Source organism: Dokdonia pacifica (assembly GCF_900188275.1).
Lineage (GTDB): Bacteria > Bacteroidota > Bacteroidia > Flavobacteriales > Flavobacteriaceae > Dokdonia > Dokdonia pacifica.
In genome coordinates, this window is sequence record NZ_FZNY01000005.1 from 230,687 (window position 1) to 346,029 (window position 115,343).

Below are 115,343 nucleotides of genomic sequence, written 5' to 3' on the forward strand. Positions count from 1 at the left end.
CGGTAAAGCGTATAAATGCATAAAAAAACACGTAAAAACCCTTGATACTCTTCATTATCAATTATGTATGTTTAAGAAATCATAAAACATACATCCCATGGCACAATATAAAAGTCGTAAAGAGTTTCTTCAGGATAACCCTAGAGCTACCGCTTTTGCAGCATTAGCAGAAGCTACGCGTCAGCAAAATGAAATTACAGACAAAGCAATACCACTTAAACCGGGACAGCTTAAAGATAAAGAAGTAATTATTGTAGGTTCTGGTGTAGGCGGACTTACCACTGCCTATGAATTATTAGCACAAAAATCGGGTGCTAAAGTCACCGTTTTAGAAGCGCAAAACAGAACTGGCGGACGCTGCTTAAGTTTGCGAACTGGAGATGTGTTAACCGAAGATGCAAATAGCAAATTATTTGATTCAGAACCAGGAGAGCCTCAAGTAGTGCGTTTTAAAAGACCTACAGGCGATGCAGAACCTTATTTAAATGCAGGACCTGGACGTATCCCTAGTAGTCACAAACGATTGCTACATTATCTTAAAAAATTCTCTGTAGAGGTAGAAGTATATATCATGAATTCTGAATCTAACCTCGTACAAAAGGATAAAAGTTTTGGTGGAGAAGCAATGGTATACCGTCGCTTAGATCACAATACACGTGGTTGGTTAGCACATATGGTATATGAAGAGGCAGATAGATTACTTCGTAATCCTAAACTGGGAATTAACCAAGATCAAATAAAAAATAGAGTTGAAGAATTACAGAGCTTAATGATTAGTTTTGGAGAGTTAGATGCAGATGGAAAGTATGCGGCTACGGCAGGAACACCTGGATTTGAAGATGGTAAAACTCGTGCAGGATATAAAGAATTGCCAGGAGTTGCCGCAGGAATTGTGGCTGACGTTTTGAGTTTTGATAGCTTACTAGAATCAAAGTTTTGGGAAAGTACTCGTTTTTATCAGCCTGTAGATTTTTTATGGCAACCCACCCTATTTCAGCCTGTAGGCGGAATGGATCAAGTACAGCATGCGTTTGCACAACAAGTAGCTGCGCTAGGTGGAGATATTCATTTAAACAGTCCTGTAAAAAAGATAGATTGGTGTGAAGACACCAAGAAATTTAAAGTTTATGTAAGTCAAGTAGGTACCGAAGATGTTATTGAATACAAAGCAGACTATTGTGTATGTAATCTTGCAATGCCGTTTTTAAAAGGAATTTTATCAGAATCTTTGATGAGAAAAGGAAAGAGTGGTTTTGAAGGTCGATTTAAAGATGCACTCCATGCAGTATATGTGGCACAATTCACTCCTACCAAGGCACCTGGGTACAAACCTAGAAAAGATAAATATGTCCCACATTTTCTAGCCAATACTACAAAAGTAGGGTGGCAAGCAGATAGGCATTTATGGCAAGGAAGCCCTATCAATCCCGCTACGGGGTCTGTAGAAGATTCAGAGGTTGGAGTTGTGCCAATTTTTGGAGGTATCTCATGGACCGATAATGATATCCAACAAATTTGGTATCCATCTACGGCATATCAAGATAAAAAAGGGGTACTCACGGGTGCTTATAATTTTGATAAAATAGCACACAAATGGGGGAAAATGCCTATTAAAAAAAGATTACATCATGCACGAGAACACGCAAAAAAATTCAATGAAAAATTTGGAGAAGGATTAGATGATGGCCTTGCCATTGCATGGCAAAACATGCCTTATATAAAAGGAGGGTGGGCGTATTGGCAAGCAGTGGGCGAATCAGAGTATGCCACAAATCAATATAATGCGATCTCTCAGGGATCAGGGATTTATGATGAAAATAGTGATACATATAGTATCCCATGCTTCTTTATTGTAGGAGATCAAATTTCATCTTTACCAGGTTGGCAAGAAGGTGCGATTGCTGCCGCTATTAAAGTAATTAGTCGTATGGCAAAACCAGAACTGGAAATTGCACCGCTAAAACGTTTACCAGATACACGTTTAATGGTAGAAGGTATTTAATAGTATACGTGCTATACGTATGACAAACGAATACTAAAAATGCGATGTAGAAACAATCTACATCGCATTTTTAATTATATCCAATAGAGACGTTATCTTTAACAAAAACAAAGAATGCGTCAAGACAGAATCGTTTGTATAGGTGATAGCTTAACAGCTGGATATGGTGTTCAAACACATCATAGATGGAGTCATTTATTAAGTTGTGATTTAAATATTGACGTCATTAATAGCGGTATCTCTGGAGACACTACCGCTGGTATGCTCGCTAGATTTCATGAAATGGCTATTAAACACAATCCCTCGCATATTATTATTACAGGAGGAACCAACGATTTGTTTTTAAATCTTTCAGACAACATCATAGTAAGTAACATTCTTGCTATGACAAGATATGCTAAGTATCATGGTATTACTTCAATTATTGGGATTCCTACTCCATTTTTTAATCAAGAAATGAATGCAGACGAAAATCAATTTAATGATGATGCTAGTGTAAGTAAACGCATTTTCTCATTTCAAGAAATATTAAAGCAATATGCTTTGAATGACAATCACCCAATTATTGACTTTACTATACATATGACGCCAGATCTATTCTTAAAAGACGGACTCCATCCTAATGAAAAAGGACATCGAATAATGGCTGAAAATGCAAAAGCAAGTTTGAATAATTATTTTAATCATATCTAAATATTTATTTAACTAATAAAGTAAATACACCATTATCTTCAAGAAGATCATGATACATGACTCATTTTACATCATAAATTAATTATATTTGATTGCCCTCATTTTATTAACTAACATACCTACTTATGAAAAAATCACTACTTTTTTTCATTATAATCTCGTGTGTAATAAATTCGTCAGCGCAAGAGCATTTAATAGAAATTCATCCAGAGGGCAGAGTGGCTTCATTATTAATGGAACCATCAGAATACAACAATTGGATTATTAATGATGAATTCAATAACGCCTCAATTAGACATGCCCTTTTTCAAGATATTTATCAATTCTTTGGAGATGATTTTGACTTTGTCTTTTTAATCTTAAATGAAGATACCCGTCCTAACAACCTTCCTTTTGGTCAACTAATTAATGTATCGAATGCTATTGAAGGCATTGGTAAAAATATATTTGATAATAGTTCCAACTACGGTTCTAATGGTCAATTAAAAGCAGTCATGCATCTAACAAGAAGAGATTATTTAAGAGCTGGACCATCGTTACATGAAATTATGCATAATTGGGGGAATTCTGGAATTTATACGGAATCAGTATCTACTACCGGAGACGATCTCACTTCATTTCCCTATATACCACATTGGGGTTTTACAGGAGGAAGTAATAAAGGGCAATTAGGAGGTTTTAGTCAAAGTACTCTTATTGAAAATGGTGGAAACTCATATACTGTCGAAGATTTTGGACCTAATGCAAATGGAGGTAATTCTGTTCCTTATTCTCAAATGGAACTCTATCTTATGGGTATGATTCCTATTACTGATGTTGACCCCTTTGATGTTTTTACAGATATTACATCTTTATCAGTAACTCCGCCAGATGATCCTGATGAATTTCATTTTGAAGCAAATGATAGAACAACCTATACCCCAGCACTTATAGAATCTACTTTAGGTACTAGGACTCCTTCTTATATAGATTCTCAAAAAGATTTTAAACTTTTAGTGTTAATTTTAACCGATACTCCTCTTAGTACAAACCAATGGGATTTAGTAAATGATCATTCTGAAAAATTTGGAAGGCCTGCATCTGATGATGCCTCCCACACTAATAATTTTTGGGAAGCTACTAATGGGATTGGTACTTTAGAAACAGGTAATTTATTTGATTCTTTAGGTATTGATCATAGTGTCACCAGTAGCGATATAGAAATATACCCCATTCCTACTAAGGATAACATCTTGATAACATTTAATGACCAGGTAAATATTACATCTACTTTGTTATATAATGTATTAGGTCAAAAAATAGGAGCTTATGAGTTTAAAGGTTCTTTAAATCAGAATAATATCGATATGAGCAATTACCCTTCAGGAGTCTACTATCTTACATTTATAACTAATAAAAATCAAATCGTTACAAAAAAAATTATCAAAAATTAGAGTATCATATCACACACATTAAACAGATAGCATATATTGATAGTAAATCATATAAGAAGGATGTATCACTAAAAAACTTTGGTAACGTAATAACTAACATAGAATTAAAAAAGAGTATATATTTTATACCTATACCTAGTACCTCCCATCATTTCTAAAACCATAATCTAAAAAATTCAACACACATGAAAACACGTATAGTATTGATGTTACTAGGTATTAGCTTAGTAAGTTCCTGTAAGAACACATCTCCATCATCTGAAGGCACCACTGAAACAACACCAAAAAAAGTCGAAGTCTCAGAAAGAAAAATCATCGATTTATCTCATACCTATTCTGATGAAACTGTATATTGGGTAACAGCAAAAGAGTTTCGTTTAGACACTGTTTTTGAAGGGCAAACGGATAAAGGATATTATTATTCTGCCTATAATTTTAGTACTGCAGAACATGGTGGAACACATATAGATGCTCCAATTCATTTTGCAGAAAAAGGCCAAACAGTCGATGAGATTCCTCTTGAAAAATTAATGGGGTCTGCTATAAAAATTGATGTATCTAATAACGCATTTAATAATCCTGATTACTTAATCACTATAGATGATTTAAAAGCATGGGAAGCCAAAGAAAAAACTCCTATCCCAGATGGGAGTATTGTTTTATTACAAACTGGATTTTCAAAATATTACCCTAATAAGGTAAAATATATGGGAACTGATGAACGTGGAGAAATTGCTGTTAAAAAACTTCATTTCCCTGGACTTTCTCCTGAAGCAGCAAAATGGCTCGTAGAACAACGTACTATTAATGCCATAGGAATAGACACACCAAGTATTGATTATGGGCAGTCTGAATATTTCAAAAGTCATGTCATTCTACTTTCTAAAGATATCCCTGCATTTGAAAATCTAACCAATCTTGACCAATTACCCAATCGTGGATTTGAAGTCATTGCACTACCTATGAAAATTCAAGGAGGAAGTGGCGCACCATTACGAATTGTAGCAGTAATAAAATAACAGCATCACACTTGATCGATTCATGTATCGCTTCAAAACAGTAACTTATATTGTAAATCAAAGACATATCATACATTATACTGTATAGAAGTATTCGTAATATTAAAATATAACGATCAATGATGTCAAGAAAATTATTAGAAATTATAGCAGTCTTTCTAACAGCTATCGGAAAATTTGTGTTCATGGATTATTTAGAATGGAGATTCCCATATGTAGTGGGAGCTTCTCTTTTCTGGTTACTCTATATCATATACCGTTGGAGAGTTACTCCAGAAATCTTTAAAAATTGGGGATTTCGAAAAGATAATTTTAAAGAGGTTTTAAAAATCGTGTTGCCTTTTGGCATTATGGGTATACTCACTATGATTATCATTGGTAGTATCCAAGGAACCATAAACATCACATGGCATATCATTCCTATTTTTATAAGTTATCCTATTTGGGGTACGATTCAACAGTTCTTATTAATCGCACTTTTAGCTGGAAATTTAAGTGATTTAAACATCCCAAAACTTAGTAAGCCTATCATCATTTTAATAGCTGCACTTATGTTTGCTGGCGTACATTATCCATTTTGGTGGTTAATTATTGCTACGTTTATCCTTGCCATATTTTATGGTTATGTTTATTTAAAAAAACGAAATGTGTATGTATTGGGTCTTTTTCATGGTTGGTTAGGAGGTCTATTTTACTATACAGTGATGGATACCGATCCCTTTTTAGATACCTTTGGAAAACTCATTTATGGTTCATAAGGCTTTGCTTTCGCGAAATCGAATTTGAGAGACCTGCCTGCCGGCAGGCAGGTTCACAACCAAAAGGGAGAGCGTAGCGTTAAAGCTTAAAAAAGCGTATACAAACTAGTGACAATAATTCCTTTAGAGTTAGGTAATATAACAGACGAGATCACTTTTCTCTCTTTTACTTTAAAATAAAACGGAGCAGCTACGATATCTAAACCACTCTGCATCTTTAATCGGGTGCCTTGTCCGGCAATGATATCTTTATTAGGAATAAAATCCCCTTCAGGAAGGTGTTCTGTAAGAATTACATATCTAAACGATGTTAGCTTCACAAGAATTCGTTGTACCTCAGCATTGGATAGGTGTTGTAATACCTGTCGTACAATAGCACAATCACCCAAAGGCAAATCATCCTGAGAAATATCTAAGCAATGAAATTCTACCTGTGCAGTTTTAAACGTTTTTTTATGGTGTACAATAAGGTCAGAAACAATATCTATGGCATAGTACTTCTTTGCATATGGTATCAATTCTTTTCCTACATTAAAATCGCCACAGCCTAAATCACATACAATAAGAGGTGTTTCAAAAGAAGTCAAAAATGAAGTGATAGCATTTATATAGGGCTGTATAATCAATGGGTCATGAGAACCTTCGCCAGAATAATAAGTCACTTCCCCACCCCATAGATTTTTATCATAAATCTGCTCCATAGCATCTTTTGTAGGCCAAGGTTTCTTTTCTTTTTTAATGTTAGCATGTTCTTTACTCATACATACAAATCTATACCCTTTTCTATGTTTACATTTTTACCACACATCCAATCATTCTAAAATTAGTATATCTTTATTATTTTTATGAGAAGGTGTTATCTCATTACGTATGAAATATAAAAAATGAAAATAGAATTAATCACTAAGGATCATATTTTTTTAGAAAAAGGTATTGCCTATTTCTGGAAACAATGGGGAAGCGAATCCAACTTTGATTTCTACAAAGATTGTATTGAAAACTCTCTCTCTATTGATAACGCACTCCCAAAGTTCTATCTCATGATAGAAAAAAATACAATTATAGGTTCCTATGCTTTATTAACTAATGATATTATAAGCAGACAAGATCTCATGCCTTGGTTTGCCTGTTTATATGTAGATAAAGCCTATAGAAATCAAGGAGTCGCCAAAAAACTCCTAACCCACGGCCTGAATGAATCATCCAAAAAAGGATATGACACCCTATACCTTTGTACAGATCTAGAGGGTTTTTATGAAAACAGCGGGTGGATATATTATGCCACTGGATACAATGTAAATGGGGATAAAACTAAAATCTATTCTCAAAAAACGGTATAAACAAATAGTCTCTTCTAAACATAAATAAAAGTGAATCCCTACGACTAGAAATTCACTTTAGATAAGATATTCTCTATTAATGATTAGAACGCCATTGTGCCCAATCTTTCATACTTCCAAACAATACCTTCTTTCCTGCCGAACCATTGGTAAGTACAATTATTCCTGACTTTGAATCAAAATCAAGCATAAATCCTGATTGCCAACCTTGATTAGAACCGCCATGTCCAGAAAGTGTAAAATCTCCAAAACGATTCATCACCATATAGCCCATTCCATAATTTCCTCGTGATAACTCTGTAGGAGCAATTAATAATGCAATACTCTTTTCTGATAAGACAGGGTTTGTTGATAATGACGCTTTCGCGAAAAGAATTAAATCCTCTATAGTTGTGTGTAGTCCTGCTGCTGCTTGCGCATTAAAGAGACGTAATGGGATTTCATTTCCCTCATCATCATAGCCTCTAGCCGATGTTTTCAAAATTTGTTGATCAATCGAAAAACTTGTATGCTTCATTTTTAAGGGTTTAAAAATAGTTTTCTCCATATAGCTCGCAAATGATTTGCCACTCACCTCTTCTATTACCAATTGTAAAACTGTATAACCGCCTCCAGAATATTTCCAAGTAGTTTCAGGTTGCATAATTAATTTCACCTGTTCTTCTTCTCTTGTACTTCCATTTAAACAATCTACCAAAGAACTTAGCTTATCCTTACTTTCATATCCAGGATATCCATGTACAGATAAACCAGCCGTATGTTGTAATACATTTCTAATGGTTACTTTACGAGCATCATATTCACTAGATGGTAACTTCCATTTTGAAATATACGTTGAGACGGGAGTATCTAAATCTATTGTTCCATCTTCAACCAATTTCATAATCCCCCAAGCAGTAAACATTTTGGATATAGACCCTATATTAAACCCTGTCATTGTCGTAACCATTTCTTTATTGGAAACATCAGAATATCCGTACCCTTTCTTAAGAATAACTTCTCCATTTTTAATAATAGCAACAGCCAGCCCAGGCACATGGTTTGCTTCTAAAGCTTTTGGAGTATTTGTGTCAAAGGTTTTAAGAAGGTCGTCTTTTGAGGTATGTTGCGCACTTATAATAAAGGGCATCATAACTAATAAGAATAATGTAATACGTGTTTTCATTTTTGTTTTTTTATAAATTCTATACAAACATATCATCAGAAACCAACGCTCTTAAATATTTATGACAAACATCGTAAGCCATTTGACAAAAAATCAATTTCGCAATGTATACGTCGTTTACCCAGTTTTTTAAACCGTTTACAATCACATATGGTGAGTTAATCAAATAAATACTCGATTCGTAAAATCATCAGATAGTTTTGAGGTCTAAACTTTAATATATTTGAATGATGACTTTAAAAAAAGTAACTATAGGATCGGCGTTATTATCTCTAATGATCATCATCTTGATGATTATTTTTAGAGATACAAAAAGTGAATTATTTACAATGCTATCTATTGCATTAGGCGCTACTATCTTTTTTACGCTTTTATACTATCTCTACACCACAGAAAGAATAAAACAGAATACCCCAAAAACTACGTACAAATATCTCTTCTTTGCGATAAGTATTCCATTTTTGATTTTTGCTATTGATGTAACAGAAGAATCTGAAGGTTTTTTAAAAGAAGCCATTAGAGTTCTTTTAGCCCTTGAAATAGGGTATTTAATTTTCTCTTGGGTTTTTACAGAATGGAAAAATATTCAAACACTCAAAAACGAAAAAGCAAAAGCTGAATTATCATTATTAAAAGAACAAATCAATCCGCATTTTTTCTTTAATACGCTTAACAACCTCTATTCTTTGATAAAAAAAGATTCAGATGCTGCACAAGAATATGTGCTTCAATTATCTGACTTAATGCGCTTTACCATTTATGATAGCGCCAAAGAGAAAGTATCGCTTCAACAAGAAATAAACTATTTAAATAATTTCATTGAATTACAAACGGCACGCTATCATAAAGATATTGATATTAATTTCGTGAAAACGATTCAAAACTCTGACACTAAAATTGCGCCCTTGTTATTTATAGTCTTACTAGAAAATGCATTTAAACATGGGGTAGAGCAAATAACAGAAAATGCATCTATACATCTAGAATTAATTGAAAACCAGCATAACATCCTTTTTACGATTAGAAATAACTTTGATACAGAACAATTTTCAAAAAACGAAGGCATCGGACTCAAAAACCTAAAAGAACGTTTAACTTTAGTCTATCCAAATCGACATCAATTAAACTGTACAATTGAAGAAGATATCTATACGGCAACTTTAGAAATCATAAAACAATGATCAAATATATAATTGTAGATGACGAAACGGCTTCGCATGATATTATAAAAGAATACGCTGCAAGTGTCTCCTATTTATCATTCCAAACGAGTTGTTACAATGCATTTGAAGCTATTGAGTATCTTACTAAAAACAATATTGATCTTATCTTTTTAGATATTAATATGCCTAAGCTATCGGGTTTTGATTTCTTAAAAACGCTTTCCAATCCGCCTAAAATTATTGTTACTACGGCCTATAATGAATATGCTTTAGAGGGATACGAACTAAATATTGAAGACTATCTCTTAAAGCCTTTCCATTTTTTGCGTTTTATGAAAGCTGTAAATAAAGTGTACGAAGCATCGACACCTTCTTCCAAACGTATTCAAGATACAATCACACCAGATAGTGCTACGATTTTCATCAAAGAAGAGAAAAAGTATCATCAAATTAGTTTAAGCAATATCCTTTTTATTGAAGCATATGGAAACTATACAAAAATTCATATGACCGATAAACTGATTGTTTCGCATCAGACATTATCCTCTTTTACACAAAACTTACCAGAGAATCAGTTTATAAGAGTTCATAAATCTTATATAGTGTCTATTCCTAAAATTGAACTCATAGAAGGAAATAGAATTCTTATCAAAACACATAAAATTCCAATAGGTAAAATGTATAAACTAAATGTCGACAAATTACTTTCATAGATGCTAAAACAACTAGTATATCTGAAGTTTTTTTAAAGTGATATTGCAATTTTATTAGTATTTTAGAGACTCAAAAATGAGTTGATTTCGATCATCCACTCTTTATATCATTTGTATACTTTAACAATATCAATGAGCTATCAACCACTACTAGACTATATAAAAAAGCATGTTGACTTAACTCCTGAGGAAAAGGCGATATTACTTTCAAAAATCATTGATAGAAGGTATCTCAAAAATCAATATATCGTACAGCAAGGAGATATTTGTAAAACCATTAATTTTATTATTGCTGGATGCACCAAAATGTTTTATGTAGATGAAGAAGGGCAAGAACATATCATTATGTTTTCTGTAGAAGACTGGTGGAGTTCTGATTTAGGAAGCTTTATCACACAAACCCCTGCCGACTTTAATATTCAGTGTTTAGAAAATACGCAGCTTATTCAATTTTCATATGATCATCTGGAAGTATTATACAAAGAGGTTCCTAAATTAGAACGCCTTTTTAGAAAAATTACAGAGCGTGCTTTTGTGGCTTCACAAAAGAGAGTTGTTAGAAATTTTAGCCTTTCGGCGAAAGAACAATACGTAACTTTTAGGAACACCTACCCTAAAATAGAACAACGCGTTCCTCAATACATGATTGCTTCGTATTTAGGGATTACCAAAGAGTTTTTAAGTAAAATTAAAAGCCAATTGATCCAAGATCAATAAATGTTAATCTAGTTTAACATCATTTCATAATCTACTTCATTTCGCACGTTTTGAATGTTTTGGACATTTGTACCATAATCATTTAAAACTAAAAAAGATGAACACATTACTAGAAAAAATCAGCACTATTAACGACATGATCTTACAAGGAAAAGCTTTAGAAGCTTTTGACCAATTCTACCATGAAGATGTCGTAATGCAAGAAAATGACAATCCTATTATTGAAGGAAAAGCAGCAAACAGACAACGTGAAGAAGATTTCTTTGGAGCCATTACAGAGTTTAGAGGAGCGACTCCTTTAAAAGTGACGATTGGAGAAAATACAACCATGGTAGAATGGCACTTTGATTACACTCATAAAGATTGGGGCGTAAAAAACTACACCCAAGTAGCTGTTCAGGATTGGCAAGATGGAAAAATAATTAAAGAAAAATTCTACTACGGATCCTAACATACCGATTCCAAAAACACAAATCACAAATCACAAATCACAAATCACAAAACATATAAATAATTATATCATGAAAAATTCAATTAAAAATATCGTGAGCATCGTACTCGTAGCCTTGTTTACATTATCGTTTACAACACCAGAAAACACCAAAAAAGAAGTAAAAACAACCCAAAGTAAAGTCGTTTGGAAAGGCTATAAAGTAACAGGATCACACGAAGGAACGATTGCCATACAAAAAGGAAACCTAATTTTTAATGGCTCAAAATTAACTGGAGGAGAATTTACAATAGACATGCGTTCTATTTCCAGCACAGATTTAGAGGGAGAGTACCAAAAGAAATTAGAAGGGCACTTAAAATCGGACGATTTCTTTGGCGTTGAGAAATTTCCAACAGCATCGTTAGTTTTCACGAAAGTGAACGCTACAGGAAAAAACTCTTATAAAGTGACAGGAAATATCACTATTAAAGGACATACAGAAGTTATCACGCTAGACCTATCTGTTTATGGAAATAAAGCAACGGCTTCCTTGAAAATAGATCGCACAAAATTTGATGTACGATACGGATCTACCAGTTTCTTTGACGGATTAAAAGACAAAGCAATTTATGACGACTTTGACTTAGTAGTTGATTTAGAGTTCTAAACTCCCCACATTCATATACATTTAAAAAAGCGCACATCCCTATGATGATGCGCTTTTTTAATATATTTATAAGGAATGAATCTTACACGTCTATACACTTGCATTTTTTCTCTCATCGCTACGATAAGTTATTCGCAAACACCTGCCAAGTTTGAACCAGCAGATGGAAGCTGTTTGGTGTTTGTAGGTCAAGATCTAGAAGCCACTGGCGGACTCAATGCCTACACTAATGGATACACCGATTTTTTTGACACACCCGCTGGAGTTACAATCTATACCAACATCTCCCCTAGTGATGAATCATTTGGATATTACAATAGAGGGCTTGACGGTTTACAAACCAAAGCCAATTGGGGTGCTGGAGATTGTTGTGCGCAATGCTACTTAGATAATACTACCTATAAAAATACCATCATCTCCATAGGACTCTCTATCGTTAATCACGAAAAGAAAGTTGGTAACGGGAAACACGATTCCTATATCATAGCCTTAGGGAATTGGATAAGAGAAAGTAAACGTCCTGTCTTTTTACGAATAGGCTATGAATTTGATGGGCATGATTGGAATCATTATAATCGTAAACATTATTTAAAAGCATGGGAGCGTATTTATAACATTTTCAGAAAAATGCGTGTAGACAATGTGGCGTTTGTATGGCAATCAAAAGGAACGGGATCAGATCAAGAAGCCTTAGAAGATTGGTATCCTGGAGATGATCTGGTAGATTGGTGTGCCTACTCCTACTTTGGTAATCCCGATACCGAAATGCTTACGTTTGCTAGAAAACACAACAAACCAATTTTTATCGCAGAAGCCAGTCCTACCCTACAAACAGATAACTTATTTTTTGACACCGACCTCAAAAAAGATATCATCGCCAAACGAGCGTGGCAACAATGGTTTCTCCCATTTTTCAAAACCATAAATGACAATAAAGATGTGATTAAAGCCTTTAGTTATATCAATACAGATTGGACTTCGCAGATGATGTGGATTAATAATGACACCTTCCAACAAGTAGATTCTCGCATTCAAGTAAGTCCATACATTTCTGAAAAATGGACCCAAGAACTAGCAAATCCTAGGTATCTAAAAGCGAGTGATGAGTTGTGGGGGAATTTAAAATTCTAAAATAACTTTATACGCTTTAACGCTGCGCTCTCCCATTTGGTCGTGAATCTCTCAAGTTCGATTTCGCGAAAGCGTACTCAGTCATAAATAATTCATAATAAAACAACTTGTTATTAATGAAATCGTTCTAGGAATATGAAAAGTAAATTGACGAAGTATATTAAGAAAGTATGTTACTTACTTGTCATTCTATTTATAGGTTTTTTCTCTATTTTTCAATACTTGAAATATGACTTCAATAAGCATTTAGATCAAAAAACCTTTGAAAATGTCATTCTAGAAGTACAAAAAGCAGAACCACTCCCAGAAAACTTTATAAATCTATATGAACAAATACACCCTATTACAAATATAAACGGACTCTTATATGATTCTCTAAGAGAAAAATACGATCGGAGATGTCCTTGTAGAAGTTTAAGCTTTCTAACCTATTCTCCTAGAGAAGGATTCATTAGACATCAACACTCTTTGGATATCTATTTTCACACTAAAAAATTAGAAAAAAAGGTTTCTCAAAAAGCATGTTTAAATGCATATATAAACACTTTTGATTTTTTATTTAATACGAAAGGAATTAAGGACGCATCAAAGTATTATTTTGATAAAGAGCCTTCTACTTTAAATGAAGAAGAAATGATTACGATGATACTGATGCTACAAAACCCAAGACGATATAATCCCAAACGATCTGTAAGCCAAAAAACATTAGCTACAAAAATTATAGAGATCAAAGAAAAAATAGCAAATCAAAAAGAATACTAACTATGAACCTAGAACAAAACAAACAAAACGCCATTGCTTTTTACAAAATGGCGTATGAAGGCAATCCAAAAGAAGCGGTAAATCAATATATTGGAAAAGAATATATCCAACATAATCCTGACGTAGCTGATGGCACCAAAGGGTTTATAGCCTATTTTGAACGCATGCAACAAGAATATCCTGATAAGTCTATTGCGTTTGTGCGCTGTATCGCCCAAGGTGATCTCGTTGCTTTACATACCCATCAGACATGGCCTGGAAATGATCAATATGTAACCATGGATTTTTTTAGATTTGATACAAATGGAAAAATCTGTGAGCATTGGGATGCTATCCAGCAAATCCCAAAACAATCAGCCAATCCAAATACAATGTATTAACATCATAAAATTCTGAATACATATTCCTATCTTCATACCCATGAACAGAAGAACATTTATTGAGTCTATGGGAATCCTAGGAGCTGCTTCCCTCCTCCCTATATCTTGTCTACATATGCAACCCACTACCAACTACAAATTAGGATATCAGTTATTCTCTATTAGAGATGAGATGACAAAAGACCCTATTGGCACTTTAAAACTTCTTAAAAAATTAGGCTATCAAGATTTTGAAATCTATGGTTTTGATGCAGAAAAAGGAATGTATTATGGATATACCGCCGCCGATTTTAAAATGATCTTAGATGACTTAGGACTCACCGTATCTAGCGGTCATTATGGATTTTCAGGATTTTTGAATGCACCAGAAGATATATTAATTCGTTTTGTAGATCAATGCATTCAAGGAGCTGACACCTTAAACAGTGCCTATATCACATGGCCATGGATTGCTCCAGAGCAACGTACACTAGACAACTTTAAAATCATGTCTAAAAAACTAAACATCATTGGAGAGCAAGTAAAAGCTGCTGGATTAGGTTTTGCATATCATAATCATGGCTATGAATTTGACGATCACAATGGACAAAATGGATATGACATCATCCTTTCCGAAACAGATGCCGCGCTAGTAAAACTACAAATGGATATGTATTGGGTGATGCATTCTTCAAAGTATACACCCAAAGAACTCATTCAAAAACAACCTGGACGTTACGTCATGTGGCATATCAAAGATATGGATACAAAAACCAGAGATTACACGGAACTAGGAAATGGTTCTATAGATTATACCACATTATTACCTGATCCTATTGCCTCAGGACTAGAATACTATTACATAGAACAAGGCGGTAATTTTGCACAAAACTCTATTCAAAGTGCCACCGATAGCGCTACCTATTTTAAAGAACATCTTCAAAAGTATTTGTAAACTTTATTTACACTAGTAATGTAGCAATATTTTAAAAAGTGTAATAAAACCTGCCTTCATTTACATATCTCACAAAATAAGAGGGTATTATTTTTAATTCCATAAAAATCAGTAGTTGCACTTGTGCACTAAGGTAAAAAGAGTACATTTAACTATTGTAATGTATATGAGGACATCAGCATACATATTTATTTCTACGATTACCATTTCTACATTTGGTACAATTACCCCTATGGGGTTATAGTCATTACATATCATCCATTCCTATACCCGTTTATCGGTATCACAATCAAATAATACATCATACACTAAACTATCAAGCATCATTGATATAAAAACACCCATCATTAGGGCGCTATCATGAGAATACTCAAATTTGGAGGAACTTCCGTTGGAAGTCCTGAAAACATACAAAAAGTCATCGCCGTTGTTAATGCAAGAGCTCAAAAAGAAAATGTAGCTGTTGTGGTCTCAGCTGTTGGTGGTATTACCAATAAATTATTACAAGCGGGTCATTTAGCTTCTAAAAATGACACGGCATATATCTCATTATTTGAAGAAATAAAAGAAACCCATCTCACGTATACAAAAGCACTTACGCAAAGCAAAGAGACATATACCCAAGTAGAAATACTCATGAACGACCTAGAAGCCTTATTACAGGGTATTTTCTTGATTCATGAGTTATCTCCAAAAACCATTGATAAACTTACTTCTTTTGGAGAACGTACCTCTTCTGTCTTGATAACAGCGGCTTTTCAGGAACAAAACATTCCAGCTCAACATAAAGATACGCGTGATTTGATTCTAACAGATACAAAGCATACCAAAGCCTCTGTATATTATGAACAAACACATACAACTATACAAGCATATTTTAAAGATGTACAAACAGCTATTACCGTATTACCTGGTTTTATTGCACGCTCTGAAACGGGAGAAACAAGCACTTTAGGTCGCGGCGGATCAGACTTTACAGCGGCTATTATTGCAGCCGCTCTAAAAGTAGATGCTCTCGAAATATGGACCGATGTAAGCGGTATGTATAGTGCCAATCCAAAACTCGTAAAGCAAGCACAACCTATTGCGCATATCTCTTATCATGAAGCCATGGAGTTATCGCATTTTGGTGCCAAAGTTCTCTATCCTCCTACGATCGCACCTGTGATGCAGGAAAATATTCCTTTATATATTAAAAACACCTTTGATCCAGAAGCAATAGGAACTTGCATTTCTAATGAAGCCAATGGAAAAAACAATCCCATAAAAGGTATCAGTCACATTAGTGATATTGCCTTATTGACGCTAGAAGGTGCAGGAATGATTGGTATTTCAGGAACGTCAAAACGACTTTTTGAAACCTTATCTGCGGTAGATGTCAATATTATTCTAATTACACAAGCCTCTAGTGAACATAGCATTTGTATTGGTGTCGCACAAGAAGATGCGCAACAGGCTAAAGAAGCCATAGAAACCACCTTTGCCTATGAGATAGCAATCCATAAAATAGATCCTGTCATTGTAGAACAAGACCTTTCCATTATTGCATTGGTAGGAGAACGTATGAAAAGCCATCAAGGTATTTCTGGTAAAATGTTTAGTACACTAGGTAAAAATAACGTCAATATTAGAGCTATTGCACAAGGAGCTAGTGAAAAAAATATCTCGGCAGTGATTGCTTCTAAAGATGTAAAGAAAGCACTTAATAGTTTACACGAACGTTTCTTTGAAGATCAACGCCAGCAACTCAACTTATTTATTATGGGCGTTGGAAATGTAGGCGGACGATTGATGGCACAAATTGAGCAACAGCAACAATACCTCTTAGAAAATCTCAAATTAAATCTCCGTGTGATCGGAATTTCGAATAGTAGAACCATGGTTTTCGAAGAAGAAGGAATAGACCTTTCCAAATGGCAAGCACTACTTGCCGCAGGCGAAAAAGCAGATGGTATACGCTTTCGCGAAAGCGTACAAAGCCTCAACATACGCAACTCAGTATTTGTAGATGTTACCGCAAATGAGGAAGTAGCGATGAGTTATGCCCAGTATTTACGCCATAGTATTGCAGTCGTTGCGTGTAATAAAATTGCTTGTGCCAGTACTATGGAAAATTATAGTGAGTTGAAACGTTTAAGTAAAAAATACAATGCCTCATTCATGTTTGAAACCAATGTAGGCGCTGGACTTCCTATTATAGATACGCTCAAAAATCTCATCGCATCGGGTGATCGTATTACTAAGATTCAGGCAGTACTTTCTGGTAGTCTCAATTTTGTGTTTAATAATTTCACCTCAGGAAGTAGCTTTCATGATGTGGTACAACAAGCAAAAGCAGAAGGCTATACAGAACCCGATCCGCGTATAGATTTAAGTGGTGTAGATGTGGCTCGAAAAATACTCATTCTTGCTAGAGAAGCGGGATTGCAACTAGAACTTGAAGACATTACTAACACTCCTTTCTTAACACAGAATAATTTAGAAAGCACTGATGTTTCTCATTTTTTTGAAACCTTAAAAGAAGATGCCTCTCATTTTGAAACCTTAGTGAGTGATGCTACTGCAAAAGGGCATCGTTTAAAATATGTAGCACAGTTAGAAGGTGATAAAGCAAGTGTAGGTTTACAATCGGTGTCAGAAGAAAGTCCGTTTTATCAATTAGAAGGTAAAGATAATATTGTACTTTTCTATACGGAACGATATCCAGATCAGCCATTAATTATCAAAGGTGCTGGTGCTGGTGGTGACGTAACCGCTAGTGGTTTATTTTCAGATATTATAAGACTAAGACAATATTAAACATGGGAAGGAAAGAACAGGAAAAAGATCTCCGCCTTCGCGGAGATGAAATTAAGATATTTTGTCCCGCAACTGTTGCCAATGTAAACTGTGGATTTGATACGTTAGGTTTTGCACTAGAGGGTATTGGTGATAAGATGGTGTTTCGTAAAGTATCCACTCCAGGAGTTACTATTACTGTGATTACTGGAGAAGAATTACCTATGGAAGCACATAACAATGTCGCTGGCGTTGCAGGCAATGCTATGCTTCAGGGGATTCAAGCAGATTTTGGTGTCGAAATAGAAATACATAAGAACATACGATCAGGAAGCGGTATTGGTAGTAGTGCAGCTAGTGCTGCAGGAGCCGTTTTTGGAATTAACCAATTACTAGATCATCCAATATCCAATTTAGAACTGACTCGATACGCCATGAAAGGAGAAGCCTTAGCCAGTGGTAATGAACATGCTGATAATGTAGCCCCATGTATTTATGGAGGTACTACGCTCATTACAGGATATGATCCTTTACGAGTGATCTCGCTCCCTCCTATGGAAACGGTATATGTCGGAATTTTACACCCACATATTAAAATTGCCACCAAAGATGCACGCGCTATTCTCCCAAAAGAGGTACCGCTAAAAGATGCAATTACACAAGCACAACGCCTTGCTGGTTTTGTTGCGAGTCTGTATGAATGGGACAAACAGTTATTTATAGAAAGTGTACAAGATGTATTAGTAGAACCTCATCGCAAGCAATTGATTCCACATTTTGATACGATAAAAACACTGTCCAAAGAACATGGATGTATGGCGTTTGGTATTTCTGGAAGTGGCCCTAGTCTTTTTGCGTTCGCTTTCGCGAAAGCGAATATAGAAAGCTATTTAATGGCAAGTAAAGCTTATTATAAACAACAACATTTAAAAGTAGATACCTACTCCAGTCAAATAAGCGGTACTGGATGTCAGGTAATACAATAACAACTATGAACTACTACAGTTTAAACAAACAAGCCCCTAATGTCACTTTTGATGAAGCAGTGATACGAGGCATTGCACCGGATAAAGGATTGTATTTTCCTGAAGAAATTCCGCGATTACCAGCATCCTTTTGGGATACTATAGAACATCTATCTAAAGAAGAAATCGCATGCACAGCCATGAAACCCTTTGTGGGTGATACTATAGATGATGCTTCCTTGCTAGAAATTGTGACAGATGTATTGTCTTTTGATTTCCCGATTATTGAACTTGAAGATCAAGTGGCAACTTTAGAGTTATTTCATGGTCCCACCATGGCATTTAAAGATGTAGGAGCTCGGTTTATGGCACGTTGTCTAGGATATTTTTTAAAACAACGCAATCAAAAAGAAGAAGTTACGGTACTGGTAGCCACTAGCGGAGATACGGGAGGTGCCGTTGCAAGAGGGTTTTATAAAGTGCCCGGTATTAAAGTAATGATTCTCTATCCCTCTGGAAAAGTAAGTGATATTCAAGAAAAACAATTAACAACATTGGGTGAAAACATCACTGCTTTTGAAGTTGCAGGTACATTTGATGATTGCCAAGCCATGGTAAAACGTGCATTTCTAGATCAGGAGATTACAAACAAACGCCAGCTTACCTCTGCCAATAGTATTAATGTGGCAAGATGGCTACCCCAATTATTGTATTATCTATTTGCGTATAAAGAGCTAAAAAAGAAAGGAAAACCATTGGTTTTTTCGGTTCCGAGTGGGAATTTCGGGAATATCTGTGCAGGAATGATGGCACATCATATGGGGATGCCGGTACAGCAATTTGTTGCTGCTGTAAATAGCAATACAACCATCCCTCGCTTTATGCAGTCAGGCGTGTATGCTCCTACTCTAACGGTTCCTACTATTAGCAATGCAATGGATGTGAGTGATCCAAGTAATTTTGTGCGTGTATTACAATTATTTGAAAATGATTTGAGTACGCTTTCGCGAAAGCTAACTTCATATTCTTACTGTGATCAAGTAACGCGTGCAACTGTAAGGGATGTCTATGAAAATTGTAAATACATTTTAGATCCTCATGGAGCGGTAGGGTATCTAGGATTAAAAGAGTACTTAAAAGGAGATACAGAAGCTTATGGTGTGTTTTTAGAAACAGCACATCCTGTTAAGTTTTTACCTGCAATTGAACCTATAGTTGGGAAGTATAAAGAATTACCAGATCAAGTTAAAAATCTTGTAAAAAAGGGGGGAATCACCCAAAAAATTGCAAATTATGAGGAATTAAAGGGGCATTTAACCCTAATAGATTCGTAACATTTGATTTAATTTTGTCACTTATATATTGTTAATCCCCAACTAACGAACTATATATTATGCAAAATAATGTTATAGAGTATTCATTTGAAAACACATTTCAGATTGCTCAAAAAAGAACACGGATCATTGCTTTTATAATTGATCTTTTTATTTACGCTATAATAGGCATTACTTTAGGCTACTTTTTAGGCGAACCTATAAACGAAATTGGTTTTATGCTTAAAGGAGGAACTCCCATTTATGTGATGATGCTTCTAGGGTTTCTCCTATGGCCTATTAGTGAAGGTATTTGGGGACAAACCATAGGCAAACGAATATTAAATATAAAAGTACTTACAAATCATTACCAATCTATTGATATAACAGCTTCTTTAACACGTTACATATTAGGGTTTATAGATTATGTACTCTTAATAGGATTTATAGTTGCTGCAAATAACAAAATGAATAAACGTATCGGGGATATAGCAGCTAATACGATTGTTGTACAAATGTAAATTCTCATAGAGAATAACTAATTTCTTTAGTAATGATTCATCAAAAAACAACCATCCATATGAAGACAATGACATGCAAACAATTAGGGGGTGCGTGCGATATGACTTTTCAGGCTAATACATTTGAGGAAATTGCAGCTATGAGTAAACAACATGGTACTGCAATGTTTGAAGCACAAGATGAAGCACATTTAAAAGCAATGGATGATATGAAAGCCCTTATGAGTTCTCCTGAATCTATGCAAGCATGGTTTGAAAGTAAGCGAAGAGAATTTGACGCGTTACCTGAAGATTAATACTAAAAAACATACGTATTTTACACCTATGTTTTCTTAAGAACTACTCTATAGAACAAATCATTTTCTACTTTTGAACTACGGTCCATTCATAATTAATTTTTCTTTTTAGATATACCGCTAAAGGTTCTAAGCCTATGGCAGTTCTACGCTGGTCTACATATTCGGGATCTATAATAGGAAAAGGTTCTAAAGTACGCGCTTCATTATACCTAAATTGCATTCCATAAATTTGTGGTTGATTCTCATTTACCAGTATACGATCCTGAATCTTAGCATATTCCATACAACTCCCTTCCCCATCTAAACAGGATTGTTTTATTTTTTCTAAGTATTTCTTTCTAACTGCGTCATCTTCATGATGATTAATCACTAATAGAGGAGCATCTGCTGCTAATTTCCCTACATTAGTATATGTTGGCCAACCATTCGCATCTAATAATTGAAGCATCGTCTCATAATTTTCTTTTACGATTTCTTGTTTATAAGCCCCTATAGGATAATACCATTGAGGAGGGCTTCCTTCTTTCATGAAATGAGATTTTGCTTGATCTATATAATAATCCAATGCTTGATCTTTTATAATAAGTTGTAGTAACTGTCTAGCGTATTCAGGTTGTTTTAAAACGCCTTGATCCTGTTGATATTTATGCAACTGACTTTCTTCTATTGAAGACCAACGAGGGTCATCAATTAAGGCAAATAAATTGGTGTCTGCCAAAGGCCATAAAGAGGTGTCATTTTTTAAAGAGAGATTGAGATAATGAAAGGCACTATCTTTTTGAAAGATCAGCGCATACGTAGATGCAAGCTTATACCCCACCTTCTTATCCTTAGTCATATTATAATCTTTTGTATACGATTTTATTGCTTCTATTAACTTCCCTGCATGTCGCAAACTATCGGCTTTAGATACCTTAGATTGCGCATTACTTACACCGCTAATGCTTAGTATTAAGAATAATGTATATAGTATTTTCATCTTGGCATTATTTAGAGGAGATTTCATTGAAGATTCCTTTTAGTGTTTTACAGCATATAAAGAGGCATAATCCTAAAACAGGAGTTATTAATGCATAAGAAACACCTTGAAAAATGAGATTGGGGGCTATTCCACCTGTTTTTCCTATAAAATAAAAACTATGCATCAGCCCTAGTAATAGAGACAATATGCTAAGTATCAAAATCCAAAATGCCGCATTATTTATTTTGGTATTATGATACTGTAATAGATCTATAGTTACTTCTTGCTTTCGCAGGCTTAGTTTTTTAAAAAAGTGAACGATAGCCCATCCACTAAAAATGATAAAGACTATAATAAATTTTAAATCACCACTGGTGACAAATTCTGAAAAAGGCATTCTCATAAAGATTCGTTTTAAAAATTGATATCTCAAAAATACTTATGAGTTATTGCGGTTTTATTTTTTTTCGATAGATCAACAGGTTCCTATAGGTTTTAACCTTTTTTACACCGTGTTTTATACGCTTTCGCGAAAGCGCATAAAAAAAGAGGCTACTAAAAAGCAACCTCTCTATATTTTATGTAAAACCTATGATGTTAATTAACAATAAGTTTTTTTACAATGACTTGATCTTCAAAAACAATCTGCATAAAATAAATGCCGGTAGAAAGCTTTTGTATATCTAATTGTTTCGTTTCATTAAAGTCTCTTAGAGCTACTTTCTGGACTAATTGTCCATTCGTATTTGAAATAATCATTTCTTGTAATTGTTTATTTCCAATATATCCCAACGTAACTATATGAGACGTAGGATTAGGAAAAAGAGTAATTTCATTTTCTTGTACAGTTTCATCATCTGTATTTAGAAGGTCTCTTTCTTTAAATACTATTATAAATCGATCTGGTTGAATTCCTTTTATCGCGGTAAAGTTATAAGGAGTTTCCTTAAGATTTGTCACCGTATTCAAAACATTATCAACAAGGTACACTGGTGCTGTTTCAAGATGTATCCCTTCAAAACGTTCTATACTAATGGTATACGTAGCTTCTTCTTCTACAGTAGTAGAGAAACCTACAGGTATTTCCATTTCATTATCAAAAGCTTCACGCCCTTGAATCGCTAGATATTCGCCATCAAGGTTTGTAAATAATGACAAGAACGTCCCTAATCTTTTTGTATCATATCCCGCATCATATCCAGCAGTGGCTAGTTCTGTAAATCCAACACCTGTTTGCGATATGGCTTCTTCATATGCACTTGTGGTAAGATTAAGCCATAGTTTTTCGAATGAAACAGGTTCTTCAGATTCGTTACTTCTAAATCCATCATTATTTCCTGTAACACGCATGGTATTGGTAAATACAACAGGGGTATTATTAATCATTTCAGCTTGTTCTGCTTTTATTCCAAATCCTTGACCTGAAGCCATAAATTGACTAGGAGGGGCGCCTCCATTTACAGCAGCTACGCCCATAAGGGCATTACGGACAGAAATATCATTCATAGAGAAGTTACTCGTACCTGCTCCTGGTAAATCTGATGTAGGGTTTGTAAGATGATCCCAATAATACACAGCGCTTACGGCATCATTTGCATTGATAAATGCAGTGACATCTATAGCTGAGGCATATGGATTTCCTAAAATATTATAGTTATTTATAGTCGCCGGACCGTTATAATTGATAGGAACTGTGATGGTTCCTGAATTTAATGTCCCCGGATTCATTCCATCTTGCGTATAGGTGAGCGTGTACGATCCATCTCCTACATTAGGTGCTGGTTGTGGAAATACAAGTTGTCCAATACCTGCGGCTGGTAACGCTGTACTACCTGTAACTGGCAATAAGTAATCATTATCATCATCTAAGAAATTTTCTGCATCTGCAAACTCTGGGAATGCTACTAAGTCTATAGCGTAAGGCACAAAATTACTTGGGATGATACTAAATACTGCTCTTGAGTTTCCATAAACTCGATCTCTAGCTTCTGCGCTTACTGGGCTACTCATCGCTACAAAATTACGATCGTCTATGGTAGGTGTTATTTTAGCTACGCTAATGCTTCCGTTATTAATAGTTTGTGCATTTTCATCTATTTGCACTACGCTTCCTTCATTTTCTACAATCAATGTTCCATTTACAGTAATATTTCCTGCTATATTCATAAAATCTCCTGCTCTGACTGTTACAGTTTCTGTAGCATTAATCTGACACGAACATGCATTAATATCACCCAATACAGCGGTATCATACGTATCATCAATAATAGCCATAGAAGTTCCTGTAGGAGCATTATTATCCCAGCTTCCTGCAGTAAATGTAGTTGTATTTAGTGCACTTCCTGTAACTGTTACTTGCGTAGTACAGGTGTCTGTATTTCCATCACTATCTGTTACCGTTACAGTAACCATATTAGTTCCTATATCCAAACAGGTAAACACGCTTTTACTTAAAGAAGTTTCGATAGTCCCACAACTATTTAACAAACTAACGGGTCTTCCTCCAAAAGTAGCAGAACCATCGGATGTAAATAGTAATTCTTGCCAATTGCTTTGATCAAGAGCTCCAGAAAAAGTAGGCATTACATTTGTAATAACAGCCGTAGCTGCTCCAAATCCATTATCATCTGTTCGAACTGTAAATCCAAATATTTGACCAGCAGTTAACGATACACTAGAAGATCCGCTTTGCGCTGCTATAGCATCACTAGTTAATTGTGTGTAAGTTGCTAGATCATCTATTACATATCCAAAACTATCAAATCCTGGATCATCTGCAGTCGTATAATCCCAATCAAAAGTTATGGTAACATCTTCTGTAATTGTAATTGCAAAAACAGAATCACCTTGCGCATTACTTCCATTATTACCTCCGACTATAGTCACATTTGTAGGTGCTGAAGGATCAAATAATGCTGTTCCATCTGCTCCTAAGGCTATAGTAGTATTCAGACATGGATTTAATTCTGGTAATACCTCTGTAACTGTTATAGTGTCTGTATCTGATCCCATAACACCATTACAATCTATAGCAGTATACGTAATAGTATGAACGCCTACTCCAGCTACTTCTGGGTCAAACGTAAATGTCGCTCCATTACCGTCATCTATTACACCTGGACCACTATAAGTACCGCCTCCAACTAAACCTCCGGATAACGTTTCTTGTCCGTTTATTCTACATAAATCACTGGTAGATACATCTAATGTTATTGGTGGCACAAGAAAACCAGCTGTACCATCAGCTCTAAGATTAGAAGATCCTTGTGTAGCATTAAATCCTAATCCTCTAGCAGCAAATGTTTCCCAGATAAGGCATTGATTATTTCCATTATAGATTAATTGATCTGCCAACAATATTGCATCACGACTATCTACAAATCCTGGACTTGCAGGTTGTAATTTAAGTCCTTCTGTAACTAAAGCTAATGATATATTATTACCTCCTGTTCCGTTATATAAATCAGGATCAAATCCATATTCAGCAATAAGTGCTTGTGTTAAGTCATACAGCATAGTTCCCCATATTTCACCTACAGCATGTGGTGCCACTCCACCTCCATTTCCTAGATTAATTAAGCTCTGATAAGTTTGAGGATTTACACCCATATCGTCACTATAAGGAAATGAACGAATTCCATCACCATTGATTCCTTCTCCTACAAGAAACGTACCTACGCCTCTAGTCCCTGTCGCATTACTACTATTCATGGTATACATATATCCATAATAATCACTCCATCCTTCTCCTTGCTGCTCTTGATTATTTAAAGCTCCAGAATTAGCAGCTCCACCTGTAAGACGTGTAGAAATACCATGAGCATATTCATGAACAATTACTAAATTATCATAGGCACCATCTTGATTTCCGCAAACAAACATTTGCATTCTCGGAGCACTTCCATCGGGTGGTGTTCCAAAATTTGCATTACAAGTTCCCGATCCATCTTGATTATCTCCTATGACACTATCACCTCCAGCGCCTCCATTACCATAGTTGTTTTCTTGAAAGTTACCACTTGCTTCATCAAATCCATATTGATAGGTAATGTCATGAATAATATTTGACCAATAAAATACATTTGTCACAGCAGCATCTAAAGATGGGTCTGCTGCAGAGTATCTAGGTATGGTTCTTCCTGATCCAGCGTCAAAAACGGTATCATCAAAAGCAAAGCTAAAATTGAGTCCAGCTCCACCATCAGCTCGAGAGTTTGCATCGACATTATTATCAGCATTTAAATCCAAGTGAGAATCAATATTATTTCCTCTAGTTGTTGTAAATTCTGATCCTACTACTCCATCAGTATCGTGCCATCCAAAAGGAGATGCTGTTGGGTCTTCAGGATCTGCTACTAATACTCTATCTCCATAATAAGGACTTTCTATAGAAACTGGATATACTAAATACGAACCTACAAAAGCTTCTTCTTCTGAAATTTCCATCGCTTTTGTAGTTGAAGCATATGTTTCTTCTTCACAAATCTCTTCTTTAAAAGCATTATGTGTATGCTCATTATGTGCATGATCCATATTACAGGATTGCGTAAAGTTATATTTGTCAATAATAGTTCCTGTACTGGCATCTACTCTAAAATTCCACCAGTCTGAAGAATTCAATTCTTGAATAGAGATCTCCCATATCATTCTAATCCCATCATTAGGAACTAAGTAATACATTTGTTTTGCTGGGATTTCTACTCCTGAGATTCCTCCTTTACTAAAAAGTTTAGAGTGATCCGTACTTTTTGAAGTTATTTCTGTAAGATTTGTAACGTTCCCATAATTCATTTGATTTGCAATTGCTTGTATTGCATCTGAGGCAGAAAGCGAAGCTCCACTACTCTTTACTTGTGTATGTACACCAGAAATAACGTTTGTGTTTTCTTTTACAAATGTTCCATCACTAGCAATGTGTATACTAGATTCGGTTCCTTGTATTTCAATTCCATTAATTGCTTGTCTATAATAGATATGATGAACACCACTAATGCGACTTACGTGTTCACTTGTGACTACGTAATCGGCATCTTGATCTGTAAGTTTTTGATCTTGTACTAGTAAAGAAAGAAAATCACGTACATCACGAGGGTTTTCTTTAGTTAGATCAGTACTACTTACCGTATTAATTGGTATTGAAACTCTTTGTTGGGTAGAAGGAATACTTCCTTTAGGTCTTTGTTGAGCAATAATTGAATTGCACAACAAAACCAGTCCTAAGACGTATAATTTTTTTTTCATTTTTGAGGGGCTTTTAAGAAAAAAATTTGTTTAATTTCCGCAAAATACACAAAATCAACGACAAAAAGCACTCTAGATGTTTTATTTTTTTAACAAATTATTCTAATTACCTACAAAACAAGGGTTAATGGTGTTGTTGTTTGTAAGAAATATACTTACAACAAAGATGGTTTTACAACAACTTCTTCTAGCATGAGCATAATTTGTTTAAAAAAAATCAAATCTTTAAAAAAGCCTCTTATCCGAGGATTAATTTGATTATTTCTAAATACAATGTTACATACTTTTTATACCTTCATACTATAAATAAAATCAACACATGAGTTCTGAAAAGACCAAAGAAAAATATACCAAGAAAAAATACAATGATCTTGGATTAGGTGTAAAAGAAACTTCTGGAGTATATCGTACCTTAAATAAAGATGGAACTTTTAATGTTCGGAAAACAAATGTTCCTTTTTTAGAACGAATTAATTTTTTTCATTCCCTAGTCTCCATGCCTTGGCCTCGGTTTCTAGGGCTTATTCTTATAGGTTATTTTGTCATAAACACCTTATTTGCATCTATTTATATGCTTATAGGTGTAGAGCACCTTACAGGAATGAAAAAAATAGATGCTCCTATGGAGCAATTTATGGAGGCATTTTTCTTTAGTGCTCAAACCATTACGACACTAGGATATGGACGTGTAGCGCCTGTAGGTCTTATGGCAAATATCGTAGCTGCCACTGAGTCTATGTTAGGGTTACTCACATTTGCACTAGCAACAGGAATGCTATATGGTCGTTTTTCAAAACCAAAGGCTACTGTAAAATATAGCGACCATGGAGTAATGGCTCCTTATAGAGATATTAATGGTTTTATGTTTAGAGTGGTAAATGTAAAGGAGAACCAATTACTAGAAGTTGAAGTTAAAGTATCGCTCTCGCTAAAAAGAGAAAACTCAGATTTAAGAGATTTCTTTAGTCTAGATTTAGAACGTTCTAAAGTAGTGTTTTTACCTTCTGTATGGACAGTGGTACATCCTATAAGCAATAAGAGTCCTTTATATGAATTTACTCCTGAAGATCTTGAAGAAAAGGATGCAGAATTTATAGTAACCCTTAAAGCCTTTGATGAATCCTTTTCACAAACAGTCTATTCGCGCACTTCTTATAAACCTGCTGAAATTAAATGGGGGCAAAAATTTGTATATCTCGTTACTTTTGAAAGTGACAAGATTGCGATTGATGTAGAACGTCTAGATGAAACGTATGATGCTGAATTAAATGTATAATCCTTTATATAAGCTAAAAACAACTTTATAATGAAAATGTATATTCTTATTAAAGATGATATTCCTGAAGGTTTTGCTATACTAGCAGCTGCCCATGCTGCTCTTGCTACCTATCTAAAGTATAAAGAAGATACTGATATGCAAACATGGATATCTAGTACATTTTATAAGGTTGTCTGTAAAGTAAATGACAAAGAATTTCAAAAAGCAAAAGAATTTGAAAATCACGTAGTACTTACAGAATCTGCATTAGATCATAAGGAAGTTGCTATTGCATTTAAACCTAGAGAAGAATGGCCAAAGCCTTTTAAATTTTACAAGCTGTATAGATAAGTACATAGGACAACATATTTTTAACATAAATACTTTAGAATATCCGTATCTTTCTATCCATCATTTTAATTCTAAACCATTCCTATGAAAAGATATAGTATCTTATCGCTACTTGCTATTGTAATGGCAAGTTGTATAATTTCTTGTGCTCAAGATAAAGGGCCCAAAACCACTCCAATATTTGAAAATGGAGAAGCACAAATAGTCCCTGCCTTTGAAGATTCTGATAGTTGGATACGTCATGACCTATGGGTTGAAACCGATTTTAATACAGACGGTGATGACAAAATGGATCGCATGCATGTCGCTGTTACACGACCTCAACAAACCGATACAGAAGGTTTAAAGCTTCCTGTTATTTATGTGAGCAGCCCATACTTTGCAGGAGTTGCCGCAGATACACCAAATTGGAATGTAGAGCATGAAATTGGCGAAACTGCAGAAGAGCGTTTACATCCAGAAGCAAAACGTACTGGAGAACGCCCTATTATTTCTAATTCTCATATCAAAACATGGGTACCAAGAGGGTATATTGTAGTACACTCTTCTTCTCCAGGAACTGGGCTTTCACAAGGAGCTCCTACCGTAGGGGGTCCTAATGAATCTTTAGCTCCAAAAGCGGTTATAGAATGGCTAACAGGAAAAAGAAAAGGATATACATCTCCAGATGGTACAGAAACGGTAGAAGCCTTTTGGTCTACTGGAAAAGTAGGAATGACTGGAACATCTTATAATGGTACTATACCACTTGCTGCTGCAACTACTGGTGTAGAAGGATTAGAAGCAATTATTCCTATTGCACCAAACACATCTTACTATCACTATTATCGCTCTAACGGGCTCGTGCGTTCTCCTGGCGGGTACCTAGGTGAAGATATTGATGTACTCTATGACTTTATACATAGCGGAGACGAAGCAAAACGTCCTTACAATAATAAAACAGTACGAGATACTGAAATGAAAAACGGTATGGATCGTGTAACAGGAGATTTTAATGACTTCTGGGCAGGTAGGGATTACCTTACTCAAATGAAACCTATGAAAGCAGCTTTACTGATGTCACATGGTTTTAACGATTGGAACGTAATGCCAGAACATAGTTACCGTATTTATGCACAAGCTAAAGCACAAGGCATTCCATCTCAGATTTTTTATCACCAAAATGGCCATGGAGGTCCGCCACCTTTAAAAATGCGTAACAGATGGTTTACACGATATTTACATGGTATTGAAAATAGTGTAGAAAAGGATGCTCGTTCTTGGATTGTACGTGAAGATGATAAAAGAGATCAACCTACTTCCTATGAAGATTATCCAAATCCTGAAGCATCAAATGTTACCTTATTCCCAAGTAAAGATGATTCCAGAAAAGGACTTTTGAGTACATCTGAAAATACTAATGAAGTACCCGCGTCATTCAAAGATGACTATACCATAAAAGGGGCAGATCATGCGCAAGCAGAAGATTCAAAACATCGTTTATTATATGTAACACCAGAGTTAACTCAAGATGTACATATTTCAGGTGTGCCAAAAGTAACCATACGTATCGCGAGTAGTAAACCTGCAGCAAACTTATCTGTATGGCTAGTATCGTTACCTTGGAATGAAGGTGATAAAATAAAGATTACTGATAACATTATTACACGCGGATGGGCAGATCCTCAAAATCATAGCTCGATACGTCAAGGAGAGCCTTTAGTTGCAAAGACTTTTTACGATGTCACTTTTGATCTCATGCCAGACGATCAGGTGATTCCTAAAGGACAGCAAATAGGATTGATGGTTTTCTCTAGTGATAATGAGTTTACTTTACACCCAAAACCAGGTACAGAGCTTACATTAGATCTTAAAGGAACGACACTTTCTCTCCCAGTGGTGGGTGGTGAGGACGCTTTCGCGAAAGCAATAAAATAAACAACCCAATACATCTAGAAAAAAGGCACTCATAAGGGTGCCTTTTTTATGTATATACCCATTCAACTGTAACAGTTATATAGAAATAGCATCTTTAATAGTATACAGTAACTATCGCTATGAAACTAACCTTACTTTTTTTCTTTATATCTACATTATCACATACATTACACAGCCAAACTTCGTTACAAGATTTACAATTAGAAAACGGAAACTATACGGTAGGTTTTAAACACTATACTGCTGTAGACAGTACACGTACATACACGCCAAAATCTGATATAAATACAACAACGGTATTTAGACCCATTCCAATAAGCATATGGTATCCATCTGATGCAATTACTAAAAATGAGCAATCGCTAGCTATTTTAAATTATATGGAAGTTTTAAAAGAAGAAGAAGAATGGGAGCATCTACCCAATTATTTTCTTTTAGATTGGTTTTATTACAAAAACACACCCACAAATCAAGCACACCTCAAAGAAAAAACAGCTGCATTTAAAGAAATACCTTTTGCAAAAGGCACATTTCCAGTCATTATATATGCGCCTAGTTTTCAAGCATCTTCTATAGAAAATTTTGCGCTTTGCGAACTCTTAGCGAGTCATGGATATATTGTGATAGCAAGTCCAAGTAGAGGGACTACTTCAAAACGGTTTCAAAAACTAGAATTAGCCATAGAAACGCAAGCAAGAGATCTTGAGTTTCTAATTAAAGAAATATCACAGTATCCTATCTCAGATACAAATCGTATCGCAACTATGGGATTTAGTCTTGGAGGATTATCCAATGTACTTATGCAAATGCGCAATACAACCATAAAAGCCAATATGAGTTTGGATGGTACTATACGATATCGTCCAGATATTATTAAAAAATCACCTTTTTATGATATCAAGAAAGTATCAGTTCCTTTTATGCATTTAGCACAAAAAGAAATTCCTAAAAATGTTATGCAAGAAAGAAACATGCCTGATTCTTTAAATACTCATTTCACATTTTATGATGATTTAATAGCTAGCGATGCATATAAAATACGCTTACACGATCTATCACATTCATACTTCAGTACATTGGGCGTCCTTTTTCAAGAACGAGACCCAAAACAAGATAAAAGCGATCCAGAAATTATGGCTTCTTATAAAATTGCTACGTCCTATAGTTTACATTTTTTTAATGCATATCTCAAAGATGATACTACCTCTCTAGCCTTTGTAACAAACACCCCAAAAGAAAATCAGATTTCAGATAAGCTTATTACTATTGACTCAAAAAAGGCCAAAAAATCATTGTTTTCATTTTATGATTTTTTAGAACAAGCTAAACAACAGCGCTATAAAAATATAGATAGGCTTTATGTTGAATTAAAAAACAAATATCCTACACTTGAGATTCCAGAAGGGGTACTTAACACCTTAGGATTACAACTTATTTTTGATCCTTCAAAAGCAACTGAAGGTATTGCTGTTTTTAAATTTGCACTCCTACAGTATCCTACATCTGCAAACCTATATGATAGCCTAGCCGAAGGGTATTTATATCTAGGAGATATAGAGAATGCGAAAATGAATTTTAAAGAATCATTGGTCTTAAACCCTAAAAATCAAAATGCAATCACTAGACTTCAACAGTTAGAATAGTAGTGTTTATAGGTAATTAACAAGATTTTATCGCAGCTTTAACGTAATCTTTTGACATGCAACTTCTATATTGTACGCAACTAATTAACATATATCATCATGAATACAATAGTACCAGATTACAGTCGTCGTGACTTTTTAAAGAAATCTTCATTTGCTGCAGCAGGAACATTAAGCTTAGTTTCTATACCTATGATGGGAGCTTCTTATACGCCAGTACAAGACGAGCTTAATATTGTAGGTCCTAAAACGGGATATTCTCCACAAATAGGAACACTCGTTTCTATGATGAACTGGATGCGTAATGTTGTAGAGGGACAAGTAAGAGGTCTTGAACAAGAACAGCTAGATTTTTTAATAGATGACAAAGCCAATACCGTAGGTGCTATGTTAATGCATCTAGCCGCAACCGAGCGCTTTTACCAAATCCATACTTTTGAAGGAAAAAATTGGGGAGATTGGTCTCGAGAAGACAGTAAACGTTGGAGTACTGCCTCTGGGTTAGGGAACGATGCCCGCAAAAAAATAAAAGGAAATGATCTTCCCTATTACTTAGATACGCTTAATGAGGTACGTGCTCATACATTAAATGAATTGAAAAAACGGGATGATGATTGGTTACTTAAAGTTGACAATAATTGGCCTTGGGGACCGACCAATGCTTATTGTAAATGGTTTCACGTCGTAGAACATGAATCTAATCATAACGGACAAATTAAGTTTATTAAAGCAAGGATGCCTTCCTAAGAACCAATATTATAATCATTTATCACAAAATAAATAAGGTGTTGAGTTGAGTATTTCAAATAATTTCTGGTTATTGCCATAAATTTAAAAGCGATGTTCCAAATGCGTTTATGCCTTCTAGTATTATTTATAACTCAACCTATCTTTTCACAATCCATTACTCCAGAAGAAGTCATGGGGGCTTGGAAGGTAAATGCAGTATCCATAGCTCAAAATACAGATGCGCTACCTGAAAAGGTAAGAGAACTAAAAAAAGTTTTTGAAGGGGCTATTTTCAATTTTCAAGGGAATGGAGTTTTTGAAATAGAATTACAAAATAAAAGTAGTCAAATAGCCTCTATATTTAAGGAATTTACGGGAACGAATTGGATACTTAAAAACAATAGCATCCACATAGGATATGAAGCCGATATCTATAGCTATATGCGAATTCAAATAGAAAAAGGAGCTAAAACACTTTTCAAACTTCCTATGATACAATTGGAAGTCACAAAAACAAAAGATGCAAAACCTAAAAAGTTTAAAAAACTAAAAAGTAAATATCCAAAAACAAGAGTTCTTAATTCTCTTAAAAAACCAGTATTCAAAACAAAAGAGTTTGATGAAGGTACAGTAATACCCTATTCAGAAGTACAGACGCCTCCTGTAATAGGTGATTGTGAAATTACAGCTGATATTGAAGAGATGAAAAAGTGTACATCACAAAAAGTATCTCGTTTTCTAAATAGAAAATTTAATACAGAGATAGCTAATGACATCAATTTTTCAGGAACAGCCGTCACTAAAATAAGATTTATTATTGATGTAGATGGCTCCGTTTATAATATTAGTGCAACCTCTACACAACCTGAATTTGCCGAGGAAGGGAAAAGAGTTATTGGTTTATTACCTAATTTCACACCTGGACAACACAATGGAAAACCCGTTGCAGTCTCATATGTATTACCTATGACATTTAAAGTAGTAGAATAAACATATGACTCCCTTAGCAATTATTCAAAAACAACTAGACGCCTATAACAATAGAGATATAGAGACCTTTGTTTCTTGTCATGCTCCAGAGGCACAATTATATTCTTTTTCTGAAACAGTACCTTTTGCAAAAGGACAAGAACAAATAAGAGCTATCTACTCAGAGATATTTGAAAATTCACCTAATTTACACTCAAAACTTATTCATCGAATTGTCATAGGTAATAAAGTAATAGACCATGAAGAAATAACCGGTCGAAAAGGAACTGATATACTAGAATTTATAGCTATATATGAGGTGAATGATACTTCTATAGTTAAAGCGCATTTTATACGTAAGTAAACTACATTTATAATTACGATATAGCCTGACTATATATTATAATTTGCTTATTACAAATAGATACTCAAAACTTTAGTATATTTAAATTTGATTTTATGGATTATTAATATGCCAAAATCTATACTTATATTTTTTATACTCATATTACAAACTTATTCCTCAATAAGTCAAAATTCGTATGTAGATAGTCTAAAGCTAAAAGCTGAAAAAGAACCTGATGTACAGAAAAAACTTAAGCATTATATTGATATTTCCAACAATTACTTTCAGAAGCAATTACATTATGACAGTGCATTAGTGTATTTGGAAAAAATTAGAACTATCGCTCATAATGAAGGGATAAAAGAAAGAGATATAGAAGCTTTTGCGATAAATAACCAAGCCATTATATATTATACCCTAGGTGATAAAGAAAGAGCAGTGACTTATTTTAATGAAGGTTTATCACTCTCAAAAAAACTCAATAAACCAGTTCGTGTTGCTCTCTTATATAATAATGTAGGAATGATCCATAAAGAATTAGAGGAATATGACAAAGCTATCACCTATCTTGATTCTGCATTAACAATAGTTAAAACAGACGTTTCCAAAAGACTCTTAGGTGTTGTTTACACTAGCCTTGGTGAAACCAATTATGCTATGGGTAATTATAAACAGGCAACACATTACCTAAAAAAAGGAACTCAAAGACTCGATAGTTTAAAGCAGCCTTCTAGCGAAGCAGATATTGTTCTGGCAAAATCATACAACGCAGAGAAAAAAATAGATTCAGCTATTATACAAGCTCAAAAGGCATTTCAGCAAGCTAAAGAATCTAAAGCTCCTAAGAGTGCCTATGAAAGTAGTGTTCTACTCTCTTCCCTATATTCAGAAACAGGAGATATTCAAAAAGAAACATTTTTTCTAAAAACAGCTTTAAGCTATAACGATTCACTTTCGTTAAGTACCAGCCTAGATGATATTGAATTAAAAGAATTAAAGGAACAACAAAGAGAACAAGAATTACAATTACAGACTCTAAAAGACAAAGACTTACTTTATAATATATTGTATCTCGTTGGAGCCGCTATACTTATAGTATTAGGAATACTATTATTCAAAATACGTAAAAGCGCAAAACTAACTAAAGATATTCATGAGGTGCAAAAAAACTTAATTCAAAGTGAATTAGAGCGCAGGGGAAAGAAACATCAAAATCAATGATATTTCTGAAACACTTTTAATGCTTCATTATAACTACTCTCAAAAGACATGGTATTAATATTATCCGTAGCTTTTACAGAAGCAAAATAAGAGATAAGCTTTTCTGTAGGCATGTTTCCTGTAAGTTCATCTTTAGCCATCGGACATCCTCCAAAACCTTGAATAGCACCATCAAAACGACGACATCCAGCATTATAGGCTGCATCAACTTTTTCGTGCCATGTAGTGGGTGTGGTATGCAAATGTGCACCAAACTCTATGTCTTGGTACTTTGGAATTAAATTAGAAAACAAGTAATTGATATTTTCAGGATTAGAAGTACCCACTGTATCAGATAATGAGAGAATTTTCACCCCCATAGCACTTAATTTCTCTGTCCACTCCCCTACAATATCTACATTCCAAGGATCTCCATACGGGTTTCCAAATCCCATTGAGATATACACCACCACTTGTTTATCATTATCATGAGCTAGGTCTAATATTTCTTTAAGTACCTCAACAGATTGTGCAATGGTTTTATGCGTATTACGCATCTGAAAGTTCTCAGAAATTGAAAAAGGATACCCTAAATAATCTACCATTTGGTGAGTCACAGCATCTGTAGCACCGCGAACATTTGCAACGATGGTCAATAGCTTGCTCTCTGTTTTTGAAAGATCTAAACGATGTAATACCTCTGCAGAGTCTGTCATTTGAGGAATCGCCTTGGGTGATACAAAGCTTCCCACATCAATAGTATCAAAGCCACAACGCAACAACGACTGGATGTACTGAACTTTAGCATCCGTAGGAATCCAATCTTTAATTCCTTGCATCGCGTCACGAGGACATTCTATGATTTTCACCTTGTTATTCACTATGTAAAAATAGGGCTAATTACGCTTTCGCGAAAGCTAAATTAGAATGAAAACCGCAATCCCAATAAAAACAATAATCTGTAACCATTTTAAAACAGTTCCTATTTGATTGCTTTTTTTAAGATATCCAGAAATACTTCCTGCTAACACAGCAATTCCACCAAAAATGAAAAAAGATTCTATCATAAATAAAATACCTAATACATAAAACTGATACACGGTATTTCCATCTGGATCCCATAAAAAACCTGGAAAAAAAGCGAGAAAGAAAATAGTGACTTTAGGGTTTAATATATTCATGATCACCCCTTGTTTAAATAAACTCCAATAACTCTTCTTTGGAGCACCATCTGTAAGTGATACTCTTGCATCACTTTTAAATACTTTATAAGCGAGGTATAAGAGATAAAATGCTCCTAATAATTTAATGATAAAGAAAATAGTAGGTGACGTTGCAATAATTGCTGAAACACCAAAAGCAACAAGTGTCGTATGTACAATACAGCCAGAAATTAAACCTGTTGTAGTTGCTATACCTGAAGCACGTCCATTTACAACACTTTGAGTCAATACGTAGATATTATCAGGTCCTGGGGAAAATGCTAATAAAGCCGTGGCTCCTAAAAATGCAATGATAGATTCAATCATAGTGTAAAGCTGAGAAAAGTGTATCTTTATTACAAGTTTTCGTCTTAAAAACTTACGGCTATGAAAAAAAGAAAAATAACCATCCACTGGAGTATTCTGTTATGCATCTTTATGACTACTTCTATAGCTATGTTTGCGCAAGACGGAGGGATTGCAACTTATACGATTTCATTTGATAGCACTTGGAGTCAAGAAACACATCCGCATCCTACGGGTAATTTACCATCTGTATCACATTGGTCTGATTTAGTAGGGGTATCTCATAATAACCAAGTTACTTTTTTAGCGATGGGAACTCCTGCTAGTACTGGTGTTCAGAATGTAGCTGAACTTGGAAATAGTACTGTGTTTTTTCAAGAAGTACAGCAAGCAATTACAGAGAATACAGCATATAATGAGTTAGATTTTGGAGATTTAGACACTGCTTCAGGTATGATTCAAGGGCAATTTGAAACACGTCCAGAATTTCCGCTTCTTACTGTGATCTCTATGATAGCTCCAAGTCCTGACTGGATGATTGCAGCAAATAGTATCGCATTACAAGATGAAAATGGAACATGGAAAGAAGAAATTGTTATGGATCTTTTTCCATACGATGCAGGAACAGATAGCGGTATTGATTATACTTCTGAAGATCAAATAACATCACCCGTTGGAGTTATAACAAGTTTAGAAGGTATTTCCCCTTTTTCTACCCAAAAAATGGGAACACTTACCATTACTTTAGATGGTGTATTAGGCGTTGAAGAACAAGAAATAGTAGACGGATTTTCTATATTCCCAAACCCTTCATCTGGTATTATATCAATTGTAAATAGAGATTTAATTACTCAACAGCTTTCTATTTATAATACCCTAGGGCAACTAATGCATAAAACCACTGTAACTGATGAATTAAAAACCATAGATCTTACACCATTGGGTTCAGGAGTTTACTTTTTACAGCGTAGTTCTCAGGAAGGAAAACTATTTACAGAAAGAATAGTGATTAAATAAAGTAGACTTACACTACCACTGACGCTCTTTCCACACTAGAAAAAGTCCTAAAAGAAATAAAAACCCTGCGGCACCTACTTTTACAACTTGTGGTATAAAGGATGCTAGATCTGGTTTTAAAGAAAATAGCAATACCATAACAGAAGCTAGAAGTACTTTATGAGAATTTCGCATAACAAATAATGATAAAAATAAGTTGAATTTGGTTTAGCTATAGGGTTTAATCGTAAAATAAATCAAACATTACAACCTAAAGCTATTTTTTAAAATAACCTTATTGATCTCGTTTTAGTAGTGCCTTATTAATATTCTTGATTAAGCTCGGGCCTTCATATATAAATCCAGTATATAGCTGTATAAGACTTGCACCTGCATCTAGTTTATCTAATGCATCTTGTACCGAATGAATCCCTCCTACTCCAATAATAGGAAATGATTGGTTACTCTTTTCAGAAAGATAGCGTATCACACGTGTCGACTTGTCTGTAATCGGTTTTCCACTTAGACCACCGTTTCCAATTTCATCCAAGCGTTCTTTTGTAGCTTTTAACCCTTCTCTAGAAACAGACGTATTACTAGCAATTACCCCATCTAACTTGGTCTCTTGAACAAGTTCTACAATCTCATCAAGTTGATTGTCATTTAGGTCTGGTGCTATTTTTAAAACAATAGGACGTTGTATCTCATACTGCTTATTGGCTTCTTGAACTGCTTGTATCAATTCTACCAGATAGTCTTTATCATTGAGCTTTGCATGACTCGATACATTGGGACAACTTACATTTAGTACAAAGTAATCTACATAAGGGTGTAATGCATGAAAACACGTCAAATAATCTGCGGTATAATCTTCAGGTTTAATACCTGTATTCTTACCTATATTACCGCCTATTAGAACATTTTTATTCTTCTTAAGGCGTTCTACTGCTGCAGCTACCCCACCGTTATTAAAGCCCATTCGATTAATAATCGCCTGATCACTCTTTAAACGGAATAAACGCTTTTTAGGATTTCCTATCTGTCCTTTTGGAGTCACTGTACCTATTTCTATAAATCCAAACCCTACATTATCCAGTTCTTGATACAATTTGGCATCTTTATCAAAACCAGCTGCAAGTCCCACTGGGTTTTTAAATTTCAATCCAAATACTTCACGTTCTAGAGCTTGGTCCTTTACTTGCCATAAGCTTCTAAAGAGCCCACCAAAACCTAGTTTGGTCATATTTCTAATAAGAGAGAATGTAAAATAATGGACTTTTTCAGGGTCAAATAAAAAAAGAATAGGTCTGACAAGAAGTTTATACATAATCGTTATAGATCTTGAGTGCAAAAGTAATCGAAAATGGGTAATTTTATGCTTTCGCGAAAGCATAAAAAAAATCAACTGTATTTATGAAGCTACACTACGCTTTTTTACTACTTTTTTCTACACTATCTCTACAGGGCATTGCACAACAAAACAGTGCGCCTAAGACGCTAGAAACAACACCTTTTACTATAGGAGAAACTCGTACGTTTTACTCTGATATACTAAAAGAAAACAGAACGATAAACGTATACCTACCCGCTTCTTATACTGAAAAAAAAGAAGCTACCTATCCCGTTATTTATCTTCTAGACGGTAGTAAGGATGAAGATTTTATTCATATTGCAGGTATTGTACAATTTGGAAATTTCCCGTGGATTAAAATGTTACCAGAGTCTATTATTATTGGGATTAGTAATGTAGATAGAAAACGAGATTTCACATACCCAACAACCAATAAAAAGGACAAAGAAGACTTTCCAACCACTGGAGGCTCGGAAGCATTTATCTCTTTTTTAGAAAAAGAATTACAGTCATACGTGGCAAACACCTATCGTATTTCGGAAGAACGCACACTTATCGGGCAGTCATTAGGAGGCCTTTTGGCTACCGAAATCCTTTGGAAAAAACCTACATTATTTTCTAAGTATATTATTGTAAGTCCAAGTTTATGGTGGGATGACAATTCATTACTTCCCAAAGAAAGAGTTGCTATTACAAAACCGACAAATGTATATGTAGCTGTTGGAAAAGAAGGTCCCTATATGGAGAGCGCTGCTTTTAGTTTGATTGGAACTTTAAAAGAAGATAGAAATATCACTTCAAATTTCACCTATTTTGATGGTCAAGACCATTCAAATATTTTACACAAAGCAGTATATGAAGCTTTTGTACATTTTTACCCAAAAGAAGAAGAGAAAAAAGAATAATTTCGCGTAAGCGTAAAAGAAAAAATTAAAAATATAAATCAAGAAGACGGGCTGAGATTCCTGCCTTTTCGGAAATGACATTACTATGATTAACAAACAAGCCTTAATAGACCGTTTTATAAGTTACGTAACGATAGATACAGAAAGTGATCCAAATAGTGATACCACGCCTAGTACAGAAAAACAATGGGACTTAGCACGCATTCTCGCAGCGCAATTAGAAGCAATGGGAATGCAAGATGTTTCTATAGATGATAATGCCTATGTCATGGCTACGCTTCCATCTAATGTATCACACGAAGTACCTACTATTGGTTTTGTCTCTCACTTTGATACCACACCAGATTTTACAGGAAAAGATGTGAAGCCACAGATTATAGAAAATTATGATGGAGGTGATATTGTTCTTAATGAAGCTCAGAATATCATTTTATCACCCGATTATTTTGATGATTTAAAGCAATATCAAGGACAAACGATCATTACCACCGATGGAACTACCTTATTAGGAGCCGATGATAAAGCAGGGATTACAGAGATCATGGAAGCTATGAAATACCTACTTGCACATCCAGAAATCAAACATGGTCCTGTACGTGTGGGCTTTACTCCAGATGAAGAAATAGGTAGAGGTGCTCATAAATTTGATGTAGAAAAATTTGGAGCAGCATGGGCATATACCATGGATGGTAGTCAGATTGGAGAGTTAGAATATGAAAACTTTAATGCTGCTGGAGCTGTAGTGACTATAGAAGGAAAAATTGTACATCCTGGATATGCTAAAGGAAAAATGGTGAATAGTATGTACATCGCTACAGATTACATCAACTCATTACCAAGACTTGAAACTCCAGAACATACTGAAGACCGTGAAGGATTCTTTCACTTATATAGTATAGAAGGAAGTGTAGATAGTACACGATTAGAGTACATTATTCGTGATCATGATAAAGGACATTTTGAAGCTCGTAAAGAAATGATGTCAAAACTTGCTACTGAACTTAATACGCAATTGGGTAAAGATCTAATTTCTGTAGTAATTAAAGATCAGTATTTCAATATGCGAGAAAAGGTAGAACCTGTAATGCATATTGTAGATATTGCCGAAGAAGCAATGAAATCATTAGACATTAAACCATTAATTAAACCTATACGAGGAGGTACAGACGGTTCTCAATTATCATTTATGGGATTGCCTTGTCCTAATATTTTTGCAGGAGGCCATAATTTCCATGGACGCTATGAATATGTTCCTGTAGAAAGTATGATGCGCGCTGTAGAAGTGATTGTGAAAATTGCAGAAATTACTGCTCAAAAACAATTAAATTAAAATATTAATTTAAAAATAACCACAATATAAAAAGCCACTGTTATTCGTAACAGTGGCTTTTTATATACTTGCAAAAATTGCAGTTTTTTTTAAGTTCTTTTGGTATTTTTTGCAATACAATTATAGCACCTATCCTTATATATTTGTCTTAATAGATATAAGGAAATTTATTTTTGTTGATGCTCAATCAAAAATACAAAAACATTAATAAACAGCAATTTATATGTAAATCACTCTAATTATCGTTCATTAGAAAAGAATATTTTTTTGGCATCACTTTTGATTAATGAACACCTATCAAATATCGTTTTAATACTATATCAATGAGTTATTTATTAAAATACAGATTGTTAATTTTTGGTTAATCATATTTTATTTAAGCAACCATTTTAAACTTTATGAATCTATAGAATTAATAACGAAAACTACAACAACACAATTAATTATAAACATCAATCTTATGAAAAAAGCGATCACATTATTAACACTTATCATTTCTACTTTTGCATTTGCTCAAGAAGACACAGAAGAACAACCAGTAAACCTTAATGAAATCAATAATAAAAAACATGAGTTTCGTATCGATGTTCTAGAAAGTCTTGCCTTACCTGCTATAGATGTTAGCTATGAGTATGTATTAAGTAAATATTCAGGATTAGGAGCTAGTCTTAATGTTAGTTTCCAAGATGAAGAAAATGACTTTAGACAAAATTTTGCCTTTACTCCTTATTTTAGACAATACTTTTTTAATAAAAAAGAATATGGAGCAAGAGGCTTTTTTGCCGAAGGGTTATTACAATATGCCACTGGGGATAATGAAAGGTTTTTTAATTTTGATGATAATACTTTGGATGAAAGAGGAACTTGGAACAAATTTGGAGTTGGAGTCGCTATCGGTCAGAAATGGGTAAGTAGAAATGGCTTTGTCATAGAATTATCTCTAGGAGGTGGTCGTTATTTAGGTGATAACGATGACGGTTTATCTCCAGATGGATTCTTTAGAGGAGGCGTTTCTTTTGGATATAGATTCTAAAAGAAAGTTCACAAACATAAAATTTATTAAAAGAGCTGTCTCGTTGTAGACAGCTCTTTTTATATTTATAGAGTACACATATTTTAAAAATCATTAAAAAGCAACAAAATCGTGTACTTAAACTATTGCAGTGTGCATTTCATCGATAAAATGATCATGATATTTATTCTGAATAATCGACGAAATACACAAAATTGCCTTTTAAATGTTAAAATTTTGAGTATTTGGTCGAAAAAAGGTGTGCTTTCATCTAGCGTAGCAACTATCATAGTATATTAGTGTCACCCAAATCGACAACAATATGAAAATCTTTACTACCCTAGCTATGGCTATGATGGTATCTTTAAGCACGATTGCTCAGATATCTTCTACAGAAAAACAAGCTTTAATAGATTTATATACACAAACTAAAGGTGACACTTGGACCACTTCTTGGGATTTAAATAAATCTCCAGAAAAATGGAATGGTGTTATTATCTTAAATGATAAAGTAATTGCATTATCACTTACAGATAACAACCTAACAGGAGAGCTTCCAGAAAGTATTGGGGACTTAACTCACTTAAAGGTTTTAAATCTTCACAAAAACAATATAGAAGGAAACATTCCTGAAGCTATTACTAATATTAAAGGGTTGAAAGTTTTAAACATGTCTTTCAATAAATTAGAAGGATCACTTCCTTCTAACTTAACAGACCTTGCTAGCTTAGAATATTTAGATTTGTTCTTTAACAACTTAAGTGGAAAGCTTCCTGAAGATATAGGAACCTTAAGAAACCTAAAGAGAATAAGCTTATACAGTAATAACTTTGAAGGTCAACTTCCTGCTTCTATAGAGAATCTTGAAAACTTACGTGATATCCAAATCAGTAGTAATCAATTTAACGGAGAATTACCATCAGGAATCGCTTCTATACCTTCTCTTAAGAGATTAAGCATTTTTGACAATAACTTTTCGGGAGATTTTCCAGAAGTAATTAATACACTAGATCTTCAAGAGCTAGCCTACCAAAATAACAAGTTCAATACAACAACAGCTATCGCTGTACGCGATAGATAAATTACTCGCATACTAGTTAATTACAATTAGTATTTACCCCAAATCTTTTTAGATTTAGTTTTAAGAGCCTCCATTGGAGGCTTTTTGCTGTTTTAACAATAGGTGAATTATATTTCTAAACTCCCTTTTCCTTCTCTTATTAAGATAGGTTCGCCACTAGTAAGATCAATGACTGTAGAAGGAATATTATCTCCATAACCACCATCTACCACAACATCTACTAGCTGCTCCCATTTTTCAAAGATAAGCTCAGGATCTGTCATATATTCTACCACCTCATCTTCATCATAAATAGAAGTAGATACAATAGGGTTTCCTAACGTATCAATAATTGCTTGTGTAATAGCATTATCAGGAACACGTATCCCAACTTCCTTTTTCTTTTTAAAGACGGTAGGTAAATTATTATTCCCAGGTAAGATAAATGTATATGGCCCCGGTAAAGCTCTTTTTAGTAATTTAAATGTAGTTGTATCAATTTGCTTTACATAATCTGAGAGATTACTCAAATCTTTACACACAAAAGAGAAATTTGCTTTTGCTAGTTTAACTCCTTTAATTTTAGCTAATCGTTCTAGTGCTCTATTATTGGTAATATCACACCCCAAAGCATATACCGTATCACTTGGATAAATAATTAAACCGCCATCCCGAACAATAGAGACAATTCGCTCTATCTCTTTAGGATTAGGGTTTTCTTCATATATTTTAATAAATGCTGCCATATACCTCAATAAGAACGCAGTAAAGTTATGTAAAAAAGGTATACGCTTTCGCGAAAGCGTATAAAAATCCCTCATAAGTATATTTTCATCTCATTTTAAAAAAAGAGGCACGTTAATTGATGCAAAAAAGAAATCGTATACATATACATACGTAATTCATCAATACAAACGTTATACTAAAAAAAACAACCAATGAGATATCTGTATATACTCCTAATTGCTATTGGCTTTTCTATTTCATTTTCTAGTTGTTCTTCTTCTGATGATGAAATCACAACTGATGACACAACAATCATAGAACAACCTACATTAGAAGCCGTTACATTTACCGATGTTTCCTATGGAGCTGATCCGCAGCAAGTGTATGACCTTTATTTACCGGAAGGAAGAACAGCAGAAGCTACCAAAGTTATTGTACTCATACATGGCGGAGGATGGACTTCTGGAGATAAGAGTGATATGGCAGCTTCGGTGGCATTTGTACAAGCGTTTCATCCTGATCATGCGATTGTAAATGTAAATTATGTACTTGCAACTGTCTCTGGAACACCAGCATTCCCAAATCAATACTTAGATATTCAAGCGGTGATTAATCAAATCACAACACAAAGCGAGGCCTTACAAATACTACCTGAATTTGGAATGATTGGAACAAGTGCAGGCGCACACCTTGCTATGATGTATGACTATGTGTATGATACTAATGATCAAGTGAAATTTGTGATTAACATTGTAGGACCTAGTGATTTTACAGATCCTTTTTATACAAACGATCCTACTTTTAATATTGCATTAAACCTCTTAGTAGACGAAGATCAATTTCCAGAAGGCACTAATTATGCAGTTGCTAATAGCCCTGCATTACAAGTAACAGCAAATAGCAGTCCTACCCTACTCTTTTATGGAGATCAAGATCCGCTTGTACCACTTTCTAATGGAATGCAATTAGACAGTCATCTGAATACAGCCAATGTACCGCATCTGTTTACCGTATACCAAGGAGGACATGGAAATGATTGGAGTGAAGAGAGTACGTTAGATTTGACACTAAAATCTAGTGAGTATATCAATACATACTTGCCCGTGATTATTCAATAATCTTAAGCTTCGCAAAACGTAATAATAATTTTTTCAGCCCTCCATTTTCGAAATTAATTTCGGCTTTTTGATCTTGTCCTTTTCCTTCAAGCCCCTCTACAATACCACGTCCAAAACGGATATGCTCTACGATAGTTCCTCTTTTTAAAGCACCTACTACACTAGAGATAGGAACATCAGATGTATCTGTAGGTTTTATTTTTCTGAGCTTACGCAATTGATCTCCTGTAGGTGTTCCTACACTTGGCGGTCTACCACTTACTGGTTTCTTTAAGCGCAGTTTACTTTTATCAACATCTCCAAAAATATCGGTATCCATTAAGGGTTTATAACGATAGCTTTGCATAGGTGTTTGGTAATCCAGATACTTATCATCTATTTCTTCAATAAAACGACTAGGCTCTGCATCTACCAGTTTTCCCCATCGGTACCTAGATTCTGTATAGGTAAGATACGCTTGCTTTTCGGCTCGGGTCAATGCTACATAAAACAAACGTCGTTCCTCTTCCAGTTCACTACGCGTATTCATACTCATCGCACTTGGAAAAAGATCTTCTTCCATTCCTACGATATATACAAATGGAAACTCTAATCCTTTTGCTAAGTGAATGGTCATAAGTGCTACACGATCTTCATCTCCTTTATCATTATCCATATCGGTAGCAAGCGCAACATCTTCTAAAAACTCTGCTAAAGAACCTGTGGTATCTGCGAGTTGTTTTTGCTCTTCTACAAAATCACGCATACCATTAAGTAACTCTTCTATATTCTCTATACGAGCGATCCCTTCAGGAGTTCCATCTTTTTTAAGTTCTTGAACAAGACCTGTTTTTTTAGTCACAGTTTCTGCCACTTCAAAAGCATTTCCACCATCATTTAGAATCTGAAAGCTTTTGATCATGGTCACAAAATTGGATAACCTAGTTTGTGTACCTCGGTTGATATTCATAGAAGCACCTAACTGCTCTATTTTCTCCATCACTTCAAAAATAGAACGTCCATAATGCTTTGCAGCCACAACCAGTTTATCTACTGTGGTACCGCCTATCCCACGTGCAGGATAATTAATCACACGCTTGAGTGCCTCTTCATCTTTAGGGTTAATAATTAATCGTAAATACCCTAGTACATCTTTAATCTCTTTACGTTGATAAAAAGAAAGTCCTCCATAAATACGATACGGAATATCACGCTTACGTAAGGCATCTTCCATTGCACGAGATTGTGCATTGGTACGATATAAAATGGCAAAATCACCATTCATTAATTGGTGATTCATTCTATTTTCAAAAATACTAGAAGCCACATAACGTCCTTCTTCTCCATCGGTAGGACTTCTATGTACAATAATTTGCCCGCCATCTTCATTGGCTGTCCAAACTGTTTTATCTAAACGGGTTTTATTTTTTTCGATTACAGAATTTGCTGCTTCTACAATATTTTTAGAAGATCGGTAATTCTGCTCCAGACGATACATTGCTACATTATCATAATCCTTTTGGAAGTTCAAAATGTTATTAATGTTTGCGCCTCTAAATGCATATATACTCTGAGAGTCGTCTCCTACCACACAAATATTCTGAAAACGATCTGAAAGGGCTTTTACGATTAGATACTGACTATGATTGGTATCTTGGTACTCATCTACCAGGATATATTGAAAACGATTTTGGTACTTAGCCAGTACTTCTGGAAACCTATTTAAAAGCTCATTGGTACGCAATAACAGATCATCAAAATCCATCGCACCTGCCTTAAAACAACGATCTACATATTCTTTATAAATCTCTCCCATCCGGGGGCGTTTTGCCATAGCATCTGCCTCTACAAGATCAGGATCATTAAAATACGCACGTACGGTGATTAAACTATTTTTAAAAGACGAGATTCGGTTTTGTACCTGCTTGTACTTATAAATATCTTTATCCAGTTGCATCTCTTTGATAATAGCACTGATCAATCGTTGAGAATCCTGCGTATCATAAATAGTAAAATTAGAAGGGAAGCCCAGTTTATCGGCTTCAAAACGAAGGATTTTTGCAAAAATGGAGTGAAACGTTCCCATCCATAAATTCTTTGCCTCACTATTTCCTACAATACCCGCAATACGTTTTTTCATCTCACGTGCTGCCTTATTGGTAAAGGTGAGTGATAATATATTAAATGCATCAATCCCTTGACTCATCAAATAGGCAATACGCATGGTAAGCACTCGTGTCTTCCCAGACCCTGCTCCTGCAATCACAATAAGTGCCCCATCCTTGTGTAAAGTGGGCGCTCGCTGGGCTTCATTCAAACCCTCAATATATACTTCTAACTTAGAATCCATAGCTTTTGCCAAAGTACGATATGAAGTGCTATTTTAAAACCAATCTCTTTCCTTTTTATCGCGTTTTTTCAACAATTTCTCAAAAGAAAAAGATCAGGTTTATGTTTTAAAGTTTCAGGTTTCAGGTTTCAGGTTTCAAGTTTCAAAGTTCAAAGTTCAAATATCGTATTATTCTATTGTATAGGCGGGACTTCGGTATAATTTTCTTTCTGCCTTTCGGCGAAATCAAATCACTCAGTCGCCTTACTTCCTACTTTAAATTCCAAATCTCAAATTCTAAACGAAGAACAACGAACAACGAACGACGAACGATGAACGATGAACGATGAACGATGAACCGATAACGAATTTAAAAACAACTTTTAGACCTGAAACCTGAAACTTTAAACTCCCCATTCAAGAGATACATAGCTATTTTAAAATCTCAAATTCCAAACGACGAACAACGAACCAGTAACGAATTAAAAAACAACATTTAAACCTGAAACTTTAAACTCAAGATTCCCCATTCAAGAGACGCTTAGTTATTTTAAAATCTCAAATCTCAAATTATAAATCTCAAATTCCAAACAACAAACAACGAACGACGAACGACGAACAATGAACCGGTAACGAATTAAAAACAACTTTTAAACCTGAAACTTTAAACTCAAAACTCCCCATTCAAGAGACACATAGTTATTTTAAAATCTCAAATCTCAAATCTCAAATTCCAAACAACGAACGATGAACGATGAACGATGAACGATGAACCGATAACGAATTTAAAAACAACTTTTAAACCTGAAACCTGAAACTCCCTATTCAAGAGACGCATAGTTATTTTAAAATCACAAATTATAAATCTCAAATTCCAAACAACAAACAACGAACGACGAACATCGAATGATGAACCAGTAACGAATTAAAACAACTTTTAAACCTGAAACTTTAAACTCAAAACTCCCCATTCAAGAGACACATAGTTATTTTAAAATCTCAAATCTCAAATCTCAAATTCCAAACAACGAACGATGAACGATGAACCGATAACGAATTTAAAAACAACTTTTAAACCTGAAACCTGAAACTCAAGGCTAAACTCACTACTCAAGAGACGTATAACTATTTCCAAAATAACAGTTATTAAATTTCATCTTCATCTTCATCTTCAATTTCAATTTCGATTTCGATTTCGATAAATTATAAAGTATCTTCACACAGAAGAACTATCTTATGAAAAAACTAATATATATTATATGTTTATTCGCTTTCGCGAAAGCGTACACACAACAACCCACATCGCAATCAGGAAAGGTTATCCCAGAATTTGGCAAAACCTATGAAGTGCCGAATCCAGATTTTAAAACCAATACAGATTTGGAATTTAAAGCGGTATTCGATGTCGCCAAAGCTCCTGAAGATAGAAGCAAACGTAATCCCTATATCGAAACAATTGCTCGTTTTCTAAACATGCATGAGAAAGCAGGTGTTCCTGTAAAAAACCTACACGTACGTATGGCAATGCACGGACAAGCCTCTTACGGATTACTCACAAATGAAGCGTATAAAGAGAAGTTTGGGGTAGATAACCCGAATATTGAATTACTCGAAGCGATCGATAAAGCAGGGGTTGATATTATTTTATGCGGACAAACAGCAGGCGCGCGTAATATTACAGAAGATCGTAGACTCCCTCTTACACAAACCGCACTATCTGCCATGACTATTTTGATACAGTCACAAGGAGAAGGGTATCGATTGATTGCTTTTTAATATGCATGTCTATAAAATTATAATCTATGCGCTATTCACTTGTTTAGTCACATTGCCTATTCAATCACAAGAAGCAGAAGCAAAAAAACTTATAATACAACTAGATTCTTCTGTTTCTAAAGTTATCTATCAACCTGATTTTATTTTTTGCGAAACATTATTTGATAGTAAGAAAAAAGTACAGATACAGTACAATTTATATAAAGAGTCCTTAAAAAAGTTTCATGTGACTGATTCTTGTGAATTCGGAGAATTAGCAGAATATAATTATGAAATAAGACCTAATAAAAAAGTAAAGGGAGGTATAGCTCATACCATATTATCATGTATAGCTTATACTAATGAAGATATGAAAGAAATAACTAGCGAAAAGTACCATTACAAATCGGAAGACATTCAGAAATTCTGCTTAGATTTATTCGATCGCATACAAGTTGTCAAAAAAACCATATTTTTAGATTAAATAAACATTCCATACAATTCTCAATAACATTCATGAGATTCCCGCCTTAATGGGAATGAAATACATTACTATGAAAAAACTCCTATTACCACTACTCCTACTCTTTGTAGGAACTACAATTGCACAAACAAGCTTTGATAAAGATGTAGAAGCTGTAAAAAATAAAGTCATCGAATGGCGACGTGATTTCCATCAAAATCCAGAATTAGGAAATCGCGAATTTAAAACTGCCGAAAAAATTGCAAAGCATTTAGAGTCTCTTGGTATCGAAGTGCAAACGGGTGTTGCCAAAACGGGTGTTGTAGGTATTTTAAAAGGAGACAATCCTGGAAAAGTCATTGCACTACGTGCAGATATTGATGCGCTTCCTGTAACGGAGCGTAATGATTTGGCTTTTAAATCAGAAGTAAAAACTACGTTCTTAGGCGCAGAAACGGGTGTGATGCATGCCTGTGGTCATGATACACATACGGCTATCCTTATGGGTGTTGCCGAAGTATTAGCAAAAAACAAAGATAAAATCAACGGAACGGTAAAATTCATTTTCCAACCGTCTGAAGAAGGACCACCTCCTGGAGAAGAAGGCGGTGCAAAACTAATGGTTAAAGAAGGGGTTTTAGAAAATCCAAAAGTAGATGCCATCTTCGGATTACATATTAATAGTGGTACTCCTGTAAATACCATTCGTTACAAACCAGGTGGAACCATGGCGGCGACAGAACGTTTTGTGGTAAATGTAAAAGGAAAACAAACACATGGAAGTCAGCCGTGGTCTGGTGTAGATCCGATTTATATTTCGGCGAAGATTATAGATGGTTTCCAAAGTATTATCTCTAGAGAAAGTAAATTAACTGATGAAGCTGCAGTCATTACAATTGGAAAAATCACATCTGGGTTACGTTTTAATATCATTCCTGAAAGTGCAGAGATGATTGGTACTGTGCGTACACTGGATCCTGATATGCGTGAGAAGATCATACGTCGTATGGATGAAATGGCGCGTGATATTGCGAAAGCTTATGGTGGCGAGGCGACCATTGATTGGCAAAATATGACCGTAGTAACGTATAATGATCTTGCTTTAACGGAGCAAATGCTTCCTACATTACGTAAAGTAGGTGGTGCAGAAAATATTCAATTACAGAAAGCAGTGACTGGAGGAGAGGACTTTTCATTCTTTCAAGAGAAAGTACCTGGGTTCTATTTCTTTTTAGGAGGAATGACTCCTGGAAATACAGCAGCATTTCCGCATCATACACCAGATTTCTTTATAGACGAATCTGGCTTCCAATTAGGCGTTAAAGCATTAAGTCAGATGTCAATAGATTATTTGAATGGGAAGTAAATAGCTACTCAATGGAGCGGGTGGTTGTTTTCTGTGTCACTATAACATCAAATGCATAATGATTATTTAAATATGAATTAATATAACTCCATATATATGTTTAATTTTTTCAGAAAAAAGAAAACGTCTAAAAGAGAGACTAAAAAACATAATGATTTATATACTCAGGCTATGGCAGGAATGTCTGAAGATAAAGAAAACACAAGTGATCTAAAAACACTTGTTGAAAAAGCAAAAAAAGCAAAAAGTTTAGAAGAAGTTGTTGATCTTTTTTCTGATGCCATTCAAATAGAAAAAGAAAAATCAGAACCAAATACCATCTTTATTTCTGATATATACAATAAACGTGGAGAAATTTACCTAAGCCAAGGAGTTGCTGTATTATCCTCCTCAGATTTTTCACAGGCTATCGAATATAACCCAAAGAATGCTGAAGCTCATAACAATTTAGGAATGTGGTTTACTATTGAACATTTTATACAACCTGATTATAAAAGAGCTTTAGAACATTTTGAAATGGCAGTGAAATTTAGCTCTAACAGACCAGATATTTTAATGAATAGAGCTATTATGTACATAAGAAATAACCAAAAAGAAGTAGGCAAGAAAGAATTAGAGAAGTTAATACAAAACGGATACACCGAAGCACAACAAGCTATAGAACGATTTTGTCAATAACAATCCAGATTTCTGTTATTAAAAAATTATCCATTTTTTAATACATTTATAATTCTTCATAAATCATATCTATGAACAAAGCTTTTATCATCATACTTGTAAGTGCATTTCTAACTTTAGTAAACTTCCATACACTAAAAGCGCAAAACATCAAGACTATAGAAGCTATACAGGAAAAAGATACTGACTTTTTTGACTATGAAGATTATGAGCAAGATAAAAATGGTACTCTTAGACCTGTAGGTGATCTCGTTTTTTTAAAAGGATGTAATTGGTATTGTGGCGGTACCGTTAGTACTATAATGGCAACTTCAGAACTAGCTACACAAAGTGATAATACCTACACTGCAGAAAACACTCATGATTTTGATCACAATACTGCTTGGATTGAAGGAAAAGAGGATTATGGTATAGGTGAATCTATCACATATAGTATTGATTTTAGTAAGGATCAATTTTATGAAGGTCAATTAGGTATTAATAAATTGATCATTGCCAATGGATATAAAAAAAGTAAAAAAGCTTGGCAAGCGAACTCTCGAATTAAAAAACTACGCATGTATGTCAATAACAAATCATATTATGATATCCTATTAAAGGATAGTTTCGAGATACAAACAGTCGCCATAGATAAACTGATGTTTCCTAAAAATACAGTAACAGAAATCACTTTTGAGATTAGAGAAGTCTATGAAGGTGCTATCTACAAAGACACTGCATTAAGCCTCCTCATGTTTGATGGTGTTGGGGTGCATTAGTATAAGCAATTACTCACTGTTGTTAAAAAGTTTGAAAATGATGTGTACACCCTAGCTAAAACCGTTAGGATTGGTGAAATAGATACTCTGCTTAAAAGACTGGTTACAAGTAGCTTGTCAAAAAGCAAATTAACTATAGGTCATATATCTTTACGTTTACATCCTTTTCAAAATACCGTATTTCTACCTATTTTAAAATAATCTATATGCTATATATTATCCTATTGCATTTAAATATTTCTTTTAAAACTATAAGGTATGAGAAAAATAGCTGTTATTGTGGGTCATAATCAAATAAGCCAAGGAGCTCAATCTATAACTCCAATTGACCGTTCTGAGTTAGATTTCAATTCAGAATTAGCACAAGTCATGTTACAAAAAGCTAGTGATTTTAATGTAGAAATTAGAGTATTCCATCGAGAACATCAAGGATCTTATCGTAGAGAAATTCTTAAGGTATATGGCGAAGTAAATGAATGGGATCCAGAATATTCTACCGAATTACATTTTAACTCTTCTGTATTTACAGTATCTGGCAGTGAAGTATTATCAAGTGGTTCTAGAAAATCATTGCGTTTTGCTAAACTCACTCAAGATGAAATGGTTAATCTATTTGACAGAAAACGAAGTAATCGAGGGGATAGAGGGGTAAAAACTAGAAGACAAGGAAGAGGAGCACTCTCTTTATTATCCGGAAATGCGCCAGCTATTATTGTAGAGCCATTTTTTGGCTCTAATAGAGCAGACTGCAGACGCATGAATGAAATTGGAATAGAGAATCTCGCAATTGCCTACTTAACAGCGATGAGCAAATTGTAAATACCATTAGATAGAAAAGAACAAATTTATAAGAGGAGTCTTGAAATTCTAAAAACACTACCCTATACTATCAATTCCTGTAATTAATTCGTATTTTTCAGTCAAATCATTTTTTACAATTCAAACCATATCTATGAAATATACAAAAGCACTCCTTGTAAGTGGGATTATTTTGGTGTCCGCTTTCGCGAAAGCGCAATCACTAGAAAAAGAAATTAATGCTGTAGAGTCTAAAGTTATTGAGTGGCGTCGAGATTTTCACCAAAATCCTGAATTAGGAAATAGAGAATTTCGTACTGCCGAAAAAATAGCAGCGCATTTAAAGTCACTGGGTATTGAAGTACAAACAGGAGTTGCCATAACAGGAGTTGTTGGAGTATTAAAAGGAAAACGCGACGGAAAAGTGGTTGCTTTACGTGCAGATATCGATGCTTTACCTGTAGAAGAACGTGTAGACCTGCCGTTTAAATCGACCGCCAAAGGGACCTATCGTGGTAATGAAGTGCCTGTAATGCACGCATGCGGACATGATACACATATTGCTATTTTAATGGGCGTTGCAGAGGTATTGGCAAAAAATAATGACTTTGCAGGGACTGTAAAATTTATCTTCCAACCTGCCGAAGAGGGAGCTCCTCCGGGGGAAGAAGGTGGTGCAGAACTCATGGTGAAAGAAGGTGTGCTTAAAAACCCTGATGTAGATGCTGTATTTGGATTACACATTGGCGCAGGGCAAGATGTCGGGACTATTGCTTATAAACCAGGAGGTATTATGGCGGCCTCACAGAGTTTTGAAATTAATGTAAAAGGGAAACAAAGCCACGGTTCTACTCCATGGACGAGCATTGATCCTATCATGGCATCTGTAAAAATTATAGATGGGTTACAGACTATTATCTCTCGTGAATCTCCTCTTACTCAAGAAGCTGCAGTACTTTCTATTGGAAAAATCAATGCTGGAGTACGTAGTAATATTATCCCAGAAAGCGCGCAAATTATAGGGACACTCCGTACATTAGATTATAATATGCAAGCACATATTAATAAGCGTATGCAAGAAATGGTGCCTGCAATTGCTGCTGCCTATCGTGCCGAAGCAACTATTGATATTGCAAAAGGATATCCTATTACGTATAATCACCTAGACCTTACGGCACAAATGCTTCCGTCTATGGAAAAAGCAGCAGGAAAAGAAAATGTAAAACTGATCAAGGCCATCACAGGTGCAGAAGATTTTTCATTCTTTCAAAAAGAAGTGCCAGGTGTATATTTCTTCTTAGGGGGTAAAACGCCTGGAGATACTACAGCGGCTCCACATCATACGCCAGATTTTCATATTGACGAAAGCGGCCTCCTATTAGGTGTAAAGACTTTTGTGCAAATGACTATGGATTATTTAGGGAACTAAAAACGGTGAAAGGGTGGTTGTTTAAGAAATTGCGTACTTTTTCTTTACGTAATTTCTTAAACTTTCCGTTACTACTGCTGCAGTACAAATGACGATAGGATTTCGATATACTTCGTTTTTATCAAAGTATGCTATCATCTAGAAATAAGTCTCAGAATAATAGAGTGTTATTCTGAGACTTATTTGTTTACATAAAAATCACTATTCACTATAGTCTAGACAATACTAAAATAAACACTACCATATTTTTAAGTTATATTTAGTCTTTGTATCGTTACCTGTAAACTAAAAAATGAGAATAATAAAAAATACCCTTTTTCTTATTTTAATATTCATTATTCCGAGTTGCTACGCACAAAAAGAAATAAAAGAATATTATTATCAAATCGGAAAAAAGAAAGAAGTCAGCGTTTATAAATACGTTGATAAAAACAATCCGAAGAATATTGAATATTGGAAAGTTACTACTGATCCAAAAACAAATACCATTCTAACAGAATCGTATACAACTGATTTTAGACTTTATAATATTTTTGAGGAACAATTAAACACAAAGGGGGCAGAGGTTATTAGATATGCTGACTTTGAACAAAGTGACGACGGGCAAAATATTCGAGTTAATGGAATAATAGTAGATAAAAATGTTTATAAATGGGTAGATCATAATAAATACAAATATTCCATAAATTATAAAAGTCCTAGATATGGAAATGGACAAATGATAAAAGCGCGTACAAAAAATAAATATGAAAATATTGAAGTATACGGAACTAAATATGCAACGGTAAAGTTTATGGATGAGTACGAAATCAAATATCTTGAAAATGGTCAAAACTATGATTTCTATCAATTTACGTATTACGCAAAAGGTATTGGAATGGTAAAGTACCAGAGATACCATCCAGATGGAACAACCATCGAATTAGAATTAAAGGATATCCTAACTGAAAAAGAGTTTTATACCATAAGTAAAAAAAACAGCAAGTAATAAGCATAAAATACAACCCGAAGTGAGTCCATCATTACACTATATTCTATGACAGAAAATCAGCATAAGATTAATCAGCTCTTTAGTGCAGTAGAACGACTACTAAAGAAACAAGAATCTATCTCTAGTGACATTACTTTATTGCGTAATGAGATACAGAAAATACAAGATGACGAATTAAAAAATGAAACTAGAAAGGAGTTTCGTCAGGAAGAAGAAAAAACAATTACCCCTTCTCCTTCTGTAAATGAACCTATAAGAGAGAAAGAAGTTGTTACTCCACCTATTCTTGATCAAACAAAAGAGAAAGAAGAGATTATTTATATGTCTTCTCATGAGAGATTTAAGGAAGAAAAATCAGCACAAAAAACTATAGTTTCTAAATCAAAAACTCCTAAGTCTAAAAATGATTTAGAAAAGTTTATAGGGGAAAACTTAATTAATAAAATTGGAATTGCTATTACCGTAATTGGTGTTGCCTTAGGAACAAAATACTCTATAGAAAATGACTTAGTGAGTCCACTCACCCGAATCATTCTAGGATATCTTGCCGGTATTGGACTTTTAGGATTTGGTATTAAACTTAAGAAAAAGTATGAAAATTATAGTGCTGTGCTTGTAAGTGGTGCTATCGCTATTATGTACTTTATTACATTTTCAGCGTATAATTTTTATCAGTTAATCCCTCAAACCATGGCATTTGTCTTAATGGTCATATTTACCATTTTTAGTGTCATTGCAGCCATAAATTATAATAAACAGATTATAGCACATATTGGTTTAGTGGGGGCTTATGCCATTCCCTTTTTACTGAGTGATGGTTCAGGAAGAGTGGGTGTACTCTATAGTTATATGGCAATTATAAATATTGGTATACTTATTATTTCTTTTAAAAAATATTGGAAACCACTCTATTATTCATCGTTTGGGCTCACTTGGCTTATTGTATTAGTATGGTTTGCTACAGAATATTTAACAGATAAGCACTTTAGTCTAGCTCTTACTTTTATAACGATATTCTTTGTCACCTTTTACCTTACATTCTTAGCATATAAGCTTATTAAAAATGAGAAGTTTGGCATTGAAAATATCATCTTACTTCTTATTAATTCTTTTATATTTTATGGGCTTGGATATGCTATTTTAAGCGATCATGAAACAGGTAAAGAACTTGTAGGCTTATTTACACTTTGTAATGCTGTCATCCATTTTATAGTAAGTGTTGTTATTTACCGTAAAAAACTAGCAGACAAAAACTTATTTTATCTTATTGCTGGTTTAGTACTTGTCTTTATTACGATTACTATACCTGTACAACTAGATGGAAATTGGGTGACTTTGTTATGGGCTGCCGAAGCTATATTATTATTTTGGATAGGGAGAACAAAACAAATTCCTGTTTATGAAAAGCTATCCTATATTGTGATGGCAATTGCTTTTTTAAGTCTCATACAGGATTGGGGTAATGCATATGATTTTTATGGGTATTCCGAAGAAAAAAACATGCCTATATTTAACATCCACTTCTTCACGTATTTATTCGTTATTGGGGTTTTTGGAGGTATTCACTTCTTAAATAACAATAAAAAATACATCCCTGCATTTGGAACTAAAAACCAACTTTCGGCAATCATTTCGTTTGCCATTCCTGCGCTGATTATTTTTATAAGTTATATCGCTATTCGTTTAGAAATATCTATGTATTGGGATCAGGTATTAGAAAACTCTACCATTTCTTCAAATGATAATAGCACGAACTACTTTGGGAATCATAAGAATTATAGTATCAAAAGTTTTAAAGCTATATGGATTATTAACTATTCGTTAGTATTCTTCTCCATACTTGCATTTTTGAATCTTAAGAAGATAAAGAGCAAGTCATTAACCTATATAAGTCTTGGTTTAATGACACTCATGATTTTTGGTTTTTTATTCCGTAGTCTTTATGAGATAAGCGAACTAAGAGAAACGTATCTCGACCAAACATTATCAGAATACTATCCTAGAGGGTTATTCTATATTGGTATACGGTATGTATCCTTTGTATTTGTAGCTATTACTCTTTTCTTATGTTATAGAAGTATACGACAAGATTTTGTGCAGAAAAAGCTTGACATCCCTTTTAATATTTTATTACACGTCGCCATACTATGGATTGCAAGTAGTGAATTAATCCATTGGATGGATATAGGTGAATCTGAACAATCTTATAAACTTGGACTTAGCATTCTCTGGGGAATCTATGCCTTATTATTAATTATACTAGGTATTTGGAAAAAGAAACAATACTTACGTATTATGGCTATTGTACTATTTGCTATTACACTCATAAAATTATTTGCATACGATATTGCACATCTTAATACCATTTCAAAAACTATAGTCTTTGTATCCTTAGGTGTACTCCTATTGATCATTTCATTTTTATATAATAAATACAAAAACAAGATAGCTAATGAGACTACAGATTAATTTAGTTCTTACGTTCGTATTACTCACGATTTCATCTTCATACGGACAGATGGAGTCTTACGAATATAAACGTGAGTTAATAGGTGTTCAGGATCAATGGCACAAGATTGTTATACCTAAAACCATGTTTGGTACGCTTTCGCGAAAGCTTACCGATATTAGAATATATGGTATCACAAAAAACAATGATACGATCGAAGCACCATATATACTTCAAAAATTAAAAGATCATACATCTATTAAAAATAATGAGTTCAAGATCATAAATACGTCACATACTGATACTGGATATTTCTATACATTTGAAGTTTCTTCAGCAAATCCTGTCAATCAAATGGATTTGGATTTTGGACAGCAAAACTACGACTGGCAACTTCAATTAGAAGGAAGTAACAATCAACAAGAATGGTTTACAATTATAGATGACTACCGAATTGTTTCTATTAAAAATGAACTTACTGACTTTACTTTTGACAAATTGAGTTTTCCTAGTTCTAAATACAACTATTATAGACTACAAGTTGATTCAAAAACAGATCCAGATCTACAAAAAGTGAGTATCCAACAACAAAATATTGTAGAAGGCTCATTACAAGATTATGCTATAAAGTATCAAAATTCTTTAGAAAACAAACAAACGAAACAAACAGAAATAAGTATAGAGTTAGAGCATGCAGTACCTGTAAGTTTTTTAAAAATAACCCCTAATGCAGCTTTTGATTATTATAGACCCGTAAGTATTCAGTATGTATCTGATAGTACTCTTGTAGGGCTAAAGTGGAAATTTCACTTTAACACATTAACTTCAGGAGTATTAAACTCTAATGGAAATAACGAGTTTAAAGCTGTAAGCACAACAACAAAAAAGCTAAAAATACATATTCATAATCAGGACAATCAACCGTTAGATATCAATAGTATTCAAGTAAAAGGATACGCACACGAGCTCATTACTCGCATTACAGAACCTGCTACCTATTATCTGACTTATGGTCATAAAAATGCTAACCAACCTCGTTATGATATTGCGAAATTTAAAGAGTCTATTCCTTCAGAAATTAAAACCATAAAATTGGGAGATGAAATCATTATAGAAAAAGCTGAAGCAACAAGTACGTCTCCATTATTTGAGAACAAATTATGGCTTTGGGGTATTATGATCATTTTAATACTCGTTTTAGGAGGATTTTCTTTTAAAATGATCAAGCAGAAGTAAAGAAAATAGCCAGACTCTAAAATAGCTTCATATCCTATGAAAATATCTATAAACAATACATTGATAGACAAAACCGAAATTCTATCATTGATCAACAACCAAAAAAAGATTTCAGCGATAAAATTGATGAAAGAGCAATTACAAATTGGATTAAAAGAAGCAAAAGACATTGTAGATCATCTAGATGAAGACCCTCATTATTATGATGGCAAAAATCATACTATTGATATGATTCCAAGAGAATTATTTAACGATTCAAATGCTATAAAAACTTCTCAAACCATAAAGAGTCATCAGCAACAAAGAACTCCATTTATCGAAAGAAGAAAAACAGATTCTAAAACCTATATCATATTATTTTTAATTAGCTGTATTATCCTATTGACTTACTTATATATAACCAAATAAGTTAAAATAGATTTATAAGGAATCTTATTATATTTTTTGAACTTCTCAAAGACCATCGTATTTTTAAGAAAAATTACATTCGCATATGGATACCATTTTAGACTTCCTAGGTAATATTGCTTGGTGGGGTTGGATACTTATCATTCTTGCTATTATAGCACTACGTGATATTTTTCAGCGTAAGCATACAATTCGTCATAACTTCCCGATAGTAGGAAACCTTCGATATATATTTGAAAGCATTGGCCCAGAAATGCGTCAGTATTTTGTGGCTAATAACAGAGAAGAGCTTCCCTTTAATCGTATAGAACGAGGATGGGTATATGCATCATCTAAAAAAGAAAACAACTACGAAGGCTTCGGAACCGATAGAGATATTTATGCCCACCAGCATATATTTATTAATAATGCGATGATGCCATATAAAATAGATGACAATCATCCAAATGCAAAAGACAAGTGTTTTTTACCGTGTGCGAAGGTAATTGGAACCTATCACAAGCGAAAAAGACCCTATAGACCGGCTTCTGTTATTAATGTAAGTGCGATGAGTTTTGGTTCGTTGAGTGCAAAAGCTATAGATTCTTTAAATAGAGGCGTTAAAATTGCAGGTGCTTATCATAATACAGGAGAAGGAGGTCTTTCTCCATATCATAGTAATGGTGGCGATGTTGTATTTCATTTTGGAACTGGGTATTTTGGTGTTCGTGCAGCAGACGGAGGTTTTTCTATGGAAAAAATGGTGAAATTAGTAGAAGACAATCCGTTTATTCGTGCTATCGAAGTAAAATTATCTCAAGGGGCAAAACCTGGAAAAGGAGGGGTTTTACCGGGTGCTAAAATCACACCAGAAATTGCTAAAATACGTGGTGTCGAAGTGGGTAAAGATGTACTCTCACCTCCTACACATAAAGCTTTTTCAAATGTACCTGAAATGGTTGATTTTATAGAAGAAATTGCTGAAGCAACAGGGTTACCTGTAGGTATTAAAGCGGCTATTGGTAAATTAGACCAATGGGAAGAACTGGCAGATATTATGCTAAAAACAGGAAAAGGTCCTGATTTTATTACTGTAGATGGTGGTGAAGGTGGTACAGGTGCTGCGCCCCCTAGTTTTGCAGATCATGTTTCTTTACCTTGGGTATATGGGTTTAGTGATCTATATCGTTTATTTCAAGAAAAAGGACTCTCTGAGCACATTGTATTTATAGGAAGTGGTAAATTAGGATTTCCTGCTAAAGCTGCTATGGCATTTTCTATGGGTGTAGATTGTATTAATGTAGCTAGGGAGGCCATGATGAGTATTGGATGCATCCAAGCGCAAATATGTCATACCAATCGTTGTCCAGCTGGTGTTGCCACACAAAGCAAATGGTTACAAAAAGGAATAGATGTTCCATTAAAATCAGAACGCTTAGCGCAATATTTCAGAACCTTTAAGAAAGAATTTGTAGAAATCACACATGCTGCTGGTTATGAACATCCATGTCAGTTTAAAATGAGTGATATTGAGATCAATCTAAATGATAATAAAATCTCAACAGAATTAGATAAAACGTACTGTTATGAAAAAACACCTGTTCCTTTTAATGGCATGCAAGAACTCTATGATTGCCAGTATTTAGGAGGGAAAAATAAAGCTGAAATGGAGAAAGCACATGCATAATTCATATATTTCTTTATACGCTTTCGCGAAAGCGAGTTCACAAGACTCACTATCTTAGAGAAAACGAAGCCGTAAAGCATAAAAAAACCCACTCAATACGAGTGGGTTCTTCTTTTTATAATAGTATATATTAATCTCTAATGACGTGTAATGATCCGCTTATGGGTTGTATCATTGCTGAGTTATCTGAATACGTACCTGAGAATGTGATATCTATATAATCCCCTACGGCACCAAAAGCATTTAATTGAAATGTAATATTGATAGGCGCATTATAGTCTATATCAATTTGAGATAATACTTCATACATTTCCATTTCAAAAGAACCCGGAGGTGCCTGTTGTCCATTACCCCAAGTATACGTTCCTACCGCAGTATCTGAACTACTTATATAGAAAAATTCATTTCCGTTACTTGCATTCACACTAAAGTTATTCCCGTTATCATAGGTATTTATAGGTGATGTTAAAAAACGTTGCACCCCTTCTGCTTCCCACTCTATATACTCTGACACTGCATTACACGAAGTGATTGTCCCTAATGTTGTTGTAGGTGGTGTAAAAGTGTAATTAATAATTCCGCTTGACTGCTGATTTACAATATCTATTGCTTCTAGTGTAAACGTATTGCTTGCAGGGCAGCTAATGAGATTGATATCAAATGTTCCAGCCGTTACAGGCTCATAAAATACACTTCCTCCATACTCTAAAACAACATACCCATTGGTAATTGGATTATTAGAACAGTCATTAAAGTTCCCTATTACCTGTTGTGATGTTGATGATCCTGGATTTACAGAAATAGGTCCATAGGTAGTTGGTCCTGCAAAGGGTCCAATTACATCAGAGAAAACAGGATTTCCACATAGATCTACCACTTCTATAGTCATCGTTAACCCAGAAGGTACTTTTCCACATACTTGCCCGTTTTGATCTGTCACACCAGATCTTGGATACGGTGTATTAGGACTTGTAATAGTTACGGTTGTATTTGCTAAAGCGTTTCCATTATCATCTAATACTGTTGTACAAAAATCGACTACAGGGAAAGGGGCATCACAATTCCAGAAAGAGAAGTGAGATACTTGTCCTACATACTCATTTCCTTGCAATACAGCTTCACCATCTTCTATCCAGTATCCGAGTTCATCATTAAAACTCCATAACGGAATAGTAGCTGGTGCGACACCTTGTAATGCTGGATCTAAAGGAAAACGCAATTCTGCTGGGTTATTAGGGTCTATATTTAACTCATTACCACTTGTATCACGTAATTCTACAGAGATCATTCCAAATGTTTCAAGATATGCTTCGTCTCCAGCTGCATCTTCAGCATATAACATTCCTGGCATGACAGCGTCCAAATCGGCAGATGCAGGATCTAAGTAATCTAAGATTACATCTACAGCACCTGAATAGGCATTTCCATTTTCATCAATATAAGCACCTGGCAAAGCAACGCTAGTTCCATTTCCTAATTGTACGGTTTCTGGCGAACCACTATTTACTGTAGCAGTTACATCTGCACTAAGCAACATTATTTTCACACGGTTAATGCCATCGCTAGGACGTAAAGCTCTACCACTCGTTACATACCCCGATGCCGTTACTCGCAGATATGCAAACTGTTCATTTACAGAAGCATTTTCTGCAGAAAAAATCCCATTATCATCGGTAAAAACTGTCAACGCTCCTACCTTTACAAGTGCTCCTTGAATGGCATTATTATTTTCATCTACAACTTGACCAAAAAAATCTCGGTTGACTGCACTTCCAAAAAACTGATCTAGATTCCCCGTATCAGTTGGATCGTTATTATCATCTATAATCACCGTATCATCAGGTGTATCTGAATTATCATCTGTAAAATTATCATCGCGTTCACAAGAAGTAAATACTAAAGTGAAAGCAATCATTATCATGGTTAAAATTCTAAGCGTTTTCATAATTAAAAATTTTGTTGTTACATCCCTATATCAACACCTTTAAAATTTTGTTACCCCTAAATTTTATTTTTTTTAAAAAAAGTAAACATAAAATAAGTACATGCTATGTAATAAGGTCCTTTATACGCTTTCGCGAAAGCGTATAAAACAAAAACACCACTTAGATAAAGTGGTGTTTCAATTAAATTATATTGTCTATTTCTAATGATCTCTTATTACCTTCATCTCGCCTGTGACACTTTTTAACTCTCCACTAAGATTTGTGTATGCACCACTAAACTCAAGTTCAATATACTCTCCAATTTCTCCAAATGCTGTCAATTCAAAAACGAGTGTATTCGGTTCTGAAGGATCAACTTTCAAATCTTCTAGATATACCTTCAAACCTTCAAAATTATCAGTTGTATCAAAAGTATAAGAACCTAATACCCTATCAGAACTATTAAAATTGTAAACTACATGATCTCCATTTACTCTTACCTTATATCCATTATCATCCTCATTACCATACCCAACAATATTTGCAACATAAAAAACTGTTTCTTCTCCAGATATCGTATAAACAATGAATTCTTGCGACGGAGAACATACAGTGATTTCTCCAAGATTAGTAACAGGAGACTCTATACTAACATCTATCATTCCTGAAGACAATAACGTATCAACATCAAAAATTTCGTAAGAAAGCGTGTCAAGTGAAAGACAGTCAAAAAGAACTACATTTAGCTGTCCATTTGTAATCGTACCATAAGAAACTTCATCTCCTAAATAAAAAATCACATATCCATTAGTAATAGGTTCTTGATTGCAGTTTACTACAGTACCTACTGCAGAAAAAACATGATCATATTGAAGTATTGGTGCAGTAACATCAATTGTTGTGTCTTGATTAAAAGGTCCTATGACGCTTTCATAAATAATTTCATCACATTCATTCTCTATCGAAAGATCAAATGAAAATCCTGCTGGTACTTTACCGCATACTTCTCCATTTAAATCTGTAATCCCTGAACTTTCCCCAGGACTATTAGAAGATGATAATATAACGGTAACATTAGAAATTGGATCTCCATTCTCATCGGTTACGCCTATACAAAAATCAACAAGACGGAAAGGAGCATCACAATTCCAAAAAGAAAAATGAGTTACCGATCCTACATATGCGGTTCCATTAAATACAGCACTTCCTTCTTCTATCCAATAGCCAGCATCTTCATCAAAACTCCAAAGCGGAATGATATCTGGTGCTAAATTATAAAGACTAGTAGGAACAGGAAACGTTATTTCTGCTGGACTATTAGGGTCTATGTTTATCTTATTTCCTACGCTTCCGCGTAATTCTACAGAGATCATTCCGTAGGTTTCAAGTGCTGCTTCTTCTCCCTGTATATCTTGGCCATATAACATCCCGGGCATCATCTCGTTAATATGAGGATCTAGAGGGTCTAAGTAATTTGTAGTTACTCTTACACTACCTGTATAGGAGTCTCCATTTGCATCTATATAAGCTCCTGAAAATACTATGGAAGCTCCATTAGGTAAAGTTACCTGTGCCTCTTCGCCACTTTGAATAGTCGTTGTAGAGGAGTCACTAAACAACATGATCTTCACACGATTCACACCTTCCGATGGACGTAATGACCGACCGCTTGTCACATACCCTGAGGCACTTGCTTTTAAATAGCTAAACTTTTCATGTGTAGAGACATCTCGTAATGAAAAGATCCCATTGATATCTGTTCTTGCTTGTTGATTCCCTATTTCTATTAATACACCCGGAATAGGATTACTATCTGTATCTACTACTTCTCCAAAAAAGCTTCGGGTCACTTCTTGTCCAAAAAACTGGTCTAGATTTGCCGAAGTATTAGATACCCCATCAGGTAAAGGACCATTTTGAGGCAGTGTATCATCTAGCTCACAACTAAAGCAGATAAGGCTTAAAATAAAAATAAAGATGTACGATTTATAGATTGTTTGCATATGATTGATTTAGGTATTTATTTATAAAGTAAGAAGTTTAATATCTAGTTCTAGATTACATTCTTTCTTACCCATTACAGTAAATTTTATATTCTATTCATAAGACTTTAGCAAATGCTAAGGGTTGCGTGGTATCAAAAAAGTTTTCTGAAATCTCAAAAAATCATCGATAAACATTCAAAAATTTACCTTCTATTAAAACAAAGCTTACACACCGACGTTGTAAAACTGTTATAAATCATTTACATTAGTCATCCCAAATTTGTATATCCATGGAACAAAACTTAGTTAACCTTGCTTTTAATTTGCTCCCTGCGCTTATTGTTGCGGGTATTTCTTATTACTTTTTTAGCCAGTATACCAAAAGTGAAGAAGGTAGAAGGCGTTTCCTTTTGCATAAGGCTAACCAATCTTCTGCACTACCCCAAAAATTACAGGCTTATGAGCGTTTAACACTATTCTTAGAACGTATTTCACCTGGAAGTTTGTTGATACGTGTAAAACCATATAGCGATGATAAAAATGAATACGAATCTCTTTTACTTCGCAGCATCGAACAGGAATTTGAGCATAACTTAGCACAACAAATCTATGTTACTGAAGAATGCTGGAATGTAGTACGTACTGCAAAAAATGCTACGATTTCTATCATTCGCAAGACCAATATGAGTGGTAAAATAGATAATAGCGATAAGTTACGTGAGACGATCTTACAAGATCTTATGGATCAACAAGCGCCAAGTGAAGCTGGAATTACGTATATAAAAAGAGAGGTTGCTGAGCTTATTTAATGCAAAAGAAAAGAGAGCATAGAATATAGATCGCTTCGCTTTTAGACTTATACATCTACAATTCAACAATTTAAGACTTAGGACATAGGACTTAGGACTTAGGACTTAGGACTATATTATAAGTTTACACGTTCTAAATACGCAAGTTCTTTTTTAGAAAGCAACGGTCTCACACTGTCCATAATATCTTTAATGCGGTCTTCTTTTACTAATTGATTTAAAAGGTTTCGAGCGTTTTCTCTAAATCGCCAATTATGATGTGTACATGCTTCTACAAGGTTTTTAAGACTTGTTCGATCAAATGATTGTATTTGAGATAGGAATTGAAAGGCATTTTCTCGTAATTGAAATGGATAGCCTGCACCTGTATAGGAAACCAATTCATCATATCGAGCGCCGGCTTCATCCCCTTTATAATCTTGTGTCGCCAAACTTAAAGTCAGCCATAACGTACGGATATTTCCATCAGAAAAACCAAACTGCCCATCCATTTGATTAAGTAATGCTTTCATCTTTTCGGCGTTATTATTGGCACGATATAAAAGCCATAATTTCAAAAATGCCTGCTCTCGAGTAACATAACTATCATCCCGAAGAAAGCTTTCAAACTGATACTCTAATGGAGGTGGAATTTGCTCTACAGAAGTAGCAATTGCCTGTCGTATCAGGGTGTTTTTGCTGGTAAATGCTAGTTTATACAACCCGATGCTTTCTCTCAAATTAGTCTCCGCCAGTTGATATACCGCTTCTTGTCCTAAATAATCATTGGGAAGTTTTAAGGTGTTTTCTAGTGGTCTTAATTTATCTTTTAAAGCAATCGTTCGCAATGCTTGTAATTCAAAATAAGAACGCATAAACGACGATTTCTTTAGGGATTCTAATGCTTCGGCGGCTTGAAAAGCACTCTGGTTGAGCCAATTCTTTTTATACGTTGTTAAGTCTTGTCCAGAAACCGCTTCTACCTCAGCCATAAAATCATCGGTGGTGACATTTTTAAACTGATACTTCGTGAGATAATTTTTAACTGCTTTCGCGAAAGCGGACGCCCCCACTGTTTCTTTTAATATATGTAACGCCCAAGCTCCTTTTTGATAGTAGGTCAAACTACTCCCGCCAGCGGCTACTAATTTTTGACCTTTGCCTTGATCGCTTAATTCTCGTAATTGCTCGGCTGTTTCATAGAGTTTATAATAAAAGTAATCGTCTCCAAATATTTCGCGTTCGGCGAGTAATGCATAATAGGTCGCAAAGCCTTCCTGAAGCCAGTGGTGTTTACTTCTTGTGGCAGTTACCAAGTCACCAAACCACTGATGTGCGAGTTCATGTGCATTGACATTTACATAATTACGATCGGTAAATCCGATGCTATCTATTACAAAACTATCCGAAAAAATAGTTGTTCCTGTATTTTCCATTCCTGCATACAAAAAGTCTTTTACGGGAACTTGCTTGTAATTTTGCCAAGGATACGATACCTCTATTTCTTTTTCATAAAAATCAAAAATCTTCTTAGAATATCGGTATGTTGGTTCTGCTAGGAAAGCATCTTCTGGGTAATAATAAAACTCTAATGGAACCCCAGAAGTAGATGGGAAGGTAGTTTTTTGATAATCACCTATAGCAAGTGCTACCAAATAACTAGACATCGGTTGTTGCATATCAAAACTCCAAACGGTACGACTACCAAGTGGCTCTTTTTTGATCATTTTTCCATTAGTAATCACCTGATAAGCTGTGGGTGCAATTACAGAAATATCAAATTCTATTTTATCATTTACATCATCAATACTTGGCAACCAATGTGATGTATACTTTCCTTGACCCTGTGTCCATATTTGATCATTCCCATCTTCATTGACAAAATATAAGGTTTGTTTTGGAGTGGCGGTGTAATCAAATCGTATGGTATATTTTTTTGAAGCTTTAAAATCTCCTGTAAATAGAATATGCTCTTTTTGGGCTGTTACCACTGCGATATCAGAGCTATCTATAACCGACATGTTTTTTGCATCTAGTCGTACTTCTGTAACATTTTCAAGTGGTTTGAAACTTACCCAAACCTGCCCTTCTATACTTTTAGATTCATATTGTGGGATTACTACAGCACGAATACTTTGTATATCTACAGTAGCCGTTTGTGGTGTGATCTCTTGTGTATACGCTTTCGCGAAAGCGAACACAGCAACCATGAAAAGAATAAAATACTTCATAAAAGTAAAAATACAATTATCTCATGGCTTACACGATATCAAAAATGCCTGCTTCTTATTTTTTCACAAGATTTTAGGACTATGAATCCATCTTATGACGCTCATTGCAAAATCTTGTATATTTAATACCAATTGTATTTTAAAATTATCATCTAGTATGGCCATCCTTGAAAATCCTGTTTATGTATTATTAGTGTTATTAGGAATGGTCATTCTATCTGTGTACGCCGCTAAAACGAAATTGGGAAAGAAACTTGGTGTTGCCTTAATTGTTATTCTTTTTACAGCTGTTATTGCAAATTTGAAACTGATTCCATCTGCGTCAAATTCAATTCCTTTATACAGTGCTATTTTTACATACCTAGCGCCTATTTCGATATTTTATTTGCTCTTAAATGTAAATCTTACCTCTATTAAAAGAGCTGGAGCTCCCATGATTATTTTATTTTTAATTGGTTCATTAGCCACCACACTTGGTATTTTGATCTCTTGGTATGTGATTTCACCTCAACAAGTTTTAGGAGATGATGCCTCGATTATAGCGGGTATGCTTACGGGTACCTATACCGGAGGTAGTGTTAATTTTAATGCCGTGGCTTTAGAATATAATTTTCAGGAACGAGGCGTTCTATATGCCGGTACAATTGCTATTGATAATGTTGTTACTACCTTATGGATTATTGTGACATTAGCCTTTCCAGCAATATTACGTAAGTTTTGGAAAGACAAAAAAATAAGTACTCCAGACAAAACTAGTGATACCGAAGAAAATGAAACTATAAATTTTCATAGTTTGATGTGGTTGCTGTTCTTAGGACTTGCCGCTTATTTTGTATCAGATCTATTGGCTACCTATGTACCTCAAATTCCTTCTATGATTACCATTTCTACCTTAGGAATTTTATTAGCTCAAATACCATTTGTTGCAAGGCTTAAAGGGAGTCAGACATTAGGATTGTATTTAGTTTATATTTTCTTGGCGGTAATTGGAGCATATTGTGAACTCAGTGCTGTCGTTGAACTTAAAACCATCGGACTTACTTTACTTGGTTTTACAGCATTTGCTGTTTTGCTACACGGTATTTTTAGCATTTTTCTAGGGGGTTTAATATATAAAGATTGGGATATGATTGCCATTGTAAGTCAGGCAAATATTGGTGGTGGTACTACGGCGATTGCATTGGCAGAAACTTTTAAACGTAAAGAACTATTGCTTCCTGCTATTCTGGTTGGTTCCTTAGGTAATGCAGTGGGTACGTATTTAGGATTTATGGTTGTATATATATTGTAATGTTTTGGTGTACGCTTTCGCGAAAGCGTATACACAAATACTACATGTCTATTGATCACCGTTATACTATCACTAACTCACAACTCATCTTATGAAAACCACACTCAAGATTTCTCTTATTGTAGCGTTATATTTTCTTTCTTTCCATCATAGTATCGCACAAGTAACGACTACTACTTCTGACATTGCTACTTTTACTACTGTAGAAAAAAACTATCCTGAGAGTAGAATTGACGGTTATAATCTATATGTTCCTAAATCCTGTACATCGCAATCTGATGCATATCCAGTAATTGTTTTTTTACAAGGAGGCCTTGGTGTAGGTGGAGATGTAGATGTTATATATGGTTGGGGGTTACCAAAAATGCTCAAAGAACCAGAAACAATAGATGCAGATCTTAAAAAACTAGTAACCGATACGTTTGTAGTTATCATGCCGCATATTCAAGAAGGACAATTCTACACTAATGAAAAAGCGATACAAAGCATTATAAAAGAGGTAGCTAGCAATCAAAATATTGATACGAAACGTATCTATTTGACAGGACTAAGTAGAGGCGGTCATGGCACTTGGGGACTGGCAAGCCGAATTCCAGAAACTTTTGCTGCTGTAGCACCAATTTGTGGAGGAAATCACGGAATTTCTGATTATACATCTTTAGCACAGCTTCCTATTTGGAACTCCCATAACACAGGAGATCGTAGAGTAAACTATAACAATTCTGAACGTACTATTTCAAGATTAGAATCTGCAGGACTGTCTTTTCACAAAACCAAGAGTATTGCAAGTACAGACTATAAAAAATATGATCATATTTTTACAGCGACAGAGAGTGATAGTCATGATGCATGGACAGAAATGTATGCTGATGCGAGTGTATACAACTGGTTTTTAAAATATCGTAAAGAGTAATTATATCAATAAGTCAAAAACAAATCATAAATGAACATATTTCAAAAAATAGCTAGAAAAATAATAAAGCAATCATTTGATATTTCTGTTTCAACCATTGAGTTTTTTAGTGATATGACTCCTTATGAAAGAAAGGTTTCTAAATTAAGAACCTATAAAAAGGGGACACTAGGAAAAGAAATTGCAAATTGTCTAGATGCTCATGATCTAACACTAGTTCCTAAATACGAAAGTCACGATTTAAAACATGTTTTACTCAACTATCAAATGACTCCTGAAGATGAGATCCGAATGCAGGCTTTTATGATTGGAAACGGAAATTACTCATTTCCGTCTTTCGCAATTTTTATTTTTGGAGTACTACTCCTTCCAGAATTAGGGCGTACTTTTTATGCTGACTTCAAAAAAGGAAGAACAACTATACCAATTTCTAAATGGACAATAGAAAAATTTGCTGATAGAAATCTTATGGAGTTAAGAAGTACATTAGCTAAACCTACAAGACCAGAAACAGTATTTAATTTGAGAAAAATCACCAAGCTTGGAGCTTTTGCTTCTATAATCGCGGGTGTTTTTGGGATGATATTTTGTTTACCATTTTTATTTTCATCAAATATGGCTGATTTAGTTGGTGCTGGTTTTCCATTTATTGGAGGAGCAATCCTTTCAGTTGGAGGTCTTTTAGCATTATCAAATGTATCACAATCAAACAAGTCACAACTAGCACGTTCATCATTTTAAGTTTTTAAAAATGAAATATAATCTTTATCAAATTGATGCATTTACTGATACTATTTTTGGCGGAAATCCAGCATGTGTAGTACCACTTGAAAAATGGTTAGCAGAGGATGTTTTATTAAAAATCGCAAAAGAAAATGCAGTTGCAGAAACCGCCTTCTTTATAGATCAAGGTGATAAAATTCAATTACGCTGGTTTACTCCTGAAATTGAAATGGACCTATGTGGACACGCAACACTTGCTACGGCACATTGCTTAAAAACAATACTCAACTACAAGAAAGATAACATTGTTTTTGATACGCTAAGTGGTGACTTAACTGTTACGGTTGATAACGATATGTATAAAATGGATTTCCCATCAAGAATGCCTATTACAGATAGTTTACCAGATATCATTACACAATCTTTAAGTATCCAGCCAATGGAGGTTTTAAAATCAAGAGATTATGTTTTAGTATATAAAAACGAAACAGAAATTAGAAATATTAAAATTGAAAGACATCTCTTTGATCAGATCAATCTTGATCCAGGTGGTGTAGTTGTAACAGCTATGGGTGACCATTGTGACTTTGTTTCGAGGTTTTTTACTCCACAAGCATCTATTTTAGAAGATCCCGTAACTGGCTCGGCACACTGCTCATTAATTCCTTTTTGGGCTTCGAGACTTCGTAAAAAAAAGCTGCATGCACAACAAATTTCGGAACGCATGGGACACCTCTTTTGTGAACATAAAGAAGATCGTGTCATCATTAGTGGAAAAGCTAAAACATATGCTATTGGAAATTTCTGGATAGACTAAATAATTTCTTTAGCGTAACTATAAAAACCAAAAAAGAGAAGCTCTTGTAAAGAGCTTCTCTTTTTAAAATGTTATATATACTTTCTATCTGTAAGCAATAGCAACGTTTTCTACTCTAAAAGAGGTTACATCTTGCCAGATACCAACTCCAGAAAATACAACTGAATTTGTATGTGTAGCTAACGTAAGTGTTCCTTCAGAATTCATATCTGGAGCAGATAGAGACACCTTACTTATGAGATTATCTGCATCTAGTTTGTATGTTTCCGTATTGACTACAGTACCTGCTTTCACAAAGTTAACGGTTACACTTGCTGTCTCTCCTTGAAAGTCTGTTGAAAACTCTAATTGAGTCATTGCTTCTTTTGCTGTTGTTGAATAAATAGTGGATTTTACGATTCCCATGATAATTGTTTTTAAAAGGTTATTATGATTTTGGAGTGTTATTAAGAATTTTAAACGCATAAACGTCTTTATATCAGTCAATTCCTTAACAACACATCAAATATCGAAACACAACATTAGGATTACATAGAAAATAGCATAAAGACCAAAATCTTTACAACAAGAGCGATTTTTTATAGCACAAGAATTTTTATAACATACTGATATACTACAAAATATACAGGATTCAACATTAAAAAAGCTGAGTTGTTTAAAAACAAGTAGTATAGACAACAAAATCCTAACATTTCCGTGTCTAATAGTATTGTTTAATTGAATTGATTATTTTGTGATGGAGGTACTAGTATTTTATTCTCTCTAAAGTAGTTGGTAAAAAACAGATATATATTACAATTTGAGTGCAAGAAGTAGTCATATCCATTTCATTGAAATACTATCAAGTATAGGTGTTTTTATATTCTTAGGGATTTATTTTTATGCGACAACGCGCTACCCAGGAGGCTCTCAAGCTGCTACAGATACTGTTGGTTTTGATTGGGTCAATAATTATTGGTGCAATTTAATGAATGAAAAAGCCATGAATGGGCAACAAAATCCTGCAAGACCATATGCAATTGCCGGAATGGTTATTCTTTGTTTTAGTCTGGCCTTATTCTTCATACAGTTTGCAAAAAAAATAACCACTACGCTATTTTTAAAACGTGTCATTCCATTATTTGGAGGAATAGCGATGCTACTAGCTGTTTTTATTTTCACAAAGTATCATGATCTTTTAACGATCATATCTAGCGCATTTGGAGTCATTGCTGTTTTAGGGATTCTTTGGGAAGTTTATAAGAGTAAAATGATTATTTTTAAAATAGGTGGCTTAGTATGTATTCTATTACTAGTACTAAACAATTATATTTATTACAGTAATTACTGGATAAAACTCCTGCCACTCATTCAAAAAATTACTTTTGTTTGTGTTCTAACTTGGATTGTAGGTCTTAATTATAAAATGATGAAAATAAATGCTACCTCGTAGTCTATAATACCGATACTACTTTTAAAACGTAAATACAATGAAACAAATAGTTCTCACAACATCTATATTGCTATTTAGTTTGATAAGACTACCGTTATATGCTCAAGAAGTTGATTCAAAGATTGAAATTCTCCCAGTAACTATACAACAAGAAGCCACTTCCATTTGGAGAACAATAAATGACATTACATTCTTCGAAAAACAAGGATACACCATACATCTTCCTGACGATCAACAAATAGATTCATTAATTATGAAGTCTAAAAAAGGAACTTTTGGTAATGAAGATTTTGAAATTATTTATAACCTTTTAGAAACTAACATATTTGATAAAAGGCATTATATACACGCTATTAAAAAGATACGGGAACAAGAACAACTTATCAATTCTTTACTTCATCAAATAGAGAGCAAGAAAAAGAATTGGGATTGGAAATTTAATACTTTTAAAACCTATAAAATTATACTCACTCTATATGGAACTGGAGGGAGTTATAATGCTGATGAAGGAACAATCACCTTACTAACTACTAAAAAAGGTGATTTTATGAATTATCAAAATCCAGCAAACACCATTATTCATGAAATTACTCATATAGGAATGGAATATCCTATCGTTCAAAAACATAAACTTAGCCACGGCAATAAAGAACGTATTGTTGATACCTTTGTATATCTTATGTTTAAAGAAGACCTTCCAAACTATAAAATCCAACAAATGGGAGATCAAAAAATGGATTCCTACTTAAGCGAACCAAAAAAAATCAATTCATTAGACACTATAATATCTAAATTTTTCAAATAGCAATTTATCTAAATAACCCGATTTCTAGTATCAATAAAATATCTAAAACAAAATACTCATTATGAAAAGTACCTTCTTAACACTTTTATTCATTTTTAGTATGGGTATTACGCATGCGCAAACACATCGTGAAAAGGAGAAAAAAATCAGATCTGAAGTGAAGGAGCTGTTTAAAAATAAACAAGCAAATTGTTATGATCAGGTAGATGCTATTACTGACACTCATGGAAAAATAGAGTTTTGGAATATCTGTACATTAGAAAATGGCTATCGAATTTTAAAAATAGAATCGTATAAAGAAGATACCTATTATCAAGAAATTTATTTTGAGAAAAATCACTCTTTAGTGTATGCTAAAGAAACAGAGAACTATATTCCAAAAAATCATTTTTTACAAATACCATGGAATTGTGAGTTTTATACAAAAGATGAAAAACTCCTCACTTATATCTCTCATGGACATGGAAAAACAGAAACAGATACTTGGAACCCTGATGTGATTTTTGATATGTATCGGCAACGTATTTCCGAATTAGAACGTATTAAAAAATAATCTTATAAGAGAGCATTCTTTTACTCATACAAATATTCAAAATAGAGAATTACCAAACGTTTTGTAACTTTAGTAAAGTCAAATCTACTTAGAAAACAAAAATCATCTATGTAGATATGATAGAACAAAACAACACTCAACTAACCAAAATCACTCATTATGAAATATTTAAAGTATCTAATCATCCTTATTTTAGTGCTTGGAATAGCTTTTATAGCAAAAGGAATGATCACCCCTTCTATATCTTATGAAACTGAAATTGTCGTAAATAAACCTGTACAAGAATCTTGGGCAGTGATGTCTGATGAATCCAATTTACCCAAATGGATTAGAGGATTTAAAAAGATAGAACCTATAAGTGGAACCCCTAATACTTTAGGAGCTGTATCTAAAGTCTATATTGAAGAAGAAGGAACAGAAATGATCATGGAAGAAACGATTACCGCTTTCAAAGAAAATGAGCATATGGCCATGTCCTTCACTATGGACTTTATGAATATAGATTATGAAATGTTCTTTAAAGATCAAGGTGGCAAAACAGTGATTACCACAAAAACAAATACGACAGGTAATAGTATGATAGCAAAATCAATGTTATCATTCATGTCAGATGGAATGGGAAAACAAGAAGATGAAAATTTAAATAATCTTAAAAACTTAATTGAAGGGAATTAATCCGAATAATTAGCCACTACATAATCACCCCAATCTGCTACTGCTTTCAATAGCGGGATTAAGGTTTCTCCAAAATCTGTTAAAGAGTATTCTACCTTTAACGGAGGCTTTGTAGTGTATACTTTTCTTCGTATCACTCCATCCTTCTCCAATGTTTTTAATTGCAAACTCAATGTGCGCTCAGTAACTGTTTGCATATGCTTACGAAGTTCATTGTAACGCAAAGGCCCATCTATCAAATGAAATAAAATCACAGTTTTCCACTTACCGCCTATAATACCCATCGTAATACTAGTACAACATGGGTATTCCTTTCCTTTTATTTTATACATAATTTCCTTGTTTTATAAGGGATTAGCCTACTATCATTTTTGACCGTTATTGCAAAGTTATACAACTATACTTAGTTTTGCAACTATAAAAAATATAGTACATCATGAATATCACGAAAATAATGAATTGGAGATACTCAACAAAGAGTTTTGACCCATCTAAAAAAATATCAAAAGAAGACTTTAAACACCTAAAATCATTACTAAGAATGAGTCCTTCTAGTACCAATATCCAACCTTGGCACTTTATCATTGCAGACAATGAAAGTGGAAAGGAACGTATTGCTAAAGGTGCAGAAGGTTTTTTTCATTTTAACGAACCTAAAATTAAGAATGCTTCGCATGTAGTTGTATTTTGTTCTAGAACCAGTGCTGATCAAGACTATATGCAGCATTTATTAGCACAAGAAGATAAAGATGGGCGTTATCCTAATGAAGATATTAAACAAGGCATGCACGATGCTAGAAATATCTTTGCAGACATTCATCGCTATGATGTAAAAGACTTTCAACATTGGATGGAAAAACAAGTCTATTTAAATATGGGAAGTTTCCTATTAGGTGTTGCCGCTATGGGCATTGATGCATTACCCATGGAAGGCGTAGATCTAAAAGCATTAGATGAAGAGTTTCACTTACGTGAAAAAGGATATACATCCATTGCCGTTATAGCTATTGGATATCGCGATGAAAGTGACTTTAATATCACAAACAAAACCCCTAAATCCAGACTTCCTGAAGAAGAAATATTTACGCTATTATAAAACAACAAAAGCCTTCCTAACTAAAAGAGGAAGGCTTGTTTATCATAACAAACATGAGTAAAACAATTTTAATCACAGGAAGCACAGACGGTATAGGAAAGCTTGCCGCTACTCAATTTGCCACAAATGGACATGTGGTATATCTACATGGAAGAAACGCAGATAAACTAGCAGCAACTATTTCTGAGATAAAGACAATTTCCCAAAATAAACAAGTACATGGTTTTATAGCTGACTTTTCAGATCTGAACAGTGTGCATGCGATGATACTTCAAATACAAAATGAAGTGCCAAAACTAGATGTACTTATTAATAATGCTGGAATATTTAAGAGTCCTATATCAAAAAGTAAAGATGACATAGACATTAGATTTGCAGTCAATTATTTTGCGCCATACATCCTCACTCAACAACTTATCCCCTTATTAGAAAAATCTACACAACCCAGAATCGTCAATCTAAGCTCAGCGGCACAATCTCCTGTTTCATTAAACGCATTAGTAGGGCAAGAAGAAATCACAACACAAGCTGCCTATGCACAAAGTAAATTGGCGCTCACTATGTGGAATACATATCTTGCAATGACGTATAAAAACATAACAAGCATTGCCGTAAACCCTGGTTCCTTATTAAATACCAAAATGGCAAATGAAGCCTATGGACAACACTGGTCTCCTGCCGATAAAGGAGCCAATATCCTGTATGATTTAGCGATTACAGAAGCATACATCAAAAACTCTGGCGCCTATTTTGATAATGATAAAGGGGATGAAAAAGGACACTTTTCCAATGCGCATCCAGATGCAACAAATCAAGAAAAAATCCAACAACTCATTACTACAACCGATACATTTCTAGCATCATTATAAGCAACTACCACAGAACATTTAAATCTCTATGATCGAGTAAGCACTATGCAAACACTTCAAAAAATTGCACAAAAAGGAAAGCTAAGTTTAGGATTAGTTTTCCCAATTGAATCCTATACAGGCGCTATTCCAAAAATGGAACATCAAGAACAACTTGCCAAAAGAGCGGAAGAGTTAGGTTTTAAAGCGCTATGGTTTAGAGATGTCCCATTTCATGACCCGCAATTTGGCGATGCAGGGCAAATCTATGACCCTTGGATTTACATGACGCATATCATGAATCAAACCAAGGATATAGCATTAGCCACGGGAAGTATCATTTTACCTCTTCGCCATCCTGTACACACTGCCAAATCATTAGCAAGTTTACAAATACTTTCTAAAGGCAGAATCATTTTAGGCATAGCCTCTGGAGATCGCCCTATCGAGTATCCCGCGTTTCATCAGGACATACAGAAAAAAGGAGCACTCTTTAGAGATAGTTTTGCCTACATAAAAGCTTTACAAGGAGATTTTCCAAACTATACATCGGAGTATTATGGAACGACCAATGGTGCGATAGACTTACTTCCTAAAAGTTCGCATCAAACACCTTTTCTGGTAACAGGTCACTCCGGACAATCCTTAGAGTGGATTGCCAAACATGCAGATGGATGGTTGTATTACCCTAGAAATTTCAGTTTTTTACAACAAACTTTATATAACTGGAATACAGCTTTAGAAAAGGAACAGCAACCCTGGAAACCCTATATGCAATCTTTATATCTTGATGTATTAGAAAACAACACAACCACACCACAAGCTATTCATTTAGGTTTTAAGTCGGGAACAGACTATATCGTCGAACATCTAAAAGCGCTAGAATCCTATGGTGTGAATCATGTGATCATTAATTTAAAATATGGCTCAAGACCTGTGGCCACTGTTTTAGAAGAGTTAGGAGAAACTGTGACCCCTCATTTTAAGTAAAAGTTGTGGTATGATAATCATTCATTATACGCTTTCGCGAAAGCATATACTATAATTCTCAACGTTTATTATAACATAAAGTGGTTAAATAAAATTTTCAAATCCTGTATAATTTCATTTAACTTAGCTTTAATGAATCCCACGTTTCTTCAAACACCTATAGACTACTTAAAAGGCGTTGGCCCAAACAGGGCAGATTTGTTACGTGCAGAATTGGGAATTCATACCTATCAAGACCTCATCCATTTATTTCCAAATCGATACATAGACCGAACGCGGTATTATACTATTTCAGAATTAGAACGCAATAGCGCCGATGTGCAAGTAATTGGAAAAGTAACGAGCCTGAAAATGGTAGAAGGAAAAGGCAGACGACTCGTCGCTACTTTTAAAGATGATGGCGGGGTTATGGAACTCGTTTGGTTTAGAGGTCAAAAGTGGATTCGTGAAAGTATCAAACTCAATACGACCTATGTGATTTTTGGAAAAACCAATTATTACAACGGGAAATTTTCGATGCCACATCCTGAAATGGAATTGCTCGCAGACCATAAAAAAAGTTTACGCAGTGCGATGCAACCGGTCTATCCAAGCACCGAAAAATTAAGTAATAAAGGGATCACAAATAAGGTCGTAAATGCATTGATGCAAACGCTCTTTATAGAAGCAAAAAATCACCTCTATGAGAGCCTTTCAAAACCCATTGTAGAAGCCTTAAAATTAATGTCCAAAAGAGAGGCCTTATTAAACATTCATTTTCCGCAATCACAAGGAGATTTAGCAAGGGCGCAATACCGCTTAAAATTTGAAGAATTTTTCTATATCCAACTTCAACTTGCCTTTAAAAATCGGATGCATAAAACCAAAATAAAAGGGTATCCTTTTGAAAAAATTGGAGACAACTTTAATAACTTCTACAACAACCATTTACCCTTTGAATTAACCGGAGCGCAAAAAAGAGTATTGAAAGAAATTCGTCACGATTTGGGGTCCAATGCACAAATGAGTCGGCTTTTACAGGGAGATGTAGGTTCCGGGAAGACAATTGTAGCGCTATTGTCAATGTTAATCGCACTTGACAACGGTTTTCAAGCTTGTTTAATGGCACCAACTGAAATTTTGTCAGTTCAACACTATAATGGATTATTAGAATTATGTAAACCACTGAATACCAGAATTTCATTATTAACTGGATCAACTAAAACTTCAAGTAGAAAAATTATTCACGAACAACTCGAAAGTGGTGAATTACAGATACTTATTGGCACACATGCATTGCTCGAAGATAAGGTAAAATTTAAAAACTTAGGGCTTGCCGTGATTGATGAACAACATCGTTTTGGTGTAAAACAACGCAGTAAATTATGGCATAAAAATGAATTCCCTCCACACGTATTGGTAATGACTGCTACACCTATTCCGCGTACACTTGCCATGACCGTTTATGGAGACCTTGATGTATCGATTATTGACGAACTTCCACCGGGTAGAAAATCCATAAAAACAGTACATCGATATGACGCAAATAGACTCAAAGTTTTTGCCTTTATTCGAGACGAAATTAAGAAGGGAAGACAGGTCTATATTGTGTACCCATTAATCCAAGAATCTGAAGCGATGGATTACAAGGATTTGATGGATGGATATGAGAGTATTTCGAGGGAGTTTCCCCTACCCGATTTTCAGATTTCTATCGTTCATGGAAAGATGAAACCTGCCGACAAGGATTATGAAATGCAGCGCTTCATTAATGGCGAAACACAAATTATGGTCGCTACTACGGTGATTGAAGTTGGCGTAAATGTTCCCAATGCTTCGGTAATGATTATTGAAAGTGCAGAGCGTTTTGGATTGAGTCAGTTACATCAATTACGTGGTCGTGTGGGACGAGGAGCCGAGCAGAGCTATTGTATCCTTATGACTAGTTTTAAGCTCTCTAGCGACTCTAAAACGAGATTAGAGACCATGACACGCACCAATGATGGTTTTGAGATTGCAGAAGTCGATTTGAAGCTTAGAGGCCCTGGAGATATCACAGGTACACAACAAAGTGGTGTATTGCATCTTAAAATTGGAGACATCATTCGGGATAATGACATTCTAAAAGTAGCTCGGAGTTACGCATGGGGTGTGGTGAAGGATGACCCCACTTTCGCGAAAGCGGAAAACCAAATCATACGATTTATGTATGCGCAAATGGTCAAGTTTAAGAATATCTGGAGCTACATAAGCTAATCTAATACCACAAGATTCCAAGGGTGATCTGTCACTTCGAGATTAGTTAAAAGCGCTGCATCATTAGAAAACTTGGCAACACCGCCTTGTGTTTCGCCATTACTATCGGTATAACGATATCCAATAAGCCATGATTCAAGGCTAGCCGCATAATTCATCGTTGTTCTTTCTAAATTACTCCATCCATTTTCTTCGGCAAGAACTGTCAATGCTGGCGTAATATCTACCAATGTTGTTTCTTCTGAAGCAATATCATATACCGCCGGTAAATCTTCAATAACAGAAGGCTCTGGCAACATAAACGTATAAAACAATTGCCCATTTATAATCGATTCAGATCCGTCTAGCACACGATCAAAAGAAGAAGTCCCATTTTCTAATGGTGTAAAAGTAATAGCATCATAACGGATGTATGAATTATTACTTAGAAATACGTAGAAGTCATTAGCATCGCCAAAAGCAAGTCCAAAAATATGAACACCTTCCAATACTTCTAGATCAATCAAGGAGGTCTCATCTGTATTTACTAAGACAAGTGTAGACTGTTGTCCACCTGAAGTGGTAGATTGATTCTCATAAAAAGCTAATCTTCCATTGTGATATGCAGGAATACTATTTTGGCTTAATGCGCCAATTTGGATATCAGACACCACACTGGTATTTAGACTTATGGTACGAAGTCTAAAATTATCCAGCGCATCAGAATCATTATACCCTGAAAATACTTCTTGTTCAGAATTAATAGTCCAACTACGGAATTCTGTATCTGATTCTTCAAAAAAATTGGTTCCTGAAGATACTGCACCATTACGGATATTTTTAAGCCATACCATATTTCCCGAATACAAGCCTACCACCTCCCCTGCTACTTCTACTCGTTGTATATTAGGGTTAATACCATCCAGTGCAGCTATATTTGAATAGGATCCCATTTGTTCAAACGCTCTAAACTGATATTGAAGTAGCTCGGTACTATTTGAAAAATTAAAAAAGGAAAAATCTGGAAAATCAGTAGTGGTATCCACAGGAAGTATTTCTGCAGAGTCGTCTGTATCTGAGCAACTGCATAGCAAAACAGCGCTTAACACAAGGGTATATATAAAATACCTCATCAGCTTTTTTTTAGAAAGATACTTAAAAAGCCGCTTAATTTATAGATAGAACACAAAAAAAGCTCATCGAAATGAGCTTTTTTAAAATGATATATGAGAAAAGAATTAATTGATATCTTCTCCTTTTCTAAGCTTATCTATGTTTGCTTGTACATTTCCTTTAGCTCCTGCATTAGGTGCATTAGCCAATGCCTTCTCAAGATACTTGATAGCTGTTTTATAATCTCCTTTTGCAGAGTAATATCTTCCTAAACCATATTGTGTAGGCCAAGCATTGTTATTTTTCTTTGCATTTTCTTTAAAAGCTTTCTCTGCTTTTTCTAAATTTCCATTAGCAATAAGTTGTCTTCCATATTGATGCATTTCCAATGCTGTCGCTTGATCTAATACACTTTCTATTTCTGCAATTGCTTCATTTGGTTTTCCCATTTGATTTAAAATCGCCGATTTGATCTGTGCATTTGCAAATGTCTTTTGACTAAAGAACCACCCAGTTTGTGCACTATTAATCCACTCTAAAGCTTTCTCCATATTTCCAGCTCTAAATGCATATTGCGCTGCATTTTCCCATGCTTGACGGTTAAACCCAGTTTGATCTCTCAATTTATTACTGATATCATCCATAACAATAGAAGTCACATCAAAACCAATTTTAAAAGGAATGGCTTTTTTCTCCCATTGTAATGCAACTGTAGCTGAAGTGGCGTCTACTGCTGTAAATTGATAGGTAAGTAATTCTGTATGTGGAATTGCTGTTGTTGTTACTTTTACACGCAGTGCATCTTCCTTTTCGTCATAAAAATAACTTCCCCAAGATGATGAATTATTAGAAAATACAATCGTTGCTGTATTATCTTCTGCAAGAGCCACATGCAATCCATAAGTACCTGCTTTAATAGATTTTCCTTCTACAGTAGCGTCATGTGTAAATGTAATCACTGTATTTTCATCGGCACCAGCACGCCAAGGTGCAGCTGTTGATGTTCCAAAACCTAGATTTTGAAAACCATAATGTGCAAGAGGTGTCCCCCATATTTCACGACCGCGTACACTAGGTCTCGAATAAGTAATACTTATATCAGAAATTCCTACCGTTTGGCTCACTGTTGCTTTCTGACTAGTAGCTGGTGTTTTGATTTGTGCCGTACCGTCTATACTAAACACAAGGAAGCAGATTACCGAAAAGGTAATCCATTGTTGTATATTTTTCATTGTAAGGTTGTTTTTTAGACTTTAAAAGTACAAGACCTTCTCCTATGATAATGTTATGCTCTTGTTAAAACCTACTCCGTCAGTAGATTTTTAACATACTGATCAAAGTCTTCTTTAAAATCTATAAATTTCTGACCAGTTGCTGCACCATTAAAACCTGTATGGATACGTCTTACTTTGCCTTTTTTATCTATAAAAATAGACGTAGGGTATGAGATAATATGATTGAGCATGGGGAGTTTTTCTTGTGCCAACTTCTTATCCTCGGTTCCATATTGCGCCAGTAAAATAGGATATGAGATATCCAGTCGATCTTTTAAACGCTGTATACTTTTAAACGCTTTCTCTTCTGTAGGCGCATATTCAAAAGCCAATCCTATGATTTCAAAATCAGGATTTGGGTTTTCTTTAATATACCTTGCATAAAATTTTGATTCTTCCAAGCAATTAGGGCACCAAGAGCCTAATATCTGGACGAGTACTACTTTATTTTTATAACCTTGATCACTCAACGATACCATCGTACCATCTGCTTCTGGAAATGTAAATGCTAGTCCATCATATCCTTCTTTGATATACGTTAAGTCCTTTGCATCGGGAAGTTCATAACTATCATTACGTTTTGAAACAAAAGGTTCTTTCCAATGATTTCCACTATAAAAATGACCTTCTAATGTACTATCAGTAACTGTTGCTGTAAATAGAAACGCATGTGCGCCATCAAAAGTAGAAAGTTGTAATTGATCTCCGTCTATCGTTCCTTCTAAGAATCGATAATCACCGGTGGTGGTTCTAAAAGTACCTGTTACCTCACTTCCATTTTGCTTGAATATCCCCTTAGCAATATAGGTATCTTCTGGTCCGTTTTCACTAAACACAGTTTCCCAATTTCCTGTAATATCGGTTATAGGTTTTTTTACGCTTTCGCGAAAGCGTACTCCGTCATCATATACCATTTTAAAAGGAACCACTCTATCTAAGCTAGGCTTAATAAAATCTCCTGTAATTTGTTTTCCGTCTTTACTAAATGATCCTTGAAAATATCCTTCAAATACGGGGGTTTGAATACGAATAGCATTCCCATTAATTTCAATTTCATCTACCGTGATGCGCTCTTCGGCATTTTGAATAACCAATGTCCCATTATCTTTTACTTCAAAAATAAAAGGAAGTTCTTTTTGGTCCTGCACTTCTAATGTTGCTCTCCAAAAACCAGTAGTTAAAGTAGGTGTTTGAGTTTCGCACGAAAGTGCACATATGCATAGTATTACAATGAGGAAGATTTTTTTCATAGCAGGTATTAAAGTCTATCTGTTGGAGGTTTTCTTACAATATACGCAATCTAGTGTATAAAAAAATCGCTTAAAAACGAATCTTTAAGCGATTTTATAATTTCTAAATAATTTTGTTACTTCTTTATAAACTTTTTATGGATAGTGCGTTGTCCATCATTAATGGTGATGAAATACACTCCTTTACGTAATCCATTTATTGTAGTAGTATTACGAAATGTATTTTGAGCTATTTGCTGTCCTAATACTGTATATACTGCATAATCTACTACTCTATTATCTGCCATTTGCAAATGCAGTCCTTGACCTTTTTGTATAAACTGTACATCATAAATTGCAATTTCAGATTTCAATACTCCATCTGTTTTAAGTACTGGAGTTGCAACCGCATTCCTATTGGAGTCAATGGTTACATTATAATCTTCTACTTCTCCATAAGAGAATGTTTCACAAGGGGTTGGCACCCCGTTCCACTTCATTGCCACACGCATTCTGGTAGTTCCTTCAAAAGCGCTTGTAGGGACTGTAAAGGTGTAGGATAAATTTCCTGCACTTGACGTAGAACCTGTCACTACTTTTTCAGAAGAATCAAAAGTTCCATTTTGATTAAAATCAATCCAAACACCCCAATTTTCGGTGTACGATTGTCCTGAAAAACCAATACTTAATACGATTGAGTTTGATCCATATCCTATTACTCCAGTTTGATTTGTAAAATCACCATATCCTCCGTTGGCACCTGTTGCATTAGAAATGCCTCCTATTCCTACAAAATCAATATATTCAAAATTCACATTATTACCTCCCGCATTACAGTAATTTAAAACAATCGCATCTGTAGTTACGGTTATTGAATTACTCGCACTGGACACATTAGAAGCTGCATCTTTTGCACGTACGCTAAATGTATAGGTAGTTCCTGCAGATAAACCGGTTACTGTATACGTAGTATTTGCTGTTGTAGCAATAACTGCATTTCCGTTATATACATCATAATCTGTAACTGCTACATTATCTGAGGATGCATTCCATGATAATGAAAGCGAAGTCTCTCCTACATTAGATGCAGTAAGATTAGAAGGTGCTGTGGGTGCTTGTGTATCTGGTGCTGGAGTATTTCCCTCTACTGTATGAGATCCTAGATCACTCGTTGTATTAGATGGAAAGCTATCCCACTCTGATGTGGTATATGTGGTAGATGGCGATAACACTGTTGGCTTTCTTCGAAGGATAACGTCTTTTGCAAAGTTTGAACTTCCTCCATTAAACGTTCCTATAATATCAATAAGGACTCCATTTTTAAATAAGCCTACTGCATCATTACCGTTAAAGCTGATTACTGTGTTTGTGGTAGTTGTATTTGCCACATTTAAAATGGCTGTATTTGCAGAGCTATGAGCTACGACAAAAACGGCTTCATTATTTAAAGAACCACTTAATGAAAAATCTGAGCTCCAGCTGCCTGCGCCATTGGTTTGTTTACGTAATGAGTAATTAGCTAATGCTACAGATGTTCCTGTAAAATTGGCAATTTCGACGGCTTTATTAAATGAAGATCCTTCTATATATTCAGAAAAGAATAACTCTGTTGCTTCAGCATCTCCATTTCCTGGGTTTCCTGTTGTGTTTCCAAATCTATCTTCGGCTTGCGGTCCTCCCCATATTTGAGTTGCAAATACTGGATTATCAATAAAAGGATTTCTATTTCCTTGTATTCCTGCTAGTACGTCATTACGGGTATCTTCAAAAGCACTTACAGGATCTTCTACATTCCATTGTAGGAATAGATCAATCATATTAGCGTCACTGGCTACTGCATTTCCTACCCCTACATTAGAAGGCAAACAACGGCTATTATAACGGATGTACATATATAACATCATACGAGCAACATCGCCTTTCCATTCGTCTCCTGGATAAAAATGACCTTGTGCCGTTACGCCTGCATTTCCAGAACCTGCAGCATACTTTCTATTACTACGTTGGGAATTCAATTGAATATCACTTGGGCGAATGTGGTGTGCATCAGATCCTGGGCCTGTACTTCCTAAATTAGGGTTTCCTAAAGATCGTGGGTAGGCATGTTCTCTATTCCATTCTCCTGCACTTCCTCCGTTTAAGTTTTTATCTCTAGATCTATCTGTTAATGTATTACCATCGGTATCGTCATATCCATATATAAGCAATACATTATTAGCATTGGTAGGATCTAAATCTGCCGCTTGCAATGCTTGCCATACTCCAGGGGTATAGCTTAAAAAAGTAGTGTGGGTTTGCGTGACTTTCGTTGATAATTCATTTTGCAAGGATGTGCCCTGCAATGTTAGATTTACGTCATCATAATACGATGGTACTTGACTAAAAGCAATGGCAGTAACACAAAACAGTGCTACCATTAGTAATGATTTCTTCATAAAAAATTATGTTTGGTTAGTGTACTTCTGCAAAAATAAAGATTACAATCTAAGATTCTTATTATTAAACTGTTACCTCTACATTACGTCACGAATCTACTAGAAAAATCTTGTTATTCCTATGCATGCATAACACATAACCTCAACAATACTAACAAAAAACACATAAAACAATAACAAACAGATAGTTAACTGTAATTTTATTGTTTATAATTCTTTCTGAAAAATTGTTGAAAATATATACCAGATAGTCTCTTGACTTCTTTGTCTGCTTATGATCTTATTCTATCTTTGTCATCTTATTAAATTAGTATTTAGAATTCATGAAAATATCCTATAACTGGCTGAAGCAATTTATTAAGATAGATTGGGATGCAGAAAAGACTGGAGAACTCTTAACAGATTTAGGTCTTGAAGTAGAAGGTATAGAATCCTACCAAAGTGTTAAGGGAGGACTTGAAGGTGTTGTTATTGGTCACGTACTTACTTGTGAGCAACATAGCAATGCAGATAAACTTAAAGTAACTACTGTTGATATAGGAGGTGATACTCCTGTTCAAATAGTTTGTGGTGCTCCAAACGTAGCTAAAGGTCAGAAAGTACCTGTTGCAACTATAGGTACTACTTTATATACTGATGAAGGAGAAGCTTGGACTATTAAAAAAGGAAAAATAAGAGGGGAAGAATCTCATGGTATGATCTGTGCCGAAGACGAACTAGGTCTTGGAAAAAGTCATGATGGGATTATGATTCTAGATCAAAGCCTAGTTCCTGGAACTCCTGCTGCCGATGTATTTGAGATAGAAAACGACCAAGTATTTGAAATTGGACTTACGCCTAACCGCGCAGATGCAATGAGTCATTTTGGAACTGCTCGTGATTTACGCGCAGGTTTAATACAACAAGATATTACTCCTGAACTTATCACCCCTTCTAATTCGTCTTTTAAGATTGAGAATAGACTTAACAAAGTAGATGTTTCCATTATAGATGGGGAGCGTGCTCCTAGATATGCTGGTGTTGTAATAAGCGGTTTAAAAGTAGCCGAGTCTCCTGCATGGATCCAACATCGTTTAAAAGCTATAGGGTTAACTCCTATCAATAATATCGTAGATGTTACTAATTATGTATTACACGAATTAGGGCAACCACTTCATGCATTTGATCTTGCAAAAATAAAGGGCAATAAAATTGAAGTTAAGACTGTAGAAAAAGGAACAAAATTCACCACTCTTGACGGTGTAGAACGTGAATTACACGAAGAAGACCTCATGATATGTGATGAAGAAAAACCCATGTGTATTGCTGGTGTCTTTGGAGGTATTGATAGTGGAGTTACAGAAGGAACAACAGCAATCTTCCTAGAAAGCGCTTATTTCAATCCTGTATCTATACGTAAAACTGCAAAACGCCACGGACTTAATACAGATGCATCCTTCCGTTTTGAAAGAGGTATTGATCCTAATATTACAGATTACGCACTCATGAGAGCAGCTGTCTTATTATTAGAAGTAGCTGGTGGAGAAATCACAAGTGAAATTGTAGATATTTATCCTAAAAAAATAGAAGATCAACAAGTATTCCTGAGCTTTGAAAATGCTGCAAAACTTATTGGAGAAGAATTACCAAGAGAAAAGATCAAAGCTATTTTATCGTCTTTAGATATCAAGATCAACAATGTAACAGAGTCTGGCTTAGGAATGACTATTCCTGCTTACCGCAATGACGTTACTCGTGAAGCTGATGTGATAGAAGAAGTATTACGAGTATATGGTTATAATAACATCAATTTTGGAAATAAATTAAATGCTACCATAGCGAACTCTTCCAAATTTGAAGATCATAAAGTACAAGACACTGTTGCAAATCAACTTGTCGCGCAGGGCTTTTATGAAATCATGGCTAATAGTTTAACAACTCCTAGTTATGTTGATTATTCTGACCTACTAAAAGCAGAGAATAATGTAATAATGCTTAATCCTTTAGGACAAGAGTTAAGTATTCTCAGAAGGTCTATGCTTTTTTCTGGGCTTGAAGCCATCTCATATAATAACAATAGAAAACGTTCTGACATTAAATTCTTTGAATATGGAAAAACGTATCATAGCTATGAGTCAGGGACAATAGAAAACAAACATCTTACACTTTTTGTTACAGGGAATCGTCATTCAGAGCATTGGAAACACACTTCTGAAACTACAGATTTTTTCTACCTAAAAGGAATTGTAAAATCAGTATTAGATAGACTTGGTATCACAAGAGGAAGAACAGCTACTGTAAAAAATGATATTTTCTCTGAAGCTGTTGGAATACAACTTGGAAAAACAAAACTTGTAGAATATGGTCTTATCAAAAAATCTATTCTTAAGAAGTTTAACTTGTCACAAGATGTATTTTATGCAGATTTTAATTGGGATAATATATTAGAGGTAGCAAAACGAAATAAAATCAAATTTCAGCCTATCCCTAAATACCCATCAGTACGTAGAGATTTTGCTTTATTACTAGACACATCAACGCGATTTGAAGAAATTCATACCATTGCAAAACAAACAGAAAAGCAATTACTTAAAGACATTCAGTTATTTGATGTTTACGAAGGCAAGAATTTACCAGAAGGCAAAAAAAGTTATGCTGTAAGTTTCTTATTACAAGATGAGAATAAAACACTTACTGACAAGCAAATTGACAAGGTAATGAACAAGCTGCAATTCCGTTTTGAAAAAGAATTAGGCGCGAGCTTACGATAATATAATACTACATTAAATACAAAAGCCCTGTTTTATGTAAAACAGGGCTTTTTGTTTAATGTTTATGAAAACTAGTTTCCAAACTGTATCCATATTGACATGTATTTCAAAACTGCGTATCTTTAAAAGAAAAAGAATATGCTACTTCAAAGAACTAATATTCAAGAGAAATTACTCAAAGAGCGTAGTAAAGTAGGCACAGGAGACGATATTTTAGCACAAGTACGTCATATTTTTGAAGAAGACCGCTTACGCGAAAAGGGAATTATAGATACTTTAAAAGGAGTCCATAACGAAGAATCGACATCGTTTGACATTGACTTGCTTGATAAGGACAGAATCTTCCACAGTAAACAAATTCAAAAAATTTGTATCAATTATAGATTGCGATTTTTGGATACTAAGTATTTTAAAGGTAAGTACCCACAAAGCGCAATAGATGAAATTAAGTATTTAGAAAACAAACACCGTATCTCAATAAGCAACTTTAAGATTATCGCTCCTTCAAAAATGTTTGTTCTTGAAAAAGCTGATGATCCTCTACTTTTTGCTCCTATGGGAAATGGTTATTTTTATTTGATTCACAAATGGGGAAATGACCTTCACCCATTGCGTAAATTATTAATGTGGCCTTATAAATCTTTTGAAAATTTAATTGTTTATATCATACTATTAAGTATACTTGCAACAGCACTCATTCCAGATGGTCTGTTTACTAAAGAGCAAAATTTTTCTCAATATATTATGGTGTTCTTTTTTATGTTTAAGTCTATTGCTGCTGTTGTTTTATTTTATGGCTTTGCATTAGGAAAAAACTTTAATACTGCTATTTGGAATAGTAAATACGACAAAACACGTTAAATGAATATTCTTCCAAAATCTCAATACGAACAGATTTTTCACGGTTCACAAATTACCACACAACATATAAAACTAGTACTAGAAGAAGCTGGTATTACAAGTATTATAAGAGATGATGGAGAAAGTGCCTTAAGAGGTGGATTTGGGGCTGCACATACAAATGATGTCAAATTATTTGTAGATAAAAAAGATGTTCTAAAAGCAAAACATATTGTTACAAGTACTGCAGAAAAACTAGAAACTGAAAACATCTCAGATGAAGATTTAGAAAAGCTTGCACAACAAAAAGACCCTGTTGTTCCTATAACTAAAACTGTATCAAAACAAAAAAAAGAGACCTATCGTAGATCTCCTTTTAATTTATTTATAAATATTGGGCTTATCATATATTCTGCATGGAGACTTTCACCTTTACTTAGTGGCGGAACACTTTCTACATTTCGGATAATTGTTAGTTCTGCTATTCTCCTAGTTTGTAGTTTGGCAATTATCATGCATTTTACACAAAAAGACACCTAATACTAGTTATACATACTAGTACGTAATTCTTTAATTTTAGCATCGCTCATATATTCATCAAATGTCATGTAGCGATCAATTACACCTTTTGGCGTAAGCTCTATAACTCTATTTCCTACAGTTTGCGCAAACTCATGATCATGCGTGGTTAACATTACAGTACCCTTAAAGTTTTTTAATGCATTATTAAACGCAGTAATTGATTCAAGATCTAAATGGTTTGTAGGCTCATCTACCATCAATATATTAGCACGCTTCATCATCATCTTACTAATCATACAACGTACTTTCTCTCCTCCTGAAAGTACATTTGATTTTTTTAAAGCTTCTTCTCCACTAAAAATCATTTTCCCTAAAAAGCCACGTAAATGTACTTCTTCTCTTTCTTCTTCAGTTTGTGCATATTGACGTAACCAATCTACTAGGTTTAATTCTGCCGATTGGAAATACTCAGAATTATCTAAAGGAAGGTAGGATTGTGTTGTGGTAATTCCCCAAGAAAAATCACCATTATCAGCTTTTTCTTTTCCATTAATAATCTCATAAAATGCTGAAGTTGCTCTACTATCTCTAGAGAATAATACCGCTTTATCACCTTTTGCAAGATTGATATCAATATTTTTAAATAAAACTTCACCATCAACAGAGGAAGCTAGTCCATTTGCATTAAATATCTGATCTCCTGCTTCACGATCACGATCAAAAATAATTCCCGGATAACGTCTACTAGAAGGCTTAATCTCTTCAATATTTAATTTGTCAATCATTTTTTTACGAGAAGTTGCTTGCTTAGATTTAGCAACATTTGCACTAAAACGAGCAATAAATTCTTGTAATTCTTTCTTCTTTTCTTCTGCTTTTTTGTTTTGTTGCGCTCTTTGTCTTGCTGCTAACTGAGAAGATTCATACCAAAATGTATAGTTTCCACTATAATGTGTGATCTTACTATGATCTATATCTGAGATATGTGTACACACAGCATCTAAAAAGTGTCTATCATGCGATACTACAATAACACAGTTATCGTAATTTGCCAAGAAATGCTCTAACCAATTGATTGTTTCATAATCCAAATCGTTGGTAGGCTCATCCATAATAAGTACATCAGGATTTCCAAATAATGCTTGAGCAATTAAGACACGTACGCGCTGTTTTCCATCAAGATCTGCCATTAATGTATAATGAAGTTCTTCCTTTATTCCTAAATTAGAAAGCATCGCTGCCGCATCACTATCTGCATTCCAACCATTCATCTCATCAAACTGTAATTGCAATTCTCCTATACGGTCTGCATTTTCATCAGAGTAATCTGCATATAAAGCATCTATTTCCTTTTTAATAGTATACAAAGGTTTATTACCCATAACTACAGTTTCCAAAACATTATACTCATCATATGCATAATGATTTTGTTCTAGAACAGACATACGTTTACCTGCTTCTAAATGTACATGTCCAGATGTAGGGTCTTGTTTTCCAGAAAGTATTTTAAGAAATGTAGATTTCCCAGCACCATTGGCACCTATAATACCATAACAGTTACCAGAAACAAAAGATGTATTTACTTCATCAAATAAAACACGTTTCCCAAATTGTACCGATAAATTAGAAACTGAAAGCATAGTATATATCTATTTATATTTTTAAGCCTGCAAAAATACCGATTATTAAACAGATTGTGAAGTAGATTTAAAAGTATACGATGATATTCATTGATTTTATTGAAGAATATATATACTAAGACGCTATTCTAGTATAAATATCAAGAATCTGCTCTTATTACAAATGCTACAAATAAAATGAAAGCAACTAAAAAACAAAATAATGTTATGAGAAGATCATAAAGAACTTGATGAAATCCTTTTGAAAAATGAGAAAGTGGCTTAGGCTTTTCACCTTTTAAATAATCAAGTAAATAAAAAACCATGAAACGTACAGAAGCTCCTAAAAAGGTAAACAAAAAAATTACGATAGGATATTTTATACATAACTATAAGTAAAACAAAATAGCAACAAGTTACAATTCAATATATATAAATTAAAAGCTGTACTTTAGGCAAACTGATAAGCGTTTTAACTTCTAATTAACAAGAGTTTTTCTTTGTAAAAGTTACATTTGAAAGTTAATCGGTAAAATATATAGTTATCATTCACACTCAACTACATACAACTATCAAAGGAATTATTCCCATTCTCATATCACTATTTGTGTTAAGTGCTTGTGACTCTTCTAAAAAAGATAAATCTGATGGCACCTATCTAGGAGGAGAAATTATTAATCCTAAATGGAGTTATATATTACTTCAAAAAAACGATAAAATCGTAGATACAATTCCGCTAGATGCACATAATCGTTTTTTTTATGAGTTTACAGATTTTGATCCTGGTTTATATTGGTTTTGGCATAGAGAAAACCAATTAATACACATAGAACCTGGTGACAGTATTATGTTACGTGTAAATACACTAGAGTTTGATGAATCTCTTAGCTTTTCGGGCAAAGGATCGGAACGTAGTGGTTTTTTGATCGATTTATTTTTACAATGGGAAGAAGAAAATGAGGGATTCATACATCATTATCAAAAAGAACCTAAAGACTTTCAGACTTTACTAGACTCTATACACCAAATACGCATACAGAAATTACGTAAGTTTTATGAAAAGTATGATAATGTTTCTGAGAGTTTTAAAGAAATAGCCGAAGCATCTGTTTATTATGACAATTACCGTCGTAAAGAAAGCTATCCATTTTCGCATTATAAGAAAAATGACAAACTCACTTTTATAGAAGAGTTGCCATCAGACTTTTATAGCTTTCGCGAAAGCATAAACCTAAATAACTCCAATTTAAGAGATTTATATTCATACCAACGCTATTTGAATGCTTTTTTAGATCACCAAGCCTATAAAGGGTATTGTCAAGACCAATCTTATAACACCGTATCTTTTTTACACAATTACAATAAAATAAAAGTCATTGATAAGTACATTGAAAATTCTGAGCTCAAAGACATGAATTTATATAGAACTGGGCGAAGGTTTATTGAAAATAGTAATGACAAAAAAGGAGTTAATGAAATTTTTAGACTAGTTACGACATCTATTACTTCACCTGAAGTAAAGATGAATGTAGAAAAACTATATGATTCTCATAAAAAGATGGAGGCAGGAAATATTATTCCTGACTTAATGCTTGTAGATGCAGAAGAACGTATGGTTACACTTTCAAGTAGAATACAGAAACCTACCGTGCTTTACTTCTGGTCCTATTACAACCACATGCATTTAGAAGAATCGCATAAAAAGGTAAAAGATTTACAATCAAAATATCCTGAATTTAATTTCATAGGAATAAATGTAAATGATGAAAATGACAAGTGGATAAAGCATGTGAAACAGCATAAGTTTAATCCTTCTATGGAATATAGATTTAACAATGTTAAAGATTCTAGAAAATCGCTAGTGATTAATAGTTTAAGTAAAACTATTGTTCTTGATCGTAAAGGAAAGATATTAAATAGTCATGCTAATATACATAGTATTGATTTTGAGAACGAACTCCTAGCTTATCTGAATCAATAAATAATAATTTTACAGCATAAAAAAGCCGATTCAAAATGATTGAATCGGCTTTTGTTTTTATGATGAAATTAGAAATAGTTTTAGTTATTTCCTTTCTTATAATCTGCTAAAAATTTTGCAAGTCCTATATCTGTAAGAGGGTGTTTTAATAATCCTTCTATAGATGATAATGGTCCTGTCATTACGTCTGCGCCAATTTTTGCACAATCAATAACATGCATTGTATGACGTACAGAAGCTGCTAAGATTTCTGTTTCAAAAGCATAGTTATCATAGATATGACGAATCTCTGCAATTAAATTAAGACCATCTGTAGAGATATCATCTAAACGTCCTATAAATGGAGACACATACGTTGCTCCAGCTTTTGCTGCAAGTATTGCTTGTCCTGCTGAAAACACAAGGGTTACATTGGTACGAATACCTTTATCGCTAAAATATTTACACGCTTTTACACCGTCTTTAATCATAGGTAGTTTCACTACAATTTGATCGTGTAAAGCTGCTAATTCCTCACCTTCTTTAACCATGGCATCATACTCAGTTGCAATAACTTCTGCACTAACATCTCCATCAACGATATTACATATATCAACATAATGTTTTAAGATATTATCGCGACCTGTAATGCCTTCCTTTGCCATAAGTGAAGGATTTGTTGTCACACCGTCTAGCACGCCAAGGTCTTGTGCTTCTTTAATTTGAGCAAGGTTTGCCGTATCAATAAAAAATTTCATAGAATAGAGTGTTATTGTTTTATTTTTTTCAAAAATAGGCAAAGTAACAATCCTAAAATATAAGTGTAGTTTTAATTTATCTCACACTTATGCACAATCTATAGTTTATAATGGTTTAAAAGCAATTTTTCATACCAAGTATCTGGCAATATTCTCTTCAGTGCAATACTAAACTTCTGCATAAAGAAACCTACTCTATAATGTACTTTCGGGTTTTTAGAACGCATGATACGGTGTATTACTGTAGCCATCACTTTTGTATCCATTCCTGCTTCTACATGCTCATCCATTAAGCGTAATGTATTTCCGTAGTTTTCCTTATATGGAGAATCATCAAGAATGGGTGCATGATAACGACCTGCTGCAATATTGGTTGCAAAATCACCGGGAGCCACGGTTGTCATCTTGACATTAAACTCTTTAAGTTCCATACGATATGCTTCTGTAGTAATACCTAATGCTCCTTTTGTTGCGCTATAGATACCTCTGTAAGGCAATCCCATATATCCTGCTATTGAAGTAACATTAATGATCATACCACTACGTTGTTTACGCATAGTAGGTAAGACCGCTTTTATGACCTCTAAAGCTCCAAAATAATTGGTTTCAAAAACACGTCGCACTTCATGATCTGGAGTTTCTTCTAATGGTCCCGTAATCCCCATTCCTGCATTGTTAATCACATAATCTATTTGATTTTGTTCTTTCAGGATCGTGTGAACAGCATTTGTAATAGATACTTGATCAGTAACATCTAAAGAAATCATACGCACCTTTCCATCTAAAGCTGTTTTAGGATTACGGCTTGTTCCATATACCGTATACTCTTTATCAGCTAGATAATGAGCTATTGCTTTTCCTATTCCAGAAGACGCACCAGTAATTAAGACAACTTTAGACATGGTTATTTCATTTATGCGCAAATATCAAACTACGCACATCAATATGCAAATTATAAACGAAAGGATTATAAATGACTAGTAATATATTTTAAAACATATTAAAAATCCTTTATTCGCAAGATAATAGATTGAATAAAACTATTGATTACCTCTAAAAAGTCTATAGAAAGTAACGAAGATCACTGTTGAAGTGTACAGCAAATAACAACTATTTATCTAATTGCACGTGCTTTATCTAAAAATGCAAAATAACCACTTGTATCCCTTAACATACTATATGCAGAAATACGCTCTTTTATTTTACCATTTGCATCCAGTGCTAATAAAGTAGGAAAAGCCCCTTCTTTATTGTATTTTTTTTGAAGCTCTTTATTTTTTTTAAATTGTTCTGGTGTAATAATGTCTTCTCTAAAAGGAACATCTACTTCTAACAATACAAAATCTTTTGATTGTTTTAAAAATTCAGGATTTTGCCAGAAATCTTTTTTAAGCATCTTACAAGGTCCGCACCAGTCACTTCCAGTAAAATACATTAAAATAGGCTTGTTTGTTTTTTTAGCTACTTTTTTAGCCTGATCAAAGTCAGTAATCCAATTTGCCTCTTGTGCATTTGATACAGTAGCTATAGCAATAAAAAGAATAAATAATAAGCGCTTCATGATAAGATTATTACACTAACAAATTTAAAATTTTATAGGAAATCAACAAACATCATAACCATCTGTTTCATTTCTCTTATTGAAAATAACAATAATCTTGCCAAAATATTGTCAATATTTCATTTAAAATTCAATCACTGCATCAGATAGTGTCTTTCTCACTTTTTTAAAATCAGCAAACATATCATCTTCTGCGCGATACCCAATAGGCATTACTAATACTGATGAAAGTCCTTTTTCAGAAAGCCCTAAGAGCTCATCATAGCTTTCAGAATTAAATCCTTCCATAGGACAAGCATCTATTTTTTCTATAGCACATATAGTAAGTAAGTTACCCATTGCTAAATATGCTTGTTTTGTTGCCCAGTTTTCTATAGCCTCTGGAGATTCCTTTTTAAAATGTCCAAAGAGGTACTCTCTAAATGGTTGTAAAATTTCATCTGGAGTATTTCTAGTCTTTTTTACATTATCAAAATAAGCTTTGATATACTCCTTATCAATATTCTTTTCAATACAAAAAACAAGTACATGAGAAGCATCTGCTACCTGTTGTTGATCCATTGATATGGAAACTAGATCATCTTGTAATTTCTGATCCTGAATAACAAGTAATTTTACAGGCTGTAATCCAAAACTAGAAGCCGTAAGGTTAAATGCATTTTTAACAACTGCTATTTTCTCAGTGGTTAAGTAACGACCTGCATCAAATTTTTTAGTGGCATATCGCCATTGAAGCGCTTCTAATATATCTGACATAATAATATGTATTAAGTACTACAAAGATACTATCTGATGGTTATAAAATAATACCATAGGAATAGTAAAAACTAATAGCAGTATATACAACATGCTATAATAGTAACTAAAAAAGCCTTCCTAAAAAAGGAAGGCTTTTCTATTATATAATATAATACGAAAGCTTATTTTTTAAACTTAGCGTATTTGTTTTTGAATTTATCTATACGACCAGCTGTATCAACTAATTTAGCTTTTCCAGTATAGTAAGGATGAGAAGTTCTAGAAATTTCTAGTTTGATAAGTGGATACTCCGTTCCATCAACTTCAATCGTTTCTTTAGTGTCCGCAGCAGATTTTGTTAAAAACACTTCATCATTTGACATGTCTTTAAATGCAACTAATCTATAATTTTCTGGGTGTATACCTTGTTTCATCTCGTTACTCTATTATTAATGCTCGATTTTTCGAGGTGCAAATTTACATATAAATAAATAATTTACAAATATAAAAACATAAAAAATACTTTAAAAAATCGATTTTATTAATTTTAAGAGTACAATGTAACGTTTTGGTATCTTTGTACACAAATGTAACTATAACCAACATTTTAAAGAAATGAGTAAATCAATGAAATCATCATCGTTAAATTATGGACTCATCGCAGGAGCTGCATTAACATTACTATATGTAATATTATACCTTGTTGATGCCACTTTATTAAATAGCTTCACTTTAGGTCTTATAATTTTGTTAGGGTTAATTATACTCGGTTTTGTATCTACAGCAAAAGCAAAAGCAATAAATGGTGGATACTTAACCTTTAAAGAAGCCTTTACCGCTTATTTTATTCCTGTAGCTATTGGACTATTAATTCCTACGTTATTTCTATATGTTCTTTTTAACTTTGTAGATCCAGAAACGGCTGAGTTTCTAAAACAAGAAGGTATAGCTCAGGCAGAAGACCTAATGCGAAATTTTGGCGCTCCTGAATCGGAAATTGAAAAGGCACTTGAAGATGCCCAAAATCAGAATCAAAATTCTTTAGGGTCTACCCTTACCCGTTATGCTTTTATTTTAATATTTTTAAGTGTTATAGGGCTTATTGCTGCACTAACCATGAAAAAGAAAAAAGAAGACTAAATGCAACTATCTGTTGTCATCCCTTTGCTCAATGAGCAAGAATCTATAAAAGAATTACACCATTGGCTTTCAGAAGTACTGGAAGCCAATGGTTTTTCATATGAAATCCTATTTATTGATGATGGTAGCAACGATCAATCGTGGGATGAAATATATACGCTTTCGCGAAAGCATACACATGTAAAAGCCATTCGGTTCAGTAAAAACTATGGAAAGTCACAAGCTTTACACGCTGGGTTTGCAGCGGCAGAAGGTGATGTGATTATCACCATGGATGCAGATTTACAAGATAATCCTGAAGAGATTCCTGAGCTGTATCGCATGATCACAGAAGAAGGATATGATTTGGTTTCTGGATGGAAAAAAAAGCGATATGATTCTGTAATCGCAAAAAACTTACCTAGCAAATTATTTAATGCGGCCGCACGCCAAACCAGTGGTTTGAAATTACACGATTTTAATTGCGGGCTTAAGGCATATAAAAAAGAAGTAATAAAAACGGTAGATGTATATGGAGAAATGCATCGTTATATTCCCGTATTAGCTAAAAATGCTGGTTTCTCTGCTATTGGAGAAAAAGTAGTACAACACCAAGCACGTAAATATGGTACTACAAAATTTGGAATGGAACGTTTTATTAATGGTTTCTTAGATTTATTAACCATTTGGTTTCTATCTAGATTTGCTAAACGCCCTATGCATCTATTTGGAGCATTAGGCGTGTTTATGTTTTTTATTGGATTTTGTTTTTCTCTTTACTTAGGAATAGACAAACTCTTTATAAATCCAACTGGTCGTTTAATTACAGATAGACCACAATTTTACATTGCCTTAGTAGCAATGCTTATAGGAGTTCAGTTATTTATAGCTGGTTTTATAGGAGAACTTCTACAAAGATCTTCTAAGGATAAAGAACGTTATCAAATTAAAGAGACGATATAAGACGTATTAAATACACTAACGCCTTATCAAGGTAAAGTGTCCATAATACTCTGCTCCTTCATAATTGATACGATACCAATAGGCACTGGTAGGCATTAAGATCCCTTTATAGGTACCATCCCACCCCCTATCATTATAATCCATTGCATAGAGTAGTTTTCCAAATCTATCAAATATGGTTACTTCTAAGCCTTGATAATTAATTGCTTGGTTGACATGCCAAACATCATGAACCCCATCATTATTAGGAGTGAAATAACGAGGAGCCCCTCGTATTAAAATGATTTCATTATACTCATTACAACCATCCAAATCTCTTACTACTAGATTGTAATATTTAGGAACTAGATTGGTAAAATTACCATTCATTTGAGTAGTCACTCCTCCATCTATAGAATACAATAAATCTATAGATGTATTACTAGGGGTTACTGTTATAGAATTGTATTGTTGGAAATCTGAAACCTCAATACTAATTTCAAATATTTCTGTTTCAGTAACATTAAACTGTATATTACCTGTACAACCTCCAAAGCTTTCAACTCCTACATTGTAACTACCGGCTTCGTCTACAATAATACTAGGCGTTGTTTCTCCTGTAGACCATTGGTATGAAGCATATTGATCATCTGTCACTAATGCGACTCCTCCATCAGAAGTACAAAAATTTATTTCTTTGTTCTCTTCTTCAACTCCTAATAAAACATCAAAAGTCACCTCCCCTACTGCAAGACAATCTGCACTATTTGACACGATATAATAGACACTTAAAAAATCTAATGCAATTATCGAGTGTGGTACCGAACCCAAATCTAATTGATTCACTTGTATAACAACATCATCTAATGTTAAGTAAAACGCTACTGTAGAATCATCAGCGTAATTTTGAAGTATTTCACTTCCCAAATTTTGTAAAGCAGCCCAAACGTCTTGCTTACTCAATAATATATCACACAACTGGTACGTAAAATCAGTACCCGAAGGGTTTACAGAGACATCAAGTGTTACTTCTATGATATTATTACAAGACTGATCATCCCCTATCACTAGGTATACTATCTCTCCATTAAAATCATTTAAATAGGTGGTAGGGCTCAAAATAGGATTCTCATCCAATTGAGCATCTTCTAAGGAATTATAAAACCTGTACAATAAATTATTGGTTTCAAATTCGGCATTAGCAAAGTCAACTAAGTTAAATACACTCCGTCCGTCATCTACTCCATCAATGTCACATTGTGTAAAAGTAATATCTTCTGGAAGGTCTAATAGAGGTATAATTTGTACAAACTCTACAAAGGTTTTTGGAACGCGGTCAGTAAATTCAAACGTAACTGTAACGGTATATAATCCAGCTTCTGTAAAACTATGAGTAGGATTAATAGCAGTAGAGGTATTATCTGCTCCACTGGCAGGGTCTCCAAAATCCCATGAAGCAGTCGTTACATTTGCATTAGGATCTACTGTAAAAGTAGTTTCGTCATTCTCGCAAATATGATCTATTGTAATAAAAGATTCGAAAAAAGACTGGATATACTGTGGCAACCCAAAGGAACTACTTCTAAATCCTAAGTCTACAGAATTTTGACTAAAATTAACTGAAGGGCCTACTAATTTCGGATTATTAATTACGGATATATTCATACCAGGAAGTGCATGATAGATTTTCCTATTCATGGCGATTTGTAATCCCCCTGCGAGATCACTTAATAATCCGTTCTCAAGATCTAGTACATTATATCTTGAACCTATAATTGATGGCGCATTTAAATCATATTGCTCAATCACAATACGATCAGATTGCCCTAAATCATCTATAGTTTTTCCACTAAAATATAATTTAGATGAATCTGATGAAAATTCAACTCCATAGTATACAAGTTCATCACTAATCAGTGATTGATTACTTACAATGCCTGTTTCATTATCAAAATCATATAAATAAGCAAGCCCGCCTAAGCTAGGTTGAAACAGACAATGTGAAATTGCTAGTTTAGAACCATTAGGAGCAATTTTCATAGCACCTCTAAAATTCTCAAAGTCATCAATATTTGGACCAATAGTAGAAATTACTGGTGTTGTATCAATTCCTGTAGCATCTAATAGATATGAATAAAATGTGTCTTGAAAATGTGTAACTACCCAATAATTAACCCCGTCGGCTGTTTCGACAACAGAGATTTTTTCTGAACCTTCTACTAATAAGTTTGTATTCTTTTCTATGACTTCTCCTAGTCCACCATCGCCTAACATAGAAACAATAGAATAGTTAATTCCATTTCCCATTCCAGTATTTTGATAAGCTTGAACCTCATCAGTAGTAATGATATAAAAAATAGTATCACTGCCCGGTAATGGAATAATCACAGCAGATTGTGTAGATGATAAACTCCCTAATAAATTCGTCCCATTAGCCATCACATCGTTATTCCTATTCCAAACGGTAGTGCCTTCTGTATAAAAAAGAATTTCTCCTGTATCTTTATCTGAAATTGCAGAGCATCCCTCTGTAGTATCTAATGCTCCATCTTCTATTGGTACAGGAATACCTGAGTTAAAATCTAATCCAGCAAAATTTCCAAAATACCAATTTGCTGCATCTCTTTGAGCTAATACTTGAAATGAGACTAGTGTGAAAACTATAATAGCAACTAATTGTTTCAAAGTTTCGGTTGGATTTGTGTAGTTGTTTGAGTCTTGTAATTATTCAAATATCTTCGATAATAAGTATAAAATAGTAATTACCGATAAAAATTAACACAAAAACGTATTTTTGTAGTATAATCTTTACGCTAAAAAATGATTTACCACAAACCTGAGATTCTCGAAAAAGCAAACGCTTGGTTAACTGACACTTTTGATACAGAAACACAAGATGCCATAAAAGACACTATTGCCTATAACCCTGAAGAACTAGAAGACAGTTTCTATAAAAATCTGGAATTTGGTACAGGAGGAATGCGTGGTGTGATGGGACCAGGTACCAATAGAATCAATAAATATACATTAGGAAAAAATACGCAAGGACTTTCAAATTACCTTAAAAAAACATTTCCAGAAACACCTATAAAAGTTGCTATTGCCTATGATTGTAGACATAATAGTAAAGAACTTGCAAAGGTAGTAGCCGATGTCTTTTCTGCTAATGGAATAGATGTGTTCTTATTTTCAGACTTACGTCCTACTCCAGAACTAAGTTTTGCCGTAAAACATTTAGATTGCCAGTGTGGTATTGTACTTACTGCAAGTCACAATCCACCGGAGTATAATGGTTATAAAGTATATTGGGTAGATGGAGGACAACTAGTACCGCCACAGGATAAAGAAATTATCCAAGAAATAGAAAGCTTAGATTTTAAAGATATTCAATTTCAAGAGCAAGCAGACCGTATTACATATATTGATAAAGAAGTAGATAAAGCATTTATAGATGCTAGTGTTGCCAATGTAACATCAAATGTGACATCAAGTCAAAAAGAAGAGCTTTCTATTGTCTTTACATCTTTACATGGAACTTCTATAACACTTGTGCCAGATACTTTAAAACAAGCTGGATTTACAAACCTTCATATTGTAGAAGAACAAGCAGTTCCCGACGGAAACTTCCCTACAGTAGACTCTCCAAACCCCGAAGAATCATCGGCACTTCAAATGGCCCTTACGTTAGGAGAAGAGAAAAATGCAGATATCGTTATTGGAACCGATCCTGATTGTGATCGACTAGGAATTGCTGTACGAGGAGACGATGGTAAACTAGCGATTCTCAATGGAAATCAGACCATGATCTTAATGACTGATTATTTATTAGAACGCTTTCGCGAAAGCAAAAACCAGCAGGACAACCCATTTGTAGGATCAACCATTGTATCTACACCTATGATGGATGTTTTAGCACAATCTTATAATGTAGAGTGTAAAATAGGCCTTACTGGTTTTAAATGGATTGCCAAGATGATTCAGGATTTTCCTGAGCAATATTTTATTGGAGGTGGTGAAGAGAGTTTTGGGTATATGGTAGGGGATTTTGTAAGAGATAAAGATGCTGTTACTTCTACATTACTAGCCTGTACTATAGCTGCTAGAGCAAAAGCGCACCAAAAAACATTATATCAAAAACTAAAAGACCTGTATATACAACATGGTTTTTACAAGGAATCTCTGATATCTCTAGTTAAAAAAGGACAATCTGGCGCAGCCGAAATTAAACAGATGCTACTTAATTTGCGTGAAAACCCTATGAAAGAGATTAATGGCAGTAAGGTTGTACGTGTAGAAGATTATCAATCTCAAACAGCAACAAATAGTATGACAGGAGCTACAGAATCTATTGATATACCAGCTTCTAACGTACTTATTTATTACACAGAAGATGGAAGTAAAATTGCTGCTAGACCTAGTGGTACTGAACCAAAAGTAAAGTTTTACATTAGTGTTCAAGCACCATTACATGATCTAGATAGTTATGACACAATTTCAGCACAACTAGATAATCGTATAGCTGGCATAAAAAATGCGTTAGGCGTATAAACTAATTTTGCTTTCGCGAAAGCATATACATTCTTATGAATTATTTCAAGAAGATTCTGCGCTTTGCGCTTCCATATAAAAGATATGGAATTTTAAATATTATTTTTAATGCGCTATACGCACTTTTTGGTACGCTATCATTCATATCGCTAATACCAATGCTTACAGTACTTTTAAAACAAGTACAGCCTAGGTTTATAAAGCTCACATATGAAGATGCATGTTCTCCTAAAGAATATCTTGAAGAAAGCCTCAACTACTTTATAAATACAAAAGTAGAAGAGCACGGTGATGTATATGTATTAGGAATCATGGTAGGAATTGTAATAGTAGTATTCTTCCTTAAAAACCTTTTTGGATATCTAGCCAATTTCTTTATTACTTACTTGCGTAATGGTGTTTTAAAAGATATTAGAGATGTGATGTATAAACGCATCTTAAACTTAAATCTTAGTTTTTATTCAGAAAAACGCAAAGGTGATACTATCGCAAGAATTACATCAGATGTTTTAGAAGTACAACACTCTTTCTTATCTATACTAGAGCTTTTTGTAAGAGAGCCGCTTAATATCATTTTTGCAATAGGTAGTATGATCTTTATAAGTGCAAAGCTTACTTTATTTGTATTTATTTTTATTCCTGTAGCTGGTTTTATAATCTCTCGTATAGGAAAAACACTCAAAAAGAAGTCAAATCAAGTACAAACGGAGCAAGGGTATTTTTTATCACTTGTAGAAGAAACACTTGCCAACTTAAAAATAATAAAAGGTTTTAGTGCCGAAGATCGGTTACAAGAAAAATTTGAAACTTCTACAGAGCGCTTTAAAGACTATAGCAATGCCTTAACACATAGACAAAACTTAGCGTCTCCTGTGAGTGAATTTTTAGGTATCACAGTTATTGGTACATTGTTATGGTATGGAGGTAATATGGTTTTAAACGTAGATTCTGGATTAAATGGAGCTACATTTATTGCCTATATGGGACTTGCTTATCAAATACTTACACCTGCAAAGGCCATTGCAAAGGCAAGCTATTCTGTAAAAAAAGGAGATGCTGCTGCAGCAAGGATTTTAGAAATTATTGAAACAGAATCTGAAATACAAGACGCACCAAATGCGATAACAGCACCACTATTTTCTAAAGAGATTTCTATAGAAAATATTTCTTTTAAATATGATCAAGAAACAGTTTTAGATAATTTTTCACTAAAAGTTCCTAAAGGGCAAACCATAGCTCTTGTTGGACAGTCTGGTTCTGGTAAAAGTACCATTGCAAACTTGGTTACCCGTTTTTATGATGTGCATAAAGGGACTATTAAGTTAGATGGTGTTCCTATTAAAGAAATAACTAAGAAGTCACTTCGTGAGCAAATGGGCTTAGTAACTCAAGATGCTATTCTTTTTAATGATAGTATTAAAAAGAATGTAAACCTTGGTAAGGAGGATGCTACAGATCAAGAAATTATAGAAGCCTTAAAAACCGCTAATGCATGGGAGTTTGTTAAAGAATTACCTGAAGGTATAAATACCAATATAGGTGACGGTGGAGGCAAATTAAGTGGAGGTCAGAAACAACGTCTATCTATTGCTAGAGCTGTATTAAAAAATCCGCCTATTATGATTCTGGACGAGGCAACCTCTGCACTCGATACAGAAAGTGAACGTATAGTCCAAAAAGCACTAGAAAACATGATGCAAAATAGAACCTCTATCGTAATAGCACATCGTTTATCAACAATCCAAAATGCAGATCAAATTATAGTGATGCAAAAAGGAGCTATTGTAGAGCAAGGAAAACATCAAGAACTATTGGACAAAAAAGGAGTCTATAACAACTTAGTTGCTATGCAATCTTTTCAATAAAAAAAAGCTACTTTTAAAAAAGTAGCTTTTTTCAGGTTAAGTTATAAGTTTTATAGATACCACATTTGGGGCTCGCGGTATCAAAAAACATATCAAAATAAAATCAACATATGAATTTGGGGTTTCAGTAGGTCGATCATCGTTCAATGATGGTTCAAATATAATATGAGTTTTTTAAAAAACAAAGAAAAATATGCACTTTATCCGAAAAAATATGCATTTTATCGATGTTTTAAATAACGTAGTATCCATAACTCGTTCATTTCCAGTGAAAAATTAATATTATTTTAAGATTAAACTTTTTCAAAAAAAAAGAGTCAAAGTATCGTGATAGAAACCCAAATAGTAGAAAGTCAACTTATAGAGGACTTAAAAAGGCAACCAAATCGTGTTGCTTTTAATACCTTGGTACAACAATACCAAGAACGTCTCTATTGGCATATTCGGCAAATGGTAAAGAATCATGAAGATACAGATGATGTTTTACAAAATGTTTTTATAAAAGTACACCGCAGTATTCATTCATTTAAAGGTGATAGTAAATTATATACTTGGCTGTATAGAATCGCTACCAATGAAGCCATTACATTTTTAAACAAAAGAGCAAAACAATATCAAATATCTAGTGAAGCTTTACAAGAAAGACTTATAGACTCTTTAGAAAGTGATCCCTATTTTGAAGGGGATCAAATTCAAATCAAATTGCAAAGAGCCATTCAAACGCTTCCTGAAAAACAACAAGCAGTTTTTAGGATGAAGTATTTTGAAGATATTACCTATGATGAAATGAGTGACATTATGGATACATCAGTAGGAGCATTAAAAAGTTCATATCACATTGCAACCAAAAAAATTACTACGTATTTAAAAACACATAGTTTGTAAAATAATAATCAGGAATGGACACAAATAAAGACATACCAAAAAATACGGATTACCAAGTTCCCGAAGACTATTTTATAGATTTTCAAGAACGATTAGAGGTTCAAATAGAATTTGAAGAAATTGTGGGTACAAAAAAGACTTCTGGTTTTATAGTACCCGAAGGTTATTTTTCAACTTTTACAGAAAAGGTTACATCACAAGTTCAAGAAACAACAAAAGTGGTTTCATTATTTAAAACTAAATGGATGTATGCAGTTGCAAGTGTTGCTGCTATTATTATATTGGTATTCCTATTAAGATCGCCAAATACAATAACACCGTTTGAAGATTTAGAAAGTGATACAATAGCTTCATACTTAGAAACAGATAATTATTTAATATCTGACTATGAACTAGGTGAATTACTAACCGATGATGAACTAGATGATTTATCGGATAATATACAATTAGAAGACACAGAGGTACTAGAATACCTTGATATAACAACAGATCCATACGATCTAATGATTCAATAAAATACCATGAAAAAAATAATTATAATCGTACTCTTAGCATTTACAACATTCGCAAATGCTCAAAGACCAAATAAAGAAAAAGTAAAGGCTTTAAAAATAGCTCATATTACTGAACGCGTTGCCCTTTCTTCCGAAGAAGCACAAGCTTTTTGGCCTGTTTACAATACCCATGAAAGTAATATGGAAAATTTAAGGCGTCAAGAGCGCAAGCTCTTAAGTGATCTTAAAAATAATTTTGATCAGTTATCAGAAGAAGAAAGTAAAACTGCTCTTAATACATTATCTAAGCTTTCACAAGATAAATTAAATGAAAAAGAACGTCTTATAACACAACTTAAAGATATCATATCATCAAAAAAAATCCTGACACTATTAAAAGCCGAAGAAGATTTTAAACGTGTTCTTTTTGATCAGATAAGAAAAAGAAGAGGGAAGTTTGGCAATCGCTCTAACGGTGGAATGTGAGTTTAACAAGCTTATTTCTTCCACCTGCATATGCAACACTATCATTTAAGAATCGGAAGCTTAAAAGCGCTTCTTTAGAAACCTCTTTCCAATGATTTCCTCCATCTTGTGAATAGGAAACCCCTGTAAAACCAAGAGCTATGAGCTCTTTTCCTTTACTATTAGGAACATACTGTACGCAACTTTTATATCCTTGATTTGCATTATCTGCGGTAGTTGTCCAGCTTTTTCCACCATCTTTAGTAATCGCTATATTTGAAATAACGCCCTCGGGTTGTGTATAATCACCTCCATATATAATCCCAGTATAAGCATCATAAAAGTCCATGGTATAGGCTCCTGAAGTTGCCGTTCCTTGTTGTATAGGAGTTTCATATAATTGCCATGTTTTCCCTTTATCAGAGCTATATAAAATACGTGACTTTATTCCTCCAGTTACAATCCAAGTATGATCATCTATCACTTTAATATTTGTATCGCTTGCCGCGAAAGCAGCTTCACCAGCAACAGTTGCTGGTATTGAACTACAATCTTTCTTTTGCCATGTCGCTCCACCATCTCTTGTGATAATAATTGATAAACAACCATCTACTGGATCACCCATAGCGATTCCCTCCTGATCATTCCAAAAGGTCATTGCATCATAAAAAACACCTTCTACTTGTTCTATATACACTAAATCAATTTTTCCAGTTGTTTTATGTATTTGATATAATAATGCAGGATTATCTATACTTAGCACAAAAAAAGCATCTTTTGTATTTGCTAATGATCTAAACGCTGGTTTTTTATCTAAAAAATCTATCACTCCGCTATTCTTTGATTTAAAATAAGCAGGAATAATAGTTGAACCTTTTGTTACAGTTTCTGTATTTATTTCAAAATAACCATACTTGCCATTACTTCCTGCAAAAAGCACTTCTTTATTAGACACCTCTACAGCTCTAATGCTTGTAGAATCAGAATAAATCTCTTCCACTGTTACGTTAGAAATAGGAGAAAAAATAACGGTAGCTTCTTTTTTTGCACAAGAACAACAAGAAATAATGAATATAAAAATGATGATTCGCATGGTTTAAATTTTATCAAAAATAGAACTATTAATAGAAGAAGCAATACCTTTGCACCATAATAGAAATTATGAAATTACATCGCAATCTTGTTTTTGCTGCTGTAGATGCTTTAAATCTTATTTTTAATGAAGAAAAGCAAGCAGACAAAGTATTAAAACAAGTACTCAAATTTGATAAACGCTGGGGTGCTCGTGATCGAGGGTTTATAGCAGAAACTGTATATGATATTGTACGCTGGAAACGCTTATACTCTGAAATTGCCGAAGTAAAAGCTCCCTACTCTAGACCTAACCTTTTTAGGCTTTTTGCTGTATGGGCAACTTTAAGAGGAATCACAATTCCTGATTGGAAACAAATAGAACCTGTACCTACAAGACGTATTAAAGGAAAGTTTGATGAATTATCTAAAATTAGAAAGTTCAGAGAATCTATTCCAGATTGGATGGATAGTGTGGGAGAAGAAGCATTAGGAAAACAGTGGGATAAGGAACTTGCTGCGCTTAACCAGCAAGCGCCTGTTGTTTTAAGAGCTAATAGCCTTAAGACGACTCCTAAAGAATTAAGAAATATTCTAGCCGATCAAGATATAGATACTAAACTGGTAGATGCCTATCCAGATGCGGTTCAATTACTAGAGCGTAAAAACGTATTTACATCGCAAGCATTTAAAAACGGTTTTTTTGAAGTGCAAGATGCTTCTTCACAAAGAGTGGCTCGTTATCTAGATGTAACGCCTGGAATGCGTGTTGTAGATACCTGTGCTGGAGCTGGAGGAAAAACACTTCATCTAGCGGCTCTTATGGAAAATAAAGGGCAAGTCATTGCTATGGATATCTATGAAGGAAAGCTTAAAGAGTTAAAAAGACGTGCTAAACGTGCCGGTGCTCATAATATAGAAACACGTGTGATTGATAGCACAAAAGTGTTTAAAAAATTATATGGAAAAGCAGATAGAGTGTTAATAGATGCACCATGTACAGGGTTAGGTACCATTAAGAGAAGTCCTGATCTTAAATGGAAGCTTCAACCAGATTTTGTACAAAAAGTAGTAGACCGTCAAGCATCACTTCTAGCATCTTATAGCAAAATGGTAAAGCCAGGAGGTAAAATGGTATATGCTACTTGCTCTATACTCCCTAAAGAAAATCAAGAACAAATTAAAGCCTTTTTAGCCACTGAAGAGGGAACAAATTTTACACTAGTTAAAGACGAAAAAATAAGTCCAGCTAAAACTGGATATGATGGATTCTATATGGCTTTGCTTTCGCGAAAAGCGTAAAAAAAATGAAAAAATGAAAAGAATAATACTATTATTTACAACAATCTGTGCAATACAACTTCATGCACAACAACCATATTATGACGATGTAGATCTTTCACTTACTGGGTTAGATTTATATTTAGAATTACAATTAAAACTATCTGTTTTTAACGAAGATTATACGTATGGAGATGTAAGAGATTCATTTTTAATTACAGATGTTGACCCAACTAACAGTAATGATGTCCTGTTAGTATATGGTTTTAATGATACAGATGGTGATTGCACTACAGATAGAACTAGAGATAGTGATAATTTTGGAGGCGATCCTTGTGAATATAATCGCGAACATGTATTCCCAAGAAGTAGATCTGAACCTCCTATGGGAGATGCTGTAAACAGTGCTACTGGAATTGTAGCCGACCCTCATAATTTACGCCCAAGTGATGTGCAACGTAATGGAAATAGAGGTTCTAAAAAATTTGATAATGGATCTGGAAATTCTGGAGACGTAAATTCTGGAAATTGGTATCCTGGAGATGAATGGAAAGGGGATGTAGCTCGTATTATTATGTATATGTATGTACGATATGGAGAGCAATGTCTTCCTGAATTTACAGGGATAGGGTCTACACAAGGAGATACAGATATGTTGCAAGTATTCTTAAATTGGAATGTAGAAGATCCTGTTTCTGAAGTTGAACAACAACGTAACCCTCAGTTAGAAATTGAATATGGTAGTCGTAATCCTTTTATAGACAACCCAAGTTTTGCAACTTTAATTTGGGGAGGTCCCCCCGCAGAAGATCCTTTTGATCTTTTAAGTACTGATGAGTTTTCTATACCTAGTTTAGAAATGTATCCAAACCCAGCAAGTGCATCTGTATCAATAACGACGACACAACCATTACAAGCAATTGCTATTTATGATATTACTGGGAAGTTAGTATTAGAAACAACATCTGATGTTACGATGTCTTCTATTGTAAATACTTCTAATTTTAAAAAGGGACTTTACCTTGTTCAAACGCAAGGAATTACTCAAAAACTTATTATTAAATAATAGATTTTTATCTATATAAAAATAAAAAAGCGGGCTATGGCCCGCTTTTCTTATATATAAATACACGTTTTATTTTACAATAATTCGTGCTGTTCTATAAGTTTGAGGATTTTGACTTCCTAAACGAATAATGTATACTCCTGATGCCATAGCACTCATGTCTAATGTCATTCCAAATCCAGTGCTAGTCTTAGCAATTGGTTTGTATTTAAGCTGTTGTCCAAGTGTATTATAAACAGCTATAAACAAACGATCATCAAAACTTGTTGTGAAATTAATATCAAAAATATTATTATCTAATGTACTTACAACGAGTCCTCCATCATCAATAGCTTGCTCTTCTGCGCTTAATGTTCCAGTGATGTTTGCAGTATAATCATTAGTTCTACCAAATTGTAAATCTCCACAAGGATCTAATACATCTCCAGCTGTACTTTCATCTTCACCTCTAAGTCTCATTCTGTGTTCTCCCGCTGTTACTGCAGGGATATTTTCAAAATCAACTGTAAATGCAAAATCTGTGTTTGCAGAAGCAACAAATTCATTTGCTACTAATTCTTCAGTTTCAAAAATATTATTATCATTAAAATCTATCCATAGTGCAAATACAGAATCATTGAATCCCATCTGTAACACCCCTTCAAACGGGTTACTATCTAGTGCAAAATTAAATACGATATCTGTATCATCACTGTATCCATCTGGAGAATTTCCACAGTTTGTAGTAATATCTTGATCTGCTAATGCAAATTCTGTAACACCGTCATCAAATCCAGCACAATTAGATGTTGGTTGACAAATAGTATTTGTTATTGTTACACAGGTAGTGTCATTAGAAGTGTCTGAATCACCAGTAAGGTTTGTAGATGCACAAAGATTATACTCTTGGAATCCAGATACATCTATAGTTTGAGCAAATGTATAATCAACGGTTTCTCCAGAAGAGATAGTTCCTGTAAATGTTTCTGTTGTAACCGCTCCATCTAAATCAAAAGATACTTCAAAACCAGTTTGATCTGCAGATCCAAAATTTTGTATGGTAATGATTACATCTTCAGCATCTGTAAGGTTTTCTCCAGTCTCTGGAGCTACAATAGCAACAACACCTACATCATCCATTGATAAATGCTTTACTTCTTTTGTCATACAATCATTACAATCAAACTCATCACCAGCTAGTGAAGTACAAACTGTAATACTATATTCTTGTCCTTCTACCGATAAATCTAAAGTTTGTGTAAATGTATACGTTACTGAAGCTCCTGGAGCAATAGGTCCTGCTACAACTTCATTGGCAACTACTGTCCCATCAAGACTTAAAGATATAGGAACATTTGAAATTTCTTGAATTCCAAAGTTTCTTACCTGTACCTCTACAGTCTCTGTAGTAGTTAATGCGCCATCAGATGGAGATAAAATCATACCTGAACCAGCATCTAAATCTAATCCATTTGAAAGGTTAAATGATGCAACACGAGTTACCCATGAATTATTAGAAGCGAAATACTCTGCAGTATGCCAGAAAGTAAAATTATCTGGATCCATTGATAATTGTGAATAATCACCAAATCTATTGGTAGTTGTTTGTACACCTACTCCATCTACAATAGTCTCTTCAGGAATGGTCATTTCTCCTAATGGATCATCTTGATATCTTCCTGTGTATGCTATTCCTACTGGTGTATCTGGTCCTCCAACATTAAAAGCTAGACCAATATTACCTTGCTCATCTATAGCTCCACTTCCCATAAAACGACTATTTCCGTCTGCTGGTGCATATGTTCCTTCTTGATAAACGTCCCAATCATCGGTATCAGAATCTCTTAATTCAATCCAACGAACTCCTGCTGTAGAATTATCACCTTCTACATCAACATTAAAAGTAACTAGCCAAGAATTATGATCTGCAAACGATCTATAATGAGCAGCATAAGAAATTACTCCCGTAATCATGTCAATACGTTGTGCTGCTCCAGGCTGTTGCAATTCACCAGCACCAAAAGGAGCTAGAAAAGAATCAAAAGGAGCTACAGGGATTTCAAGTGGTGCTGATACTGAAGAATTTCCTGGTGTAACAAAATCAATATCAAGTTCCCAAACTTTTAAATGATCAAAAGCTGCTCCCCAACCATCATCCTGTAAATACGTGATATATCCTGGACTAGAAGGATCAAAGTCTGTTCCTGTAAGGTATGCTGGTTCAGGACTAAATACTGTATTCGGATTATTAATCACACCTGGTAATGTAAACCCTAAAATTTGTGGGTCTGCTCCTCCTGCAAGCATAACATCTCTTTCAAGAGCAAATATATTTTGTCCTGATTTATTAGCTGTCATATAATATGCATCATGCCAAACAGCATAATGAGGATAATCTGGAAAAGAACTTAATGGAAATTCATATAAGAAATAAGCGCCTGTGGGATCTGGTGTTTCAGAAACAGCAATCGCTAGTCCATTATTTGAAAGATTAAATTGACTCACAAACCAACGATCTGCAAGTTGATCATACATAATAATTGGATCTCCGCTATTTTGACCATCACCAATAAAGTTACCTAAAGAGGTAGGTCCAGCAAGTACATTACCAGATTTATCAAAAATTTTAACCACTACATTTACAGCATTTACATAGTGATTCGGTCCAACAGCTCCTGATGGATCTGGTGGAAGCGCTCCTCCTTCTGCAGCAGTAATTCCAACAAAGTTTTCGCCATTATTACAACTAGCTCTCTGCTGAAATGCAGCAGTAGCAGCGTTATTAATTGCAGATTGCCTTAAAGGGTCTCCATCTAAAGGAAGTGCATTTTCGACTTCATATCCATTTACAGGAAAATTATTAGGTACAATTCTTAAATCGGACTTACCTTCATGTGCTTCTGAAATAACAGGAAAGTCGCGTAAGGGTATCGTTTTGCCAAGGAAAGTTCCTTGTCCAATTGACTCAGGTGCCGCAGCATCTTGAGCAAACAAGTTAAGCGTGGCAAATAATGCCAACGCAAGTAAGATAGTTTTTTTCATAAAGTGTAGTTTTCTTAGTTTAAGAACAACTAAGATATGCATTTTCCTACCTATATACATAATATATTTATATCTATTACGATTTCAGGCACCAAACACCTTATTTCACCTTAAACACCTTGTTTTAAAAAGTTTACACAACAAAAAATGCGGGCATTGCCCGCATTTTTTGTTGTGTAACTCTAATTCTATTTCACTAAAATCTTTTTTGTTATAAATCGACTTGAACCTGTAGTCATCATTTTAACAAAATAAACACCAGAAGCTACATTAGACATATCTAACGCCACATTAAATGTATTTCCTTCTCTTTGTACTGGTTTATATTTTAATTGTTGTCCTAGTGAATTATAAACACCAATAAATATAGTTCCATCTACTACTGAAGT

102 protein-coding genes (1 of these 102 cut by a window edge) are annotated in these 115,343 nt (G+C 34.3%); 72 read left to right on the top strand and 30 right to left on the bottom strand.

The features are described 5' to 3' along the window. Positions 1-97 precede the first annotated feature (97 nt). The 5 genes from CHB80_RS15720 (at position 98) to CHB80_RS15740 (ending at position 5,905) form a co-directional block, all read left to right on the top strand. Positions 98-2,002, top strand: coding sequence for a flavin monoamine oxidase family protein (locus CHB80_RS15720; RefSeq protein WP_089372456.1), 1,905 nt, complete (start codon positions 98-100; stop codon positions 2,000-2,002). A 114-nt stretch (positions 2,003-2,116) separates the two neighbouring features. Beyond that, positions 2,117-2,695 carry a GDSL-type esterase/lipase family protein gene (locus tag CHB80_RS15725; RefSeq protein ID WP_089372457.1) on the top strand — a complete coding sequence of 193 codons (579 nt, stop codon included), beginning with the start codon at positions 2,117-2,119 and terminating at the stop codon, positions 2,693-2,695. Between the two features lie 125 nt (positions 2,696-2,820). Further along, positions 2,821-4,128: a T9SS type A sorting domain-containing protein gene (locus tag CHB80_RS15730; RefSeq protein ID WP_089372458.1), complete on the top strand. Its 1,308-nt coding sequence runs from the start codon at positions 2,821-2,823 to the stop codon at positions 4,126-4,128. 185 nt (positions 4,129-4,313) lie between these two features. Next, positions 4,314-5,147: a cyclase family protein gene (locus tag CHB80_RS15735; RefSeq protein WP_089372459.1), complete on the top strand. Its 834-nt coding sequence runs from the start codon at positions 4,314-4,316 to the stop codon at positions 5,145-5,147. Between the two features lie 119 nt (positions 5,148-5,266). Further along, on the top strand, positions 5,267-5,905 hold the full coding sequence (locus tag CHB80_RS15740; protein ID WP_089372460.1) for a CPBP family intramembrane glutamic endopeptidase: 639 nt from the start codon (positions 5,267-5,269) through the stop codon (positions 5,903-5,905). A gap of 86 nt (positions 5,906-5,991) precedes the next feature. Here CHB80_RS15740 and CHB80_RS15745 read toward each other — a convergent pair whose 3' ends face one another. Then, a complete protein-coding gene (locus CHB80_RS15745; RefSeq protein WP_089372461.1) occupies positions 5,992-6,666 on the bottom strand; it encodes a class I SAM-dependent methyltransferase in 675 nt (224 codons plus the stop codon). A 123-nt stretch (positions 6,667-6,789) separates the two neighbouring features. On the opposite strand from CHB80_RS15745, the gene CHB80_RS15750 reads away from it, so the two are divergent. Continuing rightward, positions 6,790-7,245 (top strand): GNAT family N-acetyltransferase, encoded by a 456-nt coding sequence (locus CHB80_RS15750; protein WP_089372462.1) that lies wholly within the window; start codon positions 6,790-6,792, stop codon positions 7,243-7,245. Positions 7,246-7,321: 76 nt separating this feature from the next. Here the strand turns inward: CHB80_RS15750 and CHB80_RS15755 are convergent, their stop codons facing one another. Continuing rightward, entirely contained in the window at positions 7,322-8,410 is a 1,089-nt protein-coding gene (locus CHB80_RS15755; RefSeq protein WP_179218189.1) for a serine hydrolase domain-containing protein, read from the bottom strand. A 227-nt stretch (positions 8,411-8,637) separates the two neighbouring features. Here CHB80_RS15755 and CHB80_RS15760 point away from each other — a divergent pair, with 227 nt between their 5' ends. From CHB80_RS15760 to CHB80_RS15825, 14 genes are all read left to right on the top strand, one after another. Next, positions 8,638-9,591: a sensor histidine kinase gene (locus tag CHB80_RS15760; RefSeq protein WP_089372464.1), complete on the top strand. Its 954-nt coding sequence runs from the start codon at positions 8,638-8,640 to the stop codon at positions 9,589-9,591. Next, entirely contained in the window at positions 9,588-10,286 is a 699-nt protein-coding gene (locus CHB80_RS15765; protein WP_089372465.1) for a LytR/AlgR family response regulator transcription factor, read from the top strand. Before CHB80_RS15760 ends, CHB80_RS15765 begins: the two co-directional genes overlap by 4 nt. A 132-nt stretch (positions 10,287-10,418) precedes the next feature. Next, positions 10,419-11,003: a Crp/Fnr family transcriptional regulator gene (locus tag CHB80_RS15770; RefSeq protein ID WP_089372466.1), complete on the top strand. Its 585-nt coding sequence runs from the start codon at positions 10,419-10,421 to the stop codon at positions 11,001-11,003. A gap of 97 nt (positions 11,004-11,100) precedes the next feature. Further along, the gene (locus tag CHB80_RS15775; protein ID WP_089372467.1) at positions 11,101-11,454 is read left to right on the top strand and encodes a nuclear transport factor 2 family protein; all 354 of its coding nucleotides are present in this window, start codon (positions 11,101-11,103) and stop codon (positions 11,452-11,454) included. 70 nt (positions 11,455-11,524) lie between these two features. Continuing rightward, the gene (locus CHB80_RS15780; protein ID WP_089372468.1) at positions 11,525-12,103 is read left to right on the top strand and encodes a YceI family protein; all 579 of its coding nucleotides are present in this window, start codon (positions 11,525-11,527) and stop codon (positions 12,101-12,103) included. 75 nt (positions 12,104-12,178) lie between these two features. Beyond that, positions 12,179-13,234 (top strand): glycoside hydrolase family 26 protein, encoded by a 1,056-nt coding sequence (locus CHB80_RS15785; protein WP_229746935.1) that lies wholly within the window; start codon positions 12,179-12,181, stop codon positions 13,232-13,234. 135 nt (positions 13,235-13,369) lie between these two features. Continuing rightward, on the top strand, positions 13,370-13,996 hold the full coding sequence (locus CHB80_RS15790) for a transglycosylase domain-containing protein (protein WP_089372469.1): 627 nt from the start codon (positions 13,370-13,372) through the stop codon (positions 13,994-13,996). Positions 13,997-13,998: 2 nt separating this feature from the next. Beyond that, the gene (locus CHB80_RS15795) at positions 13,999-14,376 is read left to right on the top strand and encodes a nuclear transport factor 2 family protein (protein WP_089372470.1); all 378 of its coding nucleotides are present in this window, start codon (positions 13,999-14,001) and stop codon (positions 14,374-14,376) included. A 40-nt stretch (positions 14,377-14,416) separates the two neighbouring features. Further along, on the top strand, positions 14,417-15,310 hold the full coding sequence (locus CHB80_RS15800) for a sugar phosphate isomerase/epimerase family protein (protein ID WP_089372471.1): 894 nt from the start codon (positions 14,417-14,419) through the stop codon (positions 15,308-15,310). Between the two features lie 360 nt (positions 15,311-15,670). Continuing rightward, positions 15,671-18,109 carry a bifunctional aspartate kinase/homoserine dehydrogenase I gene (gene thrA, locus CHB80_RS15805; protein WP_089372472.1) on the top strand — a complete coding sequence of 813 codons (2,439 nt, stop codon included), beginning with the start codon at positions 15,671-15,673 and terminating at the stop codon, positions 18,107-18,109. Between the two features lie 2 nt (positions 18,110-18,111). Next, positions 18,112-19,074 (top strand): homoserine kinase, encoded by a 963-nt coding sequence (locus CHB80_RS15810; RefSeq protein ID WP_089372473.1) that lies wholly within the window; start codon positions 18,112-18,114, stop codon positions 19,072-19,074. Between the two features lie 5 nt (positions 19,075-19,079). Continuing rightward, on the top strand, positions 19,080-20,387 hold the full coding sequence (gene thrC / locus CHB80_RS15815; protein ID WP_089372617.1) for a threonine synthase: 1,308 nt from the start codon (positions 19,080-19,082) through the stop codon (positions 20,385-20,387). 59 nt (positions 20,388-20,446) lie between these two features. Next, positions 20,447-20,887 (top strand): RDD family protein, encoded by a 441-nt coding sequence (locus tag CHB80_RS15820; protein WP_089372474.1) that lies wholly within the window; start codon positions 20,447-20,449, stop codon positions 20,885-20,887. A 59-nt stretch (positions 20,888-20,946) separates the two neighbouring features. Next, complete coding sequence (locus tag CHB80_RS15825; protein ID WP_089372475.1) at positions 20,947-21,183, top strand: DUF1059 domain-containing protein; 237 nt, start codon at positions 20,947-20,949, stop codon at positions 21,181-21,183. Positions 21,184-21,250: 67 nt separating this feature from the next. Here the strand turns inward: CHB80_RS15825 and CHB80_RS15830 are convergent, their stop codons facing one another. From CHB80_RS15830 to CHB80_RS15840, 3 genes are all read right to left on the bottom strand, one after another. Further along, entirely contained in the window at positions 21,251-22,165 is a 915-nt protein-coding gene (locus CHB80_RS15830; protein ID WP_143337158.1) for a DUF6624 domain-containing protein, read from the bottom strand. A gap of 7 nt (positions 22,166-22,172) precedes the next feature. After that, positions 22,173-22,550, bottom strand: coding sequence for a hypothetical protein (locus CHB80_RS15835; RefSeq protein WP_089372477.1), 378 nt, complete (start codon positions 22,548-22,550; stop codon positions 22,173-22,175). A gap of 194 nt (positions 22,551-22,744) precedes the next feature. Beyond that, positions 22,745-27,388, bottom strand: coding sequence for a M36 family metallopeptidase (locus CHB80_RS15840; protein ID WP_089372478.1), 4,644 nt, complete (start codon positions 27,386-27,388; stop codon positions 22,745-22,747). 319 nt (positions 27,389-27,707) lie between these two features. Between CHB80_RS15840 and CHB80_RS15845 the strand changes: the two genes are divergently transcribed. The 8 genes from CHB80_RS15845 to CHB80_RS15880 all read left to right on the top strand — a co-directional run bounded on the left by CHB80_RS15845 (position 27,708) and on the right by CHB80_RS15880 (position 35,822). Continuing rightward, on the top strand, positions 27,708-28,664 hold the full coding sequence (locus tag CHB80_RS15845; protein ID WP_089372479.1) for an ion channel: 957 nt from the start codon (positions 27,708-27,710) through the stop codon (positions 28,662-28,664). 30 nt (positions 28,665-28,694) lie between these two features. Continuing rightward, complete coding sequence (locus CHB80_RS15850) at positions 28,695-28,997, top strand: peptidyl-tRNA hydrolase (RefSeq protein WP_089372480.1); 303 nt, start codon at positions 28,695-28,697, stop codon at positions 28,995-28,997. A gap of 84 nt (positions 28,998-29,081) precedes the next feature. Then, positions 29,082-30,914 carry a Xaa-Pro dipeptidyl-peptidase gene (locus tag CHB80_RS15855; RefSeq protein ID WP_089372481.1) on the top strand — a complete coding sequence of 611 codons (1,833 nt, stop codon included), beginning with the start codon at positions 29,082-29,084 and terminating at the stop codon, positions 30,912-30,914. A 119-nt stretch (positions 30,915-31,033) separates the two neighbouring features. Continuing rightward, positions 31,034-32,557, top strand: a complete 1,524-nt coding sequence (locus CHB80_RS15860; RefSeq protein ID WP_089372482.1) for an alpha/beta hydrolase — start codon at positions 31,034-31,036, stop codon at positions 32,555-32,557. A gap of 99 nt (positions 32,558-32,656) precedes the next feature. Further along, a complete protein-coding gene (locus CHB80_RS15865) occupies positions 32,657-33,304 on the top strand; it encodes a DinB family protein (protein WP_089372483.1) in 648 nt (215 codons plus the stop codon). A gap of 102 nt (positions 33,305-33,406) precedes the next feature. Continuing rightward, positions 33,407-34,276 (top strand): energy transducer TonB, encoded by an 870-nt coding sequence (locus CHB80_RS15870; protein ID WP_179218190.1) that lies wholly within the window; start codon positions 33,407-33,409, stop codon positions 34,274-34,276. Between the two features lie 4 nt (positions 34,277-34,280). Next, positions 34,281-34,619 carry a nuclear transport factor 2 family protein gene (locus CHB80_RS15875; RefSeq protein WP_089372485.1) on the top strand — a complete coding sequence of 113 codons (339 nt, stop codon included), beginning with the start codon at positions 34,281-34,283 and terminating at the stop codon, positions 34,617-34,619. A gap of 108 nt (positions 34,620-34,727) precedes the next feature. Next, positions 34,728-35,822 (top strand): tetratricopeptide repeat protein, encoded by a 1,095-nt coding sequence (locus CHB80_RS15880; protein ID WP_143337159.1) that lies wholly within the window; start codon positions 34,728-34,730, stop codon positions 35,820-35,822. Here CHB80_RS15880 and CHB80_RS15885 read toward each other — a convergent pair. Both CHB80_RS15885 and CHB80_RS15890 read right to left on the bottom strand, forming a co-directional pair. Continuing rightward, positions 35,816-36,682, bottom strand: a complete 867-nt coding sequence (locus tag CHB80_RS15885; protein ID WP_089372487.1) for a hydroxymethylglutaryl-CoA lyase — start codon at positions 36,680-36,682, stop codon at positions 35,816-35,818. The two genes, CHB80_RS15880 and CHB80_RS15885, sit on opposite strands and share 7 nt — an antisense overlap. Positions 36,683-36,718: 36 nt before the next feature. Continuing rightward, positions 36,719-37,330, bottom strand: coding sequence for a LysE family translocator (locus CHB80_RS15890; RefSeq protein WP_089372618.1), 612 nt, complete (start codon positions 37,328-37,330; stop codon positions 36,719-36,721). Positions 37,331-37,390: 60 nt separating this feature from the next. Here CHB80_RS15890 and CHB80_RS15895 point away from each other — a divergent pair, with 60 nt between their 5' ends. Continuing rightward, the gene (locus CHB80_RS15895; protein ID WP_089372488.1) at positions 37,391-38,326 is read left to right on the top strand and encodes a spondin domain-containing protein; all 936 of its coding nucleotides are present in this window, start codon (positions 37,391-37,393) and stop codon (positions 38,324-38,326) included. 12 nt (positions 38,327-38,338) lie between these two features. Here the strand turns inward: CHB80_RS15895 and CHB80_RS24710 are convergent, their stop codons facing one another. Together CHB80_RS24710 and CHB80_RS15900 are read right to left on the bottom strand one after the other, a co-directional pair. Then, positions 38,339-38,500 (bottom strand): hypothetical protein, encoded by a 162-nt coding sequence (locus CHB80_RS24710; protein ID WP_179218191.1) that lies wholly within the window; start codon positions 38,498-38,500, stop codon positions 38,339-38,341. A 100-nt stretch (positions 38,501-38,600) separates the two neighbouring features. Further along, positions 38,601-39,632 (bottom strand): quinone-dependent dihydroorotate dehydrogenase, encoded by a 1,032-nt coding sequence (locus CHB80_RS15900; RefSeq protein ID WP_089372489.1) that lies wholly within the window; start codon positions 39,630-39,632, stop codon positions 38,601-38,603. 86 nt (positions 39,633-39,718) lie between these two features. Between CHB80_RS15900 and CHB80_RS15905 the strand changes: the two genes are divergently transcribed. The 4 genes from CHB80_RS15905 to CHB80_RS15920 all read left to right on the top strand — a co-directional run bounded on the left by CHB80_RS15905 (position 39,719) and on the right by CHB80_RS15920 (position 43,984). Continuing rightward, positions 39,719-40,561, top strand: coding sequence for an alpha/beta hydrolase (locus CHB80_RS15905; RefSeq protein WP_089372490.1), 843 nt, complete (start codon positions 39,719-39,721; stop codon positions 40,559-40,561). An 85-nt stretch (positions 40,562-40,646) separates the two neighbouring features. Next, a complete protein-coding gene (pepT, locus tag CHB80_RS15910; protein ID WP_089372491.1) occupies positions 40,647-41,891 on the top strand; it encodes a peptidase T in 1,245 nt (414 codons plus the stop codon). 460 nt (positions 41,892-42,351) lie between these two features. After that, complete coding sequence (locus CHB80_RS15915; RefSeq protein WP_089372492.1) at positions 42,352-42,924, top strand: DUF3575 domain-containing protein; 573 nt, start codon at positions 42,352-42,354, stop codon at positions 42,922-42,924. Positions 42,925-43,225: 301 nt separating this feature from the next. Further along, entirely contained in the window at positions 43,226-43,984 is a 759-nt protein-coding gene (locus tag CHB80_RS15920) for a leucine-rich repeat domain-containing protein (protein ID WP_089372493.1), read from the top strand. Between the two features lie 107 nt (positions 43,985-44,091). On the opposite strand, the gene CHB80_RS15925 is transcribed toward CHB80_RS15920, so the two are convergent. Further along, on the bottom strand, positions 44,092-44,709 hold the full coding sequence (locus CHB80_RS15925) for an L-threonylcarbamoyladenylate synthase (RefSeq protein WP_089372619.1): 618 nt from the start codon (positions 44,707-44,709) through the stop codon (positions 44,092-44,094). 192 nt (positions 44,710-44,901) lie between these two features. On the opposite strand from CHB80_RS15925, the gene CHB80_RS15930 reads away from it, so the two are divergent. Continuing rightward, on the top strand, positions 44,902-45,807 hold the full coding sequence (locus CHB80_RS15930) for an alpha/beta hydrolase (protein WP_089372494.1): 906 nt from the start codon (positions 44,902-44,904) through the stop codon (positions 45,805-45,807). Here the strand turns inward: CHB80_RS15930 and CHB80_RS15935 are convergent. Beyond that, complete coding sequence (locus CHB80_RS15935; protein WP_089372620.1) at positions 45,797-48,136, bottom strand: ATP-dependent helicase; 2,340 nt, start codon at positions 48,134-48,136, stop codon at positions 45,797-45,799. The genes CHB80_RS15930 and CHB80_RS15935 overlap by 11 nt on opposite strands. 1,215 nt (positions 48,137-49,351) lie before the next feature. Here CHB80_RS15935 and CHB80_RS15940 point away from each other — a divergent pair. From CHB80_RS15940 to CHB80_RS15995, 12 genes are all read left to right on the top strand, one after another. Then, positions 49,352-49,891 (top strand): DsrE family protein, encoded by a 540-nt coding sequence (locus tag CHB80_RS15940; RefSeq protein WP_089372495.1) that lies wholly within the window; start codon positions 49,352-49,354, stop codon positions 49,889-49,891. Between the two features lie 52 nt (positions 49,892-49,943). Next, complete coding sequence (locus tag CHB80_RS15945; RefSeq protein ID WP_143337160.1) at positions 49,944-50,354, top strand: hypothetical protein; 411 nt, start codon at positions 49,944-49,946, stop codon at positions 50,352-50,354. A 70-nt stretch (positions 50,355-50,424) separates the two neighbouring features. Next, a complete protein-coding gene (locus CHB80_RS15950; RefSeq protein ID WP_089372497.1) occupies positions 50,425-51,699 on the top strand; it encodes an amidohydrolase in 1,275 nt (424 codons plus the stop codon). 96 nt (positions 51,700-51,795) lie between these two features. Then, on the top strand, positions 51,796-52,377 hold the full coding sequence (locus tag CHB80_RS15955; protein ID WP_089372498.1) for a tetratricopeptide repeat protein: 582 nt from the start codon (positions 51,796-51,798) through the stop codon (positions 52,375-52,377). A 71-nt stretch (positions 52,378-52,448) separates the two neighbouring features. Next, entirely contained in the window at positions 52,449-53,135 is a 687-nt protein-coding gene (locus CHB80_RS15960) for an NADase-type glycan-binding domain-containing protein (RefSeq protein ID WP_089372499.1), read from the top strand. Between the two features lie 258 nt (positions 53,136-53,393). Next, positions 53,394-53,954, top strand: a complete 561-nt coding sequence (locus tag CHB80_RS15965; protein WP_089372500.1) for an N-acetylmuramoyl-L-alanine amidase — start codon at positions 53,394-53,396, stop codon at positions 53,952-53,954. A gap of 133 nt (positions 53,955-54,087) precedes the next feature. Then, positions 54,088-55,362, top strand: a complete 1,275-nt coding sequence (locus CHB80_RS15970; protein WP_089372501.1) for an amidohydrolase — start codon at positions 54,088-54,090, stop codon at positions 55,360-55,362. Between the two features lie 292 nt (positions 55,363-55,654). After that, positions 55,655-56,350: a hypothetical protein gene (locus CHB80_RS15975; protein ID WP_089372502.1), complete on the top strand. Its 696-nt coding sequence runs from the start codon at positions 55,655-55,657 to the stop codon at positions 56,348-56,350. Between the two features lie 48 nt (positions 56,351-56,398). Next, positions 56,399-58,822 carry a DUF2339 domain-containing protein gene (locus tag CHB80_RS15980; RefSeq protein WP_089372503.1) on the top strand — a complete coding sequence of 808 codons (2,424 nt, stop codon included), beginning with the start codon at positions 56,399-56,401 and terminating at the stop codon, positions 58,820-58,822. Further along, entirely contained in the window at positions 58,806-60,038 is a 1,233-nt protein-coding gene (locus CHB80_RS15985; protein WP_089372504.1) for a DUF3999 family protein, read from the top strand. Before CHB80_RS15980 ends, CHB80_RS15985 begins: the two co-directional genes overlap by 17 nt. A gap of 36 nt (positions 60,039-60,074) precedes the next feature. Beyond that, on the top strand, positions 60,075-60,446 hold the full coding sequence (locus CHB80_RS15990; protein WP_089372505.1) for a ribosomal protein L7/L12: 372 nt from the start codon (positions 60,075-60,077) through the stop codon (positions 60,444-60,446). 85 nt (positions 60,447-60,531) lie between these two features. Further along, positions 60,532-62,112: an FMN-binding glutamate synthase family protein gene (locus tag CHB80_RS15995; RefSeq protein WP_089372506.1), complete on the top strand. Its 1,581-nt coding sequence runs from the start codon at positions 60,532-60,534 to the stop codon at positions 62,110-62,112. Between the two features lie 130 nt (positions 62,113-62,242). Here the strand turns inward: CHB80_RS15995 and CHB80_RS16000 are convergent, their stop codons facing one another. Then, positions 62,243-64,057, bottom strand: coding sequence for an Ig-like domain-containing protein (locus CHB80_RS16000; RefSeq protein WP_143337161.1), 1,815 nt, complete (start codon positions 64,055-64,057; stop codon positions 62,243-62,245). A gap of 201 nt (positions 64,058-64,258) precedes the next feature. Beyond that, positions 64,259-66,040, bottom strand: a complete 1,782-nt coding sequence (locus tag CHB80_RS16005; RefSeq protein ID WP_089372508.1) for a carboxypeptidase-like regulatory domain-containing protein — start codon at positions 66,038-66,040, stop codon at positions 64,259-64,261. Positions 66,041-66,312: 272 nt separating this feature from the next. Between CHB80_RS16005 and CHB80_RS16010 the strand changes: the two genes are divergently transcribed. Beyond that, positions 66,313-66,831 carry a DUF7935 family protein gene (locus CHB80_RS16010; RefSeq protein ID WP_089372509.1) on the top strand — a complete coding sequence of 173 codons (519 nt, stop codon included), beginning with the start codon at positions 66,313-66,315 and terminating at the stop codon, positions 66,829-66,831. Positions 66,832-66,947: 116 nt separating this feature from the next. Here the strand turns inward: CHB80_RS16010 and CHB80_RS16015 are convergent, their stop codons facing one another. Continuing rightward, positions 66,948-69,041 carry a M1 family metallopeptidase gene (locus CHB80_RS16015; RefSeq protein WP_229746936.1) on the bottom strand — a complete coding sequence of 698 codons (2,094 nt, stop codon included), beginning with the start codon at positions 69,039-69,041 and terminating at the stop codon, positions 66,948-66,950. Positions 69,042-69,198: 157 nt separating this feature from the next. On the opposite strand from CHB80_RS16015, the gene CHB80_RS16020 reads away from it, so the two are divergent. From CHB80_RS16020 to CHB80_RS16035, 4 genes are all read left to right on the top strand, one after another. Beyond that, positions 69,199-70,332, top strand: coding sequence for a DUF819 family protein (locus tag CHB80_RS16020; RefSeq protein WP_089372622.1), 1,134 nt, complete (start codon positions 69,199-69,201; stop codon positions 70,330-70,332). Between the two features lie 91 nt (positions 70,333-70,423). Further along, positions 70,424-71,245 (top strand): carboxylesterase family protein, encoded by an 822-nt coding sequence (locus CHB80_RS16025; protein ID WP_089372510.1) that lies wholly within the window; start codon positions 70,424-70,426, stop codon positions 71,243-71,245. 30 nt (positions 71,246-71,275) lie between these two features. Continuing rightward, positions 71,276-71,986 carry a hypothetical protein gene (locus CHB80_RS16030; RefSeq protein ID WP_089372511.1) on the top strand — a complete coding sequence of 237 codons (711 nt, stop codon included), beginning with the start codon at positions 71,276-71,278 and terminating at the stop codon, positions 71,984-71,986. Positions 71,987-71,996: 10 nt separating this feature from the next. After that, complete coding sequence (locus tag CHB80_RS16035; protein ID WP_089372512.1) at positions 71,997-72,785, top strand: PhzF family phenazine biosynthesis protein; 789 nt, start codon at positions 71,997-71,999, stop codon at positions 72,783-72,785. Positions 72,786-72,869: 84 nt separating this feature from the next. Here CHB80_RS16035 and CHB80_RS16040 read toward each other — a convergent pair whose 3' ends face one another. Beyond that, the gene (locus tag CHB80_RS16040; RefSeq protein ID WP_089372513.1) at positions 72,870-73,190 is read right to left on the bottom strand and encodes a hypothetical protein; all 321 of its coding nucleotides are present in this window, start codon (positions 73,188-73,190) and stop codon (positions 72,870-72,872) included. A 394-nt stretch (positions 73,191-73,584) separates the two neighbouring features. On the opposite strand from CHB80_RS16040, the gene CHB80_RS16045 reads away from it, so the two are divergent. The 4 genes from CHB80_RS16045 (at position 73,585) to CHB80_RS16060 (ending at position 76,250) form a co-directional block, all read left to right on the top strand. After that, on the top strand, positions 73,585-74,217 hold the full coding sequence (locus tag CHB80_RS16045) for a hypothetical protein (RefSeq protein WP_089372514.1): 633 nt from the start codon (positions 73,585-73,587) through the stop codon (positions 74,215-74,217). Positions 74,218-74,254: 37 nt separating this feature from the next. Continuing rightward, a complete protein-coding gene (locus CHB80_RS16050; RefSeq protein WP_089372515.1) occupies positions 74,255-75,022 on the top strand; it encodes a hypothetical protein in 768 nt (255 codons plus the stop codon). Between the two features lie 61 nt (positions 75,023-75,083). Continuing rightward, positions 75,084-75,575: a hypothetical protein gene (locus tag CHB80_RS16055; RefSeq protein ID WP_089372516.1), complete on the top strand. Its 492-nt coding sequence runs from the start codon at positions 75,084-75,086 to the stop codon at positions 75,573-75,575. A 159-nt stretch (positions 75,576-75,734) separates the two neighbouring features. Further along, positions 75,735-76,250, top strand: coding sequence for an SRPBCC family protein (locus CHB80_RS16060; RefSeq protein WP_089372517.1), 516 nt, complete (start codon positions 75,735-75,737; stop codon positions 76,248-76,250). Here the strand turns inward: CHB80_RS16060 and CHB80_RS16065 are convergent. Continuing rightward, positions 76,247-76,582 (bottom strand): winged helix-turn-helix transcriptional regulator, encoded by a 336-nt coding sequence (locus tag CHB80_RS16065; RefSeq protein ID WP_089372518.1) that lies wholly within the window; start codon positions 76,580-76,582, stop codon positions 76,247-76,249. The genes CHB80_RS16060 and CHB80_RS16065 overlap by 4 nt on opposite strands. Before the next feature lie 104 nt (positions 76,583-76,686). Here CHB80_RS16065 and nfsB point away from each other — a divergent pair, with 104 nt between their 5' ends. From nfsB to recG, 4 genes are all read left to right on the top strand, one after another. Next, a complete protein-coding gene (gene nfsB / locus CHB80_RS16070; RefSeq protein ID WP_089372519.1) occupies positions 76,687-77,346 on the top strand; it encodes an oxygen-insensitive NAD(P)H nitroreductase in 660 nt (219 codons plus the stop codon). Positions 77,347-77,399: 53 nt separating this feature from the next. Next, positions 77,400-78,215: an SDR family NAD(P)-dependent oxidoreductase gene (locus CHB80_RS16075; protein ID WP_089372520.1), complete on the top strand. Its 816-nt coding sequence runs from the start codon at positions 77,400-77,402 to the stop codon at positions 78,213-78,215. Between the two features lie 45 nt (positions 78,216-78,260). Then, positions 78,261-79,184: an LLM class oxidoreductase gene (locus tag CHB80_RS16080; RefSeq protein ID WP_089372521.1), complete on the top strand. Its 924-nt coding sequence runs from the start codon at positions 78,261-78,263 to the stop codon at positions 79,182-79,184. A 132-nt stretch (positions 79,185-79,316) separates the two neighbouring features. Beyond that, a complete protein-coding gene (gene recG / locus CHB80_RS16085) occupies positions 79,317-81,419 on the top strand; it encodes an ATP-dependent DNA helicase RecG (protein ID WP_089372522.1) in 2,103 nt (700 codons plus the stop codon). Here recG and CHB80_RS16090 read toward each other — a convergent pair. The 4 genes from CHB80_RS16090 to CHB80_RS16105 form a co-directional block, all read right to left on the bottom strand. Further along, positions 81,416-82,531: a hypothetical protein gene (locus CHB80_RS16090; protein ID WP_089372523.1), complete on the bottom strand. Its 1,116-nt coding sequence runs from the start codon at positions 82,529-82,531 to the stop codon at positions 81,416-81,418. The two genes, recG and CHB80_RS16090, sit on opposite strands and share 4 nt — an antisense overlap. Positions 82,532-82,636: 105 nt before the next feature. Next, positions 82,637-83,743 (bottom strand): DUF2911 domain-containing protein, encoded by a 1,107-nt coding sequence (locus CHB80_RS16095; RefSeq protein ID WP_089372524.1) that lies wholly within the window; start codon positions 83,741-83,743, stop codon positions 82,637-82,639. A 71-nt stretch (positions 83,744-83,814) separates the two neighbouring features. After that, complete coding sequence (locus tag CHB80_RS16100) at positions 83,815-85,035, bottom strand: peroxiredoxin family protein (protein ID WP_089372525.1); 1,221 nt, start codon at positions 85,033-85,035, stop codon at positions 83,815-83,817. A 116-nt stretch (positions 85,036-85,151) separates the two neighbouring features. Next, positions 85,152-87,449 carry an endonuclease gene (locus tag CHB80_RS16105; RefSeq protein ID WP_089372526.1) on the bottom strand — a complete coding sequence of 766 codons (2,298 nt, stop codon included), beginning with the start codon at positions 87,447-87,449 and terminating at the stop codon, positions 85,152-85,154. A 323-nt stretch (positions 87,450-87,772) separates the two neighbouring features. Between CHB80_RS16105 and pheT the strand changes: the two genes are divergently transcribed. The 3 genes from pheT (at position 87,773) to CHB80_RS16120 (ending at position 91,579) form a co-directional block, all read left to right on the top strand. Then, complete coding sequence (pheT, locus tag CHB80_RS16110) at positions 87,773-90,199, top strand: phenylalanine--tRNA ligase subunit beta (protein WP_089372527.1); 2,427 nt, start codon at positions 87,773-87,775, stop codon at positions 90,197-90,199. A gap of 138 nt (positions 90,200-90,337) precedes the next feature. After that, on the top strand, positions 90,338-91,060 hold the full coding sequence (locus tag CHB80_RS16115) for a hypothetical protein (protein ID WP_089372528.1): 723 nt from the start codon (positions 90,338-90,340) through the stop codon (positions 91,058-91,060). Then, on the top strand, positions 91,061-91,579 hold the full coding sequence (locus CHB80_RS16120) for a putative signal transducing protein (protein WP_089372529.1): 519 nt from the start codon (positions 91,061-91,063) through the stop codon (positions 91,577-91,579). Between the two features lie 2 nt (positions 91,580-91,581). Here CHB80_RS16120 and CHB80_RS16125 read toward each other — a convergent pair whose 3' ends face one another. Next, a complete protein-coding gene (locus CHB80_RS16125) occupies positions 91,582-93,201 on the bottom strand; it encodes an ABC-F family ATP-binding cassette domain-containing protein (protein ID WP_089372530.1) in 1,620 nt (539 codons plus the stop codon). Positions 93,202-93,787: 586 nt separating this feature from the next. Here CHB80_RS16125 and CHB80_RS16135 point away from each other — a divergent pair. After that, positions 93,788-95,161, top strand: a complete 1,374-nt coding sequence (locus tag CHB80_RS16135) for a TlpA family protein disulfide reductase (protein ID WP_089372532.1) — start codon at positions 93,788-93,790, stop codon at positions 95,159-95,161. 80 nt (positions 95,162-95,241) lie between these two features. On the opposite strand, the gene fsa is transcribed toward CHB80_RS16135, so the two are convergent. From fsa to CHB80_RS16160, 5 genes are all read right to left on the bottom strand, one after another. Next, entirely contained in the window at positions 95,242-95,898 is a 657-nt protein-coding gene (gene fsa, locus CHB80_RS16140) for a fructose-6-phosphate aldolase (protein ID WP_089372623.1), read from the bottom strand. A 98-nt stretch (positions 95,899-95,996) separates the two neighbouring features. Next, positions 95,997-96,800 (bottom strand): SDR family oxidoreductase, encoded by an 804-nt coding sequence (locus tag CHB80_RS16145; protein ID WP_089372533.1) that lies wholly within the window; start codon positions 96,798-96,800, stop codon positions 95,997-95,999. Positions 96,801-97,012: 212 nt separating this feature from the next. Then, positions 97,013-97,459 (bottom strand): thioredoxin family protein, encoded by a 447-nt coding sequence (locus CHB80_RS16150; protein ID WP_089372534.1) that lies wholly within the window; start codon positions 97,457-97,459, stop codon positions 97,013-97,015. Positions 97,460-97,582: 123 nt separating this feature from the next. Then, positions 97,583-98,215 (bottom strand): NAD(P)H-dependent oxidoreductase, encoded by a 633-nt coding sequence (locus tag CHB80_RS16155; protein WP_089372535.1) that lies wholly within the window; start codon positions 98,213-98,215, stop codon positions 97,583-97,585. Positions 98,216-98,379: 164 nt separating this feature from the next. Beyond that, positions 98,380-98,631, bottom strand: a complete 252-nt coding sequence (locus tag CHB80_RS16160) for a type B 50S ribosomal protein L31 (protein ID WP_089372536.1) — start codon at positions 98,629-98,631, stop codon at positions 98,380-98,382. Positions 98,632-98,824: 193 nt separating this feature from the next. On the opposite strand from CHB80_RS16160, the gene CHB80_RS16165 reads away from it, so the two are divergent. Both CHB80_RS16165 and CHB80_RS16170 read left to right on the top strand, forming a co-directional pair. Further along, positions 98,825-99,337: a DUF4199 domain-containing protein gene (locus CHB80_RS16165; protein WP_179218193.1), complete on the top strand. Its 513-nt coding sequence runs from the start codon at positions 98,825-98,827 to the stop codon at positions 99,335-99,337. Then, on the top strand, positions 99,338-100,279 hold the full coding sequence (locus CHB80_RS16170) for a glycosyltransferase family 2 protein (RefSeq protein WP_089372538.1): 942 nt from the start codon (positions 99,338-99,340) through the stop codon (positions 100,277-100,279). A 15-nt stretch (positions 100,280-100,294) separates the two neighbouring features. On the opposite strand, the gene CHB80_RS16175 is transcribed toward CHB80_RS16170, so the two are convergent. Continuing rightward, complete coding sequence (locus CHB80_RS16175; RefSeq protein WP_089372539.1) at positions 100,295-102,943, bottom strand: T9SS type B sorting domain-containing protein; 2,649 nt, start codon at positions 102,941-102,943, stop codon at positions 100,295-100,297. A gap of 135 nt (positions 102,944-103,078) precedes the next feature. Here CHB80_RS16175 and CHB80_RS16180 point away from each other — a divergent pair, with 135 nt between their 5' ends. From CHB80_RS16180 to CHB80_RS16200, 5 genes are all read left to right on the top strand, one after another. Continuing rightward, positions 103,079-104,806 (top strand): phospho-sugar mutase, encoded by a 1,728-nt coding sequence (locus tag CHB80_RS16180; RefSeq protein WP_089372540.1) that lies wholly within the window; start codon positions 103,079-103,081, stop codon positions 104,804-104,806. Positions 104,807-104,841: 35 nt separating this feature from the next. Next, complete coding sequence (locus CHB80_RS16185) at positions 104,842-106,671, top strand: ABC transporter ATP-binding protein (RefSeq protein ID WP_089372541.1); 1,830 nt, start codon at positions 104,842-104,844, stop codon at positions 106,669-106,671. Positions 106,672-106,998: 327 nt separating this feature from the next. Continuing rightward, complete coding sequence (locus CHB80_RS16190) at positions 106,999-107,556, top strand: RNA polymerase sigma factor (protein WP_229746937.1); 558 nt, start codon at positions 106,999-107,001, stop codon at positions 107,554-107,556. A gap of 14 nt (positions 107,557-107,570) precedes the next feature. Next, entirely contained in the window at positions 107,571-108,071 is a 501-nt protein-coding gene (locus tag CHB80_RS16195) for a hypothetical protein (protein WP_089372542.1), read from the top strand. A gap of 6 nt (positions 108,072-108,077) precedes the next feature. After that, positions 108,078-108,536 carry a hypothetical protein gene (locus CHB80_RS16200; protein ID WP_089372543.1) on the top strand — a complete coding sequence of 153 codons (459 nt, stop codon included), beginning with the start codon at positions 108,078-108,080 and terminating at the stop codon, positions 108,534-108,536. On the opposite strand, the gene CHB80_RS16205 is transcribed toward CHB80_RS16200, so the two are convergent. After that, positions 108,520-109,608 carry a sialidase family protein gene (locus CHB80_RS16205; RefSeq protein WP_089372544.1) on the bottom strand — a complete coding sequence of 363 codons (1,089 nt, stop codon included), beginning with the start codon at positions 109,606-109,608 and terminating at the stop codon, positions 108,520-108,522. The genes CHB80_RS16200 and CHB80_RS16205 overlap by 17 nt on opposite strands. A 68-nt stretch (positions 109,609-109,676) precedes the next feature. On the opposite strand from CHB80_RS16205, the gene CHB80_RS16210 reads away from it, so the two are divergent. Then, a complete protein-coding gene (locus CHB80_RS16210; protein WP_089372545.1) occupies positions 109,677-110,888 on the top strand; it encodes an RsmB/NOP family class I SAM-dependent RNA methyltransferase in 1,212 nt (403 codons plus the stop codon). Positions 110,889-110,901: 13 nt separating this feature from the next. After that, positions 110,902-111,933: an endonuclease I family protein gene (locus tag CHB80_RS16215; RefSeq protein ID WP_179218194.1), complete on the top strand. Its 1,032-nt coding sequence runs from the start codon at positions 110,902-110,904 to the stop codon at positions 111,931-111,933. 69 nt (positions 111,934-112,002) lie between these two features. On the opposite strand, the gene CHB80_RS16220 is transcribed toward CHB80_RS16215, so the two are convergent. Together CHB80_RS16220 and CHB80_RS16225 are read right to left on the bottom strand one after the other, a co-directional pair. Continuing rightward, a complete protein-coding gene (locus CHB80_RS16220) occupies positions 112,003-114,954 on the bottom strand; it encodes a GEVED domain-containing protein (RefSeq protein WP_089372547.1) in 2,952 nt (983 codons plus the stop codon). 188 nt (positions 114,955-115,142) lie between these two features. Then, positions 115,143-115,343 carry the end of a GEVED domain-containing protein gene (locus tag CHB80_RS16225; protein ID WP_089372548.1) on the bottom strand. The gene runs 2,781 nt beyond the window's last position, so only the last 201 of its 2,982 coding nucleotides appear in the window; the start codon falls outside the window, past its right edge — the gene reads right to left on this strand; its stop codon occupies positions 115,143-115,145.

Excerpts from the sequence above, each read along its gene's own strand:
- CHB80_RS16020 (WP_089372622.1), top strand. The coding sequence starts at position 69,199 with ATGGCCATCCTTGAAAATCCTGTTTATGTATTATTAGTGTTATTAGGA.
- fsa (WP_089372623.1), bottom strand. The coding sequence starts at position 95,898 with ATGAAATTTTTTATTGATACGGCAAACCTTGCTCAAATTAAAGAAGCA.
- CHB80_RS15990 (WP_089372505.1), top strand. The coding sequence starts at position 60,075 with ATGAAAATATCTATAAACAATACATTGATAGACAAAACCGAAATTCTA.
- CHB80_RS16035 (WP_089372512.1), top strand. The coding sequence starts at position 71,997 with ATGAAATATAATCTTTATCAAATTGATGCATTTACTGATACTATTTTT.
- CHB80_RS15895 (WP_089372488.1), top strand. The coding sequence starts at position 37,391 with ATGAAAAAAAGAAAAATAACCATCCACTGGAGTATTCTGTTATGCATC.
- CHB80_RS16115 (WP_089372528.1), top strand. The coding sequence starts at position 90,338 with ATGCTACTTCAAAGAACTAATATTCAAGAGAAATTACTCAAAGAGCGT.
- CHB80_RS15765 (WP_089372465.1), top strand. The coding sequence starts at position 9,588 with ATGATCAAATATATAATTGTAGATGACGAAACGGCTTCGCATGATATT.
- CHB80_RS15860 (WP_089372482.1), top strand. The coding sequence starts at position 31,034 with ATGAAACTAACCTTACTTTTTTTCTTTATATCTACATTATCACATACA.
- CHB80_RS15940 (WP_089372495.1), top strand. The coding sequence starts at position 49,352 with ATGAAAAAACTAATATATATTATATGTTTATTCGCTTTCGCGAAAGCG.
- CHB80_RS16150 (WP_089372534.1), bottom strand. The coding sequence starts at position 97,459 with ATGAAGCGCTTATTATTTATTCTTTTTATTGCTATAGCTACTGTATCA.
- CHB80_RS15980 (WP_089372503.1), top strand. The coding sequence starts at position 56,399 with ATGACAGAAAATCAGCATAAGATTAATCAGCTCTTTAGTGCAGTAGAA.
- CHB80_RS15810 (WP_089372473.1), top strand. The coding sequence starts at position 18,112 with ATGGGAAGGAAAGAACAGGAAAAAGATCTCCGCCTTCGCGGAGATGAA.
- CHB80_RS16220 (WP_089372547.1), bottom strand. The coding sequence starts at position 114,954 with ATGAAAAAAACTATCTTACTTGCGTTGGCATTATTTGCCACGCTTAAC.
- CHB80_RS15775 (WP_089372467.1), top strand. The coding sequence starts at position 11,101 with ATGAACACATTACTAGAAAAAATCAGCACTATTAACGACATGATCTTA.
- CHB80_RS16205 (WP_089372544.1), bottom strand. The coding sequence starts at position 109,608 with ATGCGAATCATCATTTTTATATTCATTATTTCTTGTTGTTCTTGTGCA.
- CHB80_RS16005 (WP_089372508.1), bottom strand. The coding sequence starts at position 66,040 with ATGCAAACAATCTATAAATCGTACATCTTTATTTTTATTTTAAGCCTT.
- CHB80_RS16050 (WP_089372515.1), top strand. The coding sequence starts at position 74,255 with ATGAAACAAATAGTTCTCACAACATCTATATTGCTATTTAGTTTGATA.
- CHB80_RS15905 (WP_089372490.1), top strand. The coding sequence starts at position 39,719 with ATGAAGCTACACTACGCTTTTTTACTACTTTTTTCTACACTATCTCTA.
- CHB80_RS15820 (WP_089372474.1), top strand. The coding sequence starts at position 20,447 with ATGCAAAATAATGTTATAGAGTATTCATTTGAAAACACATTTCAGATT.
- CHB80_RS15870 (WP_179218190.1), top strand. The coding sequence starts at position 33,407 with ATGCGTTTATGCCTTCTAGTATTATTTATAACTCAACCTATCTTTTCA.
- CHB80_RS16075 (WP_089372520.1), top strand. The coding sequence starts at position 77,400 with ATGAGTAAAACAATTTTAATCACAGGAAGCACAGACGGTATAGGAAAG.
- pepT (WP_089372491.1), top strand. The coding sequence starts at position 40,647 with ATGATTAACAAACAAGCCTTAATAGACCGTTTTATAAGTTACGTAACG.
- CHB80_RS15800 (WP_089372471.1), top strand. The coding sequence starts at position 14,417 with ATGAACAGAAGAACATTTATTGAGTCTATGGGAATCCTAGGAGCTGCT.
- CHB80_RS15735 (WP_089372459.1), top strand. The coding sequence starts at position 4,314 with ATGAAAACACGTATAGTATTGATGTTACTAGGTATTAGCTTAGTAAGT.
- CHB80_RS15750 (WP_089372462.1), top strand. The coding sequence starts at position 6,790 with ATGAAAATAGAATTAATCACTAAGGATCATATTTTTTTAGAAAAAGGT.
- CHB80_RS16170 (WP_089372538.1), top strand. The coding sequence starts at position 99,338 with ATGCAACTATCTGTTGTCATCCCTTTGCTCAATGAGCAAGAATCTATA.
- CHB80_RS15825 (WP_089372475.1), top strand. The coding sequence starts at position 20,947 with ATGAAGACAATGACATGCAAACAATTAGGGGGTGCGTGCGATATGACT.
- CHB80_RS15855 (WP_089372481.1), top strand. The coding sequence starts at position 29,082 with ATGAAAAGATATAGTATCTTATCGCTACTTGCTATTGTAATGGCAAGT.
- CHB80_RS16160 (WP_089372536.1), bottom strand. The coding sequence starts at position 98,631 with ATGAAACAAGGTATACACCCAGAAAATTATAGATTAGTTGCATTTAAA.
- CHB80_RS15795 (WP_089372470.1), top strand. The coding sequence starts at position 13,999 with ATGAACCTAGAACAAAACAAACAAAACGCCATTGCTTTTTACAAAATG.
- CHB80_RS24710 (WP_179218191.1), bottom strand. The coding sequence starts at position 38,500 with ATGCGAAATTCTCATAAAGTACTTCTAGCTTCTGTTATGGTATTGCTA.
- CHB80_RS15925 (WP_089372619.1), bottom strand. The coding sequence starts at position 44,709 with ATGGCAGCATTTATTAAAATATATGAAGAAAACCCTAATCCTAAAGAG.
- CHB80_RS15915 (WP_089372492.1), top strand. The coding sequence starts at position 42,352 with ATGAAAAAAGCGATCACATTATTAACACTTATCATTTCTACTTTTGCA.
- CHB80_RS16010 (WP_089372509.1), top strand. The coding sequence starts at position 66,313 with ATGGAACAAAACTTAGTTAACCTTGCTTTTAATTTGCTCCCTGCGCTT.
- CHB80_RS15850 (WP_089372480.1), top strand. The coding sequence starts at position 28,695 with ATGAAAATGTATATTCTTATTAAAGATGATATTCCTGAAGGTTTTGCT.
- CHB80_RS15770 (WP_089372466.1), top strand. The coding sequence starts at position 10,419 with ATGAGCTATCAACCACTACTAGACTATATAAAAAAGCATGTTGACTTA.
- CHB80_RS15785 (WP_229746935.1), top strand. The coding sequence starts at position 12,179 with ATGAATCTTACACGTCTATACACTTGCATTTTTTCTCTCATCGCTACG.
- CHB80_RS16180 (WP_089372540.1), top strand. The coding sequence starts at position 103,079 with ATGATTTACCACAAACCTGAGATTCTCGAAAAAGCAAACGCTTGGTTA.
- CHB80_RS15725 (WP_089372457.1), top strand. The coding sequence starts at position 2,117 with ATGCGTCAAGACAGAATCGTTTGTATAGGTGATAGCTTAACAGCTGGA.
- CHB80_RS16120 (WP_089372529.1), top strand. The coding sequence starts at position 91,061 with ATGAATATTCTTCCAAAATCTCAATACGAACAGATTTTTCACGGTTCA.
- CHB80_RS16200 (WP_089372543.1), top strand. The coding sequence starts at position 108,078 with ATGAAAAAAATAATTATAATCGTACTCTTAGCATTTACAACATTCGCA.
- CHB80_RS16125 (WP_089372530.1), bottom strand. The coding sequence starts at position 93,201 with ATGCTTTCAGTTTCTAATTTATCGGTACAATTTGGGAAACGTGTTTTA.
- CHB80_RS15720 (WP_089372456.1), top strand. The coding sequence starts at position 98 with ATGGCACAATATAAAAGTCGTAAAGAGTTTCTTCAGGATAACCCTAGA.
- CHB80_RS15840 (WP_089372478.1), bottom strand. The coding sequence starts at position 27,388 with ATGAAAAAAAAATTATACGTCTTAGGACTGGTTTTGTTGTGCAATTCA.
- CHB80_RS15835 (WP_089372477.1), bottom strand. The coding sequence starts at position 22,550 with ATGAGAATGCCTTTTTCAGAATTTGTCACCAGTGGTGATTTAAAATTT.
- CHB80_RS15965 (WP_089372500.1), top strand. The coding sequence starts at position 53,394 with ATGAGAAAAATAGCTGTTATTGTGGGTCATAATCAAATAAGCCAAGGA.
- CHB80_RS15830 (WP_143337158.1), bottom strand. The coding sequence starts at position 22,165 with ATGAAAATACTATATACATTATTCTTAATACTAAGCATTAGCGGTGTA.
- CHB80_RS16030 (WP_089372511.1), top strand. The coding sequence starts at position 71,276 with ATGAACATATTTCAAAAAATAGCTAGAAAAATAATAAAGCAATCATTT.
- nfsB (WP_089372519.1), top strand. The coding sequence starts at position 76,687 with ATGAATATCACGAAAATAATGAATTGGAGATACTCAACAAAGAGTTTT.
- CHB80_RS16055 (WP_089372516.1), top strand. The coding sequence starts at position 75,084 with ATGAAAAGTACCTTCTTAACACTTTTATTCATTTTTAGTATGGGTATT.
- CHB80_RS16165 (WP_179218193.1), top strand. The coding sequence starts at position 98,825 with ATGAAATCATCATCGTTAAATTATGGACTCATCGCAGGAGCTGCATTA.
- CHB80_RS15845 (WP_089372479.1), top strand. The coding sequence starts at position 27,708 with ATGAGTTCTGAAAAGACCAAAGAAAAATATACCAAGAAAAAATACAAT.
- recG (WP_089372522.1), top strand. The coding sequence starts at position 79,317 with ATGAATCCCACGTTTCTTCAAACACCTATAGACTACTTAAAAGGCGTT.
- thrC (WP_089372617.1), top strand. The coding sequence starts at position 19,080 with ATGAACTACTACAGTTTAAACAAACAAGCCCCTAATGTCACTTTTGAT.
- CHB80_RS15880 (WP_143337159.1), top strand. The coding sequence starts at position 34,728 with ATGCCAAAATCTATACTTATATTTTTTATACTCATATTACAAACTTAT.
- CHB80_RS16015 (WP_229746936.1), bottom strand. The coding sequence starts at position 69,041 with ATGAAGTATTTTATTCTTTTCATGGTTGCTGTGTTCGCTTTCGCGAAA.
- CHB80_RS15985 (WP_089372504.1), top strand. The coding sequence starts at position 58,806 with ATGAGACTACAGATTAATTTAGTTCTTACGTTCGTATTACTCACGATT.
- CHB80_RS16040 (WP_089372513.1), bottom strand. The coding sequence starts at position 73,190 with ATGGGAATCGTAAAATCCACTATTTATTCAACAACAGCAAAAGAAGCA.
- CHB80_RS15975 (WP_089372502.1), top strand. The coding sequence starts at position 55,655 with ATGAGAATAATAAAAAATACCCTTTTTCTTATTTTAATATTCATTATT.
- CHB80_RS15875 (WP_089372485.1), top strand. The coding sequence starts at position 34,281 with ATGACTCCCTTAGCAATTATTCAAAAACAACTAGACGCCTATAACAAT.
- CHB80_RS16105 (WP_089372526.1), bottom strand. The coding sequence starts at position 87,449 with ATGAAGAAATCATTACTAATGGTAGCACTGTTTTGTGTTACTGCCATT.
- thrA (WP_089372472.1), top strand. The coding sequence starts at position 15,671 with ATGAGAATACTCAAATTTGGAGGAACTTCCGTTGGAAGTCCTGAAAAC.
- CHB80_RS15935 (WP_089372620.1), bottom strand. The coding sequence starts at position 48,136 with ATGGATTCTAAGTTAGAAGTATATATTGAGGGTTTGAATGAAGCCCAG.
- CHB80_RS15930 (WP_089372494.1), top strand. The coding sequence starts at position 44,902 with ATGAGATATCTGTATATACTCCTAATTGCTATTGGCTTTTCTATTTCA.
- CHB80_RS15900 (WP_089372489.1), bottom strand. The coding sequence starts at position 39,632 with ATGTATAAACTTCTTGTCAGACCTATTCTTTTTTTATTTGACCCTGAA.
- CHB80_RS15920 (WP_089372493.1), top strand. The coding sequence starts at position 43,226 with ATGAAAATCTTTACTACCCTAGCTATGGCTATGATGGTATCTTTAAGC.
- pheT (WP_089372527.1), top strand. The coding sequence starts at position 87,773 with ATGAAAATATCCTATAACTGGCTGAAGCAATTTATTAAGATAGATTGG.
- CHB80_RS15955 (WP_089372498.1), top strand. The coding sequence starts at position 51,796 with ATGTTTAATTTTTTCAGAAAAAAGAAAACGTCTAAAAGAGAGACTAAA.
- CHB80_RS16060 (WP_089372517.1), top strand. The coding sequence starts at position 75,735 with ATGAAATATTTAAAGTATCTAATCATCCTTATTTTAGTGCTTGGAATA.
- CHB80_RS15760 (WP_089372464.1), top strand. The coding sequence starts at position 8,638 with ATGATGACTTTAAAAAAAGTAACTATAGGATCGGCGTTATTATCTCTA.
- CHB80_RS15790 (WP_089372469.1), top strand. The coding sequence starts at position 13,370 with ATGAAAAGTAAATTGACGAAGTATATTAAGAAAGTATGTTACTTACTT.
- CHB80_RS16185 (WP_089372541.1), top strand. The coding sequence starts at position 104,842 with ATGAATTATTTCAAGAAGATTCTGCGCTTTGCGCTTCCATATAAAAGA.
- CHB80_RS15745 (WP_089372461.1), bottom strand. The coding sequence starts at position 6,666 with ATGAGTAAAGAACATGCTAACATTAAAAAAGAAAAGAAACCTTGGCCT.
- CHB80_RS16145 (WP_089372533.1), bottom strand. The coding sequence starts at position 96,800 with ATGTCTAAAGTTGTCTTAATTACTGGTGCGTCTTCTGGAATAGGAAAA.
- CHB80_RS16195 (WP_089372542.1), top strand. The coding sequence starts at position 107,571 with ATGGACACAAATAAAGACATACCAAAAAATACGGATTACCAAGTTCCC.
- CHB80_RS16080 (WP_089372521.1), top strand. The coding sequence starts at position 78,261 with ATGCAAACACTTCAAAAAATTGCACAAAAAGGAAAGCTAAGTTTAGGA.
- CHB80_RS16095 (WP_089372524.1), bottom strand. The coding sequence starts at position 83,743 with ATGAAAAATATACAACAATGGATTACCTTTTCGGTAATCTGCTTCCTT.
- CHB80_RS15730 (WP_089372458.1), top strand. The coding sequence starts at position 2,821 with ATGAAAAAATCACTACTTTTTTTCATTATAATCTCGTGTGTAATAAAT.
- CHB80_RS15960 (WP_089372499.1), top strand. The coding sequence starts at position 52,449 with ATGAACAAAGCTTTTATCATCATACTTGTAAGTGCATTTCTAACTTTA.
- CHB80_RS15950 (WP_089372497.1), top strand. The coding sequence starts at position 50,425 with ATGAAAAAACTCCTATTACCACTACTCCTACTCTTTGTAGGAACTACA.
- CHB80_RS16100 (WP_089372525.1), bottom strand. The coding sequence starts at position 85,035 with ATGAAAAAAATCTTCCTCATTGTAATACTATGCATATGTGCACTTTCG.
- CHB80_RS15780 (WP_089372468.1), top strand. The coding sequence starts at position 11,525 with ATGAAAAATTCAATTAAAAATATCGTGAGCATCGTACTCGTAGCCTTG.
- CHB80_RS15755 (WP_179218189.1), bottom strand. The coding sequence starts at position 8,410 with ATGAAAACACGTATTACATTATTCTTATTAGTTATGATGCCCTTTATT.
- CHB80_RS15740 (WP_089372460.1), top strand. The coding sequence starts at position 5,267 with ATGATGTCAAGAAAATTATTAGAAATTATAGCAGTCTTTCTAACAGCT.
- CHB80_RS16000 (WP_143337161.1), bottom strand. The coding sequence starts at position 64,057 with ATGAAAACGCTTAGAATTTTAACCATGATAATGATTGCTTTCACTTTA.
- CHB80_RS16090 (WP_089372523.1), bottom strand. The coding sequence starts at position 82,531 with ATGAGGTATTTTATATATACCCTTGTGTTAAGCGCTGTTTTGCTATGC.
- CHB80_RS16215 (WP_179218194.1), top strand. The coding sequence starts at position 110,902 with ATGAAAAGAATAATACTATTATTTACAACAATCTGTGCAATACAACTT.
- CHB80_RS16155 (WP_089372535.1), bottom strand. The coding sequence starts at position 98,215 with ATGTCAGATATATTAGAAGCGCTTCAATGGCGATATGCCACTAAAAAA.
- CHB80_RS16065 (WP_089372518.1), bottom strand. The coding sequence starts at position 76,582 with ATGTATAAAATAAAAGGAAAGGAATACCCATGTTGTACTAGTATTACG.
- CHB80_RS15890 (WP_089372618.1), bottom strand. The coding sequence starts at position 37,330 with ATGATTGAATCTATCATTGCATTTTTAGGAGCCACGGCTTTATTAGCA.
- CHB80_RS15970 (WP_089372501.1), top strand. The coding sequence starts at position 54,088 with ATGAAATATACAAAAGCACTCCTTGTAAGTGGGATTATTTTGGTGTCC.
- CHB80_RS16025 (WP_089372510.1), top strand. The coding sequence starts at position 70,424 with ATGAAAACCACACTCAAGATTTCTCTTATTGTAGCGTTATATTTTCTT.
- CHB80_RS15995 (WP_089372506.1), top strand. The coding sequence starts at position 60,532 with ATGGATACCATTTTAGACTTCCTAGGTAATATTGCTTGGTGGGGTTGG.
- CHB80_RS16210 (WP_089372545.1), top strand. The coding sequence starts at position 109,677 with ATGAAATTACATCGCAATCTTGTTTTTGCTGCTGTAGATGCTTTAAAT.
- CHB80_RS15865 (WP_089372483.1), top strand. The coding sequence starts at position 32,657 with ATGAATACAATAGTACCAGATTACAGTCGTCGTGACTTTTTAAAGAAA.